The organism is Salmonella sp. K21076 (assembly GCF_039650795.1).
Taxonomy (GTDB): Bacteria; Pseudomonadota; Gammaproteobacteria; order Enterobacterales; family Enterobacteriaceae; genus Salmonella; species Salmonella enterica.
On record NZ_JBCLYA010000006.1, the window covers coordinates 1 to 115,343 of the forward strand.

Here is a 115,343-nt window from a genome sequence, read left to right on the forward strand (position 1 = left end):
CCGTAAGTAACGAAGTTTGATGCAAATGTCAGATCGTATGCGCCTGTTAGGGCGCGGCTGGTAAGAGAGCCTTACAGGCGCATCAGAAAAACCTCCGGCTATGCCGGAGGATATTTATTTCTTTTCAGGCGTGAAGACGATGATGTAGCCGCGTCCCGACCAGGATGGCCAGCACCAGCATTAGCGCGATAAAACCACCTACGCCGTTCCAGCCGTAACTATGCCAGAATACACCGCCTAGCGTCCCGGCAATACTGGACCCCAGATAATAGCTGAAAAGATAAAGTGACGAGGCCTGTCCCTTCGCCCGGCGCGCACGCGGGCCAATCCAGCTACTGGCCACGGAGTGCGCGGCGAAAAAGCCGGCGGAAAAAAGCAGCATCCCGGCAAAAATCAGCCAAAGCGAGGTAAAAAGCGTCAGTAAAAGCCCGCCCAGCATTACTGCGGTAGAGAACAGCATCACCGGCCCCCGGCCATAGCGTGAGGTCATTGCGCCAGCTTTCGGCGAGCTCCATGTGCCGGTGAGATAGGCTACGGATAACAGTCCGACCACGGCCTGGCTTAATTCCCAGGGGGAGAGCATCAGGCGATAACCAATGTAGTTAAACAGGGTGACGAACGCGCCCATCAGTAAAAAACCTTCCGCAAACAGCAGTGGTAACCCTCGATCGCGCCAGTGGAGACGGAAATTAATAAATAGCGTTTTAGGCCGTAGCGACGTGGGACGGAAATGTTGCGAGGCAGGTAAAATCTTCCAGAACATCAGCGCGGACGCCAGCGCAAAGCATCCGATGGCCGCCAGCGCGATGCGCCAGTTAAAAAAGTCGGTCATGACGCCGCTTAATAAACGCCCGCTCATCCCGCCGATGGAATTACCGCTAATATAGAGCCCCATAGAGAAAGCGACAAAGCTGGGATGGATTTCTTCGCTCAGGTAGGTCATTCCCACCGCGGCGACGCCGCTTAACGACAGACCGATCAGCGCGCGCATAATCAGAATACCATGCCAGCTGGTCATCATGGTTGATAACAATGTGCAGCAGGAGGCTAATAACAAGGCGGTGACCATCACCGGTTTACGGCCTATCGCATCAGAAAGCGGGCCGGTAAAAAGTAAGCCGATAGCCAGCATGGCGGTAGAAATAGAAAGTGAAACGCTGCTGCTGGCGGGGGAGACGCCAAACTCCTGGGAAAGTACCGGTAGTATAGGCTGAACGCAATAAAGGAGTGCGAAAGTCGCCAGGCCCGCGGAAAAAAGAGCCAGCGTGACGCGCATGAAAGGCGCTGTACCGCGTTTAATAAATTGAACCGGCTGAGAATGGCGTTGTTCATCGATATCGCTCGCCGTGGCGTCATCGAGAATAGTTGTACGACTCACGTTAAATCCTTGCTTTACATCTCCGTCAACAGGAGACGGGTATAACCGACATGTAAAGCATAGAAAAAGCAAAATATTCTGTCTAATATATTAATTGTCTCAAATAAGACGTTAAAAATATGAATATCGAATTACGTCATTTACGTTACTTTGTGGCGGTAGCAGAAGAGCTGCATTTTGGTCGCGCCGCCGCGCGCCTCAATATCTCGCAGCCGCCGCTCAGTCAGCAGATACAAATTCTGGAGCAGCAGGTCGGTGCGCGATTACTGGCGCGGACCAACCGCAGCGTAGCGTTAACCGCCGCCGGGCGACAGTTTCTGGCGGATAGCCGACACATCCTGAGTCTGGTAAACGACGCCGCCGCTCGCGCCGAGCGGTTGCATCAGGGCGAAGCGGGCGAAATCCGTATTGGTTTTACGTCTTCAGCGCCTTTTATTCGGGCGGTATCGCATACCTTTTCGTTGTTCCGCCAGTCCTATCCGGGGGTGCATATGCAAACGCGTGAAATGAATACGCGTGAGCAAATCGCGCCGCTCAACGAAGGCGTACTGGATATTGGCTTGCTGCGGAATACGCCGCTGCCAGACACACTTAATCGCGAGGTGATTTTGCATGAGCCGCTTATGGCCATGATCCCGCGCGAACATCGGCTGGCGCAAAAGCCAGTCGTCAGTCTGACAGAACTGGCGGAAGAACCTTTCGTCTTTTTCGATCCGCATGTCGGGACGGGTCTCTACGACGATATTCTCGGCCTGATGCGGCGCTATAACCTGTCGCCGACCATCACGCAGGAGGTTGGCGAGGCAATGACTATTATCGGTCTGGTGGCGGCGGGACTGGGCGTCTCGATTCTGCCGGCATCCTTTAAGCGTGTACAGATGAGCGAGATGCGCTGGGTTCCCCTGGCAGAAGAGGACGCCGTATCTGAAATGTGGCTGGTATGGCCAAAGCATCATGAACAGAGTCATGCCGTACAGCGGTTTTGCCAACTGCTATTACTGGCTGCCCGACAGGATTAATTACGCTTAAAAAGGGTGAAAATGTGCAGTTAATCACACGGCTAAGCAAAAAGTTGACGGCGAGTATTGAAGTGTTTCACCATAGCACACAGATTATTTCGGAGCGCGAAAATAAAGGGAGTGAGCGGTGGTTGCTGATAGTCAGCCTGGGCATATCGATCAAATTAAGCAGACCAATGCTGGCGCAGTGTATCGCCTGATTGATCAGCTCGGACCGGTATCGCGAATTGACCTGTCTCGTCTGGCGCAGTTGGCGCCTGCCAGTATTACGAAAATTGTTCGCGAAATGCTGGAAGCGCATTTGGTTCAGGAACTTGAAATTAAAGAGGCGGGCAGTCGTGGACGTCCCGCCGTCGGGCTGATGGTGGAAACGGAAGCCTGGCACTATTTATCTATTCGTATTAGCCGTGGCGAAATTTTCCTTGCACTGCGCGATCTTAGCAGCAAACTGGTGGTAGAAGAGTGTCTGGCGCTGCCGTTAAACGAAGCTACGCCGTTGCTTGAGCGAATTATTACGCACGTTGATCGGTTTTTTACCCGCCATCAGCAGAAACTGGAGCGTTTGACCTCCATTGCCATTACGTTACCGGGCATTATCGATACCGAAAACGGTGTTGTGCACCGGATGCCGTATTACGAAGATGTCAAAGAGATGCCTTTGGGAGATGCGCTGGAGCGGCACACCGGCGTACCGGTTTACATTCAGCATGATATTAGCGCCTGGACGATGGCAGAGGCGCTTTTTGGCGCCTCACGCGGCGCGCGCGACGTTATCCAGGTGGTGATTGATCATAATGTGGGGGCGGGCGTTATCACCGACGGTCATTTGCTTCATGCGGGCAGTAGCAGTCTGGTAGAGATTGGGCATACCCAGGTCAATCCTTATGGTAAGCGCTGTTATTGCGGTAATCATGGCTGTCTGGAGACCATCGCCAGCGTCGATAGTGTGCTGGAACTTACGCAGCTTCGGCTTAATCAGTCGATAAGTTCAATGTTGCATGGCCAGCCGTTAACGGTAGATTCGCTGTGTCAGGCGGCGATGCAGGGAGATCTATTAGCAAAAGATATTATTAGCGGCGTTGGCGCGCATGTCGGACGCATTCTGGCTATCATGGTGAATTTATTTAATCCGCAAAAAATTCTTATTGGTTCGCCGCTAAGTAAAGCGGCTGATATTCTTTTTCCGGCCATTGCTGACAGTATCCGTCAGCAGGCGCTGCCCGCCTACAGTAGGAATACGGTAGTGGAAAGCACGCAGTTTACCAACCAGAGCACGATGGCCGGGGCGGCGTTGGTAAAAGACGCGATGTATAACGGCTCTTTGTTGATTCGTCTATTACAGGGTTAACATTTTTTAACTGTTGTACAAAAATTTGCGCTAACTCAAGCTGATTGCCCTTGCCATATCTTAGACTTTCTCCACTGTATTATTTTCCTGGCTTATATTTTCGAAGCATAACGGTGGAGTTAGTGATGCTGAAGCGTTTCTTTATTACAGGTACAGACACTTCTGTTGGGAAGACGGTGGTTTCCCGCGCATTACTACAAGCGTTATCGTCGGGTGGTAAGAGCGTTGCAGGGTATAAACCTGTCGCTAAAGGGAGCAAAGAGACTCCAGAAGGGATGCGCAACAAAGACGCTCTGGTATTGCAAAGCGTCTCTTCGCTGGAGTTGCCGTATGAGGCGATTAATCCGATCGCGTTAAGCGAAGAAGAAAGCAGCGTCGCGCATAGCTGTCCTATAAATTACACCTTGCTGTCCAACGGTCTGGCGAGTCTGAGCGATAAAGTGGACCACGTGGTTGTGGAGGGCACTGGTGGCTGGCGTAGTTTGATGAATGATTTACGTCCATTGTCCGAATGGGTGGTACAGGAACAGTTACCGGTATTGATGGTGGTGGGGATTCAGGAGGGGTGCATTAATCATGCGCTACTGACTGCGCAAGCTGTCGCTAATGATGGACTGCCCTTAATTGGCTGGGTGGCGAATCGTATCAATCCTGGCCTGGCGCATTATGCTGAAATTATTGATGTGCTTGGGAAAAAACTGCCAGCGCCGCTGATTGGCGAGTTACCGTACCTGCCGCGCGCCGAGCAGCGTGAGCTGGGGCAGTATATTCGTTTGTCAATGCTCGGCAGCGTGCTGGCGGTAGATAGAATCATGGCGTAACGTTCGCGAGAGCACTGACGCGACTACACAGGCAATCAGCAGACCGGGGAGTAACTGATACTCGCCGGTCATTTCACAAATCATCAGGGTGGACATTATCGGCGCATGAGTTGTCGCCGCCAGTAGCGTCGCCATACCCGCCAGCCCCAATAAAATCGCTATTTCATCCGAGCCTGGCAGCCAGAATCCCCATATCCGACCCAGAAACATTCCAATGGATAATCCGACAAATAATGTTGGCGTAAAGACGCCGCCCGGCGCGCCAGACCCGCTGCTGGCGAGCACCGCCAGGATTTTGCACGCAAAAATTCCGCCAATCAGCGAGAATAGCGGCGGGGAGAGCAAAAATGATTGTACGACGCTATAGCCGTTTCCCCATACCGTGGGCGTGAGTAACGACAGTAATCCGACAATAAGCCCGCCCAACGCCAGTTGCCAGGGCGGGGACAGTTTTAAGCGTAAGAAACTATTATGGCTGGCCGTCATCAGCCACATCAGCAACGGACCCCACAGACCGGCGACCAGACCGGTACTGACTATCATGACGTACTCCCGCGCGTAGAGATCAACGGTCAGATGTACGGTATAGAGTAGTGAATCGCTACCGTTTAATACATGGGTGGTTAGCAGGGCGACGACGGCGGAAACGACAACCGGGCCGAGGGAAGCCAGCATTAAGGTACCGAACAGGATCTCCGCGATAAACAGGCTGCCCGCCAGCGGCGCATGGTAAGCGCCCGCCATGCCCGCAGCGGCGCCGCTGGCGATCCATAATTTCCATTCCTCACGCGGCGTGAAGCGTCGGGCAAAGCTGGACGCCGCCAGCGCGGCGAGGAGGATCATTGCGCCTTCGCGACCAATTGCGCTGCCGCTGACCACGACCAGCAGCGAGGCCAGCGATTTCACCAGACTGGCGCCAACGTCAAATTGCCCGTCGGTTTGCAATGCTTCCATATAGTCAGTGGGCGCATGGGGGCGCTGTTGGTTCATTTTTTGCCACCCCCACAGCAACAGACCAGCGGCCAGGCCGCCAAGCGCCGGCGTAATCAGCCGTCGCCAGGGCGAAAGCCCCTCAGCCGCATTCACCAGACTGCCGGTGTCATTACTCAGGAAAATCCACTCCAGCAATTGCATCGCATGACGGAAGGCGGCGACAGCCAGCGCCGCGAGAATACCGATGAGCGTAGCGATCAGCAGGCGACGAAACATCGCGCGCAGATCCGGGTAAGCGTGTAAACGATGCATGAGCGGGTAAACAGGGAGTTTCAGGATAGCCTATTCTGCGGGGAAATGGCGTCAGACGCAAAAGCACTATGTGCGATATAATATTGCGTACAATAATGATACTGCCGGATAGCGAGAGGCGATCCGGCGGCAACGTTAGCTGCTTTCGTGAATATTTAGCGCCCGACGAGTGCGGCCTGAGCTGAGATAATCGGCGATGTAATCCTGAGAGATTTCACCGTTATAGCGTCCGTCTTCATCAACGATCGGCATCCAGCTGGTATTACTTTCGTACAATCTGGACAGCACAATACGCAGATTATCTTCCGCTTTGCCCGTAATACGGAAAGGATGGGTGATATCGGCGCAGATTCCGCTGGCGTTCCGCGCCTCCCGGCGCTTCACAAATCCCAGTGGCTTACCGTCGTTGTCAATGACGGTAATGGCGCGAATATCGTGATCATCCATAATGCCGAACGCCTCGCTTAACGGCATGGAAGGCCGCGCGGTAATGGTTGGCTGTTGGTCGGTCACATCGCCTGCGGAGACCAGTAGCAAACGCTTTAACGTTCTGTCCTGACCGACAAACGACCCGACAAACTCGTTAGCCGGCTTGGCCAGCAGTTCATCAGGACTGGCGCACTGTACAATTCGCCCCTGACGGAACACGGCGATACGGTCGCCGAGTTTTAGCGCTTCGTCGATATCATGGCTGACCAGCATCACGGTCTTTTTTAGCTTACGCTGCATATCCAGAAACTGGTTCTGGATCACTTCGCGGTTAATGGGGTCCACCGCGCCGAAGGGCTCATCCATCAGCAGTACCGGCGGATCGGCGGCCAGAGCGCGGATCACGCCAATACGCTGTTGCTGTCCCCCGGACATCTCCTTTGGATAGCGATGCAGAAATTTTCTGGCATCCAGCGCCACCATGTCCATCAACTCTTCGGCGCGTTGCTTGCAGCGCGCTTTGTCCCAACCCAACATGCGCGGCACAACGGTAATATTTTCTTCAATCGTCATATTAGGAAACAGGCCGATCTGTTGGATAACATACCCAATATTGCGGCGTAGCGTTACCGTATCCATATCGTTGGTATTCTCGCCGTTGATAAGAATATTACCGCTGCTGGGCGCGATCAGCCGGTTGATCATCTTTAACGTGGTGGTTTTGCCGCAGCCGGAGGGACCGAGTAAGACGCACATTTCGCCTTCCGGCACGTTCAGGTTGACGTTGTCGACGGCTTTTAGCGGCTGACCCTTTTTCTGTACAAATTGTTTGGTGAGATTTTCCAGTTTTATCATTATCGTATCCCCTTAGGTGCCAGTACGACTTGCAGACGATGCAACAGCCAGTCAAGTACAATTGCCAGTAGACAGATCATCAGCGCGCCGGCAATTAACATGCGAATATCGCTGCCGCTAATGCCGTTTAACAGTAGCAGCCCCAGACCGCCGGCGCCGATCACCGCGGCAATCGCCATCACGCCGATATTCATCACTACCGCGGTGCGGATACCCCCGAAAATAACCGGTAGGGCCATTGGGATTTCGACCCAGCGCAGCCGTTGCCAGAAAGTCATACCGATGCCGCGTCCCGCTTCACGCAGACCGGGCGGCAAACTATCAAGCGCAGTATGGGTATTCCGGACAATCGGCAGTAAAGAGTAGAGAAAAACGGCCGTCACAGCGGGCAGAACGCCAATACCATGCCCGATCAGCGAAAAGAGCGGGATCATTAATCCAAACAGCGCGATAGACGGAATGGTAAGAAGTAGCGTGGCGGCGCCCAATACCGGCGTTGCCAGCCATTTGTGGCGTACAATCAAAACGCCTAACGGTACGCCGATGATAATCGCCAGACCGACGGCCAGCGCGACTAGCCAGAGATGCTGAAAGGTAAGGCTGGCGAGATAGCCTGCGTTATCCAGCATATAATGTATCGTATCCATAGGCGCTCCTTACAGCAGACCTTTGTCCTGCAAAAATTGATGGGCTACCTGTTGCGGCGTGCGATGCTCGATATCGACCTGGGCGTTTAGGGTCGATATCACATCGTTATTGAGCAGGCCGGAAAGGGTGTTTAAGGCGTCATCAAGACCAGGATTGGCTTCCAGCACCTCTTTACGCACCACGGGCGTGACAGCGTAACTTGGAAAGAAGCCTTTATCATCTTCCAACACTTTCAGATCAAACCCTTTCACCCGTCCGTCGGTGGTATAGACCAGCCCGGCGTCAACCAGTCCATCCCGAACGGCGTTATAGACCAGCCCTGGGTCCATCTGTCGTATTTGCGGGCGATCGAGCTGCATCTGGTAGGCTTGCTGAAGGGGCTTCATCCCGTCGCTGCGCCCGGCAAATTCCAGATCGAGGCCGAGCATCCAGTTGTGGTCAGGATCGTTCTGCCGGACTTGTTCGATTTTTGCCACCATTTGCGAGATGGTGGTGATATTTTCCGACTCGGCGCGTTTACGCTGCATCGCGAACGCGTAAGTATTGTTCATGTCAGCCGGTTTGAGCCATACCAGGCCCAGCTTCGCATCCAGGCGTTTTACCGTGTCGTAGGTTTCCTGTGGACTCATGCGCTTATCGATACGGTTGAAAATAATCAGCGATGTACCGGTATATTCCCAGGTAATATCAATTTGTTTATTCACCATCGCATTACGTGAAATCACCGCGGCGATATTGGTTTGCGGCTGAACCTGAAAGCCTTTCTTCTGCAAATACTGAACGGTCATAGCGGAAAGAATATGCTGCTCGGTAAAGCTTTTGGTGGCGAGAACCAGCGGCGCGGCCTGCGTCTGGCTACTGAACAACAGCGTTGTGGCAAGCCATCCCAACAGGTGTTTTTTGAATCTCATTTAACGCTCCTTATTGTTATTTATGCGTTCAGACGGTATGAGGGCTAAGGCGTCGCCCAAACCAGGCAAGCAGAGTGTCAAGAATCAGCGCGAATAACGCCGTGGCCGTTGCGCCGAGAATCAACGTCGGAAAATCGTTGAGATAAATCCCCGGAAAAATCAGCTCGCCGTAGCTGCTGGCGCCGATCAGAAAGGCCAGCGGCGCGGTGCCGACATTGATGGCGGTCGCGATGCGAATACCGGACAGCATCACTGGCCACGCATTAGGTAGCTCTACCTGGCGAAGCCGCTGCCATTTTGTCATCCCAATCCCGTTCGCCGCTTCAATCAGTGAGGCGGGAACGGAACAGAGGCCTGCATAGGTATTGCGGACGATAGGCAGAAGAGAAGCCAGAAATAGCGCGACAATGGCGGGCGTATCGCCGATCCCGATAATCACCATCGCTAAGGCCAGGACGGCCAGTGGCGGCAAGGTATTACCAACATTAAAGATTTGCATGACATATTCAGCAAATCCTTTTGCCGCAGGTCGGCTGAGTAAAATCCCGCTCGGGATACCGACCAGTAAAGCAAAAAACATGGACGTAAAGACCAGCATCAAATGCCGTTGTCCGAGATACAGCAGATCGACCTGACGCGCTTTCAGCGTCTCCAGACCGATTCCCCAGATAAACAGCGCCAGTAACAGCAGAATGACGATAGTGAACCCAAGTACGCGTTTTAGGGTGAGGATGTGCATTGCGGTGTGTCTCCCTGTTTGCATGTGTTATGGCGACGTTAAGAGTCGCGTGTTGTTATGCCATGTTCCGGCAGGGTGCTTTGAGCTATAGCAACAGGTTGGGAAGGATTCCAGCGGAGCGTGATGTTTAACACTGTTAAACATCTATTAACAATTATGTTTTGCCCTTATGCGGCTTAGCGTGAACATTCACGATAAAGAATTATCTTAAAAATAGAAGCGAGGTGTGACGTTGTCACTTTTTGTAGGTAAAAATAGGCCACAATGGGAGAAAAGGCAGGTAAAATCCTGCCTTTTGTGGGGATTAACGGAATAACGGTTTTACAGCGACGGGAATAATGAGTTGAGCTTGCCATTGCGCCAGAGTCAGACGCGCCAGTTGCCCCAACGCCTGATAAAACGGATGCCCGGCATGATCGATAAATACGTCCAGAAAGCGGGGCGACCACGGAAACAGATGCCAGGCCAGGAGTTGTTCGCATTCATGATGACGGCCATTCTCGGCAAGCCAGGCCGCCAGCAACAACAGCGCCCCAAAATGATCTTCTGGCTCGTTTTGCTGCATTTCAAACTGAATCCCGTTTTCGCGCATCCACTGACGTAGCGCCAACGTAGAATCGCCAAATAATACGCTCTCACGATCCAGCCAGACGGAACCCCACGGCGGAGACGGCAGAGCGTAAGGGCCGATAAACAGGCGCTGCCAGGCTTGTGGCAACGACTCTTCGCTGTGGGTCTTAAACATAGCCGCCACAGGTGCAAGCGCCTCGGCATCAAGCGGCCACTGCGCCTGCCAGTCGTCGTTTAATAGCGCCTGGACCAGAGGAGCGGTTTCGTGGCTTTCCGGCGAATAATAAAACAACGCGCCAAGAACACGCGCCGTTACTGCAAAATCATCACGTTGTAAAAAAGTGGTCATTCAAACAATCCCGAAAGGTGCGGGTCGCCCCGCACGCATAAATTAACCTGCGACGGCCATACCTACGGTCATATGCAGGCCATAAAAAAGTCCGCGGCCAATAATTTCGCCCGCCAGCACCAGTACGACACCGAGCAGCAAACCAACGGTATGCGGTTCGCGGCGACGGATTAGTGGACATAGCCAGCAACCTAATCCGGCAGCAAGCAAGACAATGCGCCAGACCTGTAGCATACCGTAATCCGGTGCGAGATGGCTGGCCTGTTGCACGGAACTGTGAATGGCTGAGAGGGACAGTCCCTGTAGTACGATGACCGCCACGCACACCACCAACGCCAGGCCGCTAATACTGGCAAACGTCACGCTGCAAAATGGGACGCGCGCGATGCGTAGCAGTAGCGCCGCAAACACCGGACCGCACAGGAATGCCGTGAGGAAAAAGGCCAGCGTGGTGTAGCCATTATACCAGGTTGGCACGGTATCTATCTGATAAACGAGCGTCATTGCCCAGATGAATGCAACGCCGAGCGCCATACTGACCAGCAGCCACACTTTACCCAGCGCCGGGGGCATTTTACCGAGTACCGCCACCAGCCACCAGATGCCGCCTACGGCAAAGAACACCGATCCTGCGGCGATTTCATTACTCAGTGCGGAAGCGCCTACGCGGTTAAGCGAGTTAAACGCGCGCATCGGCAAGCCGAGATGCATAATCGACGCGAGGAATCCCAGTCCCATCACCAGCCACAGAAAAAACATGCTGCGCACGATGCGTTGTTTTGCCACATCGTCTTTGGTGGTTAACCAGCCATATCCACTCACGATCAGCGCCCCGGCCACACATTGACCCAGCACCGTAAACAGGACCAGCGGCCATTCATGCCATCCACTTCCCATCTTATACCTCCTTCGGATTGGCCAGATAACCGGTGGTGTCCCCGGTCGGGCGGCTGTTGGCGTTGGGTTTAATCACAATATTCGGCTTCGTGAAATGCGTGCGCGGCAACGGCGCGACGGCAGCCAGCTCACCGTGTTTTTTGCGCAGTTCGTCTATCGGGCCGAAATCCAGCGCCCGCAGCGGGCAGGATTCCACGCAAATCGGTTTCTTGCCTTCCGCCACCCGGTCATAACAGCCGTCGCACTTGGTCATATGACCTTTGGCCGCGTTGTACTGCGGCGCGCCGTACGGGCAGGCCATGTGGCAGTAGCGGCAGCCGATACAGACCTCTTCATTCACCACCACAAAACCGTCATCGCGCTTGTGCATCGCGCCGCTCGGGCAGACTTTGGTACAGGCCGGGTCTTCGCAGTGGTTACAGGAGATGGAGAGATAGTAGGCAAAGACGTTCTGGTGCCAGACGCCGTTATCTTCCTGCCAGTCACCGCCCGCATACTCATAAATGCGGCGGAAGCTGACGTCGGGAGTGAGATCTTTGTAGTCCTTGCAGGCCAGTTCGCAGGTTTTGCAACCGGTGCAACGGCTGGAATCAATAAAAAATCCATACTGGGTTGTCATCGGTTACTCCTTACGCCTTTTCAACCTGAACAAGATTACTGTGTGACGGATTACCTTTCGCCAGTGGGGAAGGCCGGTGCGACGTCAGAATGTTAATGGAGCCGCCGCGATCGACTTTGTCGCCAAACATGTCGGCATTTAACCAGGCGCCCTGGCCGATAGCGGTGACGCCAGGCAATATGCGCGGCGTGACTTTTGCCGGAATGAGCATCTCTCCATTCTGGTTAAAGACCCGCACGGTGTCGCCGTGCTGAATGCCGCGCGCTTGCGCATCAATCGGGTTGATCCAGATCTCCTGCGGACACGCCTGTTGCAGGACGTCGATATTGCCGTAGCTGGAGTGGGTACGCGCTTTATAGTGGAAGCCGGTTAGCTGTAGCGGGTAGCGCTGACGAAGCGGATCGTCCCAACCGTCAAAGCCTGGCGTATAGGCGGGTAAAGGATGGATAATCTCATCTTTCTTCAGCTCCCACGTGTTGGCGAGGGTTGCCAGACGCTCGGAATAGATTTCGATTTTACCGGACGGCGTTTTCAGTGGGTTGGCGGCAGGGTCTTCGCGGAATGAGCGGAAAGCGACGTAGTGCTCCTCCGGGCATTTTTTCTTGAAAATCCCTGTCTGTTTCATCTCTTCGTAATCCGGCATTTCCGGGTTACGCGCTTTGGTTTTTGCGTGCAGGTATTTGACCCACTCATGCTGCGTGCGGCCTTCTGTGAAGGTCTGGTATACGTCCGGACCAAGCCGTTTAGCCACTTCACTGAGCGTCCAGTAAATGGGCTTTCTTTCAAATTTCGGCGAGGTGGCGGGCTGACCAAGAATGACATAGCCCATATTGCCTGCGGATTCGTGGGAAATCAGATCTTCCTGCTCGGTCGGCATTAAATCAGGCAGCAGAATGTCGCAATATTTTGCCGACGCGGTCATAAAGTGCTCGATGCCGACGATCATTTCACATTTACTGTCGTCCTGAAGCACCTCGTGGGTGTGGGCGATATCGCCATGCTGATTGATCAGCGTATTACTGGCGTAGCACCACAAAAATTTGATCGGCACGTCGAGCTTGTCTTTTCCCCGCACGCCGTCGCGTGTGGCGGTCATTTCCGCGCCATGATCGATAGCGTCGGTCCAGGTAAAGACCGAAATCTGGGTTTTTACCGGGTTCTCCAGCATAGGAAACCATTCGACGCCCAGATCCCAGGTGCCTTCGCGCACGCCGGAATTACCGCCATTTATGCCGACGTTACCGGTGAGTACAGACAACATGGCGATTGCGCGTGCGGTCTGCTCCCCGTTAGAGTGGCGTTGCGGTCCCCAGCCCTGGCAAATGTAAGCCGGTTTCGCCGAGCCGATTTCCCGCGCCAGTTGAATGATTTTTTCCGCCGGAATACTGGTAATCTGCGCGGCCCATTGCGGCGTTTTAGCAATACCGTCTTCGCCCTGACCCAAAATATAGGCTTTATAGTGCGCGTTACGCGGGGCCGAGGCGGGCAGAGTGGTTTCGTCGTAGCCGATGCAGTATTTATCCAGAAACGGTTTATCAATAAGATCTTCGGTAATCAGCACCCAGCCGATTGCCGCCGCCAGCGCGCCATCGGTACCTGGGCGAATCGGCAGCCACTCGTCTTCGCGGCCGGCAGCAGTGTCGTTATAACGCGGGTCAATGACGATCATCCGGGCGTTGGAGCGTTCGCGCGCCTGTTCGACATAGTATGTCACGCCGCCGCCGCTCATACGTGTTTCCGCGGGGTTATTGCCAAACATCACCACCAGTTTTGTATTGGCGATATCATCCGGACTGTTGCCGTCGTTGCCGCCGAACATATAGCTCATGGCCGCGCTGATTTGGGCGGTGCTGTAGCTACCGTAACGGCTGAGATAGCCGCCGCAGGCGTTCATCAGGCGATACGGTACGTTAGAATTGGTAATATTGCCGCCGTCCACGCCGGTACCGTAAAGGACATGTACCGCTTCGTTGCCGTAGTCCTTGAGGATGCGTTTAAGGTTATCGCCGATGGTATCCAACGCTTCATCCCAACTGATACGTTCGAATTTGCCTTCTCCTCGTTTACCAACGCGTTTCATCGGATATTTCAGGCGATCGGGATGATTCATCCGGCGACGAATAGAACGACCGCGCAGGCAGGCGCGTACCTGATGGTTGCCATATTCATCGTTGCCCGTGGTATCTGATTCAACCCAATATACGGTGTCATCTTTTACGTGCAGGCGCAGCAGGCAGCGGCTGCCGCAGTTAACGGTACATGAACTCCAGACCGCTTTTTCTGCCATATTGCCAGATGCGAGGTCTGCTGCGGCGTGGGCGATGCGGGAGAACGGAAGGGTGAAAGCGCTACTGGCAAGCGCAAGGCTACCGATAGCGGAGGTTTTCACCAGGCTTCGTCGGCTGATACTGGCCGCCATTAATGCCTCAGGGTTGGTGATTTTCATAACAGCTCCTCACTATGCTCATCCAAAAAAGAGTTTTAAATGTCGTTGTGTTCGCAAAACGGGGAGCTCCGGGCGCGTAAAAACGCCCCGGAGCAGGCGGCTTAGATTTTTTCGATTTCCACCAGATTTGTATGTTGAGGATTCCCTTTTGCCAGGGGGGAAGGACGCAGCGTCGTGAGCGTATTGATGCAGGCGCCGTGGTCAATTTTATCGCCAGCCATATCCGCATTATGCCATGCGCCCTGACCCATCGCGCTGACGCCCGGCAGAATACGCGGCGTGACCTTGGCGGGTAGACGCACTTCTCCACGATCGTTAAAGACGCGAACCTTATCGCCATTCGCGATACCACGTTTTTGCGCATCAAGCGGATTTATCCACACCTCCTGGCGACAGGCGGCCTGCAGAACATCAATATTGCCGTAGCTTGAATGGGTACGGGATTTATAGTGAAAGCCAAACAGCTGTAGCGGGAAGGTGCTCCGCTTCGGATCGTCCCATCCTTCAAAAGTAGGGGTATAAATCGGCAGTGGGCTTATCACGTCGCCTTCCGCCAGCTCCCAGGTACTGGCGATGTGAGCGAGTTTGCTTGAGTAGATTTCGATTTTACCGGACGGCGTTTTTAACGGATTGGCCTGCGGATCTTCACGAAATTTTTTATAGGCGACAAAGTGGCCGTTGGGATCTTTGCGTTTATAGATGCCCATTTTTTTTAGCTCGTCATACGCGGGCAATGCCGGATCTCTTGCCTGCATTTTGGCGTACAGATATTGCAGCCATTGCGCCTGGGTACGGCCTTCGGTAAACCGCTGATACACATCGTCACCGAGGCGTCTGGCGATTTCGCTGAGTACCCAGTAGATGGGCTTGCGTTCAAACTTAGGCGTCGTCGCCGGTTGGATAAAAATCAGATATCCCATATTGCCGGCGTAATCATTGGGGATGATATCTTCCTGTTCGACGGTCATGAGATCCGGCAGTAAAATATCGGCGTACTTCGCGGAAGAGGTCATAAAATTGTCGATGACCACAATCATTTCGCATTTTGCTTCATCCTGAAGAATTTCATGGGTTTTATTAATATCCGAATGCTGATTAATCAGGGTGTTGCCAGCGTAGTTCCATAGAAATTTGATCGGGACATCCAGCTTATCTTTGCCGCGTACGCCGTCGCGCAGGGCGGTCATTTCCGGGCCGCGCGCAATGGCGTCCGTCCAGCTAAAGCAGGAGATGGCGGTTTTAACGGGATTCTCCAGGACCGGCAGACGTTCAATGGTAATGGTGTAAGTGGATTCGCGTGCGCCGCCATTACCGCCATGAATGCCGACGTTGCCGGTCAGAATCGGAAACATGGCGATGGCGCGAGCGGTTTGTTCGCCGTTCGCCTGACGCTGCGGGCCCCAACCCTGACAGATGTAGGCCGGCTTGACGCTACCTATCTCGCGCGCCAGTTTGATAATCCGATCGGCGGGGATGCCGGTAATGTGTGACGCCCACTGCGGCGTTTTGGCGATACCGTCCTCGCCCTGGCCCAAAATATAAGCCTTATAATGGCCATTGGGGGGGGCGTCAGCCGGAAGGGTCTTTTCATCGTAGCCGATGCAATAGTTGTCGAGAAAAGGCTGGTCAACGAGATTTTCGTTAATCAATACCCAGGCAATTCCCGCCACCAGCGCGGCGTCGGTGCCGGGGCGAATAGGTATCCACTCGTCTTCACGTCCGGCAGCGGTATCGGTATAGCGCGGATCTATCACGATCATGCGCGCATTTGAGCGTTCACGCGCTTGCTCCAGAAACCAGGTAATGCCGCCGCCGCTCATGCGTGTTTCAGCCGGATTATTGCCGAACATGACCACCAGTTTACTGTTTTCGATATCAGATGTGCTGTTGCCGTCGTTGGATCCATAGGTGTAGGGCATGGCGCAAGAAATTTGCGCGGTACTGTATGAGCCGTATTGATTCAACGAACCGCCGTAGCAGTTCATCAAACGCTTCACCGGCGAGGCGGAAGGCGACGAGCGGGTTATGTTGCCGCCTACGATGCCGGATGAATAGTGGATATAAACGGCTTCATTGCCGTAGATCTCTACGGTCTTTTTCAGGCTGGCGCTAATGGTGTCCAGCGCTTCCTGCCAGCTAATGCGTTCAAATTTGCCTTCGCCGCGGCGGCCAACGCGTTTCATGGGATAGTTAAGGCGATCCGGATGGTTAATGCGCCGACGGATTGAACGGCCCCGCAGACAGGCGCGAACCTGATGATTGCCGTAGACATCGTCGCCAGTGTTATCAGTTTCAACCCACCAGACTTCATTATCTTTTACATGCAGACGCAGGGCGCAGCGACTGCCGCAGTTGACCGAACAGGCGCCCCAGACGATTTTATCTTCTTCGTTGCGCATAGCCTGCTGCACCGCCGCGGCCGCGGTACGCATCCCAAACGGTAAAGATACGCCTCCGGCAGCCAGCGCCAGTGAGCCAAGCGCCGCTGATTTCACTAACGTCCTGCGGCTAACGCCTGTTTGCTGCTTTTCTCCGGGCATCACTCACTCCATTGTCGTTATCGTTTCGCTATATATTAATGACTATAGCGAAATTATTAACATGCTAATGATGTAATGAGTTTACCCCTTTGGGAGTAAGGATTATTAATCCATGTCAAAGAGCGTTACCCTCCGGACCCGGAGGGCAGGAGGAGGTTATTGTGGTTCGGCGGATGAACCGTCCTGAGCGGGAGAGGTATTGGCTGGCGCATTGCCGCTGCTGGTGCGGGTATAAAGAATTTTATGCGTGTCGTTCGCGCAATGGCCCACCACCTGTGAGTCCGGCTGATCGGCCTGGTCGTATAGGAACGATAGTGAGCGTAAAATTATCCGCCGGCACGCCGTTATTGATGATACGTTGTTCGATATCGCTTTTTACTCTCTCGCACGATCCCGGTGCCGCCATCACCAGCGAGGGGGCGCTGACTAACGCCAGAGCGGCTATTGCAGTTGCGATTTTCATCATGAACTCCTGTGATTAATGACGATGTTCTAAGCTTAGCATTTTTCGTGTAAATAACTGTATTTGCTAATATGATGATAAATATCTTTTCATCCTGGTGACACGCGTGAAGAAACCCCTTTTACTGACGTTATTGTGCATGATACTGGCAGGTTGTGATAACCCGAAATCCCCCGAGTCTTTTACGCCGGAAATGGCCAGTTTTTCGAACGAATTTGATTTTGATCCATTACGTGGTCCGGTAAAGGATTTCAGCCAGACGTTGATGAGTGAGAATGGCGAAGTGGCGAAGCAGGTCACCGGTACGCTTTCACAGGAAGGCTGTTTTGATACGCTTGAGTTACACGATCTGGAGAATAATACGGGGCTGGCGCTCGTGCTGGATGCTAATTATTACCGGGATGCTCAGACGCTGGAAAAAAAGGTGCAGTTACAGGGGAAGTGCCAGCTGGCGGCGTTGCCTTCGGCGGGCGTGACTTGGGAAACGGACGACAACGGTTTTGTGGTATCGGCGACGGGCAAAGAGATGAAGGTCGAGTACCGCTATGATAGCGAAGGTTATCCGTTAGGTAAGACAACCATAAACTCGCAGAATACGCTCTCTGTGACGGCAAAACTCTCCACGGACTCCCGTAAAAAGCTGGATTATACGGCAGTCAGCCGGGTGGATGATCGACAGGTCGGCAACGTCACACAGAGCTGCGAATATGATGCGTACGCGAACCCTGTTGACTGCCGGCTTGTTATCGTCGATGAGAGCGTTAAGCCGGCAGTGTCCCACCATTACACCATTAAAAATCGTATCGATTACTACTAAACCGGGCGCGGTGCGACTCTCCGTGACTACCGCGCCGCGCTTACTGCGCGGTGGGTTTCAGGAGCGTAGAACTGGACGTTTTATGTTCATCCAGATACTGCTGCTGGAAGATACACATGCGGATGGTGTTACGGTATTCGCCGTTAATGAAGAACTCATGAATCAGCTCGCCTTCTACTCTAAACCCGAGTTTACGGTAGATGTGAATCGCTTTTTCATTCTCTTTATCGACGATCAAATACAATTTATAGAGATTGAGTACGGTAAATCCGTAATCCATCGCCAGTTTGGCCGCGCGTGACGCCAGGCCTTTTCCCTGGTACTCCGGCGAAATAATAATCTGAAATTCCGCCCGCCGATGCACATGGTTAATTTCCACCAGTTCTACCAGTCCGGCGTTTTCACCGTCGCATTCGACGACAAAGCGCCGTTCGCTTTGGTCGTGGATGTGTTTGTCGTAGAGATCCGACAGTTCGACAAAAGCCTCATACGGCTCTTCAAACCAGTAACGCATAACGCTGGCATTATTATCAAGCTGGTGGACAAATCGTAAATCTTCACGCTCAAGCGGGCGCAGTCTGACCTTGTAGTCACTTGTCATACTGTATCCTTACACTTCCTTTTAGTTATCCTGCATCAGGGCGTAATAACGCGACCTGTACGACGATCCAGACACCGCAGAGTATTGGGTTCCCAATAGGCGTTGATGTTGGCGCTTTGCTCGCATTTATCGCGGTTATCAAAGGCGGCATCGGCTTTGTCCCACTCTTTTTCTGCGCGGGTATTCACTTTCTGACGCAGACTGCGAGTGTCGTTCCATTGTTCCTTTTCCATCGCCGCTTCCTGACGACTTTGTGCGCTATCTCCCGATTCAATCACCAGTTTACTGGTTTCAGCGAATGCGGAAGTAGTATATACAACGGCCGCCAACGTAAGCATTGCCGTCAGGCAAAGGCGTTTGCTCAGCGTATTGTTCATCACAACATCCTTTCATTAGAGGGGAAAAAGCGGTAAACCACCTGTAAATTCTACACCAATCCTTATGCCTGGCATATACACAAGAATGGCCGGATAACCGTAACGATATTCTGTTGTATTATCACTTATCATTTCGTAACCAAATGAATCTCATGCTAAAGACGACTCTGCTTTTCTTTGTCACCGCCCTCTGTGAAATCATTGGATGTTTTCTTCCCTGGCTATGGATTAAGCGCGGCGCCAGCGTGTGGTGGCTTCTGCCCGCTGCCGCGTCACTCGCGTTATTCGTCTGGCTTTTGACCTTGCATCCGGCGGCGAGTGGGCGGGTTTATGCGGCTTACGGTGGGGTATATGTCTGTACTGCGCTCCTGTGGTTACGTGTTGTCGATGGCGTCCGGCTCACGGTTTATGACTGGAGCGGCGCGCTGATCGCGCTGTGTGGAATGCTGATTATCGTCGTTGGATGGGGGCGTACGTAACATTGCCGCGCTGCCAGAACATTTTGTGATCTGGCAGCGCTTTTTAGATAAATATACTTGTATGGTAGTAGCTCAGTTGGGTAAATTTCCTGCATCCCATAATGCGATGTAAGGAATAAAAATGAAGATTGTAGGGGCTGAAGTTTTTGTTACGTGTCCAGGGCGTAACTTCGTCACCTTAAAAATAACCACGGAAGACGGGATCACCGGTCTGGGGGATGCCACCCTGAACGGACGCGAGCTCTCGGTGGCCTCGTACCTTACCGATCATCTGTGTCCACAACTCATCGGGCGGGATGCTCACCGCATCGAAGATATCTGGCAGTTCTTCTACAAAGGTGCGTACTGGCGCCGTGGTCCTGTCACCATGTCCGCCATTTCCGCAGTTGATATGGCGCTATGGGATATTAAAGCCAAAGCCGCCAATATGCCGTTGTATCAGTTACTCGGCGGCGCTTCTCGTGAAGGCGTCATGGTGTATTGCCATACTACAGGCCACACCATCGACGATGTGCTGGAAGACTACGCGCGTCATAAAGAGCAAGGGTTCAAAGCAATCCGCGTGCAGTGCGGCGTTCCGGGGATGAAAACCACCTACGGCATGGCGAAAGGTAAGGGACTGGCCTATGAGCCCGCGACAAAAGGCCAGTGGCCGGAAGAACAATTGTGGTCAACGGAAAAGTATCTCGATTTTACGCCAAAGCTGTTTGACGCCGTGCGTAATACGTTCGGGTTTAATGAACATCTTCTGCACGATATGCATCACCGACTGACGCCTATTGAGGCTGCCCGCTTTGGCAAATGTATTGAAGACTATCGTTTGTTCTGGATGGAAGACCCGACGCCGGCTGAAAATCAGGAGTGCTTCCGCCTGATCCGCCAGCATACGGTTACGCCGATTGCCGTAGGCGAAGTCTTTAACAGTATCTGGGATTGCAAACAGCTCATTGAAGAGCAATTGATTGACTATATCCGCACCACGATTACCCATGCCGGTGGTATTACCGGGATGCGCCGCATTGCCGATTTTGCCTCGCTCTACCAGGTGCGTACCGGTTCGCATGGGCCGTCCGATCTGTCGCCGGTTTGTATGGCCGCGGCATTACATTTTGACCTGTGGGTGCCTAACTTTGGCGTGCAGGAGTTTATGGGCTACTCCGAACAGATGCTGGAGGTTTTCCCGCATAACTGGACGTTCGAGGGCGGCTATATGCATCCGGGCGACAAGCCAGGACTGGGCATTGAGTTTAATGAAAAACTGGCGGCGAAATATCCGTACGATCCAGCCTATTTGCCGGTGGCCCGTCTTGAAGACGGCACACTGTGGAACTGGTAAGGAGCGAAAAATGAAAAGCATCGTAATCGAAAAACCGAATACATTAACCATCGAAACGCGCGCGCTTCTGCAGCCAGCATCTGGCGAAGTTCGTATTAAAGTGAAACTGGCGGGTATCTGCGGTTCCGACAGCCATATTTATCGGGGACATAATCCCTTTGCAAAATATCCCCGTGTCATAGGCCATGAATTTTTCGGTGTCATCGACGCGGTAGGCGACAACGTCAATCGCGACCGGATAGGAGAACGGGTATCCGTCGATCCGGTGATCAGTTGCGGGCATTGTTACCCTTGTTCAGTCGGTAAACCCAATGTGTGTACCTCGCTGGTGGTGCTGGGCGTGCATCGTGACGGCGGTTTCAGCGAGTATGCGGTGGCGCCGGCCCGTAATGCTCATCGCATACCGGACAACATCGCAGACCATCATGCCGTCATGGTTGAGCCGTTTACCATTGCGGCAAATGTGACGGGGCAGGTGAATCCGACCGAGCAGGACGTGGCGCTTATCTATGGCGCAGGCCCGATGGGACTGACGACCGTACAGGCGTTGAAGGGGGTTTATCAGGTTAAAACGGTCATAGTCGTTGATCGCATTGAAGAATCGCCTGCGGCACGCATTGTCCTGATGGGATTTTCCAGCGACCCGTGTGAGATTGTACAGCAGGGTATTACCGGAAAAGAGCTGGCTATTTATTCATCGCGTCTTAATGCCAATAAATTCCCGGTCGTGATTGACTGGCTGAATAAAGGGCTTATTGATCCGGATAAGCTGATAACGCATACATTTGATTATCAACATGTCACCGACGCGATTGAGCTTTTCGAGAAAGACCAGCGTCAATGCTGCAAAGTCTTACTCACGTTTGCGAAATAATATAAATACTTGCGAGTAAGTGGTACGCATCTTACCTCTTAGAGATTGCCTATATGACACAAATAAAGCATGAACGATCGACTCAGGATTTAGTGCGCGCTGCCGTATCTGGCTGGTTAGGCACCGCGCTTGAATTTATGGATTTTCAGTTATATTCACTAGGCGCGGCTCTGGTCTTCCATGAGATATTTTTCCCGGAACAGTCTGCCGCGATGGCGCTTATTCTGGCAATGGGCACCTATGGTGCAGGTTATATAGCCAGAATTATCGGCGCCTTTGTTTTTGGTAAAATGGGCGACCGCATCGGACGAAAAAAAGTATTGTTTATTACTATCACCATGATGGGGATCTGCACCACGCTGATTGGCGTACTGCCGACGTATGCGCAAATCGGCATTTTTGCGCCAGTATTACTGGTAACATTGCGAATTATACAGGGGCTGGGCGCCGGGGCGGAAATTTCCGGCGCGGGTACCATGCTGGCCGAGTATGCGCCGAAAGGAAAGCGTGGCATCATTTCCTCGCTGGTCGCGATGGGCACCAATTGCGGTACGTTGAGCGCGACGGCGATCTGGGCGGTGATGTTCTTTGCGCTTGAACGCGAACAACTGATCGCCTGGGGATGGCGTATTCCTTTCCTGGCGAGCGTCGTTGTTATGATATTCGCGATCTGGCTGCGAATGAATCTGAAAGAAAGTCCGGTATTCGAAAAAGTAAGCGAAGGCGAAAAATCGCCAGCGTTAACGCCTGCGTCAGAAAATACATTGGGCGCGATGTTTACCAGCAAATCTTTCTGGCTGGCCACCGGTTTACGTTTTGGGCAGGCGGGGAATTCCGGGCTTATTCAAACTTTCCTTGCCGGATATTTAGTTCAGACGTTATTATTTAACAAATCTATCCCAACCGATGCGTTAATGATAAGTTCCGTAATTGGTTTTATCACTATCCCACTCTTGGGGTGGTTGTCCGATAAATACGGTCGTCGGCTACCGTATATAATATTGAATATCTCCGCGATTATTCTCGCCTGGCCGATGTTGTCTATTGTGGTAGATAAAACGTATAGCCCTGGCGTAATTATGGCGGCGCTCATTGTTATTCATAACTTTGCCGTGCTGGGATTATTTGCGCTGGAAAACATCACCATGGCGGAAATTTTCGGATCGCGTAATCGCTTCACCCGGATGGCGATTTCAAAAGAGGCAGGAGGCCTGGTGGCGGTTGGCTTTGGCCCCGTCCTCGCAGGGATCTTTTGTAACATGACCGATTCCTGGCTGCCCATCTTAATTATGCTGGTGCTCTACTCGTGTATTGGTCTGATTTCTGCGCTGTTGATGCCGGAGGTCAGAGATCGCGACCTGAGTTTGCCTGAGGATGCGGCGGAAGCGACAGCGGCAGAGAAGTTACGCCACTCCGCAACCCAGACGAGTTAAATCGTGTCGACGGTATGGCCGGAACGTTAATGCGGTTTCGGCCATGCTGTCCGGTCACTTTTGTTTAATTAGCGTAAATCCAAATGCACCAGGGCAGGCGTTACTCTGCGACTGTTCCGCTTTCAGAATATAGAGGTTATAAAATGCAAAACAGGCTTTTATCGGCAAAGGCGACGCTTCCTGATTACGATCGCGCGGCGCTGGCGGCGCGGATGGTCCATCTCGGTTTTGGCGCGTTTCATCGCGCGCATCAGGGGGTTTATACAGATATTCTGGCTGCGGAGCAGCATAGCGACTGGGGCTATTATGAGGTTAATCTTATTGGCGGCGAACAGCAGATTGCCGATCTAAAGCAGCAGGATAACCTCTATACCGTGGCGGAGATGTCGGCGGATGCCTGGACGGCGCGTGTGGTGGGCGTCGTCAAAGCGGCGTTGCATGTTCAGGTTGATGGTCTGGAACGTGTGCTGGCGGCGATGTGCGAACCGCAAATAGCGATTGTGTCTCTGACCATTACCGAGAAAGGGTATTGTCATTCGCCAGCCACGGGTCAACTTCTGCTGGAACATCCCATGATTGCCGCCGACCTGCAAAATCCGCATCAACCGCTAACGGCACCGGGTATTATTGTCGAAGCGTTAGCGCGTCGTAAAGCCGCAGGCTTACCGGCATTTACCGTGATGTCCTGAGACAACATGCCGGAAAATGGGCATGTGACGCGTCAGGTTGTGACGGCTTACGCCCGGGAGGTGGATGCGGAACTGGCGATATGGATCGAGCAAAACGTGACATTTCCGTCAACCATGGTTGATCGGATTGTCCCTGCGGTCACGCCGGAGACGCTGGATAAAATCGAACAACTGACCGGCGTGCGCGATCCGGCGGGCGTTGCCTGTGAACCGTTTCGTCAGTGGGTGATAGAAGATACGTTTGTGGCGGGGCGTCCGCAGTGGGAAAACGCGGGCGCGACGTTGGTCGCCGACGTGGTTCCGTTTGAAGAGATGAAACTGCGAATGCTTAACGGCAGTCATTCATTCCTGGCTTATCTGGGGTATCTTGCCGGCTATCAGCATATTAATGACTGTATGGATGACGACAACTATCGTCTGACCGCGCAGGCGTTAATGTTACGCGAGCAGGCGCCAACGCTGAAAGTCCAGGGGGTAGATTTACAGCGTTATGCCGATCAGTTGATTGCGCGTTACCGTAATCCGGCGCTGCGTCATCATACCTGGCAGATTGCGATGGATGGCAGCCAGAAACTTCCGCAGCGTATGCTGGACTCCGTTCGCTGGCATCTTGCTAATCATAGCGATTTTGATTTGCTGGCGCTGGGCGTGGCGGGGTGGATGCGTTACGTTGGCGGCGTGGATGAGCAGGGTAAGGCGATCGACGTCAGCGATCCGCTATTGCCGGTTATTCAGCGCGCCGTGGCAAACAGTGAAGAAGGCGCCAGTCGTGTTAAGGCGCTGCTGGGAATGGCTGAAATTTTCGGCAACGATTTGCCGCAGGCGGCGCGGTTTACGCAAAAAGTGCAAGAAGCCTATGACAGTTTACTGACATATGGCGCGAAAGCGAGCGTGGCGAAATATGCCGAGCGCTTGAAATAGCGTAACAGAGACCCGGTAGCATTATGCTACCGGGAAGGCCGGAGCGGTTCTTAGCGGCCAGTGGTATCAGTTCATGCCAAGACGAATCAGTTCGACTGGCGCGAATTTACCTTCACAACCTTCGACAATCACCGTTTTGCCGCGGCGAATTTGACCTGCATCCAGACCTTCGCTCTCAATGGCTTTGATAATCCCGGTATGGCCCGTGCCGCTTATCATGACCCGGCTACCGGTGGTGATTGCGTTACGGTTACGATCGTATGTCATCATGGTGTTTTCTCCTTTCAAACTTACTGCCAAAGCCCGCAGGTTTCCCCGCATGACGGGCGACATATAAATACGCTTATCGTTGCGGATTTTTTTTGTTTTTGATCAAGCTCACGGCTTTTTAGGCGGGAATGTGCAGGGCGAGAAAGCGGAGAAGGCGTCTCACCCCGACGTTAAAGGGGGTTACTCTTCGCTAAACCAGCCGCTGTTTTCCTGACGGATAAGCTGAACGGATTCGCTAATTTCCTGCAAATGCTGGGTCATTGCGCTCTCAACCGCATTGCCGTCACGATTTTCCAGCGCGGAGAAAATATCATGGTGCTGGCGCAGCAACATCTCCGGCGGAGAAACATGATCCAGACTCATATAGCGAACCCGGTCAATTGTCGCTTTGATATTTTCAATGGTATCCCACGCTAACTGGCAATCGGCGATCTGCGCCAGTTTTTGGTGGAAATCGTCATCAAGCTGGAAAAAATCATCAATCTGTTTGCGCTCGATGGCAATATGTTGCAGGTGCAGGTTTTGCGCCAGTTGATAGCACTGGTTGTCGGTGATCATCGCCGCCGCACGGCGGACCACCGCGCATTCGATCGCCTGCCGAACAAAGCAGCCATTCTGTACCTGAGAAAGCGAAATCTTATTCACATAACTACCGCGCTGAGGGCGGATCTGAATCAACCCATTTTCCGCCAGCTTTATAAAAGCCTCGCGCACCGGCTGACGCGAAACGTTAAAACGGGTTGAGACCTCTTTTTCTGATAGCGGCGTGCCAGGCGGGATAAGACAATGCACGATATCACGCCGAAGAATACGGTAAATTTGCTGGTTGACAGGCTGTGTAGGGTTAAGCTGCGTTTCGACGGTCATTCATTCTTACTTTTTAGGCGGTTGACCCGGATACTCTACCACTTTTCCGTGGCGGTCTATACCGATCATGTTTCTGGTTGCAGATACGTTTGCCAGGGATTACCCGGCCCGCAGACCGGGTATACCCCCTTAGCTACGGTGGACGCTGAGCCCTGCGAAGGATTGGGTAACAGGCATCATTTCAACGGTATTAATATTCACATGCGCGGGGAGTGTGGCCACCCACCATACCGCTTCGGTAATGTCTTCTGGCGTGAGCGCGGTGGTATTTTCGTAGGTTTTACCCGCTTTCTCATCGTCGCCTTTGAAACGGACGCTGGAAAACTCGGTGCCGCCAACCAGACCCGGTTCAATGTCGGTCACGCGAACCGCCGTGCCGTGTAAATCCGTGCGCAAATTCAGGCTAAACTGGCGCACAAAGGCTTTCGTCGCGCCATAGACGTTGCCACCAGCATAAGGCCAACTGCCGGCGGTTGAACCGATGTTAATGATATGACCGCGATTACGTTCGACCATTCCTGGCAGCACGGCGCGGGTCATATAAATTAAGCCTTTATTATTAGTATCGATCATAGTTTCCCAGTCTTCTACGCTGGCTTTATGCGCCGGTTCAAGACCCAGCGCCAGACCGGCGTTATTGACCAGCACATCAATATCGCGCCACTGCGCAGGCAGAGAGGCCATCATCTCTTCGATGGCCGCGCGGTTGCGCACGTCCAGTTGGGCGGTCAATACGTTCTCGCCAAGCTCATCTTTTAACGCTTGCAGGCGTTCATGACGACGTCCCGTGGCAATGACTTTATGTCCATTCTCAACAAAACGGCGTGCAATGCACTCGCCAAACCCTGCGGTTGCTCCAGTTACTAAAACGATCATCACACAGTTCCTCAACGCTTTTTGTGTTGTATTACCATAGCACGCGGCGTTTATGAAAGGGTAATCCTGGTTAACACGGTTGCGGTCAGCATAGGGGGAAGCTTACTCTTATGATCAACCTATTTTCAGGAGTGAAAAATGTCGACGAATCCTTTGTTAGACCAGAGTATGTTGCCTTATCAGGCACCGCGTTTTGATCGGATCAAAGATTGCCATTATCGTCCTGCTTTTGATGAGGGCGTGCGGCAAAAACGCGTGGAAATCGAGGCCATCGTCAATCATCCGGCGGCCCCTGATTTTACGAATACGCTTCTGGCGCTGGAGCAAAGCGGGGCGCTTCTGTCACGCGTCACCAGCGTTTTTTTCGCGATGACGGCTGCGCACACTAACGATGAACTCCAGCGGTTGGATGAGGCCTTTTCTGCCGAGCTGGCGGCGCTCTCCAACGATATTTATCTGAATAGCGCGTTATTCGCTCGCGTGGATGCCGTCTGGCAACAGCGTCACTCACTGGGGCTGGATGATGAGTCGCTACGGTTGGTCGATGTTATCCATCAGCGTTTTGTGTTGGCAGGCGCGCAGCTTGCCGAAGAGGATAAAGCGCGACTGAAAGTATTGAATACTGAATCCGCGACCTTAATGAGTCAGTTTAATCAGCGTCTGCTGGCGGCAAGTAAAGCGGGCGGGCTGGCGGTAGATGACGCGCATTGTCTGGAAGGATTAAGCCCGGAAGAAATGACCGTCGCTGCTGAAGCGGCGCGTGAAAAAGGCCTGGAGGAGCGCTGGTTCATTCCGCTCCTTAATACGACGCAACAGCCTGCGCTTGCTACGCTGCGCGATCGCCAGACTCGCGAAAATTTATTCGCAGCGTCATGGACTCGGGCGGAAAAAGGAGATGCCCACGATACCCGCGCTATCGTTCAGCGTCTGGTAGAGATTCGCCGCTGTCAGGCAAAACTGCTGGGTTTCCCCAATTATGCCGCATGGAAAATGGCCGATCAGATGGCGAAAACGCCGCAAGCCGCACTGAGCTTTATGCGTGGCATTGTGCCGCCAGCGCGTCAGCGGGTACTCAATGAACAGGCGGAAATTCAGAACGTCATTGATGGTGAGCAGGGCGGCTACACCGTTCAGGCCTGGGACTGGATGTTCTATGCCGAACAGGTACGGCGGGAAAAATATGCGTTAGATGAAGCGCAACTGAAGCCCTATTTTGCCTTAAATACGGTGTTGCAAGAGGGGGTTTTCTGGACCGCCAACCAGCTATTCGGCATCACCTTCGTCGAGCGTTTTGACATTCCGGTGTACCACCCTGATGTTCGGGTGTGGGAGATTTTCGACTCCGATGGTGTCGGCATGGCGTTATTTTATGGCGACTTCTTCGCGCGGGACTCGAAAAGCGGCGGCGCGTGGATGGGGAATTTTGTCGAGCAATCCACACTCAATGAAACCCGGCCCGTTATATACAATGTATGTAACTATCAGAAACCGGTTGATGGGCAGCCTGCATTGCTGCTTTGGGACGACGTTATTACGCTCTTCCATGAGTTTGGTCATACGTTACATGGTTTGTTTGCCGTTCAGCGCTATGCCACGCTTTCAGGTACCAATACGCCCCGCGACTTTGTCGAGTTTCCCTCCCAGATTAATGAGCATTGGGCGAGCCATCCACGTGTGTTCGAACGCTACGCGCGTCATGTCGACAGCGGTGAAAAAATGCCTGCTGATTTACAGGAAAGAATGCGCAAGGCGAGTTTATTTAATAAAGGTTACGATATGACTGAATTGTTCGGCGCCGCATTGCTGGATATGCGCTGGCATATGCTGGAGGAGAGCGTAGCAGAGCAGTCTGTCGCTGAGTTCGAGCAGCAGGCGCTGGCCGCCGAGCATCTTGATTTACCGGCAGTGCCGCCCCGCTATCGCAGCAGTTATTTTGCCCATATCTTCGGCGGCGGCTACGCAGCGGGATACTACGCCTACCTGTGGACGCAAATGTTAGCGGATGACGGTTATCAATGGTTTGTAGAGCAGGGCGGCCTGACGCGTGAAAACGGGCAGCGTTTTCGTGATGCTATCCTTTCCCGGGGGAATAGTACTGATTTAGAAACGCTTTATTCAGCCTGGCGTGGACATGAACCGCATATTGACACCATATTGCAATATCGTGGGCTCGATCACTAAGCTGATACGGTTGTTCGGCACTGTCGAACAACCGCCTGAAAATGAATCCTGCACTTCTGATGACAGCCAGTTAAATTTATGGGGTTAAGTTGTCTGAATATAACGAGGGCGTGCATTCGGATTTTTCTACTTATTTTCCCGTGGTGGCTTGATTGCCAAAGATTTATTACCGCTTCGCTGTTGATGTTTTCAAAAAATATATTTTCCGCCATGTGGTGGTATTATGTAAATAATGCAGAAATGAATTTAACACTGCGCACAGGGCGACTAGATTTAGAACTGTATCACATGATATGAGAAGACATATCATATTTAAAACGCAACATCATCATGAGGATTATATTATGGCAGAACATCGCGGCGGTTCCGGTAATTTTGCAGAAGATAAAGAGAAAGCCTCAGAAGCAGGTCGTAAAGGCGGCCAGCATAGCGGTGGGAACTTTAAAAACGACCCACAACGTGCATCTGAAGCGGGTAAAAAAGGTGGCCAGAATAGCCACAGTGGCGGACGGAAATCCGGCAATTAATTTTACTGCTGATATTTCATAAATATATTCTGAAATATTGCACATACGATGCGGGCCATAGGCTCGCATTTTTTTATTCTGACCGGGAGTTATTCTGACCGGTCAGATGAAATTATTGTTTATGCTTTCTTCGTTAACAGAAAAAGCAATTCAGCGAGGGCGAAGCGTACGCATTTTTCCAATACTTCCTGACAATCTCCGTTGAAATGTTGTCGGCTTGTAAAAGTTGTATTGTTAATATTCCAGGCAAACCAAACTGTGCCCGCCGGCGTGCCATCTTCGCCGCCTTCCGGACCGCCATAGCCGCTGATCGCTATGCTGATATTGACCTCAGCCTGATCCTTAGCGCCCTGTGCCATTTCAGTAACAACCGCTTCGCTGACGGCGGTATGTTCGGCAAGACTGTGGCGTTGTACGCGTAAGATTTTTGCTTTGGCTTCATCAGTAAAGGTGACATACCCCACACCGTAAAATGAGGGCGTATCTTCTGCTGCGCACAATGCTGACGCCAGTTTCCCGCCAGGGCAGGATTCTGCACTGGTCAGACGGAGTTTCTGGTTAACCAGTAAATCACCAAGTTTTTTTGTCAGGCTATCGACGGATTCGGCTTCATCAAGGGTGACAATATCGTGCTGTTCTAATCTCATCGTTTATTTTTCCGTTACAGAGACAAATGAAATCTGTTCGTTCTTCTCAAGTATGGCATATTTATTTTATGACATTGTCAGTGAATGATTATTTTATCCAGTTACCAACAAACCCGCTGTTGCATAACTTGCTTACTTTCTTACGGCGATGACTGTCATTGATTATGTGGAAGGCCATTATCCTCAAAAAATAAAGCCGATTATTCTGAATTGCTATCCAGACGTTGATGCATATGACTTCAGCTATGTGGCAAGTTAACTATTACGCCGTTACGCTTTCGCGCTCACTGGCGCTGATATCGGTTGCATATTAATCCGGATGGGTTGATTTTATTGCTTAATATTCTGCGGGTAAATTCATGTTTGTAAAAACTAAAAATAGCGGCCAGACTTAATACGTCAAATAGACGTTATTAAGGAGAGAGCATGAAACTACAGGTGGCTGCATTTTTAAGTTTTCTGATAATGCCTTACGCGCTAGCGGAAGATCAGGGGGGATTAAAAAAAGACGTGGCACCGCCGCCGCCTCATGCTATTGAGGATGGTTATCGCGGTACGGATGATGCAGAAAAAATGACCATCGAACAGGCAAAAACCCTGCATGATGGCGCGACCGTTTCGCTGCGCGGCAACCTTATTGATCATAAAGGCGACGATCGCTATGTATTTCGTGATAAGTCCGGCGAGATTAACGTGATAATTCCTTCCGCCGTATTTGATGGGCGGGAAGTTCAGCCGGATCAAATCTGGACAAGAAAGCGAAGGAACCGCTTGTCCGCGTGAACCGATTGCAAAAATAACGCGCGCTAACCGGCAATATCCAGGTCAGCCATACGGGGCATGCGGCTGGCCTGATACTATGGGTCTTGTAAAAGCGCCCTGGGGACAAAAGGTCCCATAATGTCTTATTCAGGTCTGGTTGCGTATCGTTTAAGCTTCATTGATATTGACGGTGCTACAGTCGTTAGCGATCCGTTATCCTCGCAAGAATTTGCCCGGTAGCGTATAAGCAAAACACAAATCTATCCATGCAAGCATTTACCGCTGGTGAACCGGCGGTTTTTTTTTGCCTGCCATCCAGACAAAAGCGGCCCCTTGCGCAACGATGCAGCAAGGGGCCGGCTCTGCGAGGGATTATCTCCGTTCATTAATCATCCCATTTGTGACTGAACCAGGCGGCCAGAAATCCGGAAAATAAAATAATTCCTAATACAACGATAAAAAGGTTAATACTACCTAACATCTCGTTTCTCCTTATTTTAGCGTGCATCCTCTTTTTTAAAAAACCTCGTACAAACTATAGTACTAATTTATACTTAAGCAAAGTCTGAATTGCGTATTTATTTTACTGGAAGGGTAAAGCATTAGAATATTTTCGTCAGCGCCCAGGAATATTCCTGAATTACCGCAGTTACAGCAGATAATTAGCCTGCAATATATAGGGTTAACCCAGTGCGCCAGAAACAGCGCACATGACTGGCTGCAGATAATTAACAGGTGATAGCCTGTTGCGTAGGGGTAATCCGCATTCCTTTTAACATCAGTGCCCAGGCGAACACAATGGCGATTATCAGGACAACGAAAAGCGACCAGGCGGGAAGCGTCGTCAGGATGACGCCGCTGGCCAGCGGGTTTACCGCCGCACCCAGCCAGCCCAGCGATTGCGCTGAAAAATAGCTGGCTTTCATCCCGGCAGGCGCAATGTTGTCAATTAACATATATTCGCCGGGGGCATAAATAATTTCGCCAATCGTGAATACTGCCGCTGAAAGCCCCCAAAAAAACAGATTGTCGCCTGAAAAAATAAATCCGATGAGCCCGGCGATAAAAAAGACGGTGCCGGTCGTCATCATTGGTCGAATATTGACGGCGGTAAGTCGACGGCCCACGGCGTATTGCAAACTGACCACAATAACCGCATTAACCGGCAGGACGACGGCTACCACTTTTTCCGCGAAGCCGCTATCGGCAACGACCATAACGTACTGTGAAATACAGGACGCAAAGGCAACCCCCACAAAGGAGGCCAGAAATGCCGAAAGCGTAAACCACAATAATGCTTTGTCGCGCAGCAGAACGGAGGGAGACCAGATAGCGGCATTTTTCCCCTCGCTGGCGGCAACCGAACGTGTCACCCATACCTGAATAAAGACCAGCGGAAATGCGGAACAGATAGCGGCAAGCCAGAAGGGTAAATTGATGCTTTGCATCACCAGCAGCGTGCCGAGCGGCGGGCCAACCGTCCAGCCGATATTGAGTACGGTATAGTTGAGCGAAAAAATCCGTGTTTTTGTTGTCGCGGTGAGGTTATCGGCGAACCAGGCCTTCAGGACGGTAGAAAAAACCGAATAGGCGCAGTTAATAAGCGCAAAAAGCAGGACAACCAGTACGACATTATGCACCATTGGGATGGCGATAAATCCGCAGGCGAAGGCGATAATCGCGAGTAACATGTAGCGCTTTTTATCAAACTTGTCCGCCAGAATCCCAAAGCCAAGACTAAAGATGACGCCGATCGTTAACGCGCTGGTCAGCGCGTAGCCAATCAGATCCACGCCTAAACCGTACTGACGGTTAAGATAGATGGTCATAAAGGGGAGCGTGGCGCCGCGTCCAATTGTCAATAACAGCGATGAGGCGAGTAGAGCCAACGTCGAACGTCTCAATCCTGGATTCATTTTTCCTGCCTGAAATGGAGGTTACGTATCGGGACGTTTTAATCTACCGTGCCCGCAAAAGCATGATGTCTGTACGCTATAGCGTAGTCTTAACATACCATAACGCAGGATTTTGCCCATCGTGTGTTGTTCAATGCCATGCTCACGGTAAAAAGAAAAGTCCTGTTATGGCGCACTGATTTCCGATAACTTACCTTTTTACAAAATTTTAATAATGACAGGGGCCGATGATGTCGCGTAAAGACGGTTTTTTGGCGTTACTGGTGGTTGTCGTATGGGGGCTCAATTTTGTTGTCATCAAAGTAGGCCTGCACCATATGCCGCCATTATTGCTGGCAGGATTAAGGTTTTTACTGGTGGCGTTTCCGGCAATTTTCTTTGTCGCCCGGCCTAAAGTCCCGCTTACGCTGTTGCTGGGCTATGGGCTGACGATAAGCTTTGGGCAGTTCGCCTTTCTCTTTTGCGCGATAAAGTTTGGTATGCCCGCAGGACTGGCGTCGTTGGTATTACAGGCGCAGGCCTTTTTTACCATGGCATTGGGGGCGTTTGTTTTTAGTGAGCGGTTACAACGTAAGCAGTTAGCGGGGATCGCCCTGGCGATTATAGGTGTACTGGTATTGATTGAAGCCAGTCTCAACGGACAGCATATAGCGATGTCGGGATTTATGCTGACACTGGCGGCGGCATTTAGCTGGGCCTGCGGCAATATCTTTAATAAAAAAATTATGCAACATAGTCCGCGCCCGGCGGTGATGTCGCTGGTGGTCTGGAGCGCGCTGATCCCGATCCTGCCGTTCCTGCTGTCATCGCTGCTACTGGAGGGGGCGGATCACATTACGCAAAGCCTTATTACCATCGATATGACGACGATATTGTCGCTGCTTTATCTGGCTTTTGTCGCCACTATACTTGGCTACGGCATCTGGGGCACGTTACTGGGGCGCTATGAGACCTGGCGCGTGGCGCCGTTATCATTGCTGGTGCCGGTAGTCGGGCTGGCGAGCGCCGCGGTGTTACTCGGGGAAACGTTGACCGGGATGCAGCTTGCGGGCGCAGTACTGATTATGGCTGGACTCTATATCAATGTGTTTGGATTTCGTGTGCGCCGTACTGCGCGCGTCAGGGGATGAGGCATTATGTTACTAAGAAGACAAACGCTAATTTCAGACCATGCCGCGGGGTAATAGCGGCGGACTTGTCATAGCCAGACGGTACTAAAAAAATGCCCCGCAAAACGGGGCAAAGAGGTTAAAGGTGTTGGTCGTTATAATAGGGCACGCCTAATTCATCTGACTTATCGCTGTTCACGCTCACGGGGTGAAGGTCATTTGGCGGATCGCCCACACAGGGCAGAAGCATCACATCGCGGCTATTTTGCGCCACAGGTAACAAAGTTTGTTCTGCAATGCCATATCCGGAGGCGATAAGTAACAGACCCGGCAGGGCGGGAAACAGCATTTTCATGGTGCTCTTCGCGTGGCGCATAAACAAACTAGTAGTTGCCATGGTTCAGCGGCAGCATATACCGTGATTCGCCATGCATATTGGTGATCCGGTATTTGTGTGGCGGCACATCAAAATAGTTTTTGAACGTCCGGGTCAATGTTTGCTGTGACTCAAAGCCATAGCGTTCCGCCAGATAGAGAATGGGCTCGTTGCTCTCTTTTAATTTTTGCGCGATTTCCGTCATCTTACGGCTGCGGATGTATTGACCTAATGAATGACCGGTCTCTTTTTTAAACATCCGTTGCAGGTGCCATTTGGAATATCCTGAACGCTCAGACACTTTTTCCAGTGAGAGCGGCGACTCCAGGTTATCCTCGATCCAGTCCAAAATGCTATGAATAGTAATAGCGTCAGTGTTGCGTCTGGACATCGTCATACCTCTTTTTTGTCTACGGCAGAATTTTCTTGAGCAAATACTCAAGCGTTGCCACTTCGTCCGCCGTTAAGTTTTTTGTTAATTCCTGATGCAGGTCTTGCCCTGGTCGTTGATGACATTGCTCACAAATTGCCGCGCCGTCCGGCGTTAGCTTCACCAGTACGCCGCGTTTGTCATTAGGATTCGGCAGTCTTTCGATCCAGCCTTTGCACAGCAGGCGGTCGAGCATCCGCGTCAATGCGCCGAGATCGACAGACAGCACTTTTTTAAGTTCAACCGGGGTAATACATCCCGCGCAGCGTATCGAGCACAGCACTTTAAACTGTGTTGCGGTGATATCCAGCGGGGATAAATAGTTATTTAACAGGCGATCTTTTTTTTGATTTACCATGTAGATCAAGCGACCCAGCGGAATGATTTCATTGAACAGATCACTGGTGCTTTTCAAAATGGTTGCCCCGGCAAGTAATTAATTTTGTCAGATACTATTGCCCAGGCAAGTATAAGTCAACTAAATGAATTGGCCGATGCCACGATTTGCTAAAAGGCGTCCGGGGTATTGTGCTGTGATAACTTGTAACTAATTGATAATTACAGGTTATAGGTTGTAAAAAATATTGACTTGCACACTGGCGAAATGGCGCGCCTGGGCAATTTCACTTTATACTTCCGGTTCATGAAACGCTGATGGGTAAGAGATAGTATTATGATGGATTTGTTTAAAGCGATTGGATTGGGGCTGGTCGTACTGCTCCCGTTAGCCAATCCGCTAACCACCGTGGCGCTGTTTCTTGGCCTTGCGGGCAATATGAATAGTGCGGAACGCAACCGGCAGTCCTATATGGCTTCGGTTTATGTCTTCGCTATTATGATGGTGGCGTACTATGCCGGGCAGTTAGTTATGAACACCTTCGGTATTTCGATTCCAGGGCTACGGATCGCCGGGGGGTTAATCGTGGCGTTTATCGGCTTCAGAATGCTTTTCCCGCAGCAGAAGGCGCATGAGTCGCCGGAAGCGAAAAGCAAATCGGAGGAGCTGGCAGACGAACCGACGGCCAATATTGCGTTTGTTCCACTGGCTATGCCAAGCACCGCAGGACCGGGGACCATCGCAATGATCATCAGTTCCGCTTCCACGGTGCGTCATGGCGGCGAGTTTCCCGACTGGGTCATTATGGTCGCGCCGCCGATTATTTTTCTTGCCGTGGCGGTGATCCTGTGGGGATGCTTACGCAGTTCTGGCGCTATTATGCGGCTGGTGGGTAAAGGGGGGATTGAAGCGATCTCCCGCTTAATGGGATTCCTGCTGGTGTGTATGGGCGTGCAATTTATTATCAACGGCGTGTTGGAAATTATTAAAACGTACCACTAAGGCGCATTGTCGTCTGCCGGAAACCTGTTCCCGGCAGACGAATGTCTTAATGCGGTTGTTCTTCCAGCGTCACTGGCCATTTGCGGAATATGAGCACAGCCCATACCAGCGCGGCACAGGCGGGTATGGCGCCAATATAGCCGATGGCCGACATTGACCAGTGCAAACTCACCTGATTGCCTACCAGCGCGCCAGCGCCAATACCAATATTAAAGATGCCTGAAAATAGCGCCATTGCGACATCGGTCGCGTCCGGGGCCAGCGCCAGTACTTTCACCTGCATACCAAGCCCTATCACCATAATCGCGATGCCCCAGAAAATGCTCAGTATGGCCAGATGCGCTTCGCTATCCGCCGCAGGCAGCAGCAGAAGCAGACAGACAACCAGCAGGGCAATAGCGATACTGACGAGCGACGAGGCATGACGATTACCCAGTTTACCAAACACAAGGCTGCCGATGATCCCGGCGCCGCCGAGGATCAGTAACAGGACGGTAGCAAAATTCGCACTGAGCCCGGCGACATTCTGAACGAACGGTTCAATATAGCTATAAGCTGTGTAATGCGCAGTCACCACAACGACGGTTAGTACATAGAGGCTCATTAGCGCCGGGCGCCGGAATAGCAAAGGTAAACTTTTTAGTGAGCCGGAATGCTCGCTCGGCAATTTCGGTAGAAGCTTAATCAGACATAGCAGCGTAATTAATGCGCCCATGCCGATGGCAAAAAAGGTGGTGCGCCAGCCAAAATACTGACCAACAACGCGACCTATCGGCAGCCCAAGCACCATGGCCAACGCGGTGCCGGTCGCTATCAGACTTAATGCCTGCGCGCGTTTCCCGGCAGGGGCCAGGCGGATCGCCAGCGAGGCGGTTATCGACCAGAAAATAGCGTGGGCGAAAGCGATACCAATACGGCTAATGACCAGCACGGTAAAGTTCCATGCCAGAAAGGAGAGCACATGGCTGGCAATAAACAAAACAAACAGACAAATGAGTAGCTTACGGCGCTCCATTTGACTGGTAAGAAGCATAAAAGGCAGCGACATAACGGCAACTACCCAGGCGTAAATGGTTAGCATGATGCCGACCTGCGCGGTTTGCATATGAAAGCTTTCAGCAATGTCTGATAGCAAACCAACCGGCACAAATTCTGTGGTATTGAAAATAAAAGCGGCAATAGCAAGCGTAACTACCCGTAGCCACGCGACCTTGCGGGAAACTGGATTGATTGTCATAAAAATATTTCGGGTTAGTTGCGAGAAGGTGAGACCGCGATCTTAAAACGTTTACTGGCGAAAAGACAATCATTTTGTGACCTGCTTCTCATTTACTTCGCAGGCCGTTTCGTCTTCAGTCGGCGCTCGCCAGTTGGGCGTTAAGTAACTCGATAAAGGCCTCAAGTTGACGCGTCATCGCCCCGCGTCGCCACATTAGCCAGGTGCTAAGCCAGCGCCACTTCTCCGCCAACGGCCAGGCTTCCACCTGATGATGTCCTGGCATACTGTTGAGCATACTTGCTGGCATCAGCGCAATACCTGCGCCGGCAATTACGCACGCCAACATTCCATGATATGACTCCATTTCGTGAATCGTACCGGGGGTCGCGCCATCGGCATGAAACCAGCTTTCGAAATGCCGTCGGTAAGAACAGTTGGCGCGAAAAGCATAGATGTTATAACCATTCACCTCGCTGGCCCGCGAAACGACGGAATGGCCGTGTGGCGCGACGATCATCATCTCTTCCTGGTAAGCCGGTATACCTTCCAGCCCCGGATGCATTAGCGGGCCATCAATAAAGGCGGCGTTCAGCTTTCCTTCGAGCACGCCATCCAGCATGGCGCCGGAAGGACCGGTCGTTAACGCGAACTGAATTTTAGGGTAACGCTGGTTATAACCCGCCAGCAGCGCGGGGATACGTACGGCGGCAGTACTTTCTAACGCGCCGAGTGAAAACAGTCCTTGCGGTTCCTCTCCGGCAACCACCATACGGGCTTCATCAACCAGCGCCAGGATCTGCTGGCTGTAACGTAAAAAGTTATGCCCGGCTGGTGACAGCCTGAGTCGCTGGTTTTCGCGAATAAACAGAGAGACGCCCAGGTCGGCTTCAAGCTGGCGGATACGCGTGGTCAGATTGGACGGAACGCGGTGCACTTTTGCCGCCGCCTGCGTAATGCTGCCCGTCAGAGCGACAGCGTTAAACATTTCCAGTTGCGTCAGGTCCATGGTTTTCTCAATTCGTGAATAGTCTGGTTAATATTATTCATTTTTCAGAAAGGGTAAAGGGCGTCATGATGGTACAACTCCCCTGATAACGAGAGAAAGAACATGACCATGATGACTGCAACACAGGCGTTATCCGTTAATCCTGCGACCGGCCAGACGCTGGCGGCAATGCCCTGGGCTAACGCGCAAGAGATTGAACATGCGCTGAGTCTGGCGGCGAGCGGTTTCAAAAAGTGGAAAATGACATCGGTAGCGCAACGGGCGCAAACATTACGCGATATTGGTCAGGCGCTTCGCGCTCATGCAGAAGAGATGGCGCAATGTATTACGCGTGAAATGGGTAAGCCTATAAAGCAGGCGCGTGCGGAAGTGACGAAATCCGCTGCGTTATGCGACTGGTATGCGGAACATGGTCCGGCAATGCTGAATCCTGAGCCTACGCTGGTAGAAAATCAGCAGGCGGTGATTGAATACCGTCCGCTGGGCGTCATTCTGGCGATAATGCCGTGGAATTTTCCTTTATGGCAGGTGTTACGCGGGGCAGTGCCGATACTGTTGGCGGGGAATAGCTACTTGTTAAAACATGCGCCCAATGTCACGGGTTGCGCGCAGATGATAGCCCGAATCTTGACGGAAGCCGGTACTCCCGCTGGCGTCTATGGATGGGTGAATGCCAATAATGAGGGCGTGAGTCAGATGATTAACGATCCGCGAATCGCGGCGGTGACGGTGACCGGTAGCGTGCGCGCCGGCGCGGCGATTGGCGCTCAGGCTGGGGCGGCGCTGAAAAAGTGCGTACTGGAACTGGGTGGCTCGGATCCGTTTATTGTACTCAATGATGCCGATCTCGAGCTGGCGGTAAAAGCCGCGGTTGCCGGACGCTATCAAAACACCGGACAAGTCTGCGCCGCCGCCAAACGTTTTATTGTCGAAGAGGGCATTGCGCAGGCGTTTAACGATCGTTTTGTGGCGGCTGCCGCAGCATTAAAGATGGGGGATCCTCTGGTTGAAGAGAATGATCTGGGGCCGATGGCGCGCTTTGATTTGCGTGATGAACTCCATCAACAGGTGCAGGCTTCCGTCGCCGAAGGCGCACGGCTACTGTTGGGCGGCGAGAAAATCGCCGGGGAGGGCAACTATTATGCCGCGACCGTTCTGGCGGATGTCACTCCTGACATGACGGCATTTCGTCAGGAGCTTTTTGGGCCTGTTGCCGCCATTACCGTTGCAAAAGATGCGGAGCACGCCCTCGCGCTGGCGAATGACAGTGAGTTTGGCCTGTCGGCGACGATCTTTACCGCCGACGATACGCTGGCCGCGGAGATGGCGGCGCGTCTTGAGTGCGGTGGGGTATTCATTAATGGGTACAGCGCCAGCGATGCGCGTGTGGCATTCGGCGGGGTGAAGAAAAGCGGCTTCGGTCGCGAGCTTTCGCACTTTGGTTTACACGAATTTTGTAATGTGCAGACCGTCTGGAAGAACCGCGTCTAATCGCCCTGACGTCGCGTGGCGCCCTCTGCTATACTCGCAGGCCTTTTCAGACCTGCGAGCAAGGAGCATGTTGTGGCCAGGGCCATGGATAATGCAATTTTAGAAACGATTTTACAGCGCGTTCGCCCCCTCATTGGCCAGGGCAAAGTAGCTGACTATATTCCGGCATTAGCGTCCGTCGAGGGTTCAAAGCTGGGAATAGCGATTTGTACCGTGGACGGGCAGCATTATCAGGCGGGCGATGCGCACGAACGCTTCTCTATTCAGTCTATTTCGAAAGTGCTCAGTCTGGTGATGGCGATGCGTCATTATCCGGAAGAGGAGATCTGGCAGCGTGTCGGAAAAGATCCTTCCGGCTCGCCGTTCAATTCGTTGGTTCAGTTAGAGATGGAACAAGGCATCCCGCGTAATCCATTTATTAATGCGGGCGCGCTGGTGGTATGCGACATGTTGCAAGGGCGGCTTAGCGCGCCGCGTCAGCGGATGCTGGAAGTTGCGCGCGCGCTTTGCGGCGTATCGGATATTACATATGACGCTACGGTCGCGCGCTCTGAATTTGAGCATTCCGCCCGTAACGCCGCTATTGCCTGGCTGATGAAATCATTCGGTAATTTTCATCATGATGTGCCTACCGTGTTGCAAAATTACTTCCACTACTGTGCGTTGAAAATGAGCTGCATGGAACTGGCGAGGACGTTTGTCTTTCTGGCGAATCAGGGCGAGGCGTTTCATCTCGACGAGCCGGTAGTTACCCCCATGCAGGCCCGGCAGATTAATGCGCTAATGGCGACCAGCGGTATGTATCAGAATGCCGGCGAGTTTGCCTGGCGGGTGGGATTGCCCGCTAAATCCGGCGTGGGCGGCGGTATTGTCGCCATTGTGCCGCATGAAATGGCGATTGCCGTCTGGAGTCCGGAGCTGGATCCTGCGGGAAACTCTCTGGCAGGTATCGCCGCGCTTGAACAATTAACACAAACGTTAGGACGTTTGGTATACTGATGAATGCGCTTGAACCGCTCTTTGCCCGCCTGGCGCGATCGACATTTCGTTCGCGCTTTCGTCTCGGGATAAAAGAAAGACAATATTGCTGGGATAAAGGCGCGGAGGTGATTGATAAACACGCCGCCGATTTTATCGCCCAGCGACTGGTGCCAGCTCACCCGGCGAATGATGGTAAGCAAACGCCGATGCGGGGCCATCCGGTATTTATCGCGCAACATGCGACGGCAACCTGCTGTCGCGGGTGCCTGGCGAAGTGGCACCAGATTCCTCAGGGAGAACCGCTGAGTAAAGCGCAGCAACAGTATATTGTCAGCGTTATTCATTACTGGCTGGTCATACAAATGAATCAGCGGTAGGGTAGCGCGTCGTTGCTGACGCTTTCCCCGATAAATCACCCTATACCACTGATAGCAGCCGTTGACCGTCATATATCTCATGTGCTGAAATGTCTTTTTAGTTACAACATACATTTGGTTGTTTTTTTCCAACGCCTGTCAGCACCATGCAAAAAAATGTTCTACAGAGCAGGGAATCCGTGTATCACCAGAAGCTTGCAACCTTGATCTGGATCACGTTTAATGACAGTGCTTTTTCACCTGCTGAAGATAATCATGATCGTTAGACCACAACAGCACTGGATTCGCCTGATATTTGTCTGGCATGGTTCCGTGTTATCTAAAATCTTTTCACGACTGCTCCTTAACTTTCTTCTTTCTATCGCCGTTATTATCATGCTGCCCTGGTACACAATGCTGGGTATTAAGTTTACCCTTGCGCCGTTTAGCATACTGGGCGTCGCTATCGCCATTTTTCTTGGGTTTCGCAATAATGCCTGTTATGCGCGTTACGTCGAAGCCCGACATTTGTGGGGGCAGTTGATGATCGCTTCACGCTCAATACTGCGAGAGGTGAAAACAACCTTGCCTGATGAACGCGGTATCGAGGATTTTGTTCGGTTACAAATCGCTTTTGCCCACTGTTTGCGTATGACATTGCGTCGACAGCCTCAAACGCAAGTTCTGGGAAACTATCTTGACCAGGAGGCGTTACAGAAAGTTGTCGCTTCCCATTCCCCCGCTAACCGTATCTTATTGCTGATGGGAGAGTGGCTGGCGATTCGCCGCCGCAGCGGAAAGCTTTCCGATATTTTATTTCATAGCCTCAACAACCGCTTAAATGATATGTCGTCAGTGTTGGCCGGCTGTGAGCGCATCGCCAACACGCCGGTGCCTTTTGCCTATACGTTAATTTTGCATCGTACGGTTTATCTTTTCTGCATTATGTTGCCATTTGCACTGGTGGTTGATCTGCACTATATGACGCCGTTTATTTCGGTGCTGATTTCTTATACGTTTATCGCGCTGGATGCGTTAGCGGAAGAGTTGGAAGATCCGTTCGGTACTGAAAATAATGATTTACCGCTGGATGCGATATGCAATGCGATAGAAATCGATTTACTGCAAATGAATGATGAAAGGGATATTCCGGCAAAACGGATACCGGATAAGCGCTATCAACTGACCTGAGTTCGTCTTAACTGGCGCAGAATGTTCATCTGCGCCATAACCTGAAAAGCAAAGCTTAATAGCCTTCTCCAACGCCGGTTTTGGCTGGACCGGAGTAGTGGACATGAACGATTCGCCATCCTGTGTTTGGTATCTTCGCCCATACCTGGCTTTCGCGGCCTGTCGTGTGTTGAGTCTGCCCATTATCACGGCGTACCGCGGTAAAATGCCAGTCGAACTCTGCAACGGCGGCATTGCCATACACATGAATAGCCGGGGGAGCGTCCAGTTTTAACGTGCGTTTGCTGAACGTTTTACCCATAGTGGTGCCATAAAAATTTTCAGCGATCTGCGACCATCCGCGTTCGTGACCGCGTGGATGAATAAAACTGGTTTCCGGTGAAACATAAAAAAGCTGCTTGCCTAACGTTGGGTCTGCCTTATCTATTGAATAAAGGTAACGGTTAATGCTTTCTGTAATTTCTTGTTTAACGGTCGACGTAGCTTCATTTTGTGCGGCGGTTGGCGTTGCCGCTGATGCCGATGACGCCATCAGAGTTAACGTTATCGCGGCGGCTGAAAAAAATAGTGACGTTTTTTGCATAATAGTTATACCCATATGGTCTGTTTTTGAGACGCTTTATCTTTCCTGTTACGTTCACCTTTATACTAAAGGAGCATGGCTCTCGAACAATAAAAAACATCCTTCTATAAAACTACCCCGAAAAGGGAGTAGTGCAATTAAGAATATCGTATTTGTTTGTAACGGCATGACTCAAAATATCAACATTTAGAGTTTCAGTATTGTTGTTGTCCCTTGACTTACTTTTATGTTTATTACCACTGGTAAATAGTTAATCTTATGAATAGTGATACACAAATGACCGTTTGCGCTATGTGATAATTAACCATAGTAAAAATACGCGAAGCGAAGAAGTGCTATTTCAGTAGTACTGATATTTTCATAACGCTAATTTAAAAATAAATGTAAACGTAACAAATTATACACAAAAATAAGAAGGGCTGTGGCCTCAACTGACTTGATTATGATTCCGTCTTAATGAAGTGTCAGCAGAGTGTTCAGTGCCATTCTCACCTCGGCATCCCCGACCGTAAGCCAGTTCTCTACTGGTCACCCCCTTGTTATTACAGCAGAAAACAGGGCACACCATTGATGTAGCCATGCTTAACTTGCATTTTAACATCACTAATACATAGCAAGCTAATATTACACTTTGAAACTTAACGCACGGTAATTGTTAGTGATATTGTCCCGGACAGTTCCGCGAGCAGGTTTTGCGGAAAGTCCAAAAATAAGACAAATAAGGCATATAAAATGAAAAAAGTAGTGGTGTTATCTGCGGTAGCCGCAGCCGTGATGATGGCTGGAGCCGCCAACGCAGCAGAAATCTATAACAAGGATGGCAATAAACTGGATTTGTATGGCAAGGTCGACGGCCTGCATTATTTTTCCAGTAATCATAGTACGGATGGCGATCAATCTTATATCCGTATGGGTATTAAAGGCGAGACTCAAATTACCGATCAACTAACCGGTTTTGGACAGTGGGAGTATCAGGTCAACGCCAATCGTCCGGAAGATGGTGACTCCAGCGGTTCCCCGCAAAGCTGGACGCGTCTCGGTTTTGCTGGTTTGGCATTTGCCGATATGGGGTCTGTTGATTATGGTCGTAACTATGGCGTGTTATACGACATTGGTTCATGGACTGACGTACTGCCTGAATTTGGTAATATTACCTGACGTCGTCAGTCTGGCCTGATGAACTAACCATCCTCGCGCGGTTTCCACTACTGCTATTTTCCACTCGCCATCATCAAAACGATTCCAGCGTAGGGTAGGAAGGGCGCTCAAACTTCGGGCGAGCGTAATGCAGCGGGCCAGCAGACGTAGCGCAGTCGTTTTTCCGCTAAGACAACAGGCTGACAGCAGCGGATATTCGATAGCCAGAGGCGAGACATCCAGGGGACCATGGGTTATTAACGTATGGTCCGGGGACGACGCCATCGGTAGTGTAGGTGTAATGATATTCTGTACTGCCGCCAGCCAGCGGGCGGTTTCAGAACGCTCTTGCAAAAACCAGGCTTCCCAGCCCTTTACGCCAGCGGCAAGCCAGGTCTGAGGATCATCGTCAAAAAAGATTGTGCTTGCCAGCGGGGATAACTCTCCGCGACGTAACAACGCCCATTCTTCAGCGGTTGCCTGTCGGTGGCTAAACAGGGGGAGCCAGTCGGTCAACGCGCGACGGAGCGTTTCTCGCGCCAACTCTTGTTGTGCGGCCTGCATATCTGGCTTCTCTTCAGGAAACAACAGTAAAGCCGCCGCTGCGTTGTGCGCCTGAGCGCACAACGTAAACAAACGTGAAATAAGCGTTTTTGCGTATACCGGCGTTGCGCCCTGTAACAAACGACCGATCGGCGCCTCCTGCCAGGTAATCCATAGCGGGTGAGAATAGACGGTCAATCTTTGCACGAATTATTACCTTCATCGATCACCATAAACCCGGACTTACTGGTTTCGCAAACCGGACAGCACCAGTAATCAGGTAACTGGTTGAAGGGCACGCCGGGTGGAATTTGCCATACATCATCGCCCAGCGCAGGGTCGTAAACCCACCAACATACTTTGCACTCCATGCGCACCACTGGCTCATTTTCTGTGACCGGGTATTCTTTCAACCATTCCAACGTATTTTTTAGCCCCGTGTAGGCATCTTCGATATCGTCGATGCCTGCAACGGCGATATCAGGAATGTCCGCTATCTCAATCATATCTTGCAGTAATGTGTTCATATCATTGAAATAATTGACCCGCCATACGCCGGGAAAATGCGTGCTTACAATCCGGCATTTACCATATCCGCGTGAAAAAATAGCGCTACAGCCTTCGCCTAAAAAATGATCCAGATACTCGCGATCGGCATCGTTTACTGGCAATAGCGTTAAATTAATGATATGCGGCTCTTTTACCGGCTGTTTTACGCGCTCGGCTATTTCATGCGCGATAAAGGCGCCATTCATCAATCCCGCCAGTTGTGGCGGCAATTCTGGTGTAATCGGCGGCTGCGGATGCGTCTGCCAGATGCTCTCCGGGATCGGGCCAATGATAATTTCATCGGCAACCCGTTGCTGGTCAGCGTTATATTCACGTACACGCCAGACGCCCGTAAAAACCGTCTCCTGAATACGCTGTTCTTTTCCATCGGATAATAGTACCCGGGCGGAGATTTCACCTTCGCCGAGCAGTTGATCCAATAAACCGCTATTCTGTTGCTCAGTGGCATTCAGCTTATAGCTCAGGGGAAAGGGGAGCGTTGCCACCGGGTTATCCATATCGCGAATAAGCGTAGTCAGGATGTGTCTGGCAACACGGAGCTCAGCGGGCAGCGCCTGTTCCGGTAAAACCGGCGTCAGCGGGAGATTAATGCCGGCGGGGATGGGAAGAAAGTTAAAGTCTTCCTCTTCTGGCTGCGATCCTGGTCCGGCAATATTAACGACTGGAATAGTTCTGGAATGATTCACGTGTGTTACCTTTCATTCTATTGCGTAATAACGGGAATATCCTGACGATAGCCCGGTGTAGTCAGCAATGCGGCCACCCGCTGAGAGTATTCTTGCCAGCTATATAATCCCGCCAGACTGCCGACAAAACGGTGCTGGCGAAAGAAAAGCAGCGCCGGATATTTCAGAATGCGATACTCCCGGGCGATCAGTTCACTCTGTTCGCTATCCGCAAATGCCGCGGTATAAGATGTCGCCGGAAATTGCTTGAGGATCTCCGGGATAATGACCCAACTGTCGGCGACTTCCGGATGTTTGTTGGGGTCACTTTGCAGCAAAACCAGCAGAGTCGGATGCGCATTAATCAACGACGGGAGCGTTTGCGCATCGGTAACCAGAAAGCCTTTATCCGCCAGTGGACAAACAGGATTTTGGGGTGAGATAGTCATTTTTTTAAATGCTCCGGTAATTCAGGCGTGCGAGACAATAAATCGGCAAAACCGGTCAGCGGATCGCTTTGCGTGAGCATGGCCTGTTCCAGCGAGTCCAGCGCCACCAGTACCTCAACGGCTTCCGCTTCGTCCATTTCTCGTCGCGCTGCGCCGCCAAATGTCAGCAGCCATGCGCCTGCTAAGGGGGGAGCCACAAGCCGAATATCAACGTCGATAAGCTCGCCGTGTCGGTCGCGGCATTTGGCGAACCACTGACCGGGTGAAATAACCTGCACAGGAACGCCAATACACATTATGATTTCTCTCTCTGTAGCACCCGAATATCGCCGACCCGGCAAGCGCTTTGCGCATCTGGCCGTTCATCTTCGTAGCGTTCCATACACAGGCTGTAATGATTGAGTCTTTCAGTGGGCAAGGCCGCTGAAGAGGCGGTGATACCCCATTGCGCCAGCACTTCCTGCGCGAGATAGACCGCAGGCATCAGTTGCGCCCTTACCTGCGGCGTAAGACTCCCGCCATAGTCATCCAGACATTCCGGCTGCACGCCAATCAGCACAATCTCCGATAACTGGCCGCCGGTTAATTGCAGCAATGCCAGCACTTCAGAAAAACTGGTCTGATGTAAACTAAGTTTTTTCGCCGTCAGATAGGCGGGAACCTGTTCATCACGAAACATCGCCAGCGAACCTGGCGCCATACCAAAATCGATAGCATCCATGATTAACAGTTTTTCTGTCTGTTGCAGCCAGGGCAGCAGCGCCAGCCCCTGCGTACCGCCATCAACAACGTCAACTTTCTCGTTATCGGCATACTGTTCAAACAGCTTTTCCGCAGCTCTGACGCCGAACCCTTCATCTGCCCAAAGCAGGTTGCCAAGCCCTAAGATTGTTACTTCTGCCATTGTTATCACCTGAACCAGCGCCAGCCGCTTATCATGACGGAAATCACGCTTTGTCGGCTCATAATGTCTTCGCGGATAGCGGTATAAACATGCGCAATGACGAAGGCGATAATGAACCACATGCCCAGCCGGTGCCAGAAATGCAGCGCGAGGCTATCGTTGCCAGTCAGGCGAATCATCCAGCCAAACCATTGATACGCCCAACTGTCTGTTCCAAGTCCTTCGCCATAGAGCGCAAAGCCGCTACACACCATCAGTACGGACATCCAGAAATAGAACATTACCGCCAGTCCCGCTACCGGATTATGTCCATAGTAACGATGGGCCTCTTTTTCGAGGAAAAAATACCAGCGGATTTCGCTGATAACGCCTTTGCGCCAGGCGCGGCGCCAGAATGGAACCAGAAACATCTCCCTGGCGTACTCATTGCCGACACATGCCCAGTAAATACGAAACAGCAGCGCGACAGTAAAAATATACGCCGTGGTAAAATGGATCAGTCGTATCCAGCCCATCCAAAACATAAAGGTCGCTTCACCTTGAATCGATGGCAGGGGGCGGCCAATGAAATATCCTGTAACAGCCAGGACGACAATGGATAACGCCGTGATCCAGTGCCATAAACGGACCGGCGCTTCATAGATATAGTACCCCTGGCTGGTTATTTCTTTGAGATGCATTGAGACCTCCGAATCGTCGTCATCGTACCTGAACCCTGACCAGCTCCCCTCCATGATTATCAATAACATGGGTGGAGCAGGCCAGGCAGGGATCGAAGCTGTGCAGAGTACGTAAAATCTTCAATGGTTGATCGGGAACGGCGAGTTTAGTCCCCATTAACGCTGCTTCGTACGCGCCAATTTGACCTTTATCGTCACGTGGCCCGGCATTCCAGGTTGTCGGTACCACACACTGATAGCTGTCGATTTTCTGATTTTCAATTTTTATCCAGTGCCCCAGCGCGCCGCGCGGCGCCTCGCTGAAACCAACGCCTTTTGCCGATGTGGGCCAGGTATCGGGTTCCCAGAGCGTAACGTTTGCCGTCGCCGTATCGCCGGACTTGAGGTTACGCATTAGACGATCGAAGAAATATTGCAGCGTATTGCCTGCCCATACGGATTCCAGCGCACGCGCGGCAGTACGCCCTAATGTAGAAAAGAGCGCTTCTTTAGGCAGCTTTAATACACTAAGCAGTTGATCCACTGGTTCTTTAAATTCCGGTTTATTTTGATGATATCCAATCAAATAACGCGCCAGCGGACCTACCTCCATCGCATGTCCCTTCCAGCGCGGCGATTTAATCCATGAATATTTGGCGGACTCATCCACCTGTTCGATAAAGGTTTTTGTGCCTTTATAGTGTTCGCCCATGACCAGTTGCGGTTCGGTCAGACCATCCCACGGATGCAGGCCCTTATCGTTATTGCCGTTACCATAGGTATACCAGGAGTGAGTGACAAACTCCTGAATCTCATCGGGGGCGGTTAAATCGACAGGATGAATTTCGTCGAAACGACCGTTAATGATAGCCCCACGCGGAAGCAGAAGATTACTGGCGGAATAATCGTTAGGGTTATCCGGAAACTCGCCATAAGCCAGCAGGTTCATGCTCGATAACCCGCCGCCGATTTTTGCCCAGTCTTTGTAATAACTGGCAATCAGCAAGACGTCCGGAAGATAAACTTGTTCGCAGAACTGGCGAGCTTTTTGGATGATGGAACTGACAAGGTTCAGGCGCTCCATATTCACTGCGCCGACCGCGCCCGTTTCGTCAAGGTTGATGGCGCAAGGAACGCCGCCCACCAGCCAGTTAGGATGCGGGTTTTTACCACCGAAAACGGTGTGAATTTTTACGATCTCTTTTTGAAAATCGAGCGCTTCAAGATAGTGGGCGACCGCCAGCAAATTGGCTTCCGGTGGAAGTTTCATCGCCGGATGTCCCCAGTAGCCGTTACGGAAAGGGCCAAGTTAACCGGACTCGATAAACCGCTTCAGTCGATTTTGCAAATCGCGGAAATATCCCGGCGAGGATAGCGGCCATGCGGAAAGGCTTTGCGCGATGGCGGAGGTCTGATGCGGGTCGGCTTTCAGGGCGGCAACTACATCGACCCAGTCCAGCGCATGCAGATGATAAAAATGCACCAGGTGATCGTGAACGTGTAGCGTAGCCTGCATCATATTACGGATACAGTTTGCGTTGTCCGGAATCGCGATTCCCAGCGCATTTTCTACGGCACGGATTGAGGTCAGCGCGTGTGTACCGGTGCAGACGCCGCAAATGCGCTCAACAAATGCCCAGGCGTCTCGCGGATCGCGACCTTTCAGGATAACCTCCAGGCCGCGCCACATGGTGCCGGTCGACACGGCGTTAGTAATGACATTATTACTGTCAATATTCACTTCGCAGCGCATATGCTCTTCGATGCGAGTAACCGGATCGACCACAATTCGCCGTCCGCTATTGTCCAGCGTAAAACCCTGAGTCTGATAAGGATATGCCATAATTATTTTTTCTTTTCCGTAGCGTTTTCTGATGACGTGTTGTTTTTATTGCGGGCGTGTTTTATGGCGCTAACCGTGGCGTGAGCGATGGCAGCAGCGCCCGCGACGCCGGCAACGCCCAGTCCGATTTTATCGGCGGTAGCCTCAATGCCGGTTTGCGGAATGCCCGTTGCCCGGCTGTAAAAAGAACCGTAATCCCAGAATCCATCTTCCGAACATCCGAGGCATCCATGACCCGACTGGATAGGAAAAGACACGCCATCATTCCAGCGAACGGTTGAACAGGCGTTATAGGTAGTCGGGCCTTTACAGCCCATCTTGTACAGGCAATACCCTTTTCTGGCGCCTTCGTCATCCCACGCTTCCACAAACTGACCGGCATCGAAATGCGCGCGTCGGTAACATTTGTCATGAATTCGCTGGCCATAAAACATTTTGGGTCGTCCAAGACGATCAAGGGGAGGGATGCGATCAAATGCCAGCATATAGGTGATAACGGCGGACATCACTTCAGGTATAGGCGGACAGCCTGGCACTTTAATAATGGTTTTATCGGTAATTAATTTGTGAACCGGCGTGGCTTTAGTTGGGTTGGGACGGGCTGCCTGCACGCAGCCCCATGATGCGCAGGACCCCCAGGCGATAATCGCTTTAGCATCCGCGCTGACGCGTTTTAACTTTTCCAGGAACGGCTCGCCAGCCAGTATGCAAAACATTCCATCTTCATTCAGCGGCGCGTTACCTTCCACGGCAACGATATAATTTCCTTTGTACTCACGCATCACATCCGCCAACGCCTGCTCGGCTTGTTGCCCTGCGGCGGCCATAATGGTGTCGTCATAATCCAGGGAAATGAGCGACAAAATGGCATCTTTTGCCAACGGGTGCGCAGAGCGAATGAAAGATTCGGTACAGCAGGTACATTCAAGACCATGCAGCCATATCACTGGCGTACGCGGTTTATTCTCCAGGGCATAAGCTATCTGAGGAATCATCGAACTGCTCAGGCCTAAAGACGTTGCGGTAAGGCTGCAAAACTTGAGGAAGCTACGCCTTGTCACGCCGTGTCTACGCATAACTTGATAAAATGTATCTTGTGTTTGCATAACGTTTATCCCAAACCACTATAGTTAGTGTGGGCATCATATGTTGCATTTCTTGTCTTTCTCAACGTGTTTTAGTAGCAATTATGTTTCTAATTCGTAACAACTGATTACATGTGTGCTACTCACATTACTCAAAAACATAAATTAATTTAATGTTATTGGTGATGTGGAGTAAATATAGCGTTGTGAAGATATCTCTTAATGTTGATAAGAAACCGTGTTTTTTATTTATAACATGATGGGATTTTTTTAAATGGTCACACGGATAACGCGTTTCATGTTAGTTCGCTGTGTTTAACTCTCCTTTAAACCCGTCAGTTAAATTTATTAGCTTGTAAAATAAGATCACAATTAATTACGTGCTGCATAACCATTGATAGGTTTAATTTAATATATTCATCCAATCCATTTTACAAACAAGGAGAGCATGATGAAAAAAAGTAAAGCAATGTTATTTATCGCTCCGGCGCTGTTTTCATACGCCATGGCTGCACAGGCCTGCACAACCCTTGCTATTCAGGATAAACAAGGCGATATTTTTCATGGGCGTACGCTGGAATATATGCAGGATTTACCCTCATGGTTAACGTATTATCCGGCGGGAACGCAGTTTGATAAAAAAACGCCGGATGGCAGCCAGGGGATAAGCTATCAGGCGAAGTATCCGATACTGGCCATTACTTCCACCATTACTGATGGCGATAGCAGAGACATACTTGAAGGCATGAATAGCGCGGGATTGTCATTTAGTGAAAACATGATCATGAATGCGCAGTTGCCGCCATTGCCCGCGAGTGAATATAAACAGGCAATTCCTGTCACCTCGTTGGGAGAATGGGCGCTGGCCCGTTTTGCTACTGTCGGCGAGGTAAAACAGGCAATAAAAGAGGGCAAATTCTGGTCACCGGAACTGCATCGGTTTGGCGATCTGAAATCGCCATTTCATTACGCGTTTTACGACAAGAAAGGAGGAAGCATTGTCGTTGAAGTGGAAAATGGCAAATTCCATGTCTATGACAATCCCACTCGCGTGATGACAAATGGTCCCGCATTCCCCTGGCATCTGACAAATCTGAATAATTATACGCAATTAACCAATGTGGACCGCTCTTCAGGCACATTGGGCGGGATAAAAGTGATGCAGCCTGATAGCGGGATTGCTATTGCAGACTTGCCATCGTCCGATACGTCGGTTTCCCGTTTTATACGCGGCGTTTATTACACCACATATGCGCCGCAAGCGACATCCGCCCACGACGCAATGAATACGCTTGCACATATTATGAGCCGTTTTGATCGTCCGAAAAATATTACGGTTGATTATATGGGGAGTGAAGGGGAAGGCAACGCCACCCGCAAACCGGTCTCAGAATATACGGTCTGGACAACGCTGTCTGACTTGACGCACGGTGAGATGATGGTGCGCGGCTACAATGATATCAACTATAAAACCTGGTCCCTTTCTCAGTTTAAGAACGCGACTGCGCCCGTGTTCGAGAAAATCAACGTCAAAGGATAAACCGCTCGTCTCTGTTTAGTTTCCCCGGTAGTCTCGGCGAAGGTAATGGAGACTACCGGCGGTTGCTTCTCTTTATCATGCACGGTAATTAATTATCACGATCACCAGCGCCAGGATGGTATGCTAAATCCATTCAAAATCCCCTGGATATGGATTGGAGGGCGCATGGTTATACCTGAGGTCAGGCAGGAGAGGCTCTATCAGAAGATAGCCAACCTCATCATTAAGCTGATCAATGATAATATTTTTCCACCGGGAACTTTTTTACCGCCAGAACGCGAACTGGCAAAACAGCTTGGCGTGAGCCGCGCCTCCTTGCGAGAAGCCCTTATTGTACTGGAGATCTCCGGATGGATCGTGATTCAGTCCGGTAATGGGGTTATCGTTTCAGATAAAAAACACCTTGCCAGTGACTATACCATCGAAGAAATTCTCTCTACTCGCGAGCTGGTCGATAGCCATTGTGCGCGCTTAGCCGCACAAAACGATAACGTTGACGTCATCAACCAAATAGAGGCGATTTATCATCGTATGGATCAAGCCATTAACGATAATAACGTCCACGGCTTTTACTCGCTGGATAAAGAGTTTCACCTTGCGATCTCTGAGGCCAGCCGTAACCGGGTGTTGTTTGATATGTCCCGTATGTTATGGGAACAACGGATTAATATCCCTTACGCCGGGCTTGATGAACAGTCTGGAGACAGAAATGTTTTACTTAATCTCAACAAACAACATAAAGCGATAGTGGATGCGATGCGCCAGTCTGATGCTGACAGCGCTTATGAGGGATCGCTGGAACATTTACGCTATGTGAGAAAGATTGTCGGCGGCTAAGTTTGTCGGTAAATAACACCGCATGGCGGATATGCCATGCGGTAGAACTCGCCGTAAATCAATGGAAAACAGCATTAATCTTTAAGTAACGCTCCGGATAGCGATCAAGTTCTTTAACTGCATCAGGGATCTCATCAAGATTGACGACCTTACTGACAACATCTTGCGGATTAATCTCCAGCGTTGACAGCATGCGTAATGCCTCATCAAATTCACCGGCACTGGTGCGGGAGCCGCGTAAATCCAGTTCTTTGTAGGTGATCAGGTTCGTCGGCAGCGACGTTTCCTGTTTTGGCCATCCGGTAAACGAAATACGACCAGCAAACGATGCTAAATCAAGCGTATTTCGAATAGCGCTATTTGCGCCGGAGGCTTCTATCACGACCTGCGCCATGGTGCCGTGGGTGATATTTTTAATAGCGTCGATAACCTGATCGTCAGCGGCGTTCAGTACATAAGGAACGCCAAGCTTTTGCGCATAGCGTAGCCTTTCTTCCACAATATCGATCAGAATAGGCGTTGCCTTGTAATGACGCGCGCTTAATGCCGCCATAAGACCAATGGCCCCCGCGCCGATGATGGCAACATATTCCCCGGCCTTAACGTTTGCCCGATGCAGCGCGTGTAGAGCGATGGTCAGCGGTTCTGCCAGCGGCGCCATTTCAGAAGGCACATTATCTGGTATTTTATGAATTAAATGTGCGGGATGAGTAACCACCTCCTGCATTGCGCCATCGATATGCACGCCAATGACATTTAAATTTTCACAACAATTAGTTCTGCCGACAGAGCAAGGGTAGCAGTGACCACAATAAATATAGGGGTCAACAATCACGCGGTCGCCTTTTTTAATATTGTCCGGCATTCCGGTGCCTTCCTGAAGAACAATTCCGGTCACTTCATGCCCAATAATTCTTGGGTAAGTAACAAGTGGGTTCGTTCCACGAAAAGCCCCGATATCCGATCCGCAAATGCCTGCGGCATCAACCTTAATTAATACTTCATTTTCTTTCTTATGGGGATAATCCACCCAGCGGGTTTCAACTTCACCAGGCTTATTAATGAACACAGCTTTGACTTTCATTGGCTTTGAATCCTTTACTTTTTACAAACACGAAGACCAACAGGCTTGAAACGATAGCGATAGCACCAGCCAGATAGAACGCATAGTCATATTTACCGCTAAATTGAACGATAAAACCGGTGACAAGCGGACCGATAATACCGGATATATTAGCCAGGCCATGCATGGCTCCGCCGACGCTCCCTACCTTATCTTTATGAACAACATCCTGAATAACCGCCCAATAAATTGGGCCTGTTAAATAGAGCAGGAAGAGTGAAACTGACATGAGCGTAATTGCGCTACCAATAGTGCTAACGGTACCGGAAACGGCAACACATACCGCCGCGCCTGCCAGACATACGCCCAGAATAAGTCGACGTGAGAGCAGGGCATTACCGGTAATCCGATAAATTACATCAGAACAGACGCCGCCGAGCACCATACCAATGGCGCCGATGACCCAGGGAATTACCGTGGCGATACTAATTTCTTTAATATCGAGATGTAACGAATGGTTCAGATAACTTGGGAACCAGGTCAGGAAGAAAAAAAGAATATAGTTGTAGCTGAAAAAAGCCAGAGTTGTCGCCCATACCATTGGTTGTTTCATGTAATAGCCGAGTGAAGGCGTAGCCCGGCCATCATCAGATAAAATAACGTCCTCATGATTTTCAAAATCAATGCGTTCTTCCGGCGCCAGGCGTTTACTCATTGTTGGCTTATCGCTAACGATAAAGTACCACAGTAGTACCCAGACCAAGCCAAATAAGAAAATAATGCCAAATGCGGGGCGCCAGCCTAAGGATAACGCCAACAGGCCCACAATCGGCCCGGACACCGCGCCGCCGAGCGGGGAACCGGCGCTAAAAATTCCGATCGCCGTGGCAGACTCCTTTCGGGAAATCCAGTTATTGATGATTTTATTTCCGGCAGCGCTGACCGGTCCTTCAGCCATACCGAAAAGAACGCGCACGATAAGCATTGTCCACAATCCGGTGACTAAACCAGTTAAGCCACAAAATACAGACCATAGTAACGCTGCGATGAGAAAAACCGTTTTTGGCCCAACTTTATCGCTGGCCCAGCCATCAATAAAATTAAACAGGGCGTATCCGATAAAAAATGCGCTGAAGATCATTCCCATCTCCGCGGCGTTAAATCCTAACTCCTTTTCGATCAAGGGGGCAGTTATCGACAATGCTGAACGATCCATATAGTTGAGCATGTAAACTATAAATAGAAGAAAAACGATAAGCCATCCCATTGTTTTTCTTTTCATGATTAATCCTCTTATTGTGGTCTAGCGGCCTGACCACAATATTTTAAGGTTATTTTCAAATCACCTATCTTGTGGTTAGAACGTGATCAATATAACAAAAATTTATCGCAGAGGATTTTTATCCATCGCAAGCGTGATGGATAAAATTATTTAAAATCAGACAATTACTTGAAAATTCAATCGGGGCTATCGTTTTCCCCTAATCCACGCCCCGGTAACGTTTGACATGCGGCGTTAACGGAAGGTGGTGCTGTCTGTGGGTATTTTTCATCGGGCGTAATATAAACCTGACTCGTGGCGACATAGCCATCATTAAAAGTGGCTTCGATATAGGTAGCTTCCCAACCTGTCTTCGGTTCATTTAACGTAATACTGATCTTATTGTTGGCGGGAATATCTATTGTAAGCGGCTGATAGCGGATGCCACAGGCATAACGGAAATCACGCGCATTTGGATTGTTGGCTGTCCAGCGAACGACTTTTACCGGCGCTTCTGAGAAATAGACCGTAAGAAGATGGTGGTGAATAAGGCCGATCAACTGCGGTAATGTTTTTTTACTTTGAAACCGGTTAATAAATGGAACGAGGCTTCCTTCAGCGAACTGGTTAATTGAGTAGTGGTTCATATTAGGCACTATACGTAATGATTTTACGCCAGGAAGTTTGCTATAATAAAAGCGAGTATTGTCTGGTACGAAGAAATCATCGCCACTTGCATTAATAATATATTTCGGTATTGCAAGGCGGGGTTGGTAAATAGTATTGAGATATCTTAACGGATCTATTATTTGCCTTAGCTGGGTAAATGTGGGGGATTTTATTTTCTCATCTATGCCTTGCTGGTAGTAGGGGTAGAATGTAATGGGCCAATTTCCACCGTATGATTGATAAATATGCTCAAGTGAAGCATCAATATCAAGTAGATCAATGGCGAAGGGAACAATTGCTTCAACATCAGGATCGGCAATAGCTGACAACCAGGTGGTCCACCCACGCTTTGAAATACCTGTAATGATAAAGGAATTTATATTCCATTGCGTTAACTCCTTTTTTGCTAATCTCATCGCTTGCGATATGGCAGTGACCATAGGAATATTTAAAGGCATTAACTCACGTTGCTCCGGCGCTTCCATAAATAATGCCCAGCTTCGGGAAACGCTCTCGTCCTCTTTCAGTGGTTTTTTATCATCCTGAAAGGTTAAATATTGGTTAGGTATATCACTCACTGATATTACGATGGTATTCGTATCACGGGCGATGCTTGCCAGTGTTTGCTGAGTAAAATCAACGGGTTTACTGGGGATTTGTATGCCTTTTTCATAATTAATTCCGTTGTTTACAACCACCAAAGCATGGTGCTCTTTTGCCGTTTCAGGGATATAAATATCAACGTTATGTCGCCATTGCGCAGGGGTTACCATGTCATCTGGCGACCAGTGTTGCGATAATAATTCATAGTGTCTGACTACCACCTGTGCTAATGGAGCTGTACTAATTAAGGTATATTTTAGCGGTGTGCCTGAAATCTGCTCCCGGTAGTCGGGGAGAACATGAGACAAATCACACTCCGGGCTGTTTCGACAAAAGAAGATGTTGTTATGAAGTAGTGTATAAACTTTTGTAGAAATAAAAAACAGTACGATAACAACGAGATATATTTTTTTCATGCTTTCCCCGCGCTTTACAAGGGCAAATGCCAACCAGCATAATTTCCATAAATACCTCTTAAACATTCAATATAAGTACAATACTTTTGATAAATAAGGGAAGAAGGGAGTAATAATGCTTGTGACGTTGTCACATTATTCTGTTTCTGGTTTCGCTATTAGCGGTGAACTTTTTGAAAGGTAAATCATTGCCGTCACCAGACCAATAATGGCGACAGAGATAGCTATACCGATCCAGACGCCATACAGGGCATAACCCAGGACAAATCCGCCCAATACGGGGGATATAAAATCAGCGATTGCGATTAATGCCTGCGCCGTTCCGATGACGATACCTTGTCGGGCAGGCGATACATGGACGGACAAGGCGGCAAGATAAGTGGGTTTGGCTAGCGCATCAGCGATGCTAATACAAACGATAGCAAAAATAAGCACTGGTATGGTCGTGGCGATACCCGCAGTGAGAAATCCAGTACAAAGAAGGGCGAAGATGAGGATAATTAGCTTTCGCTCCGAAAAATATTGGCTCACCCAACCTAACAGAAATAGCTGAACGAAAATATTAATAACCCCGTCCGCCATTAACAGATAGCTTAACGCTTTTGGCCCAAAGGGAAGCCCATTCCAGATGAAGGTGTCAGAAAGAAAAACAGGTAATTGTGAAGAGTACATGCCATAGGCGAAGAAATGACAAAGCATTACGATGATTAAGACGCGAAGGACTGGCATCTTTAAAATAGCGCGGGCAGAGAACGACGCTATTTTATCTGTGGTACGTGATGTTGTGGAAGGGTCTTTTAACCCCCAAATCGCGACCAGGGCAGCCCCAAGGACAAGTATAAAGGCGGCGTAGATCGGCGCACCCAGACTGATACGCGATAGCCACCCGGAAACGCCTGCCCCGACAATACCGCCTAAACCAATGCAGCCTGTGAGGATACCGATTGCCTGGCGCCGATTTCTGACGTGCGTACAATCGGCAATATAGGCTGCGGCGGCTGACAAATTCCCGGCGCTAATGCCAAAAAGCGTGCGGGCGAGCAGGATAAACAGGATACATTGCGCGTTGGCGAGTAATAGTAAACTTATCGCCGCAATAGCCAGCGTGACAATCAGTATTCGCTTGCGGCCAACGCGATCGGAAAGGTGGCCAATCAGGGGCGCTGCACAAAATTGGCTAAAAGCCTCAGTGGCGATGATGATTCCAATGATAAGCGGCGAACCGCCCATCTCGCGGATATAAAAAGGCAGTACCGACATCACAGCCGCTGTACTGGCGGCGTAAAGGCCGACAAGCAGGAAAACAGGCAAAATACGCCGCTTGTTGAGCGGGGTGATAGTTTCGCTGTCGGTGTTCTCATAGACATTAGTATTCATCTTTAATCCCTATGGCAAAACGAGAGAGATAATTTTCAATATCGTTGCTCTGTTTGCCGTGAAAGAATGCGCCGACATAGCCATCGGGTCGGATCAGCACGCATTGACCCGGGGCCAGATGATAGGACTCCCGGAAGTGCCCCAGGGTATCGATGAGCTCGTCCTGCTCGCCAATGTGATGAATACGCAGACCTCGCCGCGCATCGATGACCTTACCGTGGGTTTCGTAGGCCAACAGATTCCAGTCCGGACCCTGGAGTAACTGAAATAATCGTAATGATTGGCCGCCGGCGCCCAAAAGAGGAGCATCCGGAGCTCTTTCTCCCGCTTGTAACCCATGCTGACGTTCGGGCAACGTGTGGGCTAAGGGGGAGTTGGTATACTGGATGTCAAGTTGTTGAACGTCGCGTTCTCGTTTGATGCCACCCTGTTTTTGAGAGTCAAGTAATCGGGTAGAAAGGTGGAGCAGTGATTCGGCTACCGGGCGGCGTTCCTGTTCATAGCTATCGAGAAGCTCTTCTCCTGCGCCCCGTAGCGAGGCTGCCATTTTCCATCCCTGGTAAGTGAAGCGTCAGCCACAAGCGCATGGATTCCCAACGTACGGCCGGGGAAGCTGACGCCTAATTTCTTTCTGACAAAGCTTCCGCCGCCATCCGCGCCTATCAAATAATGCGCGATGATGACCTCTTCTCCAGTTGGCCCGGCAACATACGCGGTGACCGTGCGTGGGGTTTGCGCAAAATGTCGTAACTCGCAGCCGAACTCCACCCGATGTCCCCATGCTTTTAATTGCTCCCGCATAATCGTTTCTGTCACGTTCTGTGGAACCATCAATGGCAGATGGTAGGGTTCGGCGTGGGTCGGTTTTGTATTATGCGCAATATCTGAATCTACGTAGCTTCCGTCATGACGGTAGGTTCGTAATCGGGGATAGAGCCCGCCGGCGGCGACCACTTTATTGAGTATCCCAATATCCTCGAAGATTTCTTGCGTTCGCGGCTGAATACCTTTATCGCGGGAACCGGTAAAAGGCGTCGCTCTTTTCTCAATCAGGCGAAATGAGACCCCGTGACGCGCCAGTTCGATGGCTAAAGTAAGCCCGGTAACGCCAGCGCCGCAGATCAGTACATCTGTAGTGGTGTATGTTGTCATCGTCTCTCCAATATGTGTATTATGCACATAAGAGGAGACATGCTATGTCAGAAAATAAAAATGTGCAAGATACACATATTTCCGAGCAAATGAAGGCACTTCACGGTGCGTTGATTCGCGTGGTGAGCGCGCTCAACCGGCCTCGTAATGATGAGAAATTAATTGCAGAGGCGGGGATTCAACTCGATCGCGCGCTATTTTCGATCCTTATTAGTATCGAACGTTTAGGGCCGATTGGCGTTGTTGAGTTAGCCGAACGTGCCGGTCGTGATTATACGACGGTAAGCCGACAGGTCGCCAAACTGGAGAAGTTGGGATTGATAATACGGCAACATAATGTCATCGATCGTCGTATACGCGAGGCCGTTATCTCCCGGACAGGAAAGGCGATGACGGAGCGTATAGACGCTGCGCGAGAGCAAATGGGCAACGTTGTTTTTAAAGACTGGCCTCAGGATAAAATTGATATCTTTGTTCGGTTAATGCAAAAGTTTGCCGATGCAATGGATAGCGATGCTTCAATGCCGGAATAAGCAAAAGAAAAGGGCGGTCAAATCTGATCGTCCATGCTACTGCATTAATTAAATAGCCAGCAAAGTAAATATAATAACAACATTTATCGAGTTAATTTTCACCCTTTGAAAGGCCAACGTATACTGCAGAATACGGCTATATAACAATCGCCGTATCAATGGTTTTTCAAAGGGTAAATATATGCTTACCGAAAAATATGATTTTCGCATTACCGATCAGATGACTATCCCACTCAGACCTCATTGGATAGCCAATGATTCATACAGGGAAAAGTGCAAAATGCTTGTCCTCAACCGAAGTAAAGGGGAAATTCATAAGGTAGACTTTAGTAAAGTAACAGATTATATCAAAGAAGGTGATGTAATCTGTTTTAACGACAGTACTATAATAAACCATATGTTTATCTGTAAAACAAGACGAAATAGATTAATTAAAATTGTTTTAGAGGGATTTTTACTAAATAATAGAGTAATTATTTCCGGACTTTTAAAAGAAAGGCTTAACGCGAATGATGTTTTCTATTTGGTTGATAACCCTGAAATTTCCATTAAGATAGAGCAAAGGTTTGGCGAGGAGAGCCAGTACCGGGCCGTTGTAGAAAATCATGAGGCTTTAATTTGCTATTTAGCCAGTCATGGTGAGCGTCTTGATGAGTATGTGGACTCCAGCTTGTTTTATAAATATCCAGATGCTTACCGTTCCGTTTTTTCTAAAAAGTATGGCTCTTTGGAAATACCTTCTGCCGGCATTCATTTTACCTGGGATCTTATCCAAAAAATCAAAGATAAAGGTGGGTTAATATCTTTTATTACTTTACATGTTGCATCAACAGAAATGTTGTCCAACAGAAAAATACAAACAAAATGTGTAGAGGAAGTGACTATCAACGAAGAATACTACGAGGTTCCACAAGCTACAGCGGATATCATTAATACTGCGAAGCAAAATGGCGGACGTATTTTTGCCGTAGGAACTACCGTTACACGATGCCTGGAGTCCGCGTATTCGAGGGAACACAATTGCCTCAAAGCAAGTTCTGGCTGGACTGCGCTTTATATACATCCAGGCTATCAACTGAAAGTGGTTGACTGCCTGCTAACGAACTTACATCAGCCAAAAACGACGCATATGGTGTTAACTGGTCAGTTTGCTGGGGTTGATCTACTCATGAAGGCCTATGCCTCAGAAGATATCCAGTCATGTCAGTTCGATATGTTTGGTGATTGCATGTTAATCATACAGGATGAAGGGCAGGGATGAATAAAATAAAACCGGTACACATAATGCTACCGGTTTTACCGAGAATAAGCATCAGGGGATTCGGGCAATAACCTTTATTTCGAAATCAAAGCCGGCCAGCCAGGTAACGCCAACAGCGGTCCAGTTAGGATAAGGGGGATAGGCAAATATCTCCTGTTTCACCGCCATCACGTCGTTAAGTTGTAGACGGCATCATTTTCACGCTTTCCAACACCAATGACAGTTACCGTGATAATTTCATCTTCGACGCTGTAGACCAGTCTGTATCCTGCACCACACGGCTTAATTTTGTACTTAACTGCTTGTATCGATTACCAGGAACGTTAACAGCGTGCGCACCAGCTTGCCATTGTCTAATTCAAGCACACGACGAACAAATGTGTTATAACAATCCTATAAAGTGGTTGCATTGCCAATGCATAAAGTTAATTTAATCAGGAAATTAGAGTATGGATACAGTTGAAGAGCTTAATAGCACTTATTTTTATGCCGGACGTTCAAATCTGACTGCTAGTCAGTTGCTGTTTATGATTTTCTGCGAAAACACTGCCAATCAGTTGGGTGTTCAGGATTTTGGGGCGATAGTGTCTATTGTGGCTGGATTGAATGTTTTGCCTACGCGGACAAAACCGCGTGGTGCTAAGCATTTGCTTAATCCGTTTCGCAAAAACGATATTCCTCAGGCGCCGGAGTTCACGATAGGTATGCTCATTGCGTCTGCCAGGGCTGGTCGCTGGTTGTATGACTGATTCACGCTTGGGGGCTGCTTTCCGTTCTCCATCATCATGGAGCGCATAATGTATATTATGTTAAATGCACCAGAACAATTAAAAGACATGTTAAGGCGGCTGGATTCGTGCATGTCAAAAAACTTCTGGCCCATAAGTTTGATCCCTTCCCTGCCGTGACGCTGCGCGAATTCTGTTGATTTGCACCCGCTTATCCTGCACACGTTTTCCTTGCAAGTCATGCCTTGAGATTCTTAGTTCATGCCTTAAGGATTCCAGTTGACCTCTTTCTCTAATCTTTTTTAATTCCAGATCGGAAAGCGCAGTAAGGAATTTTACTTCCGCGGCTGATAGTCCCATTGTAATCGCTTGCTCTTCAGAAGAAAGAGGATTTAATTTACCATAATCCTTGACCAACTGCTCCGTAGTCCATTCATGTAAAAACATATGGTTACTATAAATAACCGGATCAATACCTAATAGTGTTGCCGATAATTGAGTTGATCGCTGTGCATAAATTGCACCTTCAACCTTACCCAGTAAGGTTCCTATAGCTGACGGCAGATCGTAATCCAGAAGATCTACCTCTCTTGTTGTAAAACTCTTTAAATCTGTATCGTAAACCCAGACCTCTTTTTCGATGTTATTGAAATTATCAAGCAATGTTTTTAATAATTCTTTATTTATTAGGATCTTCTGGAATGTTTCTTCATTTCTCCCAAAGTGCTCAAGAAACGCTAAATAAGTAGCGTAATCCATTTTTCTATCTTTAAAAAAGAGCTGACTTAGAAAAGCGGCAGATTGTTCATGATTGCGTTCTTTATCAAAATCCAGTAATTCAGGAACGATTAGAAAAATTGGATAATCATCATCAATAGTCATAAATGGGATGGCGCGAAATAGATTGGAAACATGTTCAAGTAATACCAATCTGCGCATGCGGACATAACTATTATCTGGTGGCAATGACAAAAATGAATGCAGAGAGCTAAGAGAAGGAAAATGTAATGGATCAACCATTATGATGCTATCAAAATAAATCCCCAGAGATCTAAGATGATTAGATATGTTATAACCAAACCGTTGAATCGGAAGTAATAATCGATAACTTTGAGCGTCACTTTGGCGACGGCGCTGGAAAACTGCTGCCGATGTGGGTTTCTGATTTCGATTTTGCCTGCCCGCCAGAGGTTCAGGCGGCATTGCATCAGCGAATCGAGCACGGCGTATTTGGCTATAGCGAACGTGATGAGGCCTATTTTAACGCCCTGCTTCACTGGTTTTCGTCACGCCACCAGCTCACGTTAAAACAGGAATGGGTATGCAGCGTGGAAGGCGTCGTACCAGGGTTGGCGCTCTTAGTGCAAATGTTGACGCATCCAGGCGACGGCGTAGTGGTTCAGGGGCCATACTATGGCTCCTTCGCCAAAATAATCACGCTTAATGGTAGAAAACTGCTGGAGAATCCCCTTAGCGAGTCGCCGGATGAAGGCTACCAGATGGATTTTTGCCAACTGGAAAGGCTGTTTCGCCATGAGCGCCCTCCGCTAATGATTTTGTGTAATCCACATAATCCAACCGGGCGTTGCTGGTCGGCCAACGAGCTGGAGCAACTGCTTTTATTATGTGAAGCTTATGATGTCACTCTCATCTCGGATGAAATATGGGCCGATCTATTGCTGCCCTGCGAAACCTTTACCTCGGTACTGCATTTAGGGGAGCGCTGGCATAAACGGGTCATCTCCGCCACTGCGGCCAGCAAAACGTTTGGCTTATCGTCGTTGCGAATTTCTAATTTTCTCATTCCCGATCCTACGCTTCGCCAGCGTTTCCTGTCTCGTCTGGACGCTCATGGGCTGGATGTCTTTAACGCCCTCTCCGTTCAGGCGGCAACTACCGCATGGAATGAAAGCAGACAGTGGCTGGATTCGCTACTGGATTATCTGGCGGAAAACCGCCGCTGGTTTGTTGAACAGGCGACAGAGCACCTTCCCTGGGCAAGAATTGTCCCGGCGCAGGGAACCTATTTATTATGGATGGATTGTAAAAAACTGGGACTGGATGACGAACAGCTAAAATGGGTAATGGCGGATGTCGCGGGTATTGCTCCTTCAATGGGCAGCGGCTTTGGCCCGGCGGGCAGCGGATTTATCCGTTTAAATCTGGGATGTCCACGTACCTACCTTGAAATGGCAATAGACGGCCTGAAGCGAATATCGGTGAAGACAATCAAAGGAATACCAACAGGCGGATGAATTTTTCGGGCGGTAAACTGACAACGGTGTTATTTCTGCGGCATGATATCGCCTGAGCGCCAGTAAAAAACCGGCCATTAAGGCCGGTTGGGTCCGGAGCGCAGTTTCACTATCAGGGGCGTCTGAATAACACGATGCTGCGCCCGGCCAGATCGAAATCCATTTCTTCGGTAATCCGCATTCCCTGCTGCGCGTCATCGGCAGTCGTCAGTTCAAGCACCCAGCCGCCTTCTCCCCACATCGGAATACGGAACGGTACGCTGCCTTCAAACGGATTGAAAAGCAGTAAGGCGTCATGCCAGATCCCCGCTTCCGGCTGAAGATCGGGTCGACTAATACATACGCCTATCGTCGATCCCTCATCCCATTGTTCGGATTACTGCGCCCCTCCGCCGGCGTTAAACCAGCGGATCTCCAGACCGTCACGCCAGCTCTCCCGGCGCAGCAACGGTTGCGTGGCGCGCAGTTGAATCAGATGACGGGTAAACTCCCGTAGCGCATTGGCGGTTTCCGGCAAATTATCCCAGTGGACCCACGATATTTCACTGTCCTGACAGTAGCCATTGTTATTGCCCATCTGACTGCGGCCAAACTCATCGCCCGCTAATAACATCGGCGTGCCGTGTGAGAAAAGTAAGGTGGTCAGGAAATTACGTTTCTGTCGCTCGCGTATCGCATTGATGCCCTCGTCGTCGGTTGGCCCTTCTGCGCCATAGTTACAGGAGCGGTTATCATTATGCCCGTCATTATTATCTTCGCCATTGGCTTCATTATGTTTGTCGTTATAAGACACCAGATCGTTCAGCGTGAAGCCGTCATGGGCAGTAATAAAGTTAACGCTTGACCAGGAGCGACGGCCGCGCAAATCGTAGAGATCGCCGGAACCCAGCAGGCGTGCGGCGAAATCATTTGTGACGTTGTCACCTTTCCAGTATTCGCGAACCGTATCGCGATATTTATCATTCCATTCGCCCCACCCTGGTGGAAAACCGCCAACCTGATAGCCGCCCGGTCCGATATCCCAGGGTTCGCCAATCAGTTTCAGTTTTGCCAGCACCGGGTCTTGCGTTACCGCATCAAAAAAGCCGCCTCTCTGATCAAAGCCTTCCGGCTCACGACCAAGAATGGTGCCCAAATCAAAACGAAAGCCGTCGACATGCATTGACTCCGCCCAATAGCGAAGCGAATCCATCACCATTTGCAGTACCCGTGGATGAGAGGTATTGACGGTATTACCTGTCCCTGTATCGTTAATATAATAGCGATGCTGATCGGGCATGGTGCGATAGTAAGAGAAGTTATCGATACCTTTAAATGACAGCGTGGGGCCAAGTTCATTCCCTTCTGCCGTATGGTTATAGACCACATCCAGTATCACTTCGACGCCGGCATCATGGAAAGCGCGCACCATATCGCGGAATCCCTGAATACCTTTTGGACCATAGTAGCGCGTCGCCGGCGCAAAAAAGCCCAGCGAGTTATATCCCCAGAAATTTTTCAGTCCTTTATCGAGCAGATGCTGATCGTCCGGGAACCAGTGAACGGGTAAAAGCTCGACGGAGGTAATCCCCAGACTTTTAATGTAATCCACGCTGGCTTTATGCCCCATGCCCTCAAACGTACCGCGTAGAGGCTCAGGGATCGCCGAATTAAGCTGGGTAAAGCCTTTTACATGCGTTTCATAAATAATGGCGTTCGACCACGGTATGGAAGGCCGTTGTCTATCCTCCCAGTTAGCCTCAGCCGGATCAATCACCCGACATTTAGGCGTAAATGGCGCGCTATCCTGGTCATCAAAGGTCAAATCTTTATCGTCATGAAGTAATTGATACGCGAAATGCGCATCGTTCCACTGAATATCGCCCACCAGCTCACGGGCATAAGGGTCAATAAGCAGCTTATTGGGGTTAAAACGATGACCATTTTCCGGGTCATAAGGACCGTAAACGCGGTACCCATACAGCGCGCCGGGCTGCAACTTCGTGACATAGCCGTGCCATATTTCGTCGGTATATTCCGGTAACTCCAGACGAGCGATTTCATGCTCCCCACTCGGATCGTAAAGACAAAGCTCGACGCGTTCCGCATGGGCGGAAAAAATAGCGAAATTCACGCCTTCGCCGTCATAATTCGCGCCAAGCGTATGGCTGTATCCTGATCTGATTTCAAAAGCCCTGTTTGTTGTCATTCTCTTTCTCCACCCACGGTAAACGTTGTCCTGTCACGGCACATCAACACATAAACTCAGTCGCTCATTAAAACCAGTACGCCGCCCTGATGTGAGGCCAACGACAGGCGTTCACCAGGCATTAACCTCTCCTGGGTAAGCACATTGCGATAACGACGCTGATTAAGCTGTCCGGGTATAATAATGTCGGTTCCTGACCAGAAACCGCTATGCGATTGTGATAATAAGCCGTCACATTCGGCGAACACCAGTCGGGGCGCAACAACAATCAGCGCATCATCATGATTGACTCTGGCGTAAGCGATGACCTTGTCGGCACGCTGACCAACAGCCCGCAGCGGTATATAGTCGCCAAAACGGAAGAGCTCATGATTCTGCTGACGCAAACGCAGTAAGGCGGCGGTGGCATACTGATTCACCTGCCCGTCCAGCCAACTCTCTTCGCGCGAGAAAACTCCCGGCGTCAGTTGGTCTAACTGCTGCGCCAGCGTGGCGAAATCTGGTTCGCGGCGGTTGTCGGGATCGACAAGGCTAAAATTCAACGCCTCGCTCCCCTGATAGATATCAGGTACTCCCGGCGCGGTTAATTTGATAACGGTCTGCGTCAGGCTGTTAACCAGTCCTGCGCGGATGAAGGGTTGCAAGGAACGATAAAAATCCTGCAAAAATGTCTGATTATCCGGCGCCAGTAAATAACGGGCGTAATCAAGCATTGCCGTTTCGTAAGCCTCATTACTGTCCACCCAATCGGTACGTAGCTTCGCTTCGCGTAGCGCTTTCTCCACAAAGGCTTCAAAGCGTATTTTCAGCGCGTTTAAACCTGTTTCGTCCTGTGGTTGTAGCATCGGGGGCCAGACGCCGGTCAGCGCCTGATATAGCATCCACGTATCCGCCGATTTTGGCGCAGTGCCATCATTCAAAAATTTGACATGGGTCTGGTTCATCTGCCGCCAGCGGGCAAGGCATTCGCTCCACTGTTCCGGCGCTTCGGTAAGCGTATACAGGCGTGCTCGCGCATCCTCGCCTCGCTTGGTATCGTGGGTCGACGTACCGGATAACGCATCAGGCTGTCGCGCCTGTCGGGTTTTCATCTCATGGTGAAAGCGTTCGATGGAGAAGTGATGCGTGACGGGCTCGGCGCCGACTTCATTTAACGCCAGTCCCATGTTTTGACGAAAGAAAAGCGTATCCTCTACCGATTTCGCCATCAGCGGACCGGTGAGTTGCTGGAACCGAACGCGAAACTGTGTCGCCTCCTCCTGGCTGGAGACGGGAACATCGCCGGTAAGAAGACGGCTCAGAAATGTAAGCGCTTCTGGCTGCGGAGGGTTTTCAAGCGTCTTTACCCGTTCCACAATACGGTGTAACAGGCAAATATCGGTCGGCGGTAGCCCTTCTGCCGTGCCGTAAGTGCGATATACGGGAAAGGCAATTAATAACTCGCGTAACGCCTGCCGAACGACGCTCTCTTCCTGTGCGATCTGTAGCTCGCTGGCAATCGACAGCGCAAGCGCGAGCAGCCGGGTAAATTCCCCCTCAAAATTGCGATCGACCATCAGCAATTTAGCCGCCCGTAATTCCGCCCGCATATCCACTGGCGCGCCTGTTACGGTCTCGTAAGCCTGGCGCAGATTGTCTATCTGCTTATCGTCAACCAGTACTTCCGCCAGCGAGGCGATGAATTCATAGCCTGTGGTGCCGGAAACCGGCCAGTCATCAGGAAGTTGCTCGCCTTTAGCGAGAATTTTTTCCACGGTGATATAGCACGCCGGTCCCACTTCCTGACGTAAACGCGCAAGATAGGCTTTCGGATCGGCAAGGCCGTCGATATGATCGATACGTAAACCGTCAACCGCCCCCGTTCTGACCAGCTCCAGAATCAGCCGATGTGTATCGTCGAAGACGATTTTATCTTCCACCCGCATTCCCACCAGCCCTGTGACCTCAAAGAAACGCCGATATGAAAGCGAGCGAGCGGCATCGCGCCAAGACATTAATTTCCACGGCTGGCGCTCATGCAAATCAGCAATAGCGGCTTTATCGGTAAGCGCCAGTATTTCAGCCTCGCGCCCCTGCCACGTCGCTGGCGCAAGCGGATAATAATTATCATAATAGGCGAACGTGGGTTTACCCGTAACGGGATCCGGCTTGATCGCAATTTCTCCGTTTCCCAGCACGGCGTCAAACGTGTCGCCTAAAAAAGGCAGCGTCAGTCGGCGCGACCAGTCAATATCGAAATGGCGCGCGTAACGGCTCTCCTTGCCATATTCAAGCACGTCGCGCCACCAGGCGTTTTCCAGCGAGCTGGCCATGTGATTAGGCACAATATCGATGATCAATCCCAGACCTTGTGCTTTAAGTTCAGCCACCAGTCTTTCAAATCCTTCGCGCCCGCCAATAGAAGGCTCAATCTCATTCGCATCGGTGACATCATAACCATGCGTTGACGCTTTGGTGGCGGTAAAGATGGGTGAGGCATAAAGATGGCTGATACCCAGATTTTTAAGGTAAGGCACCAGCGCCGCAGCGCGATCGAAGGTCATGCTATTGCGAAACTGAAGACGATACGTTGCAGTTGGGATCATGATGCAGACTCTCCCTGGGCTAAGCGGACAATAAGAGAATGTTGGGAAAGCGACCCGGTGGATTCATTCGGCCAGGCGAAGAGAGTCTTACCCGGTAAATCGGGCAGCAATACCGTCGTGGCGCTAATATTCAGCGCCAGTGACAGTGTTCCTCCCGGAAAACGCCAGCTAACGGCAATAAACCCGGGCGCGGTTTGCAATACCGTTCCTGAGCTCTCACGGGCAGCGGACAACAGCGGCACGATATGCTTCTGGCGCAAAAGCAGTAGTTCGCGGGTAAATGCCAGCCACGCTTTACCCTCTTCACTGTGCTGTTGCTTCCAGTTAAGTTTTGAGCGTTGAAAGGTCTCTGGCGCATTCGGGTCCGGAACATTTTCCCCTGCATGATCGGCAAACTCTTTTGCGCGACCTTCACGAACGGCGCGGGCTAAATCCCCATGGAAATCGGTAAAAAAAAGAAAAGGACGGCTTTCGCCATACTCTTCGCCCATAAAAAGCAGAGGAATATGCGGTGAAAGCAGCAACGTGGCGAGCAATACTTTTGTTCGTTCAGCACCCGCCAGGGTTATCAGTCTGTCGCCCTGGGCGCGGTTACCGACCTGATCGTGGTTCTGAATAAAATCCACAAAGGCGACCGGGGGTTGTCCGGTACTTTTTACGCCGCGAGGTTCGCCGGTTTGCGGTGAGATTTCCCCCTGATAAGCGAATCCTTCGGCCAGCGCTCTTGCGAGGTGTTTTTCCGGGGCATCAGCAAAATCGTTGTAGTAGGCCTGGGTCTCTCCGGTCGCAAAAACGTGGACGGCATTATGAAAATCGTCATTCCATTCGGCGGTAAACAGCGGCGCATTGCCATCCTGATCACGGGGATGCAGAGAAATAATATTGCGGCTATCTTCGGTAGTCAGATGAATGGGTCTGTCGGTAATGTCTTCCCGAATACGTTGTGCGATTTCAACCAGCACATGCCTGGCGCTACTGTCCTCAATCTGATCGATAGCGTCAAAGCGTAAGCCGTCGAGATGGTATTCTGTCAGCCAGTATAACGGCGCCTCGATGATATAGCGCCGCACGGCGTCGACATCATAGGCGATACCATTTCCCCACGGCGTCATGCGCTCTTTGTGGAAAAACGCCGGCGCCAATAGCGGTAAATAATTTCCCTCCGGGCCGAAATGGTTCAGCACAATATCCAGGATGACGGAAAGACCATACCCATGCGCGGTGTCAATAAACGCTTTGAAATCATCCGGCGTCCCATAGGCAGAATGCGGCGCGTAAAGCAGTACGCCGTCATAGCCCCAGCCGCGCTCGCCGCCAAATTGCGCAACGGGCATCACTTCAATAACGGTAACGCCGAGTTCAGCGAGATAAGGCAGCTTCGCTATTGCGGTGTGGAAGGTGCCTTCCGGAGTGAACGTGCCTGTATGCATCTCGTACACCACGGCCTGCTCCCAACGGCTGCCTTTCCACCCGGTGTTGCGCCACGCGTAGCTGCCTGGATCAATCACATATGACGGACCATTGACGTCAGTTTTTTGGGCGCGGGAAGCCGGATCGGGGAGCACCATGCCATCGCTGAGTACAAAGTTATACTCCGTACCTGGCGTCACCCCGGATACATCCAGCGTAAACCAGCCGTCACCGCTCGCCTGCATTTCCTGGTCTTTACCCGCAAGCCTGAGCATAACCTTTTGCTGACCGGTGGCCCAAAGACGAAAGCGGACGACATCAGCGGCGATATATTCAGCCCCCCAGCTTTTGCAAAAAATTTTTGAACTCATTTGTCGCTCCGTTTAACTCATAACCTCTACAGCATCCGAAAAACAAGCATAGACTATGGGGCTAATTTTTACGTGACACTGTCACTTAACAGGCATTCTTTTTCCTATCTGCGTGTAAAACCGTGGAATTATTGTCGGGATTGCTCAGATATACCGAAGTGCGCGGTATCGCCTCGCCCGTGTTCGCCAGAGCCCTGAACACGCTGTAGCTGGATAACTTCTCCCTGCTCCCAGGCGTTAGCCCCCTTGATAACGGGATGTTCAGGCAGATCCTGCCGCTCGCGTTTAATGGCCTGGGTATCAATCCCCAGACGGCGATCCCGATCGGCCAGCAGCGCGGGGTCAAGCTGCCCGTCGCCGGTAAAGCCCATCATCAGCGCAGGGATACCCATTGGCAGGGTTTTATCCCGGTCGGTATGCCAGGTGTGCCAGGTCTTGCCATAAGTATTAACAATCTTACTCATCAACGCCTTATCAGCGACCTGCGGTAAGCCTGGCGCCACCAGGCTACCGGATTTCACCTCGTACTGGTGGCTGTGCCACAGTTTTTTTTCCTCGGGAGGAAGCGTTTTAAATAAACGTTCGCTGATAATGTACTCCACCCCCATCAGGCGCGCGTTTTTCGTATTGCCGTCGTAAATCACCGCCTGCATGACATCTTCGTTCAGGACGGTAACGTAATGGTGCGCTTCCATCTGTCCGTTTTTATCACCGCTATAAAAATGGAACCCGTCAAGGTAGGTACTGATGGCATCGACAGGTGGTCTGGATTGAATAGCCGCCGCGCCTGTTTCCAGGGTACGTAATTTGGCAGATGTTTTTTCCCCGGGAATAGGCGTTTGCGGCGGCGTATTATTGGCGCCGCATCCGGCCAGAAAAGGAATGATAAAGAGTGCCAGCGGTAAAATTTTCATTAGGTCTCCATATAGTGAAAGGGCTCTAATGAAAATAGTGCAATACCACGTGATTGGTAGAAGAAATGGAAGATGCTATTTGTGACGGTGTCACAAATAGTAAAACCCGACACACAGGCCGGGTTTTGATATCAGTTTACTCTTATTTTGAGAGTTCTTTCTTGATTTCGTCTTTTATTTTGCTTAATTCACTCTGCGGGTTTTTCTTACAAAGCTCAACGGCTAGCGGCACTGCTGTCGTCTCAGTTTCCTGGAAATCAACGTAGTCCCCGCCTTTAAAATCTTCATCTTCATTCAGCACCCAGAAAGCGACTGGCGCCATCGTCTGCGGATTGAGGTCAACAAACTCCTGGCAGCTCATACCTTTAGGCGTAACGTTTGTTTTAGTAGTATCTGTTGCCGCATTCACGCTAACACTGGTTACCAGCGCTGCCACGATAATACCTGCTGTAGCAAGGGAGAATTTATTCATTGTTGTTGCTCCAATAATTATATAAATAACCTCTACATCTGCGCGTTAACCCGTTAATGTAGAACGCAGAAAATAATACCCCACCTCTCTCAGGAATAAAGATCACCCTCCGTGATATGGCTATTATTGATATTTACGTTGACTGATTTTGATGTTTGATGAATAAAGCAACATGGCGAGCAGATTTTAGGGCGAAAAAGTAGACCACGACAACAGCAAATGACGAGTATGCGCTACGTTGAGCTGATGAAAGAGAACTTCGCTCTGACATGCCGTCGCAATCGCGCGCCAGCCAGACACAAACGGTGGGCAGAACAAACATCGTAAACAGATTGCCTGTCAGCATCCCGGAGGCAACCACCAGCCCTGTCCAAAACGGCTTGCGGTGTCTACACCGCTGGCGAACCTTATCAGGGCTAAACCAACCACTATTGCCCCGGTAGTCATCAGCACCGGGCGCAATCGAATCTACAATACAATTTCATAGCATTTACAGATAGTCGGACAATTTCAGGTTTCCGTAATCATAAAAATACCTTTTGCACACAAACTGTATACTTCCAGTAGATTTATTGTTATTTAGCACTATAACTGCAAGCAGTTGAATCCAAAGGGTAATAATTCAGGTATTATTTGGAGGGAAATTTATATAATTAAGATAAATAAATGCTTATCGGTTAAGTGAGCGACGTTTAAGTTTTGTTGCAACCACGGCTTTATACTTTTTACGAGTGCTATTTTTTTTGGCTAATTAAAAAGGTAAAGTTAATGAAACTATCCGTAACATTGGCGTTTTTCGGTTACATGATGGTATCCAGTATGGCACAAGCTAGCGATATCAATATGTGGCGTGAACCCAAACCTGTTGTGAAAGAGGGTAAATATTACAGCTTAATCATGGATCGTGGCGAGTTGCAAAAAGCAGTAAAAAGCAGCAGCAATAACTATCTCTTTTCCGAAAAAGGTGCAGGAGTGAAGCCGCTGGTATTGATCGGCTCTCCGGTAGAGATTAGCGAATTTATGTTGCAAAATAAAACTCGCAGCATTGAAAACCACATTAAAGGTCTACCTGACATTTATATGGGAGTGACAAAATATAAACCCAAACAACGTTTTACCGGCTTATTTCCGCTACAGGATATATTGACTCAAACTGTTGATCAGGTATCGAAATTTGTGCCCGGTACCGATATCACCGATGCGGTGGGAATCCCCTCCGACCTAAAAGCATTACAGCAAGCCATTTTGGCTATGAAGCAAAAAGATAAAATCAGCAAAAATATACTGTACGTCAAATTTAGCTACTTGCCGGAAGATGGAATGGTGAAAGTAGGAAGCAAAACAGTTTCTTTTGGTCGTATTCTGGAGAAAATGCAGCAGAGTAATCGTACCCTGCGTAGATAAGCAGGAAGCAGGCAGTATTTCCAGCTTCTGGAATGTTAAAGCTACAAAAGTTGTCTGGAGGTAATAGGTAAGAATACTTTATAAAACAGGTACTTAATTGCAATTTATATATTTAAAGAGGCAAATGATTATGACCGGAATATTTGCAGAACAAACTGTAGAGGTAGTTAAAAGCGCGATCGAAACCGCAGATGGGGCATTAGATCTTTATAACAAATACCTCGACCAGGTCATCCCCTGGAAGACCTTTGATGAAACCATAAAAGAGTTAAGCCGTTTTAAACAGGAGTACTCGCAGGAAGCTTCTGTTTTAGTTGGTGATATTAAAGTTTTGCTTATGGACAGCCAGGACAAGTATTTTGAAGCGACACAAACTGTTTATGAATGGTGTGGTGTCGTGACGCAATTACTCTCAGCGTATATTTTACTATTTGATGAATATAATGAGAAAAAAGCATCAGCCCAGAAAGACATTCTCATTAGGATATTAGATGATGGTGTCAAGAAACTGAATGAAGCGCAAAAATCTCTCCTGACAAGTTCACAAAGTTTCAACAACGCTTCCGGAAAACTGCTGGCATTAGATAGCCAGTTAACTAATGATTTTTCGGAAAAAAGTAGTTATTTCCAGTCACAGGTGGATAGAATTCGTAAGGAAGCTTATGCCGGTGCTGCAGCCGGCATAGTCGCCGGTCCGTTTGGATTAATTATTTCCTATTCTATTGCTGCGGGCGTGATTGAAGGGAAATTGATTCCAGAATTGAATAACAGGCTAAAAACAGTGCAAAATTTCTTTACTAGCTTATCAGCTACAGTGAAACAAGCGAATAAAGATATCGATGCGGCAAAATTGAAATTAGCCACTGAAATAGCAGCAATTGGGGAGATAAAAACGGAAACCGAAACAACCAGATTCTACGTTGATTATGATGATTTAATGCTTTCTTTATTAAAAGGAGCTGCAAAGAAAATGATTAACACCTGTAATGAATACCAACAAAGACACGGTAAGAAGACGCTTTTCGAGGTTCCTGACGTCTGATACATTTTCATTCGATCTGTGTACTTTTAACGCCCGATAGCGTAAAGAAAATGAGAGACGGAGAAAAAGCGATATTCAACAGCCCGATAAACAAGAGTCGTTACCGGGCTGACGAGGTTATCAGGCGTTAAGCTGGTAGTCGAGGGTGATTTCCGCATTCAGAACCTGCGATACCGGACACCCGGCTTTTGCTTTCTGGATGATTTGATCGAAAGTTGAAGCATCAATATCTGCTACCGCCACTTTGCTTTGTAGCGCAATTTTGGTAATGGCGAAGCCCGCCTCCACCTTATCAAGCGATACGTCAGCGGTGGTGTCAATGGATGTCGGCGTAAATCCAGCCTCTCCCAGCATGAGTGATAGCGCCATGGAGAAACAGGCCGCATGTGCGGCGCCAATTAACTCTTCCGGGTTGGTTCCCTGCGCGCCTTCGAACCGGGTATTGAATCCATACGGTTGTTGATTAAGCACGCCGCTTTCTGTTGATACAGTACCTTTACCCCGTTTGATGTCGCCTTCCCAGTGTGCCTGACCTTTCTTATGGATTGTCATTTTTGCTCTCCTGTTGGCTCAAAAAATAAAGTATAGACTATGCTGATAATCTGCGTTGTTCATGCCGATGGATGTAGCATGTTGTCGATTACCCGCACTTCAGATATAGAAAATAGTTGTATGCTTTTTCAGTGATGGATATTAAACCAACAGGCCTCCCTTTCTTTAAAGAATATATCCCTCCTTTTATCCTTACTTTTTCTTCCGGAAGCGTATTCCATTATGTATATTTTCATTCATATTAAGATTTATCTTATCTCGTTGTAATAAATGATAAAAATCGCAATAAGTAGCATTTTAAATGTATATTAATTGACCACTATTTGTATGAGGATATGTAATTGGCAAACATAATATATTTTCTTCTGGGGTAAACAATTAGAGTTCCGCCTTGCGTTAAAATAACTCCAGGACTAATCTTAACCACAGCCGCAAAAATATTTGCCATGCTGAATACGAATTAATTTTCTGCGAGCCGTACTAAATAAATACATGTTCACGGAGGCATTATATGTTTACTTATCACTCAGCAAATACCTCAGCAGCACAACCGGCCCTGGTCAACGCGATTGAACAAGGATTACGCGCGGAGTTAGGCGTTGTCACTGAAGATGATATTTTAATGGAGCTGACCAAATGGGTTGAGGCTTCCGACAATGACATCCTCAGTGACATCTACCAGCAGACCATCAACTATGTGGTAAGCGGGCAGCACCCGACTCTGTAAAACCTGCTATGCTGTATCGGCAACCTTAGGGGTTACGTTTCTTTCGCGTAAGCGAATTTGTCCTTAAAACTAGCAACAGGATTGAGGAGTTAACATGAAATCGAACCGTCAGGCTCGTCATATACTTGGACTGGATTACAGAATTTCCAACCAGCGTAAGGTTGTTACTGAAGGCGACACCAGCAGCGTGGTGAATAACCCAACCGGCAGAAAGCGTCGCGCCGATAGCCAAAAGTAATCGTACAGTCCTGAAATGACGTTAAACACCATTGCATCTGCAATGGTGTTTTTGTTTATAGGAATGACCTTAACGTCTCACAATGCTTTATACTCAGGGTCGGTTCCCTGGTGGAAGGCAATATATGATGATAAACGACGGTGCCAGGGACAGTTATTCGAAAAAGAGTGAGCAACATGGAAACTACAACCAAGAAAGCACGTTCCCTTTATATCCCTTACGCTGGCCCTGTATTGCTGGAATTCCCCCTGTTAAACAAAGGCAGCGCTTTTAGCGTAGAAGAGCGCCGCAACTTCAATTTGTCAGGACTGCTGCCGGAGGTCGTCGAGTCGATTGAAGAACAGGCCGAACGCGCCTGGCTCCAGTATCAGGGGTTTAAAACAGAAATCGATAAGCATATTTACCTGCGTAACATCCAGGATACCAACGAAACGCTCTTTTATCGACTGGTGCAAAACCATCTTGAAGAGATGATGCCGGTTATCTATACCCCGACCGTGGGCGCGGCCTGTGAGCGCTTCTCTGAGATTTATCGCCGGGCGCGCGGCGTATTTATCTCTTATCCGAACCGTCACAATATGGACGACATTTTGCAGAATGTGCCTAACCACAACATTAAAGTTATTGTGGTGACGGATGGCGAGCGGATTCTGGGGCTTGGCGATCAGGGCATCGGCGGAATGGGGATACCTATCGGTAAGCTGTCATTATACACCGCCTGCGGCGGCATTAGTCCGGCCTATACCCTTCCCGTTGTGCTGGATGTCGGCACCAACAATCAACAGTTACTCAACGATCCGCTCTACATGGGCTGGCGTCATCCGCGCATTACCGACGATGAGTATTATGCGTTTGTCGATGAGTTTATTCAGGCCGTTAAGCAGCGCTGGCCAGATATCCTGCTACAGTTCGAAGATTTCGCGCAGAAAAACGCAATGCCGCTGTTGACGCGCTATCGTGATGAGATTTGCTCCTTTAACGATGATATTCAGGGCACCGCAGCCGTGACCGTCGGTACGTTGATCGCCGCCAGCCGCGCTGCCGGCAGTCAGCTTAGCGAGCAGAAAATCGTTTTCCTCGGCGCGGGTTCAGCCGGATGTGGGATTGCTGAACAGATCATCGCGCAGACTCAGCGTGAAGGTTTAAGCGAAGATGCCGCTCGACAGAACGTTTTTATGGTCGATCGCTTCGGCCTGTTGACGGACCGGATGCCTAATTTATTGCCGTTCCAGGCAAAACTGGTGCAGAAATGCGACAATCTCCAGCACTGGGATACCGAAAATGACGTGCTGTCGCTGCTGGATGTGGTGCGTAACGTGAAGCCGGATATCCTGATCGGGGTTTCCGGCCAGACCGGGCTCTTTACTGAAGAGATCATCCGCGAGATGCATAAGCATTGCCCTCGCCCGATCGTCATGCCGCTCTCTAATCCCACCTCTCGCGTGGAGGCCACGCCACAGGACATTATCGCCTGGACGGAAGGCAACGCGCTGGTGGCAACCGGCAGCCCATTCTCGCCGGTCATCTGGAAAGATAAGGTTTATCCGATCGCACAATGTAATAACGCCTATATTTTCCCCGGCATCGGACTTGGGGTTATCGCTTCCGGCGCATCGCGCATTACTGATGAAATGCTGATGTCAGCCAGTGAGACGCTGGCGAAACATTCTCCGCTGGTGAATAACGGCGAAGGATTAGTGTTACCAGCGCTTAAAGACATCCAGGTCGTGTCGCGCGCTATCGCTTTTGCCGTAGGCAAAATGGCGCAGCAACAAGGCGTAGCGGTGAAAACCTCTGCGGAAGCGCTGCAACAGGCGATTGACGATAACTTCTGGAAACCGGAATACCGCGACTACCGTCGGACTTCCATTTAATACGTACCCGGCGGTGAATGCCGCCGGATATCACTTTCTTCTTTAGTTTTGGTGAGTCTGTCGACACACCTGAATTCCTTTCCCTGCTTATTTGTCAAGCTACTAATATTAGCCACCTTTATGTATTGAACGAGGATTTATCAGGATAATCCTGGCTAAACTATTACATTGTATTTCTGCCGCCTTGCATAACTCATCAGAAATATTAATCCTAAAGAGGTAATAGCACCTTACCTGCTATTACCTGCTATGCAGTTCACTATTAAGAAAAGGAGAAGGTTATGAAAGCTGCTGTTGTCACACAAGATCATCAGGTTGATGTTACTGAGAAAACGCTGCGTCCCCTTCGCCACGGTGAAGCTTTGCTAAAAATGGAGTGCTGCGGTGTATGCCATACCGATCTACACGTGAAAAACGGAGATTTCGGTGACAAAACCGGCGTTATTCTGGGACACGAAGGCATTGGCGTCGTGGCGGAAGTCGGTCCTGGTGTCACCTCGCTGAAACCCGGCGATCGCGCGAGTGTCGCGTGGTTTTATGAAGGATGCGGACACTGTGAGTATTGCAATACGGGCAATGAAACCTTATGCCGCAACGTGAAAAATGCCGGTTACACGGTAGATGGCGGCATGGCCGAAGAGTGTATTGTCGTCGCGGATTATGCGGTGAAAGTACCGGAAGGCCTGGACTCTGCGGCGGCAAGTAGTATTACCTGCGCGGGCGTTACCACCTATAAAGCGGTGAAGATTTCTCATATTAAACCTGGCCAGTGGATTGCCATCTACGGTCTGGGCGGTCTGGGTAATCTGGCCTTGCAGTACGCGAAAAACGTTTTCAATGCGAAAGTGATCGCCATTGATGTCAATGATGGGCAACTGAAACTGGCCGAGGAAATGGGCGCAGATCTGACCATTAATTCACGTACGGAAGATGCGGCTAAAATTGTGCAGGAAAAAACCGGTGGCGCGCACGCAGCGGTGGTTACCGCGGTCGCTAAGGCGGCGTTTAATTCCGCAGTAGATGCCGTTCGCGCCGGAGGCCGCGTGGTGGCAGTCGGGCTGCCGCCAGAAGCCATGAACCTTGATATCCCTCGCCTGGTGCTGGATGGCATTCAGGTTGTCGGTTCGTTGGTGGGGACACGCCAGGATCTGACCGAAGCCTTCCAGTTCGCGGCGGAAGGAAAAGTCGTGCCAAAAGTCGCTTTACGTCCGCTTGAAGATATCAACGTTATTTTTAAAGAGATGGAACAGGGACAAATTCGTGGCCGTATGGTCATCGATTTCCGTCGTTAAACGATTTGCTGTGGTTCTGCCAGAACGTTGACGTTTCAGTCACCAGCGGATCGATAACGACCAGATACTTCAGTTTGCTTAAGCTTTGCACCACTTTGTTTTTGTCCGGGAAGGACGCCACCGGGTTAAAGCCCTGACAGAAATAGCCGGTAACTTTCCCGCTATCCATCATGTTGAAATATTTGATCACATCATAGGACTGATCCCACTTAGGCAGCCAGGCAAAGCCCCAGTCATTCTCTTTCTGCGCCGCATCGCCATAGAAAGATTTCATCAGGCTGACGAAGAACTTAGGATAATTCCCCCAGTAGTTGACCTGATCGGCCAGCGTCGCTTTGGGGGTATTCGCGGCCAGATAAGTTTGCAGATCGGCCTGTTTTTCTGACGGTAGCGTCAGGTAGCCCGGCAGGCTGGTGGAGAGCAGTCCTAAATCCGTTAAGCCCTGAATATTAGAGTGGCCGCGCAAGGCGTTCACACCGCCGCCAGCCATCCCCATATTGCCGAGCAGCAACTGGATCATCGCCATAGTACGGATGTTCTGCGCCCCGACGGTATGTTGCGTCCAGCCCAGCGCATACAGGAAGGTCGTAGTGCGATCCGGCGCGCTGGTAGAGGCCAACACCTCACACACCTTCAGGAAGTCCGCTTTCGGCGTACCGCAGATGTTTTCCACGACGTCCGGCGTATAGCGCGAAACGTGCTGCTTCAGCAGATTCCACACACAGCGTGGGTGCGTCAACGTTTCATCACGTTTGGCATAGCCGTTTTCATCGAACTGGTAGTTCCAGGAGGATTTATCGTACTGACGCTTTTGGGCGTCATAGCCGCTGAAAAGACCGTCTTCGAACGTAAAGTCTTCCCGCACCAGCAGGCTGGCGTTGGTGTAATGCTTAACGTATTCAGCGTTGATTTTGTTATTTTCGATCAGGTACAGCAAAACGCCGGACAGAAAGGTAATGTCTGTACCGGAACGTATTGGCGCATAGATATCCGCCACCGACGCCGTACGCGTAAAGCGTGGATCAACGACAATCAGCGTCGCATCGTTATTATTTTTCGCTTCCATCGCCCAGCGGAAACCCACCGGATGCGCTTCTGCGGCATTGCCGCCCATCACCATCAGTCCTTTCAGGGCTGGCTTTTTCTCTTGATGTAGACTCGGTCATAAGGAGTATGCCGTGCAGACGTTCACTGGTCGTTGTCTTTGCGGACAAAGCCATTTTACCGTTGACGTCGAAATGCTGGATGTCTATGCCTGCCATTGTACGCTGTGTCAAAAATGGTCGGGTGGAATAGCCATGTATCTGGAAGCCTGCGGGCAACCACAGCTAGCCCCCCTTTCCCCGGAACCGCCATACTTTTCATCCTCTTCGCGCGGCGAACGCTACTTCTGTTCTGGCTGCGGGTGTCCGCTGTGGTTTCGGCTTACCGATACCGATCGCTATTTTTCCCTGGACCTTACTGGAACTGAACGAAGTTGATCGCCGTCGGCTGATTCTGGCTGCGGAAATTTATACCGAAACCCAGCCTGCCTTCTGGCGACTGACGGGGCAATACGCACGCCTCAGCGGTAAAGAGGTTGAGGAAATAGACTCCCCCTGCCAGCTAGCGCATTAAGCGCTTATCTCATCAGGCGTTATGTTATCGGCGTTGGGCTTTTGCCAGGCTGAACCACATCCCTACCGCCAGCAAAAGAAGCATACTCCCGGCGCTGCTTAACGCCACGCTATGCGACCAGATAAAGGCGTGTCTGGCGGCGTCCAGTATTGCCTGCCCCTGCGTGGGCGGCAGGCTATTCGCCAACTGCACGGCTTCTCCCATTGAAGATGACGCTCTGGCAATCTCTTGCGCCTCAAGCCCGGCAGGCAGACGGATAGACGCGGAGAAGCTACGGCTTAACAACAGGCCGAAAATGGCGATGCCCAGTCCCGCGCCCAGTTCATAAGCCATCGTTTCTATCGCGCCGGCCGCCGCCGCTTTTTCTGCCGGCACAGCGGCCATAATTGCCGACGTGGAAGCCAGCAATGCGCTGGCGGTGCTAAATCCCAGCAGCGCCATCAGCCCCCAGGCCTGCCATTGTTGGGTGCTGAAATCCGTCATCGCCAGACCATAAAAACTCAGCGCGCTTAACGCCATGCCGCCCGTCGCGACCAGCCGTAACCCCAGACGCGAGACCAGCGCGCCCGCAATCGGCCCGCTGAATCCACTGGCGACCATCACCGGCAGCATAAATACCCCGGCCTCATAAGGCGATAGCCCGTGAACAAACTGTAGCTCTTGCGCCATCAGCAGCTCAAAACCCACCAGAGTGATCATCGCGGTCATCGCCATCACGACGCCGCTCAGGATAATGCGATGGGTAAATAGTCGCATATCAATCATCGGACGCGATGTCGCAAGCTGTGTGCGGATAAAGAGTCCCAGTAGCAACGCGCCGGTAAGCAGGGTAAGCGAGATGACCCACAGCGACAAATTCCCTTTCAGCGCGGTTTTAGCGCTATAGACCAACAGCAAAATGGCAATAATCAGCATCACCGCATGGCCAAGATTGAGCGGTTGATCGCGACGGCCCGCCTGACGAGGAACATAGCGGGCGGTTAAGCCCATGACGACCAGCACAATCGGCACGTTGATCAGGAAAACCGATCCCCAGTAAAAATGCTCTAATAATATGCCGCCGATGAGCGGCCCAAACGCCGCTCCGCCCGAACCTACCGCAGCCCAGACGCCCAGCGCCATGTTGCGATGCTTCTCTTCACAAAAGGTGGCGCGTATCCCGGCCAGCGTCGCCGATACAATCATCGCCGCGCCAATAGCCAGTAATACCCTGGTGGCGATAAGCCAACTGGCGGTATGCGAAAACGCCGCCGCCAGTGATGCCAGGCCAAAGAGCGTCCCGCCCAGCATCAGCAGGCGTTTAAAACCGATACGATCGCCAAGCGCGCCCATCGGCAACACCATGCCAGCCATGACCAAAGAATAAATATCAATGATCCACAGCAGCTCGTTGCCGCTGGCCCCCAGTGTCATACTCAGTGTCGGCGCGGCGACATGCAAGACCGTGGCATCAATGGCGACAGGAATATAGACCAGCACAATAATGACTAACGTTAACCACTGACGAAACATAACTCTCCCTTCAAAAACTTAAACCTGGACACCTGTCCAATTTCAGGATCCTACGGTAAGTTGAACGAATGTCCAGCTTTTTGTTACACTGCGCGCATTGGCTAATGTGGGGAAAATATGAGTTACCTTAACCGGGATGAACGCCGCGAAGTGATCCTGCAAGCGGCGATGCGCGTGGCGCTGGCAGAGGGGTTTGCCGCCATGACGGTGCGACGGATCGCATCAGAAGCCGATGTCGCCGCCGGCCAGGTGCATCACCACTTCAGCTCGGCGGGCGAGCTCAAAGCGCTGGCCTTTGTCCATTTGATCCGTACCCTGCTCGATGCCGGGCAAGTTCCGCCGCCCGCCACCTGGCGTGCACGGCTTCACGCTATGTTGGGTAGCGAAGACGGCGGCTTTGAGCCTTACATAAAATTGTGGCGAGAGGCGCAAATTCTGGCCGACCGGGACCCGCACATCAGAGATGCTTATCTCCTCACGATGCAGATGTGGCATGAGGAAACGGTCACAATTATCGAGCAGGGCAAACAGGCAGGAGAATTTACGTTTACTGCTAACGCCACGGATATCGCCTGGCGGCTTATCGCACTGGTGTGCGGGCTGGACGGTATGTATGTGCTGGGTATTCCGGAAATGGCCGATCCCGCGTTTAAATACCATCTGGATCGTATGATTACGCTTGAACTCTTTGCGTAAAGTTACAAATAATTTAATAAAAATCGCTTTTAATTTACAAATAGTAACAATTAAGAAACATCATATCTCCTCTTCGCGCCGCGCTGGCCTGGTTTTTTATCTATTCTTTCACTCAATATTCTAAAAAAACTTCAATAAGTTCTCAAAAGAGCGCGTGACGCTCTGTCTCTTTTTTGTGTTTTTTTTCAAATGATATGCGCATGTGAGGGGTAAAATGACACGACAAAACGAGAATTATAACCGTTATCTCTTGAGTGACTGGCGACCCGAAAATCCAGCCTTCTGGGAGAATAAAGGGAAAGGCATCGCCAGAAGAAACTTATGGATTTCAGTAAGTTGTTTGCTCCTTGCATTTTGCGTCTGGATGTTGTTTAGCGCTGTTGCCGTCAACCTCAATAAAATTGGATTTGATTTTACGACCGACCAACTCTTTTTATTAACCGCATTACCTTCTCTTTCCGGCGCAATATTACGCGTTCCCTACTCCTTTATGGTACCACTGTTTGGTGGTCGTAAATGGACCGTATTAAGTACCGTAATATTGATTATTCCTTGCGCCTGGCTGGGATTCGCCGTGCAAAATCCTGCCACCCCTTTCGGGGTATTTATACTCATCGCTCTGTTGTGCGGTTTTGCGGGGGCAAATTTCGCGTCCAGTATGGGCAACATCAGTTTTTTCTTTCCAAAAGCCAGACAAGGTAGCGCGTTGGGTATTAACGACGGACTGGGAAATCTTGGCGTCAGTGTGATGCAGTTGATTGCGCCGCTGGTTATTTTTTTGCCGATATTTACTTTTTTAGGCGTCCGGGGCGTGCCGCAACCTGATGGCTCCCTGCTCGCCCTCACTAACGCCGCCTGGATCTGGGTGCCGTTACTGGCTGTTGCGACGCTTGCCGCCTGGTTTGGTATGAACGATATCGGCAGTTCAAAAGCGTCTGTCGCCTCGCAATTGCCGGTGCTAAAACGTCTGCACCTGTGGCTGCTTAGCCTGCTGTACCTGGCGACATTCGGGTCATTCATCGGCTTTTCCGCAGGTTTCGCCATGCTCGCCAAAACGCAATTTCCCGACGTAAACATTCTGCAACTGGCGTTCTTTGGCCCCTTTATCGGCGCGCTGGCGCGATCGGCAGGCGGCGTGATCTCCGATAAATTCGGCGGCGTTCGCGTCACGCTCATTAATTTTATCTTTATGGCGCTGTTTACCGCCCTGCTATTCCTCACGCTGCCAGGCTCCGGCGCAGGCAGCTTTAGCGCGTTCTATCTTGTTTTTATGGGCCTGTTTTTGACAGCGGGTCTCGGCAGCGGTTCTACCTTCCAGATGATTGCGGTGATCTTCCGGCAGATCACGCTCTACAACGTCAAACTGCGCGGCGGGAGCGATGAGCAGGCGCAGCGCGAAGCGGTGACGGATACCGCCGCCGCGCTCGGTTTTATCTCCGCTATTGGCGCTGTGGGCGGCTTCTTTATTCCAAAAGCGTTTGGCACCTCTTTGGCCTTGACCGGCTCGCCGGTGGGCGCCATGAAAATCTTTTTGCTGTTTTACATCGCTTGCGTCCTGCTGACCTGGCTGGTCTACGGGCGTCTTAAGCCTAAACAACAATAACAACATACGCACTTGTAGGACGGCCATCCGGTAATGGTTTAACGCCAAATCGACAGGATGGCGGAAAATTTATCGAAGCAGGAGAAATGTCATGAGTAAACTGTTGGATCGCTTTCGTTACTTTAAACAAAAAGGCGATACCTTTGCTGACGGCCATGGTCAGATGATGCATACCAACCGCGACTGGGAAGACAGTTATCGCCAGCGCTGGCAGTTTGATAAGATCGTGCGCTCAACCCACGGCGTCAACTGCACGGGCTCCTGTAGTTGGAAAATTTATGTCAAAAATGGTCTGGTGACGTGGGAAACCCAGCAAACCGACTACCCGCGCACACGTCCCGATTTACCGAACCATGAACCGCGCGGCGCCAGCTACTCCTGGTATCTCTATAGCGCCAATCGTTTGAAATACCCTCTGGTGCGTAAGCGGCTGATAGAACTGTGGCGAGAGGCCCTTTCCCGCCACAGCGATCCGGTGCTGGCATGGGAATCTATAATGAACGACCCGCAAAAATGCCAAAGTTACAAACAGGTGCGCGGACATGGCGGCTTTATTCGTTCGAACTGGAAAGAGCTGAATCAGCTCATTGCCGCCGCTAACGTCTGGACAATCAAAACCTATGGCCCGGATCGTGTGGCGGGTTTTTCACCTATTCCGGCGATGTCGATGGTTTCTTACGCCGCCGGAACACGTTATCTGTCATTGCTTGGCGGTACTTGTCTGAGCTTCTATGACTGGTATTGCGATCTTCCGCCCGCGTCGCCAATGACCTGGGGCGAGCAGACTGACGTGCCGGAGTCCGCCGACTGGTATAACTCAGCCTACATTATTGCCTGGGGCTCTAACGTGCCGCAAACGCGTACCCCGGACGCCCACTTCTTTACCGAAGTGCGCTACAAAGGCACCAAGACAATTGCCATCACCCCGGACTATTCCGAAGTCGCTAAACTGTGCGATCAGTGGCTGGCGCCAAAGCAAGGTACCGACAGCGCGCTGGCGATGGCCATGGGTCACGTCATTTTGAAAGAGTTTCATCTCGATAATCCCAGCGACTATTTCCTTAACTATTGCCGCCGTTATACCGACATGCCGATGTTAGTCCTGTTGGATGAGCGCGCAGACGGCAGTTATGTACCGGGGCGTATGATGCGCGCGTCGGATCTGGTGGATGGACTGGGAGAAGCCAATAATCCGGAATGGAAAACCGTCGCGCTCAACAGTACGGGCGAACTGGTCGCGCCCAACGGTTCTATCGGTTTTCGCTGGGGCGAAAAGGGAAAATGGAACCTGGAACCGGTGGCGGCGGGCGTCGAAACTGAACTGTCGCTCTCTTTACTCGGTCAGCATGATGACGTGGCGGGTGTCGCCTTCCCCTATTTTGGCGACAACGAAAACCCACATTTTCGCAGCGTGCGGCAGGAACCGGTGCTGGTACGTCAGTTACCGGTGAAACGCCTGGCTCTGGCGGACGGTAGCGAGCGGATGGTCGTCAGCGTTTACGATCTGGTGCTGGCTAATTATGGGCTGGATCGTGGTCTGGATGACGGCCATAGCGCCAATAATTATAACGATGTCAAAGCCTACACGCCGGCCTGGGGCGAACAGATTACCGGCGTGCCGCGTCGACATATCGAAACTATTGCGCGTGAATTTGCCGAGACCGCCCATAAAACTCACGGTCGTTCGATGATCATCCTCGGCGCGGGAGTGAATCACTGGTATCACATGGATATGAATTACCGTGGGATGATTAACATGCTGGTGTTCTGCGGCTGTGTTGGACAAACCGGTGGCGGCTGGGCGCACTATGTCGGCCAGGAGAAGCTGCGGCCGCAAACCGGCTGGCTGCCGCTGGCCTTCGCGCTGGACTGGAATCGCCCGCCGCGTCAGATGAACAGTACCTCGTTTTTCTACAACCATGCCAGCCAGTGGCGCTATGAAAAACTGACTGCGCAAGAGTTGCTGTCGCCGTTGGCCGATCCGACTAAATTTACCGGACATCTGATCGATTTCAACGTGCGCGCGGAACGTATGGGCTGGCTACCCTCGGCGCCGCAGCTTAATCTTAACCCGCTCAGCGTGAAAGCGAGCGCCGATAAAGCCGGGCTGTCTGCGGCGGATTATACCATGCAGGTGTTGAAATCAGGCGCTATCCGTTTTGCCTGCGAACGGCCTGACAGTGGTCATAATCACCCGCGAAATTTATTTGTCTGGCGCTCTAACCTGCTCGGCTCCTCCGGGAAAGGTCATGAGTACATGCTCAAATATCTGCTGGGCACCGACAGCGGTATCCAGGGCGAAGCGCTGGGTTCCAGCGAAGGAATTAAGCCTGAAGAGGTGGAATGGCAGTCCGCCGCGATTGAGGGCAAGCTCGATCTGTTGGTCACGCTTGATTTCCGTATGTCCAGTACCTGTCTGTTTTCCGATATCGTCTTGCCGACCGCCACCTGGTATGAAAAAGACGATATGAATACCTCGGATATGCATCCGTTTATCCACCCCCTTTCCGCCGCGGTCGATCCTGCCTGGGAATCCAAAAGCGACTGGGAGATCTACAAAGGCATCGCCAGCGCCTTTTCTGAAGTGTGTGTCGGACACCTCGGACAGGAAACCGATGTGGTGTTACACCCGCTCCAGCATGATTCCCCGGCGGAACTGGCGCAGCCATTTGATATTCTCGACTGGCGTAAAGGCGAGTGCGAACTTATTCCGGGCAAAACCGCCCCCAATATCGTCGTGGTTGAACGCGATTATCCGGCCACCTATGAACGTTTTACCTCGCTGGGTCCCCTGCTGGATAAATTAGGCAACGGCGGTAAGGGTATTGCCTGGAATACGCAAGATGAAGTCGATTTCCTCGGTAAGCTCAATTACACCAAACACGATGGCCCGGCGAAAGGACGTCCGCGCATCGACACCGCGCTGGATGCCTCGGAAGTGATTCTTGCCTTAGCGCCGGAAACTAACGGCCAGGTGGCGGTGAAAGCCTGGCAGGCGTTGGGCGAGATGACCGGGCGCGAGCACACCCATCTGGCCATCAATAAAGAAGATGAGAAAATTCGCTTTCGTGATATCCAGGCGCAACCGCGCAAAATTATCTCCAGCCCGACCTGGTCAGGACTGGAAAGCGAGCATGTCTCTTATAACGCCGGGTATACCAACGTACATGAACTGATCCCGTGGCGCACGTTGTCGGGGCGGCAACAACTCTATCAGGATCATGCGTGGATGCGCGCTTTTGGCGAAAGCCTGGTGGCATATCGCCCGCCGATTGATACCCGCAGCGTCAGCGAAATGCGAGAAATTCCGCCCAACGGTTTCCCGGAAAAAGCGCTTAACTTCCTGACGCCGCACCAGAAATGGGGAATTCACTCCACCTACAGCGAAAACCTGCTGATGCTGACCTTGTCGCGCGGCGGGCCGATTGTCTGGATCAGCGAAGCCGATGCCCGTGAACTGGGTATTGAAGATAACGACTGGATTGAAGCCTTCAACGCTAATGGCGCCCTTACCGCTCGCGCGGTGGTCAGCCAGCGCGTCCCGCCGGGTATGACCATGATGTACCACGCCCAGGAGCGGATTATGAACATTCCGGGTTCGGAAGTCACCGGGATGCGCGGCGGGATCCATAACTCCGTGACCCGGGTCTGTCCAAAACCGACGCATATGATCGGCGGCTATGCGCAACTGGCTTACGGCTTCAACTATTACGGAACCGTGGGTTCGAATCGCGATGAATTCATCATGATCAGGAAGATGAAAAACATTAACTGGCTGGATGATGAGGGCCGGGATCAGGTACAGGAGGCGAAAAAATGAAAATACGCTCACAGGTTGGGATGGTACTGAATCTCGATAAATGTATTGGCTGTCACACCTGCTCCGTCACCTGTAAAAACGTCTGGACCGGACGTGAAGGGATGGAATACGCATGGTTCAATAACGTCGAAACTAAACCGGGTATTGGCTATCCCAAAAATTGGGAAGACCAGCAGGAGTGGCAAGGCGGTTGGGTTCGTGATGTTAATGGCAAGATAAGGCCCCGTCTGGGCGGCAAAATGGGGGTAATTAGCAAAATTTTCGCCAACCCGGTGATTCCGCAAATCGATGATTACTATGAACCCTTTACCTTCGATTATCAGCATTTACATACAGCGCCGGAGAGTAAGCATCAGCCCACTGCCCGTCCGCGTTCACTGATCGACGGAAAACGGATGGACAAGGTGATCTGGGGGCCAAACTGGGAAGAGCTGCTCGGCGGCGAGTTTGAAAAACGCGCCCGCGACCGCAACTTCGACAACATACAAAAGGAGATGTACGGTCAGTTCGAAAACACCTTCATGATGTACCTGCCGCGCCTGTGCGAACACTGCCTGAACCCCAGTTGTGTTGCCACCTGCCCAAGTGGCGCTATTTATAAGCGTGAAGAAGACGGCATCGTGCTAATCGACCAGGATAAATGCCGGGGCTGGCGTTTGTGTATCAGCGGCTGCCCATACAAAAAAATCTACTTTAACTGGAAGAGCGGCAAGTCTGAGAAATGCATATTTTGCTATCCGCGTATTGAATCCGGCCAGCCGACCGTTTGCTCGGAAACCTGCGTCGGGCGCATCCGTTATCTTGGCGTTCTGCTCTACGACGCCGACAGGATTGAAGAAGCGGCCAGTACCGAACACGAGACAGATTTGTATGAACGTCAGTGCGATGTGTTTCTCAATCCGCACGATCCGGCGGTCATCGAAGAGGCGCTTAAACAGGGCATCCCGCAAAACGTCATCGACGCCGCCCAACGGTCGCCGGTGTACAAAATGGCGATGGACTGGAAGCTGGCGCTTCCGCTGCACCCGGAATACCGTACCCTGCCGATGGTCTGGTACGTACCGCCGCTATCGCCCATCCAGTCATACGCCGACGCGGGCGGGTTGCCGCACAATGGCAATATTCTGCCGGCGGTGGAGACGCTGCGTATTCCGGTCCAGTACCTGGCCAATATGCTCAGCGCGGGCGATACCGGCCCGGTCATTCGGGCGCTAAAGCGGATGATGGCGATGCGCCACTACATGCGCTCGCAGACGGTTGAAGGCGTGACGGATACCCGCGCCATTGACGAAGTCGGTCTGAGCGTACAACAGGTTGAAGAGATGTATCGCTACCTGGCGATTGCCAATTATGAAGATCGTTTTGTCATTCCCACCAGCCACCGGGAAATGGCGCGCGATGCCTTTCCGGAGCGCAACGGCTGCGGCTTTACTTTTGGCGACGGTTGTCACGGCTCGGATACCAAATTCAACCTGTTCAACAGTAGCCGTATTGATGCCATCAATATCACCGAAGTACGTGATAAAGCGGAGGGGGAATAATGCAAATCCTCAAAGCGATTGGCCTGTTGATGGAGTATCCGGACGACGAGTTGTGGGAATGTCGGGATGAAGCGCTTGCCCTAATCCAACACGATGCGCCAATGCTGGCCAACTTCACTCGCGAGCTGCTTTATGCGCCGTTACTGGATAAACAAGCAGAATGGTGCGAAGTGTTTGACCGCGGGCGCGCCACTTCATTGCTGTTATTCGAGCATGTTCATGCGGAGTCCCGCGATCGCGGCCAGGCGATGGTCGATTTGTTAAGCCAGTATGAAACCGTGGGCCTGCACCTCAACTGCCGCGAACTGCCGGATCACCTGCCGCTCTATCTGGAGTACTTAAGCGTGTTGCCGGAAGCGGAAGCGCGCGAGGGATTACAGAATATTGCCCCTATTCTGGCGCTACTGGGCGGTCGTCTGAAACAGCGAGGAGCGCCGTGGTATCAACTATTTGACGCCCTGCTGACGCTGGCGGGCAGTACGCTTACAAGTGACAGTGTCACCAAGCAGATTGTTCAGGAATCGCGGGATTTTTCCTGCTCTTCCCGTTCACCCGTCTGGTTCATGTCTGGAGCGCGCCGTTCGAGTATTTCACCCGTCGCTACCAGATTGTTCGTACCCGCCGCTAATTCTCTTTGACCGGGGGTACGCTTACCGGGCAAAGAAAAACGCCTGGGCGTCGTCATTCGGCAACGCACAGGCTATGATGATTCTTCAGTCAAAGGAGAACATCAATGAAACCGCAGATTTACCATGTTGACGCCTTCACCAGCGAACCCTTTCGCGGCAACTCTGCTGGCGTTGTCTTACATGCGGATACGCTAAGCGACGCGCAGATGCAGCTGATTGCCCGTGAACTTCGTCACTCGGAAACCGCCTTTTTGCTAAAAAGCGAAGAGAGTGATGTGCGCATACGCTACTTTACACCGACAGTAGAAGTCCCCATCTGTGGTCATGCCACTGTGGCCGCGCATTATGTTCGGGCAACGGTACTGGGGTTGGGAAACACCACCGTCTGGCAAACCTCGTTAGCGGGCCGTCATCGCGTTGAAATTCATGCCGAACACAACGACTATCGCATCACGCTGGAACAAGGTCAGCCCTCTTTTGAACCACCGCTAGTCGGAGAGATTCGGGCTGCCATCATCACCGCACTGAACCTGACTGAAGATGATATCGTGCCGGGAGCGCCAATTCAGGTGGCTTCAACAGGACATGCAAAAGTGATGATCCTGCTCAAACCAGACGTTGATATTGATGCCCTTTCGCCGAATCTGGCAGCCCTGACGGCAATCAGCCAGCAAATTGGCTGTAACGGCTTTTTTCCTTTCCAGATTCGTCCGGGAAAAAACGAAACCGATGGGCGAATGTTTTCCCCGGCGATAGGAATTGTGGAAGATCCGGTAACGGGAAACGCCAATGGCCCGATGGGGGCATGGCTCGTCCATCATGGCCTGATGGCGCATGACGGTAAAACGCTACAGATTCAAGGCCATCAGGGGCGCGCTTTAGGCAAAGAGGGTACTGTTGATGTTACCGTCACCATTCGCGATAACCAGCCGGAAAACGTCACCATCTCCGGCCAGGCGGTCATTCTGTTTCATGCCGAATGGGCCATTACTTTTTAATCTTTGTCAGGCCCGCAAATCCTCGCGGCAAAAAATTATTTTCCCGCCTCCGGATGGGTATCAAATGCAGCCATTACCGCGGCCAGCTCCGCCTCGGTAAAACCGTGCTTTACATCATTTACGCCGAGACCAAACTGCTGCTGAAGTAACTGATACAACGACGGTACATCCGGTATATTGACCTGTTCAACGGCATGTCCCTGGTGGTAACGCGTGAAGTGGAAATTCGTTAATGTCAGCTTGCCGCCATCAGGCAAATGGCGGCACATCAACAAATGATGACGAAAATGGGATTGCGGCCAGTGAGCCGACCAGAAATTGCCCATTACATGATCGCTCTGCTGCTGCACCCCCAGATCAAAACAGTACATCGACTGCCAGTGCTCATGGTGGCGGAATTGTAAAATCCATGTGCTCCCCTCCTGTATCAGGCGGTATTCGCCATGCGGCGTTTGCTGGGCAATTTCAGCCTGCAGACGAAGCGGTGCGGTTAGCGTTTGGCCGCCAAACCCCACGTCCGCGATCCACTGCTCATCCTCAACATCAACCAGCAGCAAACGGTGCGTGCGCGGCGGTAAACTGGCGGGATGAGACAGAATGACCCGCCCCAATAAGCTTCGGACGTTAAAACCGATGTCGCGTAACGCGCGTTCAAACAGGCCATTCAGTTCAAAACAGTATCCACCGCGTCGGGCATAAAGCAGTTTCTCCTCTAGTGCCGTCTCATCAAGCTGTATTTCACGAGGCAGTAGCACATCCAGATTTTCAAAAGGAATCGCGCAGTTGTGCGCTAAGTGAAGCGTTCTGAGCGCTTCAACCGTAGGACCCCCCAACGGCTGACAATTTAATCGCGTAAAATAAGCATGTAAAAAAGAGGTCATCTGAGGCTTCCATTAACATTAATGCTTGCGTTCGGCACACAGGCTGAGGTGGATATCGCTGCGCAACAGGATACCCTATCCGTGGAATAGCGTTGGATACTTTTGAAAAAATAAGACAGGCCGGCTACAGCCGCCGGGGTACGTAGAATTTTGGCGTATAAACGGAAATCGGGTTCTGAGAATCTCTTTGCGACACGCCGCCAAAATAGCGGCGTGTTAAAATTTTTAACGCCAGCTCAGCGAGTCTGATTTCTAACAAAACTGGCTAAACATAAACGCTTTTTAATACTTGTCTAAATAGTTATGGTAACGATCTTTTATGTCGGCCGCCCGTTGCGCTTTCGCCTCCGGCATGTCGTTGGCCCGATCGGTATAATATTTTAAACTCGGAATGGCGCCTAATGCCTGAGGTAAGGCATTATATGCTGCTATTCGCTCTCTGACGGTTTTATATTTTTCATCAATATCATAACCATAGTATGCTGGCGCTTCAAAAAAGCCCTCTTCCAGTCTCATACAGATATCTTCAAAGGACCCCTTAACCTCAACGCTATGTTCGCCATCCGATATCCTGACGATTGGCTCACGTCCAGCCATCAGCGAGAGTTGTTCGAATGTTAACATCCGACCATCAGAAAGCTCGACATCTATAATAAATTGTTCATCACGTACAGCATCTGCAAGGTGATTATGGATATTCCCTGCATTGGCACAGAACTCATCAACTTTAGGCGTAACATTGCAATAATGTTCAATTACTCGCGTAAATCCGTAGGCCAGTCCTGCGGTAAGCACATACAAGATGCCTTTCATGATTTTTGTTGATAATTTATTTTCATAATCTCCTGCAGCAACATGAGGTAGCTTATTTCCTGATAAAGCTCTGGCATAGGTAGAAACTGATGTATATGGCATATCCTGCTCCTTCAAATTTTGCTCAATAGCTTTATATGTCCTACTCCTCTCTCATTATGACGATATGTCAATCAACAAAATTGCTCAAAGGCATACATTTTCAGGAGAAAATGAGAATAACAGGCGCAACGGCCTGATCTTATGCTGCTTCAATATCGTCAGGTGGTTTATCGTTCGAGGTCATATCTATGACCATAAATCCCTGCAGGGATTAACTCTGATTAATTATTGCGCAACGCAATCACTGCGGATTTGTGCTGAAAGCTTATCTGGCTGAATCGTGACCACACCGCACCACATCTGACCGCACAAATAAACACGACATCCTCATTTTGTTCTTTCCGTATGTTTTGCGTCATTTAACAATTGCAGGTAGGATGCTCCGCCGGCGGTTTTATCCCTGTCACAGAATCAGGGAAAAGCGGCATTCGCCATTGCAGGCAATCGATTGGTGAGCGCCCGTCGCGGCATAAGGAATTTTTCTGTCAGGACAGGCTATAACAGGTAACGTAATGAAAACACAGACTACGCACGCCGCAGAACAACATGCGGCGAAACGACGCTGGCTGAACGCCCATGAAGAGGGGTATCACAAAGCGATGGGGAATCGTCAGGTTCAGATGATTGCTATCGGCGGCGCGATTGGCACCGGTTTATTTTTAGGTGCAGGCGCCCGATTGCAAATGGCCGGACCGGCACTGGCGCTGGTCTATCTGATATGCGGCATTTTTTCTTTTTTCATTTTACGCGCGCTGGGCGAACTGGTATTGCATCGCCCTTCCAGCGGGAGCTTCGTCTCCTACGCCCGTGAATTTTTGGGTGAAAAAGCGGCCTACGTAGCAGGCTGGATGTACTTTATTAACTGGGCGATGACCGGGATCGTCGATATCACCGCAGTGGCGTTATACATGCACTACTGGGGCGCATTTGGCGACGTTCCGCAATGGGTGTTTGCGCTCGGCGCGTTAACCATTGTCGGTACCATGAACATGATCGGCGTAAAATGGTTTGCCGAAATGGAGTTCTGGTTCGCGCTGATAAAAGTACTCGCCATTGTTATCTTCCTGGTGGTAGGCACGATTTTTCTCGGTACCGGTCAACCGCTTGAGGGTAATGCCACCGGTTTTCACCTGATTACAGATAATGGCGGCTTTTTCCCGCACGGCCTGTTGCCCGCGCTGGTACTGATTCAGGGCGTGGTGTTCGCTTTTGCTTCGATTGAATTGGTCGGTACCGCCGCTGGGGAGTGCAAAGATCCACAGACGATGGTGCCAAAAGCCATCAATAGCGTGATCTGGCGTATTGGTCTTTTCTATGTAGGATCGGTCGTATTGCTGGTTTTGCTGCTGCCGTGGAACGCCTACCAGGCGGGGCAAAGTCCGTTTGTCACCTTCTTTTCTAAACTTGGCGTGCCTTATATCGGCAGTATTATGAATATCGTGGTGTTAACCGCCGCGCTTTCCAGCCTGAACTCCGGGCTTTACTGTACGGGGAGAATTTTACGTTCAATGTCGATGGGGGGGTCCGCGCCGAAATTCATGGCGAAAATGAGCCGTCAGCATGTGCCCTATGCGGGTATTCTGGCGACTCTGGTGGTTTACGTGGTCGGCGTGTTCCTTAATTATCTGGTCCCCTCCCGCGTGTTTGAGATCGTTCTTAATTTTGCCTCGCTCGGCATTATCGCGTCGTGGGCGTTTATCATGGTGTGCCAGATGCGTTTACGCCAGGCGATAAAAGAAGGCAAAGCCGCAGACGTCAGTTTTAAACTGCCCGGCGCGCCTTTCACCTCCTGGTTAACGCTGCTGTTTTTATTAAGCGTGCTGGTACTCATGGCGTTTGACTACCCGAATGGAACTTACACTATCGCCTCGTTGCCGCTGATCGCTATTCTGCTGGTCGCCGGCTGGTTTGGCGTGCGACGTCGCGTGGCGGAGATCCATCGCACTGCGCCAGTGACGGCGGATTCGACAGAGAGTGTCGTATTGAAAGAAGAAGCAGCGACATAACATTACCCTTCCCCGGCAGCCTCAGGCCTGCCGGGTTTAATGCGCGTTGCCGCCAACACCGCATCGCGCCCAATGCTTAGTCAGCCTTAATCAACTGCGCCACATCATTGCTGTTAATTTCCCGCTGGTTGCCTTCCTGATCGGTATAACTGGTCATTCCCGTCTCTTTATCTAACTGCGGCTTACCCTGAGTTACGATCGTTTGCCCATTCTTCGTCGTCATCACATAGTTGGTTGTACAACCCGCAAGCATAAAAAACATCATGCCCAAACCTGAGCATATAAATAACTTTTTCATATTTTCCTCGTGAATATAATGAGTTAACGACTGCAAAAAGGTAGTGTAATTCTCACAGAATCATCAGGCTATCGGCGGGGTTTAACGAGGCGTATCGGTGCGTTTAAAGAGATGACTGGAGGGGTTTCCCCCTCCATACCCTATTTACAGAGCAATGCGAATAACATCATCCGGCTGCGTCGCTTCTTGTTCACGTGTCGATTTCTGCTTCACGCTGACGTAGAGCGTTTTACCGTCTGCCGATAGCGCCAGGCTATTCGGGTACGTCGGCGTATCGAACGTTTTAACAACGTTATAGGTCTTCGCATCGATCACGCTGACCTGCCCTGCCTGACGGTGCGTCACATACGCCTCGTTACGTGTCGGATTATACAGGACGGCCAAAGAGGCAGGCGCCGCGATTTTGGCAAGAATATTGCCATTACGGGTATCGACAACCAGAACCTCAGTTGCCTTCGAGTCGGTGATAAACGCGCGATGACCTGCGGTATCGAGACTCAGATTAATAAAGAAGTGTTCTTTACCGTCATCCAGCAACTTCTTACGACTGAGAATTTTATTGCTGGCGGTATCGATGGTGATAAATTCGCCATCCGCATTGGTGGTGTACAGGCGTTGTGCTTTACTGTCGAGCGCCAGACCCGTACTCATTTTGCCGGTATTTTCGATCGTCGTTTTCAGTTTGATGGTTTCGCCATCCACTACCCAAATAGCACTCTCTTTACCAACACCGCTAATGTAGATCGTGTTGGTCGCCGCATCGGCAACCAGCTCACGGGGCTGTAACGGACGAACCTCTTCAGTACGTTTGCGCGCATCAAGTACCAGACGACCTTTTACATCACCCGTTTTGGCATCAATCGCGGTAACTGCGCTGTTAATGGTATTGCCAAACCACAGCGTTTGGGTCGCGGCATTGATGGTGGCGCCGAACGGCTTGAGATCGTTATGAATCGCTTGCGTGATTTCCAGCGTCACCGGGTCGAGACGATAAACTACGCCGCCTTTATCCAGTTTACGGCTTTGCGATGTAGCCAGCCAGAGCGCGTTTTCTTGCTGACTCCAGGCCATCTCATAAGCGCCTTTGCCTACCGCTTTACGCAGCATGTCTTCCGCCGCCAGCGTGCTAAATGAGGATGCGACGAGGAGCGAACCTAACAATAAAGAACCACGCAAGCGCGGCGAAAAAAGATGACGTAAGTGCATGACGACTCCTTTTGATAAAAACGTGTATAGCTGCTTCACACTACTTCGCTGCGCGGGATCTTCGTTCCGCACTTATTATAAGTTGAGAATAATAATCATTATTTATCAGAAAGTGGAGCTTTTCCTCGCCTGCGAATGTCATGGCTCTTAAATACCGCACATTTTCTTAACTTAATGTGCGATTAAAATTTCAAAACTTTACATATTGACTACCCTTAATGTCACGTTTTCCGTTGATACGCTTACATTTATCCGGCATTTTCATGAAAATTATTTCCGTTAGACAGCGACTTTATCCCGCCCTCTTATTGCCTCTGACCTTCTCCCCGGTCCTTCAGGCCGCCAGCGCGCCCAATGAACAAACCATGATAGTCACCGCAACGCCGCAAACCGTATCCGAGCTGGATACACCTGCCGCCGTTAGCGTCATTGAGGGAGAAGACATGCGTCTGGCGACGCCGCGCGTTAATTTATCTGAGTCTTTAACCAGCGTCCCGGGATTGCAGGTGCAGAACCGGCAGAACTACGCGCAGGATCTGCAAATCTCTATCCGTGGATTTGGCTCGCGTTCCGCCTTTGGCGTGCGCGGCATTCGTCTGTATGTTGATGGCATTCCCGCCACCATGCCGGATGGACAAGGCCAGATTTCAAATATTGATATTAACAGCATACAAAACGTTGAAGTGTTACGCGGCCCCTTCTCAGCGCTATACGGCAATGCTTCCGGCGGCGTGATAAATGTCACCACCGAAACCGGGAGACAGCCGCCCACCCTTGAGGCCAGCAGCTACTACGGCAGTTATGGAAGCTGGCGCTATGGGTTAAAAGCCACGGGCGCGATGGGGGACGGCACACAGCCTGGCGACGTGGATTACACGGTATCGACTACCCGTTTCACCACCCACGGCTACCGCGATCACAGCGGCGCGCGAAAAAATCTGGCTAATGCCAAACTGGGCGTGCGCCTTGACGATGTCAGTAAACTTTCGCTGATTTTTAATAGTGTGGACATTAAGGCGGACGATCCCGGCGGACTTACCGAATCTGAATGGAAAGCCGATCCGCAGCAGGCGCCGCGCGCTGAACAGTACAATACGCGTAAAACCATCAAACAAACTCAGGCAGGATTGCGTTATGAACGTCAGCTCAGCGCGCAGGATGATATCAGCGTGATGGCCTACGCCGGAGAGCGGGAAACCACGCAATACCAGTCTATTCCCCTGGTGGCACAGCTAAAACCAGCCCAGGCTGGCGGCGTAATTACACTGCAACGCCACTATCAGGGAATTGATTCCCGCTGGACTCACCGGGGAGAATTAGGTGTGCCGGTCACCTTCACTGGCGGGTTAAACTATGAAAACATGAGCGAAAACCGCAAGGGTTACAATAATTTCCGTCTCAACAACGGCACCCCTGAGTTCGGGCATAAAGGCGATTTACGGCGGGATGAGCGTAACCTGATGTGGAATGTCGATCCTTATCTGCAAACCCAGTGGCAGCTTACGCAAAAACTCTCGCTGGATGCTGGCGTGCGCTACAGTTCCGTGTGGTTCGATTCTAACGATCACTATATCGCGCCCGGCAATGGCGATGACAGCGGCGACGCCAGCTATCACCACTGGCTACCCGCCGGATCGCTAAAATATGCGTTAACTGACGCCTGGAATCTCTATCTTGCTGCCGGTCGCGGATTTGAAACTCCCACTATCAATGAACTTTCTTATCGCGCTGACGGCCAAAGCGGGTTCAACTTTGACCTCAAACCGTCGACCAATGATACGGTGGAAGTCGGCAGTAAAACGCGGATTGGCAATGGCTTGTTGACCGCCGCGTTATTTCAAACCGATACCGATGATGAAATTGTCGTCGCCAGTAGTATGGGAGGACGCACTACCTACAAAAACGCGGGCAAAACGCGCCGCCAGGGCGCAGAGCTCGCGTTGGACCAGCGCTTCGCCGGCGACTGGCGGGTGAAAGCATCATGGACCTGGCTGGATGCGACCTATCGCAGTAACGTTTGTCAGGGGCAAAACTGTGATGGAAACCGGATGCCCGGCATCGCCCGTAATATGGGATTCGCCTCATTAGGTTTTATCCCGGATGAGGGGTGGTACGCCGGAACAGACGTTCGGTATATGGGCGATATCATGGCCAATGATGAAAATACCGCCAAAGCGCCTTCGTATACCGTTGTTGGACTAAATACAGGGTATAAATTTAATTACAGTCAGCTTACCGTCGATATTTTTGGGCGGGTAGATAATCTATTTGATGAAGAATATATCGGTTCGGTGATCGTTAATGAATCTAATGGCCGATATTATGAGCCAGCGCCAGGGCGTAACTATGGCGTGGGGATTAATCTGGCATGGCAATTTGAATAAATATCCGGCAATAGCGGGGCATCCCCGCTATTGATTAGTCATAGTTTCATGAAAGTTACATGAAGTACTGATTTTTAATCGTCGCTACGTTTTGTTGCAAAACGTTCTGTAGGCAGTGGCGACTGGCTTCTTTATCACCAGTCACTAACGCATTAAGCAATTTTCTGTACAGATTAACGCCGTTTTGATAATCATCAAGTTTAAAATTATCATATAAAAAATGCAGACTTGGCCCCAGGCGTACCCATAATTGCTCGATCATGGCATACAGCGTTGGCATATCCGCGTAGTGGTAGATCTCAAAGCGGAATGCGCGGTTGGCCAAAAGAATTTTCTCCATAACGCCACTTTCCAGCGCCTGTTGAAATTCATCTAATAGCGCATTCAGCGTCTGCTCGCGATCCGGGGTAATCTTACCCGCAGCGGCGACCACCGCCATCTCCTCCAGGGCAGTACGAATCGTATTAATTTCCAGCAAACTTTCCAGCGAGATCTCCGGCACCATAAACGCCTGTGCTGGCGCCACCGCCAAAGCACTGGAAGAGACCAGCCTTAACAGGGCCTCACGCACCGGCGTAATACTGACGCCTAACTCTTGAGCGATATTTTTAGTGATAAGCCTTGCGCCTGGTTTTAATGCGCCAATAGACAATTGATGCTTTAACCGATTTTCAACCTGTGTGGTCAGGCTTATATGTTGTGTTTTTTCCGTACCCGGCATTTTCCTTCCTTCACCTCTTGGCAGAACAACATCGCAATCGAGTCCCGAAGAAGTTTCGGAACTTAATTGTAAAAAAGATAATCCAGACCTGAACGGCCAAATAAATAAAAGTGATAATTTACTTGCGTGATATTCTCATCTTTTACAACAATACAGGTTTCTTTATGGCAACCGTTTTATCTCCGTCATTCCTTCATGTATCGAGATTTTTGACCGGTTCAGGCCGCTGAGGGAGATAAGCTGCCCCACCGCGATCTGAATGATGAATATAAGTAAAGCCGCAATTTTAAAATTTGCACATTTTTATGGCGACATAATGCCGCCATTTTTTCTTTACGCATCGTCCGCTAAACGTATCACGACTTTGCCAAAGTTCTTCCCCGCCAGCAGCCCTATAAACGCTTCTGGCGCATTTTCCAGCCCATCAGTAATCTGCTCCCGGTAATGTATTTTCCCTTCTTTGATCCAACGCCCCATTTCTTGCTGAAACTCATGTATCCGGTGACCATAGTCCTGGTTGATGATAAAACCTTGCAGGCGAATACGCTTTTTAAGTAATGTCGCCATCAGCAGTGGCAGTCTGTCTGGACCGTCCGGCAACGTTGTCGCATTGTAGCCGCTGACCAGACCGCAGAGCGGAATCCGCGCCGACGTATTCAGTAGCGGTAAGACGGCGTCAAAGACTTTACCACCGACATTCTCATAATAGATATCGATACCCTGCGGGCAGGCCTGCGCAAGCTGTTGTGGGAAATTATCAGCGTGATGATCAAGGCACAGATCAAATCCCAAAACGTCTGTCGCATGACGGCATTTTTCCGCGCCGCCGGCAATACCCACGACCCGGCAGCCCTTCAGCTTGCCAATTTGCCCAACCGTTGCGCCTACGGGGCCGGTGGCGGCGGCGACAACCAGCGTTTCGCCCTCTTTCGGCTGGCCGATATCCAGTAACCCCATATAGGCGGTAAACCCCGGCATCCCTAAAACTCCCAACGACCAGGAAGGATGTTGCGGATTATCACCCAGCTTTACCAACCCTTCGCCATCTGAAATGTCATAATCCTGCCAACCATTGTAACTCAACACCCATTCGTCTGGTCGGTAATCAGGATGATTCGACGCGACAACGCGACTGACCGTACCGCCAACCATAACGCAGCCAGGTTCAACTGGCGGCGCATAAGAGGGTTCATCGCTCATGCGGCCACGCATATAAGGGTCGAGTGATAAAAAAACGGTACGCAATAGCACCTGCCCTTCACCGGGCGTCGCGACGTCATCTTCTTCGAGGCGGAAGTTATCCATCTGCGGCGCGCCGTGGGGACGCGAGGCCAAAACCCAACGACGATTTCGGTTGGTCTGTTGCTTCATTCTATTCTCCTCATGCCTGGCATAATCCATCAATAATAGTCGAACATTAGCTTTCTGAGGGAGTTAAACACTCTCAGATATCAGGCTGTGCGCTTTTATGAACGACTTTCTTTCCCCTCTCGCTAAATATGAATTCTTGCGCTAATTCGTTGATTTATGCCGCCTTCAATAGTATTTCTAACACTATCGTAAACATTCCCTGGGGTTCCCTATGACGATTCGCTTTGCCGATAAAGCAGACTGCGCCGCGATTACCGAAATCTATAACCGTGCGGTATTACATACTGCGGCCATCTGGAACGATCGGACGGTCGATACGGATAATCGCCTTGCCTGGTATGAGGCCCGTCAATTACTGGGCTATCCGGTGCTGGTAAGCGAAGAAAATGGCGTGGTGACTGGCTATGCATCATTTGGCGATTGGCGCAGTTTCGACGGTTTTCGCTATACCGTCGAGCACTCGGTTTATGTTCATCCGGCGCACCAGGGGAAAGGACTGGGGCGAAAACTGCTCAGCAGACTGATCGACGAAGCCCGACGCTGCGGCAAGCATGTGATGGTGGCCGGTATTGAGTCACAGAATGCCGCCTCGATACGCCTGCATCATTCGCTGGGATTTACCGTCACCGCGCAAATGCCGCAGGTCGGCGTAAAATTTGGCCGTTGGTTAGATCTTACGTTTATGCAGCTCCAGCTTGATGAACACGCCGCGCCGGACGCCTGCTGATGAACCAGTCGCTGACGCTTATCTTTTTGATCGCCGCCGGCGTCGGGCTGGTGGTACAAAACAGTATTATGGTGCGTATTACGCAGACATCATCGACGATTCTGATCGCTATGCTGTTGAACTCGCTGGTAGGGATCGTTTTATTTGTGACGATATTGTGGTTTAAGCAAGGCGCTACGGGCTTCGGCGAGCTGGTCGCCAGCGTGCGCTGGTGGACATTGATCCCCGGTTTGCTGGGGTCATTTTTTGTATTTGCCAGCATTAGCGGGTATCAGAACGTTGGCGCCGCGACGACTATCGCGGTACTGGTCGCCAGTCAGTTAATCGGCGGACTGGCGCTGGATATTGCGCGTAGCCACGGCGTCACGTTACGCGCAATGGTCGGGCCGGCGTTTGGCGCGCTGTTGCTGGTCATTGGCGCATGGCTGATTGCGAAGCGCCAGTTTTAATGGGTTACAGGATCGTGCCGCCTTTGGTGAGCTGTTCGCGGCGCGCGTCCCGATCTTCTTGATATTGCCTGCCGTGATGCGCGATAGCCGTGCGTAAACGCTGCTGCTGCACATAACGATCTTCGTGACGTAATTCAGCGTCATCGCTCAAGGCAATCAGCAATTCATTCATATGGGCAATTACGCTCTCCGCGATGGCGGCATCCACGCGGGCGCTCACTTCCTCCAGGTGCGACATAAGCTCTCCTACTCTTTATTCTGTAATAGCATGATTCGCCTATTATACGCGTTATTGTCGCCCGATGCGGTCATTCGCCGCCGCCACTCTGATTTAACTTACGTCAAGTGAAAACACGGGGCTTAATAGACCGAGAATTCGCGCCTTTTTGCCTTTCTTCCGCCGTTTGCTTGCGTATAGACCCCGTAAAGTAGACGCGTGAAGAAGTCTAAGGGATAACAACGTGGCAAAATCTCTCTTGCGCAGCGGCAATCTGGATGATTATCAGGCCGTGGGCGGCGGCGGTCAGGCCGTATTTGAATCAGCATTGCAAATTCGCGAAACGCTTCGTCTGCGTAAACAGCAGACGATGGTTGACTGTCTGGCGATTCCGCAACTTAACGATAATGGCGATCGGGTTGACTGGTATTCGCCGATTGAAGGTCAGGCGATAGCGTGGAAAGCGGCTGACGAAGAGACACGTTCTCGGGCTTTACGTTATTTAGCCAGCACTTTTGAAAGCGCGGCTGCACTCAGTCGCAAAAGTCTGCAATCCGGTAAAACAGCGCTCCAGCTATTTGGTTCGCTACTTGAGAAGGCGACGCAATTTCCCGGCGAAAATCATGTTTTCCTGGTTAACGGCAAACCGGTTATCACCTTCTGGGGATTCGTTAATCTCAACGAAAATACACGCGATGATGTGCTGGACTGCCTGCGGGTAACCGAGGCGATCTCCGACATCCCTCTGGTCGAGCCGGAGCCGCAGCCCGAAGAAAAGCCGCTGGTAGAGGCGGCGTTTAGTCAGGCGGATGAACCTTTGTTAACGTCTGTCATTGAGCCGCCGAAAATGCCGGAGGAACCTGCTGCGCCGCCCGTTATCGTTAGCGAGCCGAAGCCTGCCGCACCTATCCCGGTTGCTGAGGCGAAAAGAGCTCGCCGTCTACCGCTGTGGAGCTTACCTGTCGCTGCCGTGGTTATCGCCGCCGTCGCCACGCCTTTTTTCTGGCCATCTTCATCCGTTGACGGGGCCTCTCCTGTTCGCACCGCGCCTGTCGCTACCGCGAAAACTGATGTTACCCCAATGCCTGAACTCACCGCGCATTTGCCGCTGCATCGCGCTGAGGTGACGTCCGCCCCCAAAGCGGCGCCGCTGCCGGAAGCGCCTGTTATCATTGCCGCTATCCCCAAAGACGCGCTGGTGATGGACAATACGCAGATGAAGCTTGGAACCACGCGCTTTTTAAACGGTAGCTGGCGGGTCAGCGTGGATGTCAAAGATCCGATTACCGGCAAGCCGCCCTCTCTGCGTTATCAGATCCAAAATAACAAAGGCATCGCGCGCGTAGTACATGGCGATAACGTGGTTTGTCGGGCGGAAATTTTCTCTGGTCTGCATCAAACGGGCGAGCTGATGATTAAAAGTCGCGGCAATGCGCGCTGCACCGACGGTTCACGTTATCCGATGCCGGAAATTACCTGTAAAGCAGGCGTCAATGACGTCGCAACCTGTACCGCCCGTTATGGCGACCACGCGGCAATTCCGTTGACGTTTAAAAAGATAGGTGCCTGATTTTATGTTGGTCAATCTGTGTGATTACAAACAGAGCGTCACGCTCATTGCAAACAGTGGCGTCCAGTTTCTTGATTTTGGCTTAACGCCGCAAGAGTCGGCCCACTACGGACGTTTTGTGCGCAAAACGGCAAACGGCCCGCTACTGCGCCTCGATTTTGATCTGACCAGCGGGCGCTACACGTTGCCAGGACGTGCTGGCGGCCAACCCGAAGTCGTGAAACCGGAAAGCACTCAGACGCTGCACTATTCTCTGGATGTACTCGACGGGATCTGGCTTCCCCTGCCGTTCCTGCGTTTTAATCCGCCGCGTACCTTTATTGACGGGCCGGATAACTGGGCGCGCATTCAGGTACGTAAACTCAGCGAGCCAGATAGCGCCGGAAACACACACCGCATCACCCTCGCCTTCGACAGTCAGCTGGCAAAAAATATGCCTGCGGCGTTGGCGCCTTGCGAAAACGATCTGCTCAATGGCACACGTTTTGCGCTCGCCTGGCGCGATGAAGAAGTTGCCGATTTTCTTGACCAGACATGGATTGACGGCTGGCTGCGCGAGTCGTTTCTTCAGTATGCCTCACAGGTGGAAAACCGTCCGGAACAGGCCATTCAACAAGCGCTGCGTAGTTTTGAGTATCAGGCGCACTGGTTGAATTTACTGACGCTGTTAGGCGAACAGCTTACGGTGCCGGAAGTAAAGTTTGTGACACATACGTTAAGCACGCCCGCAATCCCGGTCGATCTGATTCTGGATGTCGGCAATACGCATACCTGCGGCGTCTTGATCGAGGATCATGGCGATGCGAATGACGGCTTACGCCAGACGGCAGAGCTTCAGGTGCGTTCTTTAAGCGAGCCGCAGTATCTGAACGATCCTTTATTTACCAGCCGGGTGGAATTCTCAGAAGCGCGCTTTGGCAAGCAACACTTTTCTGTCGAAAGCGGACGAGACGACGCCTTTGTCTGGCCTTCTATTGTGCGTGTGGGCGACGAGGCTCGCGCCCTTGCTATGCAGCGTGTGGGCACCGAAGGCAGCAGCGGTATCTCCAGCCCGCGCCGCTACCTGTGGGATGAAACCCCCGCCTTGCAGGACTGGCGCTTTAGCCAGATCCACGGTAAAACGCAGCGCGAACCGCTTGCCACCGCGTTTCCGCTGATGAATCTGATGAACGACGACGGACAGCCGTTATTCCGCCTGCCGCATGAAGAAAGGCTACCGGTTTTTTCGCCGCAATACAGCCGTAGCACCTTGATGACGCATATGTTGTGCGAAATTCTGGCTCAGGCGCTGGGGCAAATTAACAGCGTCGCCACCCGGCTGCGGCTCGGCTTTCCCGCCTCGCCGCGCCAGCTACGTACCCTGATTTTAACGCTGCCTTCCGCCATGCCGAAACAGGAGCGAGAAATTTTCCGCCAGCGAATGTTTGAAGCGCTGGCGCTGGTCTGGAAAGCCATGGGCTGGCATCCGCAGGATGAGGATTTCACCACGCCTAAGCAGCGTGAAAAAAGCGTGGTGCCAGTACCTGAAATACAGATGGAATGGGACGAAGCAAGTTGTGGCCAACTGGTATGGCTTTATAACGAAGCCATTTCGCATTACGCCGGGCGTACCGAATCCTTTTTTAATGCGCTGGCCAGACCGGATCGCCAGCCTGAACCCGGCGTCGTCCCCGGACGCGCGTTGCGCGTGGCATCGATTGATATCGGCGGCGGCACGACGGATATGGCGATCGTTCACTATCAGTTAGATGACGGCGTGGGGGCCAATGTAAAAATTACGCCTCATCTCCTGTTTCGCGAAGGTTTTAAAGTCGCCGGGGACGATCTGCTATTGGATATCATTCAGCGCTGCGTACTCCCTTCCCTGCAAACGGCGTTGCAACGGGCAGGCGTTACGGATGCCGCCGCCCTGCTGGCGACCTTATTTGGCGATTCGGGACGAATTGATACTCAGGCCATTTTGCGCCAGCAAACGGCGCTGCAATTATTTATGCCGCTGGGCCACGCGGTACTTTCCGCCTGGGAGCAAAGCGACATTAACGATCCGTTTGCCGGTTTACATGCGACATTTGGCGATCTGCTGATCCGCCGCCCAACGAGCAACGTGATGAACTATATCCAGCAGGCGATCGATCATGCCTTACCGTCTGGTTCGCCGACATTTGATATATTCAATGTGCCATTGCAAATCCAGTTTAGCCAGCTTCAGGAGGCTCTGCTGGCCGGTCAGTTTACGCTGACAACGCCGCTTCATGCGGTCTGCGAAGCGATCTCCCACTATCACTGCGATATCTTGCTGGTGACGGGGAGACCGACCTGTTTACCTGGCGTACAGGCGCTCATCCGGCACTTACAACCGGTGCCGGTTAATCGCATTGTGTGGATGGATAAGTATCAGGTACATGAATGGTATCCCTTCAGTCAACAAGGGCGTATCGGCAATCCAAAATCCACTGCCGCGGTGGGCGCGATGTTATGCAGCCTGGCGCTGGACTTACGCCTGCCGCGTTTCAATTTTAAAGCGGCTGATATCGGCGCGTATTCGACTGTGCGTTATCTCGGCGTACTGGATAATACCGTTAATACGCTTCGCGATGAAAACATCTGGTATCACGAGATCGATTTGGATAAACCCGGCGCAACGCTGGACGCACGCCTGCATTTTCCGCTACGCGGCAACGTGACGTTGGGCTTTCGTCAACTTGCGAACAGTCGCTGGCCTGCGACCCCACTCTATTGCCTGAGCATTAATTCCGCCGAACTGGCGAAAACCATCGCTGGCGACGGCGTACTGAATGTCCGACTGAAATTACGCGGCAGTAGCAAAGATAGCGCCCCGGAATCGTTCATATTAAGTGATGCCTGGCTCCAGGACGGGACGCCGGTCGCCGCCGATGCGCTGACATTAAAATTGAATACGCTGGCTGACCGCCGCCACAGCGGCAGCCACTACTGGATAGATAGCGGGAGTGTATACCTGAAATGACAAAACCGTTAAACGCCACTCAGGCTGTTATCGAGTGGGTTAACAACACGCGCCGTTACGCAACGCGACTGGATGACGAAGCCGACGCTCTGCTGGCGCAACTTACGCTTGCCGCGGCGGATGAGTCAGCGCTCAACGCCGCCTGCGCATCATCACATGGCTGCGTTGGTCTGTACGGGTATGCGCAATCCGCAAAAGCGCATCTGTTAACGACGCTATGCGGTAACGAGAATGGCAAGCTGGAAATTATCACGCCGGACCGTGACTATGATTATTTCAGCCACATCAATCCGGGTCATGCGCCAGCGAATATGGCTATTCGCTTTACGCGCGACATTTTTTCAAACGAGAGCGGCTGGCCGTTGCGCCTGCGCTTGATCAGTGAAGCCGAACTGGTGCAGATCTTTATTGCCTGGACCAGCTCGTCCCCCGTTTGTCGCCAGGTCGAAAAATCCATTATCACATCACGCCTGGAGAAATGGCAATCGCTTCGCCAACCGCAGCCCGTCCCCGGCGTTACCGCTGAAGAGGTAGCGACCATCGCGAGTTTCTGGCGCTCTTGCCTCCCGTCCGCCAGACAACATATTGATGATGCGACATGGCAACACTTTGCCTCGCTCTTGCCTGCGCTGGATCTCACGACACGGGCGCACGCCTGGGCATTACTGTGGGGAGAGCAACCAGAGATCACCCAGCAATGGCTGGCGCTGGCGCATATGTTGCAACAAACCGGCCATGCCGGGGAACTGGCGGCGCCGCTCAGCCTGCTGGTCGATCATTTTGGCTTACCGGCGGAAAACTTCCTGACGCAAATGGCGCTAACCGCCAGCGATACGCAAAGCGATGTGGTGGTGCATCCGGTTAAGGAAGGCCGACTGCTCAATGCGGTCAGCCTTTCGCTTGATTCTCTGGCGCTGCTTACCCGCGAACTGGTGCTAACCGTTGAAAATAGCGTACTGGATAACGTTGATTTACTGGATATTCCGGTCGCGCCAGACAGTCATCCTCATCCGTTATGGCGGGCGAAATTAGGCTGGATGCTGGCCCATTACCGTCAGCAGATACAGCCCGATGTTCTGGTGATTTGCAATGCTCTGGCATCTCGCTCGCAAACGTCCACTGCCGCCCGTCACTTACTGGAGTGGGTTAACGCCACGCAGCCGCAGCATGAATCAGCGTTACCCGGCGTCGTCTGGGCTATTACTCCACAGGATGCCCGTTTTGCCACCCAGCAAAATCTGGATGAAGCCGTCCAGCAGTTGATGGGTAAACCTGGCGTGCATTGGGGAACGTTGCAGGCGCTGGATAAACACAGTATGCAGCGTTTGGTGGAGTGGTTATCGCAGGCGACATCGGCACCACAGCGACAGGCGCGCTTACAGGCGTTACGCGAACAACTGCGAGGCCGCGTGCGCGATCTGTTACCGATGTGTGATGACGCGCGGCTACCGGTTGAAACCGTGATCCGGCGTCTTCAGGCCCAGGCCGCCAGACATGGCGACCTGCTGGCCGGGCTGTTACCGCCGGTACAGAATTTCGAAGCGTTGCTGCGCACCCGACAGTCGCGAGAAGAACAGGTCAGCGGTTTATTTAATGACGCGATCGATCTCTTTGCCGACGAACCAACGCACGCTTCAGCGTCAGAAGGTCATGAAACAGGCTACCAGGCGCACAAAATGTGGATCAATCATCTGCGCCAGTGGGCCCACTGCCGGGATAATGCGCAGCGTCTGGGACTGGAACCGCAGATGCTCAACGCCGTGGCGGAGATTTTAATTACCGCCAGCTATCGCCTCGGTTTACCTCAGCAGTTACAGAAAACCATGCAGCGCGAGGAGGTGAGCGGCGCGCAGCTTCATGCCATCATTGGTAACTTCATCGCCTGGCTCGGCTACGCCAATATCGAGGAGGCCCAACGCCCGGCCAGCCGCGTTCAGAAAGGCGCAGCCATTTTCGCCGCAACGCCGCGTTCGACAATGTTGCGTCTAACAAAGCTTGACGAACAGCCCGTTCACGCCGCCAGCCGCTATGTCTATGACTGGCTTGTTGCGCTGTATACCCTGGCCAATGAGAACGCAGGATATCGGCATCCGCAGGACGTTACCGACGTAGACAGAGCGCAATTAATTGCCCTGATAGCCTGACCTGGCGGAAAAACCATGCCCGGTAACCTGTATCGGGCTTGAGGTCAGAAAAGCGAAAACAGCAATGCGACGGGGAAACTTATCGGCCATGTCGCGCCAACCAGAGGAAAAAACGCGCGCAATATGCTCTTTTTATTTGACACACATCAAGGTTTATCAGCCTTAACAGCAAAACGTTCTCAATGCACGGCTCCGCTCACAGAATATCCTGTTTACGTATTATTGCGGATCTCGCCAACCCGTACTATACCCATAGGGGTTATGATGAAAGGTGGCGAAAATGAATGTTTCCAGTAAAACCGTCGTGCTGATTAATGTCTTTGCTGCTGCAGGACTTTTGGGTCTGATCTCGTTGAGATTCGGCTGGTTTGCTTGAGGTGTTCAACCTTTGAGTACTTGCTGCGCATGTTGGCGGGGAGGTCCCCCTCTCCGCCGACACCCGCCTATTTTTTCACGATTTTTCTGAACAGTAAATGATCCTTAATGCTTAACCATGATGTGGCGGACAAGGGTGTAGTCTTCCAGACCATACAATGACATATCTTTGCCGTATCCCGACTGTTTTTGCCCTCCATGCGGCATTTCGCTAACCAACATGAAATGGGTATTAATCCAGGTACAGCCATACTGCAATCTGGCGCTAAGCCGGTGCGCCCGCCCGACGTCCTGAGTCCAGACGGAGGATGCCAGACCATAGCGAGAATCGTTGGCCCACCTCAGAACCTGATCTTCATCATCAAAGACGGTTATACTGACCACCGGGCCGAAGACCTCGCGTTGCACGATGGCATCTTCCTGTTTTGCGTCTGCCAGCAACGTCGGAGCGAAATAGTAACCTTTACCTTCCGTTTGACTTCCACCAGTAATCACACGGATATGGCTGAGGGCCTTCGCCTCCTCTACAGCCGCTGTGACGCGCTTCAGGTGCGCCAGCGAACTTAACGGCCCCAGCTCTGTCGACTTATCCTCCGGCGCGCCCATTTTCAGGCTGCTCACCGCGTTCCCTAGCTTTTCGACCAGCGCATCATAGATACCGCGCTGCGCGTATATACGGCACGCCGCAGTACAATCCTGTCCGGCATTATAGAAACCGAAAGTCCGGACACCCTGCGCCACCGCATCCAGATCGGCGTCATCAAAAACAATCACCGGGGCTTTACCACCGAGTTCCATATGCGTACGTTTTATCGCTGGCGCAGTATGGCGCAGAATATGCTCCCCGGTCGCGATAGAACCGGTTAAAGAGACCATGCGTACTTTTTCATGGCCGGTCAATACATCACCAACAGTTTGCCCTCGTCCGAACAGGACATTGAGCACCCCCGGCGGAAAGATATCCTTCGCCAGCGCGGCAAGTTTAAGCGCCGTCAGCGGCGTGATTTCAGAAGGCTTAATCACCACGCAGTTACCTGCCGCCAGCGCTGGCGCCAGCTTCCAGGCCGCCATCATGAGCGGATAATTCCACGGCGCGATAGAGGCAACCACGCCAATCGGATCCCGGCGGATCATCGACGTATGTCCTTCCAGATATTCGCCCGCCGCCAGCCCACTCAAACAACGGGCCGCGCCGGCAAAAAAGCGAAAGACATCCACGATTGCCGGAATTTCATCATTAATTACGCAGTGCAAAGGCTTACCGCAGTTTTGCGATTCAAGCCGGGCGAACTCAAGGGCGTTTTGCTCGATGCTGTCCGCCAGTTTTAACAGACATTCCGCCCGTGCTTTGGGTGTGGTCTGCCCCCATTCGGCAAACGCGCTATCGGCGGCCAGCACTGCGGCGTCAACCTGCACGGGCGACGCTTCCGCAATCTCAAGTATGACCTCGCCTGTCGCCGGGTTATAAACGGACTGCCTTTCTCCCTCGCCGTCCACCAGCACGCCATTAATCAGTAATTGATATTGCATAGCATTTTCCCATATCGTCATTAATCGATTTCCGGCGAACGGGCCGCCGCTTTCCTAAAAATAGACGGCGCGCCAGATGCTCACCCGGCACACTCGGGAAATTTAGTCAGGTTGTGAGCTGACACGCATTCCACCTCACACAAGGCTTTTAGCGCTCAGCATCTCGCGAATCAGGCTTCCAAGCTGTTTTACGGCCTGTTCTTCCCGTTCTCCCCAATGCCATGCGGTGTTAAAACGAAAGAAACGCGTCCAGGCGCCGGACGTTGAAAACATTTTCCCTGGCGCGATACTGATAAGGTGTTCAAGCGCTTTGGCGCTAAGTTCGCCGGCATCAAGCTGCTCAGGTAGCTCCAGCCAAAGAAAATAACCGCTATCGTTATGGTGAATTTTTACTTCCGCCGGGAGATGGCGCAAAAGGGTTTGCCAGGCTTGCTGTTTACGTTCGGCAAGCTGCCTTCGCAATCGGCGCAGATGCGCGTCATATCGACGTGTCGAGAGATAATCTACTAACGCCAATTGCATGGGAGAACTGGTGGATAATGTGCTCATTAACTGCAAACGCTGAATTTGTCTGGCATGGCTTCCTCCCGCAACCCAGCCAATGCGAAAACCGGGAACCAGACATTTGGAAAAAGACGAACAATGCAACACGGTATCGTCGCGATCCCATGCTTTGGCAGGAAGAGGTTTCTCGCGGCCAAAGTAGAGTTCGCTATAAACATCGTCTTCAATTAGCGTCACGTTATGGTGCGTGAGTAACGCAACCAGCCGCGCTTTTTTCTCAGCACTCAGCGTGAACCCTAACGGATTCTGGCTGTTGGTCATTAACCAGCACGCTTTCACCGGATATTCCTGTAACGCCTGTTCCAGCGCCATAAGATCGATACCTTCTTTAACATCGGTAGGTATCGACAACGCTTTCAGGCGCAATCGCTCCAGGGCCTGTAGCGCACCGTAGAAACAGGGGTTCTCCACCACCACCCAGTCTCCCGGTGCCGTCACCGCCTGTAAACTAAGATTCAACGCTTCCAGCGCGCCGGCGGTAATGACAATCTCGTCAGGAGAAACGGTAATCCCCTGCTGCGCGTAACGGCGTGCTATCGCATAGCGCAATTCTGCATTACCTGGCGGCAAGTTTTCGATGACGCTCATTGCCGTCTCGGTTTTACTGACCTGCGCCAGAGAGCGGTTCAATTGCGGCAAGGGAAACAGACGCGGATCGGGAAACGCTGAGGCAAAGGGCACCACAGAGGTATCACGGCTCGCCTGCAGCATCTCAAAAATATAGGTATTGATATCTACGGCTTCATCCCGAATAACGTGCGCTGCCGTCGCGACTGACCGACAAACCGGATGCGGCGCGACATAATAACCAGATTGCGGACGGGCGATAATCCGTCCCTGACTTTCCAGCAACTGGTACGCATGACCGACAGTCATAAAACTCATGCCGCTACTGGCGACCTGCTCCCTCAGCGAGGGTAATCGATCGCCGGGTTGCCAAACGCCAGAGGCGATTTGTTCTCTAATTTGCTCCGCCAGACGTTGATATTTTTTCATTATTCGTTCTCATTGAGCGCTGCTTGCAGGTGGCAACCGCAGTGTATATCAGTTGTTAAAATTAACAATGATTTGCTAACTGTTATGGTGCTTTCCAACAGGCGTAATGATTAGATTTCGCAACAAAACGCCGTTTCAGGGTCTCTGCTTAACGGGAAAGTCAAACCAGGTGTTCGGGTATGGTTCATGAGTAAGGGAGAAGTGCCACCATTCAGTATCCAGTGGCGTAAAACCCGCATCACGCATCAATGTTTGTAATAACAACCTATTTGCGCGTTGCTGAGCGGTAAGCATGACATTATCGGGATGGGATAACGGACTAAAACAGTCAAAGCCTGTACCAAAATCCAGACTATTATCTGGCGAGCGTTGCGCCGCGGACGCAGTACAATTCACCAGTGGTCGTCCGGGATGGTATATCGGTATTTTACTGTCAAGTGGAACAATCGTTAGATCAAGCGTACTTCCCCGACTGTGGCCGGATCTGGCGGCAAGATAACCTTCCTCAAACAAACGATTTTTCTCTACCTGCGGATAAAATTCGTTTTTCATTTGGTTTTGAGAAGGATCTTTGGCCCACGCGATAAAGTCATTCACTGCGCTTTGCGGACGGTAGCAATCATATATTTTTAAGGTAAGTCCGAAGGGGCGTAAACGATCGGCGACCTGCTTTACTGCGTTCGCGGCTGGTCGTGTTAACAGGCAAACAGGCGCGTTATAGCCTTTAATGGGGCGACCAATAAAGTTATGGGAAGTGAAGTATCGCATGTCTACCTGTACGTCGGGGGCGACCGTAGTAATATCGACAAAGTCTTTTGGCTGGTGGAGATCAATATGGTTTTCAGCTGATATTGCCTGAACGGACAACAGGCTGAACAGGAGGAAAGAAGATACGCATTTTACCATATGTTACACCTCGCGAGAGTCACAGGGGTGATTATGTATTTGAGCAGGTAAAGATTAGCGGACAGCGCTTAAACAGATGGTTAAAATAAACATCATTCCCCCCCTGTAATCTGTGCCTTATTACAAACGGAGAGGTTATATTTTGCTTATTATGGCCATTACGCCGCCTGTTCTATACCCAAAATAATTCGAGTTGCTTAAAGGCGGCAAGGGAGTGAGTCCCCAGGAGCACAGATAACGATATGTTTTCACAAAGGCGAGTCTACCTGACCAGAAAGGATATTTGATAATCAATAGTACAGTTGTTGTCGCCTTCCATAACTAAATAACATTGTTTCGCCAAAGATAAGACCACTATATAGTCAGGAAGGCAATTAGTGAGGAACACGTCGATTGTCGGCGATAATGCACTGAAATTACGATTCACTGCAGTTGTGCAAACACATAGAATCCCCCTCGAACCGAGATAATTCGGTCTGCTGGTCATAGCCATTATTCAGTAAGACCGCAGGTTGCAGCGGCGGATCACGGGCGTGAAGAAAAATCCTGTGCCCCAAATTTTTTGGACAAGCGCTGAACCTGCCGTATACTTTTACTTAACGTACACTCCGCCATAAAAATAAACCCTGCGATGATACCGTAATGCCACAGGCATAACTTAAGGATATGCCATAAATCAAGCGAAGCATGATTTAACTTCTCAGTAATTGCGATAGTCTGTACAAATATTATGGGATGAAATAATAAGACGCCTAACAAAAATATCCCTGCCACGATCATGGCAAGTAACTGGAAAAAAGCCCATCCGATAACGAAACGGTAAAGTAACAGCAATAATAGCCGTCCACATTTTCTTAGCCATTCTGACTGCAAAATGCCCCAGGATGCTGTCTTTTCGTGAATTTCACCATCTGATTTCTTCATTTTGAGCCTCCTCGCAGGTTTTTATAATTTTATCACCTAACTGGAAATAAACCCGTCAGCTAATCGTTACAACAAATATAATTAAGACAAAAACTAAAGAGTAAAGGCATTTATATCATAAGTACTATCAGCATAGGCCTCCTGCCCTGCCGCTAAATATCTCATTGTTGTTAGCCTAATAATACTTTCAGTTTAACTTCTTATAAG

Annotated in this window: 96 protein-coding genes and 15 pseudogenes; 48 read left to right on the top strand and 63 right to left on the bottom strand. The window is 51.0% G+C overall.

Annotation, left to right across the window (positions count from 1 at the left end):
* Positions 1–124: 124 nt before the first annotated feature.
* Positions 125–1,378 carry an MFS transporter gene (locus tag AAYN39_RS01890; protein WP_000091796.1) on the bottom strand — a complete coding sequence of 418 codons (1,254 nt, stop codon included), beginning with the start codon at positions 1,376–1,378 and terminating at the stop codon, positions 125–127.
* Between the two features lie 119 nt (positions 1,379–1,497).
* Between AAYN39_RS01890 and AAYN39_RS01895 the strand changes: the two genes are divergently transcribed.
* From AAYN39_RS01895 to bioD, 3 genes are all read left to right on the top strand, one after another.
* Complete coding sequence (locus AAYN39_RS01895; protein WP_001019571.1) at positions 1,498–2,397, top strand: LysR family transcriptional regulator; 900 nt, start codon at positions 1,498–1,500, stop codon at positions 2,395–2,397.
* Positions 2,398–2,524: 127 nt separating this feature from the next.
* Positions 2,525–3,745, top strand: coding sequence for a sugar metabolism global transcriptional regulator Mlc (mlc, locus tag AAYN39_RS01900; protein ID WP_000225089.1), 1,221 nt, complete (start codon positions 2,525–2,527; stop codon positions 3,743–3,745).
* 125 nt (positions 3,746–3,870) lie between these two features.
* Complete coding sequence (gene bioD / locus AAYN39_RS01905; RefSeq protein ID WP_000919236.1) at positions 3,871–4,566, top strand: dethiobiotin synthase; 696 nt, start codon at positions 3,871–3,873, stop codon at positions 4,564–4,566.
* On the opposite strand, the gene clcB is transcribed toward bioD, so the two are convergent.
* From clcB to AAYN39_RS01960, 11 genes are all read right to left on the bottom strand, one after another.
* Positions 4,522–5,811: a voltage-gated ClC-type chloride channel ClcB gene (gene clcB / locus AAYN39_RS01910; RefSeq protein WP_000554915.1), complete on the bottom strand. Its 1,290-nt coding sequence runs from the start codon at positions 5,809–5,811 to the stop codon at positions 4,522–4,524. The genes bioD and clcB overlap by 45 nt on opposite strands.
* 135 nt (positions 5,812–5,946) lie before the next feature.
* Positions 5,947–7,095, bottom strand: a complete 1,149-nt coding sequence (osmV, locus tag AAYN39_RS01915; RefSeq protein ID WP_000593089.1) for an osmoprotectant ABC transporter ATP-binding protein OsmV — start codon at positions 7,093–7,095, stop codon at positions 5,947–5,949.
* On the bottom strand, positions 7,095–7,742 hold the full coding sequence (gene osmW / locus AAYN39_RS01920) for an osmoprotectant ABC transporter permease OsmW (RefSeq protein WP_000379676.1): 648 nt from the start codon (positions 7,740–7,742) through the stop codon (positions 7,095–7,097). The genes osmV and osmW overlap by 1 nt, the downstream gene beginning before the upstream one ends.
* 9 nt (positions 7,743–7,751) lie before the next feature.
* Positions 7,752–8,654: an osmoprotectant ABC transporter substrate-binding protein OsmX gene (gene osmX / locus AAYN39_RS01925; RefSeq protein ID WP_001211196.1), complete on the bottom strand. Its 903-nt coding sequence runs from the start codon at positions 8,652–8,654 to the stop codon at positions 7,752–7,754.
* 28 nt (positions 8,655–8,682) lie between these two features.
* Complete coding sequence (osmY, locus tag AAYN39_RS01930; RefSeq protein ID WP_000547814.1) at positions 8,683–9,393, bottom strand: osmoprotectant ABC transporter permease OsmY; 711 nt, start codon at positions 9,391–9,393, stop codon at positions 8,683–8,685.
* A gap of 304 nt (positions 9,394–9,697) precedes the next feature.
* Complete coding sequence (gene dmsD / locus AAYN39_RS01935; protein WP_000206559.1) at positions 9,698–10,312, bottom strand: Tat proofreading chaperone DmsD; 615 nt, start codon at positions 10,310–10,312, stop codon at positions 9,698–9,700.
* 42 nt (positions 10,313–10,354) lie between these two features.
* A complete protein-coding gene (locus AAYN39_RS01940; protein ID WP_000534718.1) occupies positions 10,355–11,209 on the bottom strand; it encodes a dimethyl sulfoxide reductase anchor subunit family protein in 855 nt (284 codons plus the stop codon).
* Between the two features lies 1 nt (position 11,210).
* Complete coding sequence (gene dmsB, locus AAYN39_RS01945; RefSeq protein WP_000213070.1) at positions 11,211–11,828, bottom strand: dimethylsulfoxide reductase iron-sulfur subunit DmsB; 618 nt, start codon at positions 11,826–11,828, stop codon at positions 11,211–11,213.
* 10 nt (positions 11,829–11,838) lie between these two features.
* Complete coding sequence (ynfF, locus tag AAYN39_RS01950; protein ID WP_000705268.1) at positions 11,839–14,274, bottom strand: selenate/tellurate reductase subunit YnfF; 2,436 nt, start codon at positions 14,272–14,274, stop codon at positions 11,839–11,841.
* A 101-nt stretch (positions 14,275–14,375) separates the two neighbouring features.
* Positions 14,376–16,814 (bottom strand): selenate/tellurate reductase subunit YnfE, encoded by a 2,439-nt coding sequence (gene ynfE / locus AAYN39_RS01955; protein WP_001117601.1) that lies wholly within the window; start codon positions 16,812–16,814, stop codon positions 14,376–14,378.
* A gap of 241 nt (positions 16,815–17,055) precedes the next feature.
* Entirely contained in the window at positions 17,056–17,280 is a 225-nt protein-coding gene (locus AAYN39_RS01960) for a DUF1161 domain-containing protein (RefSeq protein ID WP_250697971.1), read from the bottom strand.
* A gap of 103 nt (positions 17,281–17,383) precedes the next feature.
* Between AAYN39_RS01960 and AAYN39_RS01965 the strand changes: the two genes are divergently transcribed.
* Positions 17,384–18,094 (top strand): YnfC family lipoprotein, encoded by a 711-nt coding sequence (locus AAYN39_RS01965; RefSeq protein WP_000743128.1) that lies wholly within the window; start codon positions 17,384–17,386, stop codon positions 18,092–18,094.
* A gap of 40 nt (positions 18,095–18,134) precedes the next feature.
* Here the strand turns inward: AAYN39_RS01965 and speG are convergent, their stop codons facing one another.
* On the bottom strand, positions 18,135–18,695 hold the full coding sequence (gene speG, locus AAYN39_RS01970) for a spermidine N1-acetyltransferase (protein ID WP_000199998.1): 561 nt from the start codon (positions 18,693–18,695) through the stop codon (positions 18,135–18,137).
* Positions 18,696–18,730: 35 nt separating this feature from the next.
* Positions 18,731–19,072 carry a DUF1283 family protein gene (locus AAYN39_RS01975; protein WP_001066440.1) on the bottom strand — a complete coding sequence of 114 codons (342 nt, stop codon included), beginning with the start codon at positions 19,070–19,072 and terminating at the stop codon, positions 18,731–18,733.
* Positions 19,073–19,224: 152 nt separating this feature from the next.
* Between AAYN39_RS01975 and AAYN39_RS01980 the strand changes: the two genes are divergently transcribed.
* The 5 genes and pseudogenes from AAYN39_RS01980 to AAYN39_RS02000 all read left to right on the top strand — a co-directional run bounded on the left by AAYN39_RS01980 (position 19,225) and on the right by AAYN39_RS02000 (position 24,804).
* Positions 19,225–19,551 carry a YnfA family protein gene (locus AAYN39_RS01980; protein ID WP_000921383.1) on the top strand — a complete coding sequence of 109 codons (327 nt, stop codon included), beginning with the start codon at positions 19,225–19,227 and terminating at the stop codon, positions 19,549–19,551.
* A gap of 121 nt (positions 19,552–19,672) precedes the next feature.
* Entirely contained in the window at positions 19,673–20,887 is a 1,215-nt protein-coding gene (gene rspA / locus AAYN39_RS01985; RefSeq protein ID WP_000706283.1) for a starvation-sensing protein RspA, read from the top strand.
* Between the two features lie 10 nt (positions 20,888–20,897).
* Complete coding sequence (locus AAYN39_RS01990; RefSeq protein WP_000836485.1) at positions 20,898–21,761, top strand: Zn-dependent oxidoreductase; 864 nt, start codon at positions 20,898–20,900, stop codon at positions 21,759–21,761.
* 53 nt (positions 21,762–21,814) lie between these two features.
* On the top strand, positions 21,815–23,194 hold the full coding sequence (locus tag AAYN39_RS01995; protein ID WP_000192118.1) for an MFS transporter: 1,380 nt from the start codon (positions 21,815–21,817) through the stop codon (positions 23,192–23,194).
* Between the two features lie 143 nt (positions 23,195–23,337).
* Positions 23,338–24,804, top strand: a pseudogene (locus AAYN39_RS02000) (mannitol dehydrogenase family protein).
* 66 nt (positions 24,805–24,870) lie between these two features.
* On the opposite strand, the gene ydfZ reads toward AAYN39_RS02000, so the two are convergent.
* The 3 genes from ydfZ to ydfG all read right to left on the bottom strand — a co-directional run bounded on the left by ydfZ (position 24,871) and on the right by ydfG (position 26,817).
* Positions 24,871–25,074, bottom strand: coding sequence for a putative selenium delivery protein YdfZ (gene ydfZ, locus AAYN39_RS02005; RefSeq protein ID WP_000989267.1), 204 nt, complete (start codon positions 25,072–25,074; stop codon positions 24,871–24,873).
* 180 nt (positions 25,075–25,254) lie between these two features.
* Positions 25,255–25,941 (bottom strand): GntR family transcriptional regulator, encoded by a 687-nt coding sequence (locus tag AAYN39_RS02010; protein WP_000215563.1) that lies wholly within the window; start codon positions 25,939–25,941, stop codon positions 25,255–25,257.
* 129 nt (positions 25,942–26,070) lie between these two features.
* Positions 26,071–26,817 carry a bifunctional NADP-dependent 3-hydroxy acid dehydrogenase/3-hydroxypropionate dehydrogenase YdfG gene (gene ydfG / locus AAYN39_RS02015; protein WP_000636564.1) on the bottom strand — a complete coding sequence of 249 codons (747 nt, stop codon included), beginning with the start codon at positions 26,815–26,817 and terminating at the stop codon, positions 26,071–26,073.
* A 138-nt stretch (positions 26,818–26,955) separates the two neighbouring features.
* On the opposite strand from ydfG, the gene dcp reads away from it, so the two are divergent.
* Entirely contained in the window at positions 26,956–28,998 is a 2,043-nt protein-coding gene (gene dcp / locus AAYN39_RS02020) for a peptidyl-dipeptidase Dcp (protein WP_000106277.1), read from the top strand.
* Between the two features lie 344 nt (positions 28,999–29,342).
* A complete protein-coding gene (locus AAYN39_RS02025) occupies positions 29,343–29,525 on the top strand; it encodes a general stress protein (protein WP_000807642.1) in 183 nt (60 codons plus the stop codon).
* A 119-nt stretch (positions 29,526–29,644) separates the two neighbouring features.
* Here AAYN39_RS02025 and AAYN39_RS02030 read toward each other — a convergent pair whose 3' ends face one another.
* On the bottom strand, positions 29,645–30,172 hold the full coding sequence (locus AAYN39_RS02030) for a 2-oxo-tetronate isomerase (RefSeq protein WP_001235351.1): 528 nt from the start codon (positions 30,170–30,172) through the stop codon (positions 29,645–29,647).
* A gap of 426 nt (positions 30,173–30,598) precedes the next feature.
* Here AAYN39_RS02030 and AAYN39_RS02035 point away from each other — a divergent pair.
* Positions 30,599–30,972, top strand: a pseudogene (locus AAYN39_RS02035) (YdeI family stress tolerance OB fold protein).
* A 347-nt stretch (positions 30,973–31,319) separates the two neighbouring features.
* Here AAYN39_RS02035 and mgtS read toward each other — a convergent pair.
* Together mgtS and ydeE are read right to left on the bottom strand one after the other, a co-directional pair.
* A complete protein-coding gene (mgtS, locus tag AAYN39_RS02040) occupies positions 31,320–31,415 on the bottom strand; it encodes a protein MgtS (protein ID WP_000901531.1) in 96 nt (31 codons plus the stop codon).
* Between the two features lie 247 nt (positions 31,416–31,662).
* The gene (gene ydeE, locus AAYN39_RS02045) at positions 31,663–32,850 is read right to left on the bottom strand and encodes an efflux MFS transporter YdeE (protein WP_001068053.1); all 1,188 of its coding nucleotides are present in this window, start codon (positions 32,848–32,850) and stop codon (positions 31,663–31,665) included.
* 227 nt (positions 32,851–33,077) lie between these two features.
* Between ydeE and eamA the strand changes: the two genes are divergently transcribed.
* A complete protein-coding gene (gene eamA, locus AAYN39_RS02050; protein WP_000987753.1) occupies positions 33,078–33,980 on the top strand; it encodes an O-acetylserine/cysteine exporter in 903 nt (300 codons plus the stop codon).
* A 118-nt stretch (positions 33,981–34,098) separates the two neighbouring features.
* Here eamA and marB read toward each other — a convergent pair whose 3' ends face one another.
* From marB to marR, 3 genes are read right to left on the bottom strand one after another with little or no spacing between them, the layout of a single operon-like run.
* Entirely contained in the window at positions 34,099–34,314 is a 216-nt protein-coding gene (gene marB, locus AAYN39_RS02055) for a multiple antibiotic resistance protein MarB (protein WP_000783049.1), read from the bottom strand.
* A 28-nt stretch (positions 34,315–34,342) separates the two neighbouring features.
* On the bottom strand, positions 34,343–34,726 hold the full coding sequence (gene marA / locus AAYN39_RS02060; RefSeq protein ID WP_000091194.1) for an MDR efflux pump AcrAB transcriptional activator MarA: 384 nt from the start codon (positions 34,724–34,726) through the stop codon (positions 34,343–34,345).
* A gap of 19 nt (positions 34,727–34,745) precedes the next feature.
* Positions 34,746–35,180 (bottom strand): multiple antibiotic resistance transcriptional regulator MarR, encoded by a 435-nt coding sequence (marR, locus tag AAYN39_RS02065; RefSeq protein WP_000843434.1) that lies wholly within the window; start codon positions 35,178–35,180, stop codon positions 34,746–34,748.
* Between the two features lie 258 nt (positions 35,181–35,438).
* Between marR and AAYN39_RS02070 the strand changes: the two genes are divergently transcribed.
* Positions 35,439–36,104, top strand: coding sequence for a MarC family NAAT transporter (locus tag AAYN39_RS02070; protein ID WP_000968968.1), 666 nt, complete (start codon positions 35,439–35,441; stop codon positions 36,102–36,104).
* Positions 36,105–36,150: 46 nt separating this feature from the next.
* Here the strand turns inward: AAYN39_RS02070 and AAYN39_RS02075 are convergent, their stop codons facing one another.
* Positions 36,151–37,341 carry a sugar transporter gene (locus tag AAYN39_RS02075; protein WP_000154617.1) on the bottom strand — a complete coding sequence of 397 codons (1,191 nt, stop codon included), beginning with the start codon at positions 37,339–37,341 and terminating at the stop codon, positions 36,151–36,153.
* Positions 37,342–37,456: 115 nt separating this feature from the next.
* Complete coding sequence (locus tag AAYN39_RS02080) at positions 37,457–38,329, bottom strand: LysR family transcriptional regulator (protein WP_000366540.1); 873 nt, start codon at positions 38,327–38,329, stop codon at positions 37,457–37,459.
* Positions 38,330–38,431: 102 nt separating this feature from the next.
* On the opposite strand from AAYN39_RS02080, the gene sad reads away from it, so the two are divergent.
* The 4 genes from sad (at position 38,432) to AAYN39_RS02100 (ending at position 42,348) form a co-directional block, all read left to right on the top strand.
* The gene (gene sad, locus AAYN39_RS02085; RefSeq protein WP_000178404.1) at positions 38,432–39,820 is read left to right on the top strand and encodes a succinate-semialdehyde dehydrogenase; all 1,389 of its coding nucleotides are present in this window, start codon (positions 38,432–38,434) and stop codon (positions 39,818–39,820) included.
* Between the two features lie 72 nt (positions 39,821–39,892).
* Positions 39,893–40,819 (top strand): glutaminase B, encoded by a 927-nt coding sequence (gene glsB / locus AAYN39_RS02090; RefSeq protein WP_000090079.1) that lies wholly within the window; start codon positions 39,893–39,895, stop codon positions 40,817–40,819.
* The gene (locus tag AAYN39_RS02095) at positions 40,819–41,178 is read left to right on the top strand and encodes a DUF4186 domain-containing protein (RefSeq protein ID WP_000992456.1); all 360 of its coding nucleotides are present in this window, start codon (positions 40,819–40,821) and stop codon (positions 41,176–41,178) included. Before glsB ends, AAYN39_RS02095 begins: the two co-directional genes overlap by 1 nt.
* A gap of 255 nt (positions 41,179–41,433) precedes the next feature.
* On the top strand, positions 41,434–42,348 hold the full coding sequence (locus AAYN39_RS02100) for a bestrophin family protein (protein ID WP_001670736.1): 915 nt from the start codon (positions 41,434–41,436) through the stop codon (positions 42,346–42,348).
* A 55-nt stretch (positions 42,349–42,403) separates the two neighbouring features.
* Here AAYN39_RS02100 and AAYN39_RS02105 read toward each other — a convergent pair whose 3' ends face one another.
* Complete coding sequence (locus tag AAYN39_RS02105; protein WP_000513114.1) at positions 42,404–42,946, bottom strand: nuclear transport factor 2 family protein; 543 nt, start codon at positions 42,944–42,946, stop codon at positions 42,404–42,406.
* A gap of 717 nt (positions 42,947–43,663) precedes the next feature.
* Between AAYN39_RS02105 and AAYN39_RS02110 the strand changes: the two are divergent.
* Positions 43,664–44,080: pseudogene (locus tag AAYN39_RS02110) on the top strand (porin); the annotation flags it as partial.
* On the opposite strand, the gene AAYN39_RS02115 reads toward AAYN39_RS02110, so the two are convergent.
* The 8 genes and pseudogenes from AAYN39_RS02115 to AAYN39_RS02150 all read right to left on the bottom strand — a co-directional run bounded on the left by AAYN39_RS02115 (position 44,048) and on the right by AAYN39_RS02150 (position 50,807).
* Entirely contained in the window at positions 44,048–44,818 is a 771-nt protein-coding gene (locus tag AAYN39_RS02115) for an ATP/GTP-binding protein (RefSeq protein WP_001189412.1), read from the bottom strand. The pseudogene AAYN39_RS02110 and the gene AAYN39_RS02115 overlap by 33 nt on opposite strands.
* The gene (locus tag AAYN39_RS02120) at positions 44,806–45,867 is read right to left on the bottom strand and encodes a hydrogenase expression/formation C-terminal domain-containing protein (protein WP_001016742.1); all 1,062 of its coding nucleotides are present in this window, start codon (positions 45,865–45,867) and stop codon (positions 44,806–44,808) included. Before AAYN39_RS02120 ends, AAYN39_RS02115 begins: the two co-directional genes overlap by 13 nt.
* A 17-nt stretch (positions 45,868–45,884) precedes the next feature.
* Positions 45,885–46,295, bottom strand: coding sequence for a hydrogenase (locus AAYN39_RS02125; protein ID WP_000155978.1), 411 nt, complete (start codon positions 46,293–46,295; stop codon positions 45,885–45,887).
* Positions 46,292–46,591: a HypC/HybG/HupF family hydrogenase formation chaperone gene (gene hypC / locus AAYN39_RS02130; protein WP_000334908.1), complete on the bottom strand. Its 300-nt coding sequence runs from the start codon at positions 46,589–46,591 to the stop codon at positions 46,292–46,294. Before hypC ends, AAYN39_RS02125 begins: the two co-directional genes overlap by 4 nt.
* A complete protein-coding gene (gene hybD / locus AAYN39_RS02135; RefSeq protein ID WP_000852667.1) occupies positions 46,591–47,199 on the bottom strand; it encodes a HyaD/HybD family hydrogenase maturation endopeptidase in 609 nt (202 codons plus the stop codon). The genes hypC and hybD overlap by 1 nt, the downstream gene beginning before the upstream one ends.
* Before the next feature lie 5 nt (positions 47,200–47,204).
* On the bottom strand, positions 47,205–47,948 hold the full coding sequence (gene cybH, locus AAYN39_RS02140; RefSeq protein WP_000924456.1) for a Ni/Fe-hydrogenase, b-type cytochrome subunit: 744 nt from the start codon (positions 47,946–47,948) through the stop codon (positions 47,205–47,207).
* Positions 47,899–49,701 (bottom strand): annotated as a pseudogene (locus AAYN39_RS02145) (nickel-dependent hydrogenase large subunit). The gene cybH and the pseudogene AAYN39_RS02145 overlap by 50 nt, the downstream one beginning before the upstream one ends.
* Positions 49,702–49,703: 2 nt before the next feature.
* A complete protein-coding gene (locus AAYN39_RS02150; RefSeq protein WP_001194451.1) occupies positions 49,704–50,807 on the bottom strand; it encodes a hydrogenase small subunit in 1,104 nt (367 codons plus the stop codon).
* A 427-nt stretch (positions 50,808–51,234) separates the two neighbouring features.
* Here AAYN39_RS02150 and AAYN39_RS02155 point away from each other — a divergent pair, with 427 nt between their 5' ends.
* Both AAYN39_RS02155 and AAYN39_RS02160 read left to right on the top strand, forming a co-directional pair.
* Positions 51,235–52,326, top strand: coding sequence for a linear amide C-N hydrolase (locus tag AAYN39_RS02155; RefSeq protein WP_000976508.1), 1,092 nt, complete (start codon positions 51,235–51,237; stop codon positions 52,324–52,326).
* A 45-nt stretch (positions 52,327–52,371) separates the two neighbouring features.
* Positions 52,372–53,163: a FadR/GntR family transcriptional regulator gene (locus AAYN39_RS02160; RefSeq protein ID WP_001518759.1), complete on the top strand. Its 792-nt coding sequence runs from the start codon at positions 52,372–52,374 to the stop codon at positions 53,161–53,163.
* Between the two features lie 58 nt (positions 53,164–53,221).
* Here AAYN39_RS02160 and AAYN39_RS02165 read toward each other — a convergent pair whose 3' ends face one another.
* The 5 genes and pseudogenes from AAYN39_RS02165 to AAYN39_RS02185 form a co-directional block, all read right to left on the bottom strand.
* Complete coding sequence (locus tag AAYN39_RS02165) at positions 53,222–54,247, bottom strand: zinc-binding alcohol dehydrogenase family protein (RefSeq protein WP_000864933.1); 1,026 nt, start codon at positions 54,245–54,247, stop codon at positions 53,222–53,224.
* Entirely contained in the window at positions 54,222–55,508 is a 1,287-nt protein-coding gene (locus AAYN39_RS02170) for an MFS transporter (RefSeq protein WP_000824230.1), read from the bottom strand. The genes AAYN39_RS02165 and AAYN39_RS02170 overlap by 26 nt, the downstream gene beginning before the upstream one ends.
* A 176-nt stretch (positions 55,509–55,684) precedes the next feature.
* On the bottom strand, positions 55,685–57,241 hold the full coding sequence (locus tag AAYN39_RS02175; RefSeq protein WP_000476914.1) for a PhoPQ-activated pathogenicity-related family protein: 1,557 nt from the start codon (positions 57,239–57,241) through the stop codon (positions 55,685–55,687).
* A 69-nt stretch (positions 57,242–57,310) separates the two neighbouring features.
* Complete coding sequence (locus tag AAYN39_RS02180) at positions 57,311–58,552, bottom strand: MFS transporter (RefSeq protein WP_001095727.1); 1,242 nt, start codon at positions 58,550–58,552, stop codon at positions 57,311–57,313.
* Positions 58,542–59,704 (bottom strand): annotated as a pseudogene (locus tag AAYN39_RS02185) (FAD-dependent monooxygenase). The gene AAYN39_RS02180 and the pseudogene AAYN39_RS02185 overlap by 11 nt, the downstream one beginning before the upstream one ends.
* 44 nt (positions 59,705–59,748) lie before the next feature.
* Here AAYN39_RS02185 and AAYN39_RS02190 point away from each other — a divergent pair.
* Together AAYN39_RS02190 and AAYN39_RS02195 are read left to right on the top strand one after the other, a co-directional pair.
* Complete coding sequence (locus AAYN39_RS02190) at positions 59,749–60,237, top strand: MarR family winged helix-turn-helix transcriptional regulator (RefSeq protein ID WP_001293639.1); 489 nt, start codon at positions 59,749–59,751, stop codon at positions 60,235–60,237.
* A gap of 181 nt (positions 60,238–60,418) precedes the next feature.
* Positions 60,419–61,498, top strand: a complete 1,080-nt coding sequence (locus AAYN39_RS02195) for an S-adenosylmethionine:tRNA ribosyltransferase-isomerase (protein WP_000954693.1) — start codon at positions 60,419–60,421, stop codon at positions 61,496–61,498.
* 51 nt (positions 61,499–61,549) lie between these two features.
* Here AAYN39_RS02195 and AAYN39_RS02200 read toward each other — a convergent pair.
* A pseudogene (locus AAYN39_RS02200) lies at positions 61,550–61,672 on the bottom strand (RidA family protein); the annotation flags it as partial.
* A pseudogene (locus tag AAYN39_RS02205) lies at positions 61,666–61,794 on the bottom strand (type II toxin-antitoxin system mRNA interferase toxin, RelE/StbE family); the annotation flags it as partial. The pseudogenes AAYN39_RS02200 and AAYN39_RS02205, both read right to left, overlap by 7 nt.
* 153 nt (positions 61,795–61,947) lie before the next feature.
* On the opposite strand from AAYN39_RS02205, the pseudogene AAYN39_RS02210 reads away from it, so the two are divergent.
* Together AAYN39_RS02210 and AAYN39_RS02215 are read left to right on the top strand one after the other, a co-directional pair.
* Positions 61,948–62,139: pseudogene (locus tag AAYN39_RS02210) on the top strand (STM2901 family protein); the annotation flags it as partial.
* Positions 62,140–62,145: 6 nt separating this feature from the next.
* Positions 62,146–62,247: a DUF1493 family protein gene (locus tag AAYN39_RS02215; protein ID WP_024149110.1), complete on the top strand. Its 102-nt coding sequence runs from the start codon at positions 62,146–62,148 to the stop codon at positions 62,245–62,247.
* A 192-nt stretch (positions 62,248–62,439) separates the two neighbouring features.
* Here AAYN39_RS02215 and AAYN39_RS02220 read toward each other — a convergent pair.
* Positions 62,440–63,339: pseudogene (locus AAYN39_RS02220) on the bottom strand (hypothetical protein); the annotation flags it as partial.
* On the opposite strand from AAYN39_RS02220, the gene AAYN39_RS02225 reads away from it, so the two are divergent.
* A complete protein-coding gene (locus tag AAYN39_RS02225; protein WP_044790265.1) occupies positions 63,291–64,481 on the top strand; it encodes a MalY/PatB family protein in 1,191 nt (396 codons plus the stop codon). The pseudogene AAYN39_RS02220 and the gene AAYN39_RS02225 sit on opposite strands and share 49 nt — an antisense overlap.
* Positions 64,482–64,593: 112 nt before the next feature.
* Here the strand turns inward: AAYN39_RS02225 and glgX are convergent.
* From glgX to hdeB, 5 genes and pseudogenes are all read right to left on the bottom strand, one after another.
* A pseudogene (glgX, locus tag AAYN39_RS02230) lies at positions 64,594–66,669 on the bottom strand (glycogen debranching protein GlgX).
* A 56-nt stretch (positions 66,670–66,725) separates the two neighbouring features.
* The gene (gene treY / locus AAYN39_RS02235; protein WP_000613170.1) at positions 66,726–69,254 is read right to left on the bottom strand and encodes a malto-oligosyltrehalose synthase; all 2,529 of its coding nucleotides are present in this window, start codon (positions 69,252–69,254) and stop codon (positions 66,726–66,728) included.
* Positions 69,251–71,035, bottom strand: a complete 1,785-nt coding sequence (treZ, locus tag AAYN39_RS02240) for a malto-oligosyltrehalose trehalohydrolase (RefSeq protein WP_000095550.1) — start codon at positions 71,033–71,035, stop codon at positions 69,251–69,253. The genes treY and treZ overlap by 4 nt, the downstream gene beginning before the upstream one ends.
* 128 nt (positions 71,036–71,163) lie before the next feature.
* Positions 71,164–71,949, bottom strand: coding sequence for an OBAP family protein (locus AAYN39_RS02245; RefSeq protein WP_000698597.1), 786 nt, complete (start codon positions 71,947–71,949; stop codon positions 71,164–71,166).
* Positions 71,950–72,091: 142 nt separating this feature from the next.
* A complete protein-coding gene (gene hdeB / locus AAYN39_RS02250; RefSeq protein WP_001032161.1) occupies positions 72,092–72,421 on the bottom strand; it encodes an acid-activated periplasmic chaperone HdeB in 330 nt (109 codons plus the stop codon).
* Between the two features lie 768 nt (positions 72,422–73,189).
* Between hdeB and AAYN39_RS02255 the strand changes: the two genes are divergently transcribed.
* The gene (locus AAYN39_RS02255; protein ID WP_000778348.1) at positions 73,190–73,825 is read left to right on the top strand and encodes a hypothetical protein; all 636 of its coding nucleotides are present in this window, start codon (positions 73,190–73,192) and stop codon (positions 73,823–73,825) included.
* A 130-nt stretch (positions 73,826–73,955) separates the two neighbouring features.
* Complete coding sequence (gene hlyE / locus AAYN39_RS02260) at positions 73,956–74,867, top strand: hemolysin HlyE (protein WP_001681583.1); 912 nt, start codon at positions 73,956–73,958, stop codon at positions 74,865–74,867.
* A gap of 120 nt (positions 74,868–74,987) precedes the next feature.
* Here the strand turns inward: hlyE and AAYN39_RS02265 are convergent, their stop codons facing one another.
* Positions 74,988–75,419 (bottom strand): OsmC family protein, encoded by a 432-nt coding sequence (locus AAYN39_RS02265; protein WP_000152297.1) that lies wholly within the window; start codon positions 75,417–75,419, stop codon positions 74,988–74,990.
* 511 nt (positions 75,420–75,930) lie between these two features.
* On the opposite strand from AAYN39_RS02265, the gene bdm reads away from it, so the two are divergent.
* From bdm to adhP, 4 genes are all read left to right on the top strand, one after another.
* On the top strand, positions 75,931–76,146 hold the full coding sequence (gene bdm / locus AAYN39_RS02270; RefSeq protein ID WP_000495700.1) for a biofilm-dependent modulation protein: 216 nt from the start codon (positions 75,931–75,933) through the stop codon (positions 76,144–76,146).
* Between the two features lie 94 nt (positions 76,147–76,240).
* Positions 76,241–76,384 (top strand): stationary-phase-induced ribosome-associated protein, encoded by a 144-nt coding sequence (sra, locus tag AAYN39_RS02275; RefSeq protein WP_000841559.1) that lies wholly within the window; start codon positions 76,241–76,243, stop codon positions 76,382–76,384.
* A 176-nt stretch (positions 76,385–76,560) separates the two neighbouring features.
* A complete protein-coding gene (locus AAYN39_RS02280) occupies positions 76,561–78,258 on the top strand; it encodes an NAD-dependent malic enzyme (protein WP_000450511.1) in 1,698 nt (565 codons plus the stop codon).
* A 281-nt stretch (positions 78,259–78,539) separates the two neighbouring features.
* Positions 78,540–79,550 (top strand): alcohol dehydrogenase AdhP, encoded by a 1,011-nt coding sequence (gene adhP / locus AAYN39_RS02285; protein WP_000642447.1) that lies wholly within the window; start codon positions 78,540–78,542, stop codon positions 79,548–79,550.
* On the opposite strand, the pseudogene AAYN39_RS02290 reads toward adhP, so the two are convergent.
* A pseudogene (locus AAYN39_RS02290) lies at positions 79,543–80,673 on the bottom strand (molybdopterin-dependent oxidoreductase); the annotation flags it as partial. The gene adhP and the pseudogene AAYN39_RS02290 overlap by 8 nt on opposite strands.
* Positions 80,674–80,788: 115 nt before the next feature.
* On the opposite strand from AAYN39_RS02290, the pseudogene AAYN39_RS02295 reads away from it, so the two are divergent.
* Positions 80,789–81,167: pseudogene (locus tag AAYN39_RS02295) on the top strand (GFA family protein).
* A gap of 24 nt (positions 81,168–81,191) precedes the next feature.
* Here AAYN39_RS02295 and smvA read toward each other — a convergent pair.
* A complete protein-coding gene (smvA, locus tag AAYN39_RS02300) occupies positions 81,192–82,679 on the bottom strand; it encodes a methyl viologen efflux MFS transporter SmvA (protein WP_000489748.1) in 1,488 nt (495 codons plus the stop codon).
* 117 nt (positions 82,680–82,796) lie between these two features.
* Between smvA and AAYN39_RS02305 the strand changes: the two genes are divergently transcribed.
* The 7 genes and pseudogenes from AAYN39_RS02305 (at position 82,797) to AAYN39_RS02335 (ending at position 91,966) form a co-directional block, all read left to right on the top strand.
* The gene (locus AAYN39_RS02305) at positions 82,797–83,375 is read left to right on the top strand and encodes a TetR family transcriptional regulator (RefSeq protein WP_000121044.1); all 579 of its coding nucleotides are present in this window, start codon (positions 82,797–82,799) and stop codon (positions 83,373–83,375) included.
* A gap of 214 nt (positions 83,376–83,589) precedes the next feature.
* Entirely contained in the window at positions 83,590–84,978 is a 1,389-nt protein-coding gene (locus AAYN39_RS02310; RefSeq protein WP_000198245.1) for a NarK family nitrate/nitrite MFS transporter, read from the top strand.
* 91 nt (positions 84,979–85,069) lie between these two features.
* Positions 85,070–88,798 carry a nitrate reductase subunit alpha gene (locus tag AAYN39_RS02315; RefSeq protein WP_000040363.1) on the top strand — a complete coding sequence of 1,243 codons (3,729 nt, stop codon included), beginning with the start codon at positions 85,070–85,072 and terminating at the stop codon, positions 88,796–88,798.
* Entirely contained in the window at positions 88,795–90,339 is a 1,545-nt protein-coding gene (gene narH / locus AAYN39_RS02320; RefSeq protein WP_000702603.1) for a nitrate reductase subunit beta, read from the top strand. Before AAYN39_RS02315 ends, narH begins: the two co-directional genes overlap by 4 nt.
* A pseudogene (narJ, locus tag AAYN39_RS02325) lies at positions 90,339–90,851 on the top strand (nitrate reductase molybdenum cofactor assembly chaperone); the annotation flags it as partial. The gene narH and the pseudogene narJ, both read left to right, overlap by 1 nt.
* Positions 90,852–90,871: 20 nt before the next feature.
* Positions 90,872–90,967, top strand: a pseudogene (locus AAYN39_RS02330) (respiratory nitrate reductase subunit gamma); the annotation flags it as partial.
* A gap of 105 nt (positions 90,968–91,072) precedes the next feature.
* Positions 91,073–91,966, top strand: a complete 894-nt coding sequence (locus AAYN39_RS02335; RefSeq protein WP_000804298.1) for a PhzF family isomerase — start codon at positions 91,073–91,075, stop codon at positions 91,964–91,966.
* 35 nt (positions 91,967–92,001) lie between these two features.
* Here the strand turns inward: AAYN39_RS02335 and nhoA are convergent, their stop codons facing one another.
* A complete protein-coding gene (gene nhoA / locus AAYN39_RS02340; protein WP_000200336.1) occupies positions 92,002–92,847 on the bottom strand; it encodes an N-hydroxyarylamine O-acetyltransferase in 846 nt (281 codons plus the stop codon).
* Between the two features lie 282 nt (positions 92,848–93,129).
* On the bottom strand, positions 93,130–93,762 hold the full coding sequence (steA, locus tag AAYN39_RS02345; RefSeq protein ID WP_001147139.1) for a type III secretion system effector SteA: 633 nt from the start codon (positions 93,760–93,762) through the stop codon (positions 93,130–93,132).
* A 512-nt stretch (positions 93,763–94,274) separates the two neighbouring features.
* On the opposite strand from steA, the gene ansP reads away from it, so the two are divergent.
* On the top strand, positions 94,275–95,768 hold the full coding sequence (gene ansP / locus AAYN39_RS02350; RefSeq protein WP_000857112.1) for an L-asparagine permease: 1,494 nt from the start codon (positions 94,275–94,277) through the stop codon (positions 95,766–95,768).
* A 76-nt stretch (positions 95,769–95,844) separates the two neighbouring features.
* Here the strand turns inward: ansP and AAYN39_RS02355 are convergent, their stop codons facing one another.
* Both AAYN39_RS02355 and AAYN39_RS02360 read right to left on the bottom strand, forming a co-directional pair.
* A complete protein-coding gene (locus AAYN39_RS02355) occupies positions 95,845–96,066 on the bottom strand; it encodes a YgdI/YgdR family lipoprotein (RefSeq protein ID WP_000732362.1) in 222 nt (73 codons plus the stop codon).
* 144 nt (positions 96,067–96,210) lie between these two features.
* On the bottom strand, positions 96,211–97,272 hold the full coding sequence (locus AAYN39_RS02360; protein WP_000550638.1) for a YncE family protein: 1,062 nt from the start codon (positions 97,270–97,272) through the stop codon (positions 96,211–96,213).
* 263 nt (positions 97,273–97,535) lie between these two features.
* Here AAYN39_RS02360 and pqqU point away from each other — a divergent pair, with 263 nt between their 5' ends.
* Positions 97,536–99,656: a TonB-dependent receptor PqqU gene (gene pqqU, locus AAYN39_RS02365; RefSeq protein ID WP_000692046.1), complete on the top strand. Its 2,121-nt coding sequence runs from the start codon at positions 97,536–97,538 to the stop codon at positions 99,654–99,656.
* Between the two features lie 55 nt (positions 99,657–99,711).
* Here the strand turns inward: pqqU and mcbR are convergent, their stop codons facing one another.
* Together mcbR and AAYN39_RS02375 are read right to left on the bottom strand one after the other, a co-directional pair.
* Positions 99,712–100,377, bottom strand: coding sequence for a colanic acid/biofilm transcriptional regulator McbR (gene mcbR / locus AAYN39_RS02370; protein WP_001119592.1), 666 nt, complete (start codon positions 100,375–100,377; stop codon positions 99,712–99,714).
* Between the two features lie 333 nt (positions 100,378–100,710).
* A complete protein-coding gene (locus tag AAYN39_RS02375; protein WP_001682108.1) occupies positions 100,711–101,748 on the bottom strand; it encodes an NADP-dependent oxidoreductase in 1,038 nt (345 codons plus the stop codon).
* Between the two features lie 211 nt (positions 101,749–101,959).
* Here AAYN39_RS02375 and mddA point away from each other — a divergent pair, with 211 nt between their 5' ends.
* On the top strand, positions 101,960–102,475 hold the full coding sequence (gene mddA / locus AAYN39_RS02380; protein WP_000155377.1) for an L-methionine sulfoximine/L-methionine sulfone acetyltransferase: 516 nt from the start codon (positions 101,960–101,962) through the stop codon (positions 102,473–102,475).
* Positions 102,475–102,924, top strand: a complete 450-nt coding sequence (locus AAYN39_RS02385; RefSeq protein ID WP_001076571.1) for a DMT family transporter — start codon at positions 102,475–102,477, stop codon at positions 102,922–102,924. The genes mddA and AAYN39_RS02385 overlap by 1 nt, the downstream gene beginning before the upstream one ends.
* A 4-nt stretch (positions 102,925–102,928) precedes the next feature.
* On the opposite strand, the gene AAYN39_RS02390 is transcribed toward AAYN39_RS02385, so the two are convergent.
* Positions 102,929–103,162: a YdcY family protein gene (locus tag AAYN39_RS02390; RefSeq protein ID WP_000018716.1), complete on the bottom strand. Its 234-nt coding sequence runs from the start codon at positions 103,160–103,162 to the stop codon at positions 102,929–102,931.
* Positions 103,163–103,385: 223 nt separating this feature from the next.
* On the opposite strand from AAYN39_RS02390, the gene srfA reads away from it, so the two are divergent.
* Genes srfA through srfC form a run of 3 tightly spaced genes read left to right on the top strand, consistent with a single transcriptional unit; the run spans position 103,386 to position 109,841 of the window.
* Positions 103,386–104,711 (top strand): virulence-associated effector SrfA, encoded by a 1,326-nt coding sequence (gene srfA, locus AAYN39_RS02395; protein WP_001129971.1) that lies wholly within the window; start codon positions 103,386–103,388, stop codon positions 104,709–104,711.
* A 4-nt stretch (positions 104,712–104,715) separates the two neighbouring features.
* Positions 104,716–107,697 carry a virulence factor SrfB gene (locus AAYN39_RS02400; RefSeq protein WP_000960825.1) on the top strand — a complete coding sequence of 994 codons (2,982 nt, stop codon included), beginning with the start codon at positions 104,716–104,718 and terminating at the stop codon, positions 107,695–107,697.
* On the top strand, positions 107,694–109,841 hold the full coding sequence (srfC, locus tag AAYN39_RS02405; protein WP_000165637.1) for a virulence-associated effector SrfC: 2,148 nt from the start codon (positions 107,694–107,696) through the stop codon (positions 109,839–109,841). Before AAYN39_RS02400 ends, srfC begins: the two co-directional genes overlap by 4 nt.
* A gap of 44 nt (positions 109,842–109,885) precedes the next feature.
* On the opposite strand, the pseudogene AAYN39_RS02410 reads toward srfC, so the two are convergent.
* Positions 109,886–109,978 (bottom strand): annotated as a pseudogene (locus AAYN39_RS02410) (GhoT/OrtT family toxin); the annotation flags it as partial.
* 143 nt (positions 109,979–110,121) lie between these two features.
* Here AAYN39_RS02410 and yncL point away from each other — a divergent pair.
* Complete coding sequence (yncL, locus tag AAYN39_RS02415) at positions 110,122–110,217, top strand: stress response membrane protein YncL (RefSeq protein WP_001103198.1); 96 nt, start codon at positions 110,122–110,124, stop codon at positions 110,215–110,217.
* A gap of 104 nt (positions 110,218–110,321) precedes the next feature.
* Here the strand turns inward: yncL and patD are convergent, their stop codons facing one another.
* The 5 genes from patD to AAYN39_RS02440 all read right to left on the bottom strand — a co-directional run bounded on the left by patD (position 110,322) and on the right by AAYN39_RS02440 (position 115,136).
* The gene (patD, locus tag AAYN39_RS02420; protein ID WP_000158108.1) at positions 110,322–111,767 is read right to left on the bottom strand and encodes an aminobutyraldehyde dehydrogenase; all 1,446 of its coding nucleotides are present in this window, start codon (positions 111,765–111,767) and stop codon (positions 110,322–110,324) included.
* A gap of 114 nt (positions 111,768–111,881) precedes the next feature.
* Entirely contained in the window at positions 111,882–113,306 is a 1,425-nt protein-coding gene (gene ycdR, locus AAYN39_RS02425; RefSeq protein WP_000760699.1) for a GntR family transcriptional regulator YdcR, read from the bottom strand.
* A 135-nt stretch (positions 113,307–113,441) separates the two neighbouring features.
* The gene (locus AAYN39_RS02430) at positions 113,442–114,212 is read right to left on the bottom strand and encodes a M15 family metallopeptidase (RefSeq protein WP_000237711.1); all 771 of its coding nucleotides are present in this window, start codon (positions 114,210–114,212) and stop codon (positions 113,442–113,444) included.
* A gap of 262 nt (positions 114,213–114,474) precedes the next feature.
* Positions 114,475–114,705: a hypothetical protein gene (locus tag AAYN39_RS02435; protein WP_010989159.1), complete on the bottom strand. Its 231-nt coding sequence runs from the start codon at positions 114,703–114,705 to the stop codon at positions 114,475–114,477.
* A gap of 32 nt (positions 114,706–114,737) precedes the next feature.
* Positions 114,738–115,136 (bottom strand): hypothetical protein, encoded by a 399-nt coding sequence (locus tag AAYN39_RS02440; RefSeq protein ID WP_000747901.1) that lies wholly within the window; start codon positions 115,134–115,136, stop codon positions 114,738–114,740.
* Positions 115,137–115,343 lie beyond the last annotated feature (207 nt).

Bases quoted from the DNA above. Each gene is read 5' to 3' on its own strand.
- AAYN39_RS01895 (WP_001019571.1), top strand. From the start codon at position 1,498: ATGAATATCGAATTACGTCATTTACGTTACTTTGTGGCGGTAGCAGAA.
- bioD (WP_000919236.1), top strand. From the start codon at position 3,871: ATGCTGAAGCGTTTCTTTATTACAGGTACAGACACTTCTGTTGGGAAG.
- clcB (WP_000554915.1), bottom strand. From the start codon at position 5,811: ATGCATCGTTTACACGCTTACCCGGATCTGCGCGCGATGTTTCGTCGC.
- osmV (WP_000593089.1), bottom strand. From the start codon at position 7,095: ATGATAAAACTGGAAAATCTCACCAAACAATTTGTACAGAAAAAGGGT.
- osmW (WP_000379676.1), bottom strand. From the start codon at position 7,742: ATGGATACGATACATTATATGCTGGATAACGCAGGCTATCTCGCCAGC.
- osmX (WP_001211196.1), bottom strand. From the start codon at position 8,654: ATGAGATTCAAAAAACACCTGTTGGGATGGCTTGCCACAACGCTGTTG.
- osmY (WP_000547814.1), bottom strand. From the start codon at position 9,393: ATGCACATCCTCACCCTAAAACGCGTACTTGGGTTCACTATCGTCATT.
- dmsD (WP_000206559.1), bottom strand. From the start codon at position 10,312: ATGACCACTTTTTTACAACGTGATGATTTTGCAGTAACGGCGCGTGTT.
- AAYN39_RS01940 (WP_000534718.1), bottom strand. From the start codon at position 11,209: ATGGGAAGTGGATGGCATGAATGGCCGCTGGTCCTGTTTACGGTGCTG.
- dmsB (WP_000213070.1), bottom strand. From the start codon at position 11,828: ATGACAACCCAGTATGGATTTTTTATTGATTCCAGCCGTTGCACCGGT.
- ynfF (WP_000705268.1), bottom strand. From the start codon at position 14,274: ATGAAAATCACCAACCCTGAGGCATTAATGGCGGCCAGTATCAGCCGA.
- ynfE (WP_001117601.1), bottom strand. From the start codon at position 16,814: ATGCCCGGAGAAAAGCAGCAAACAGGCGTTAGCCGCAGGACGTTAGTG.
- AAYN39_RS01960 (WP_250697971.1), bottom strand. From the start codon at position 17,280: ATGATGAAAATCGCAACTGCAATAGCCGCTCTGGCGTTAGTCAGCGCC.
- speG (WP_000199998.1), bottom strand. From the start codon at position 18,695: ATGACAAGTGACTACAAGGTCAGACTGCGCCCGCTTGAGCGTGAAGAT.
- AAYN39_RS01975 (WP_001066440.1), bottom strand. From the start codon at position 19,072: ATGAACAATACGCTGAGCAAACGCCTTTGCCTGACGGCAATGCTTACG.
- AAYN39_RS01980 (WP_000921383.1), top strand. From the start codon at position 19,225: ATGCTAAAGACGACTCTGCTTTTCTTTGTCACCGCCCTCTGTGAAATC.
- rspA (WP_000706283.1), top strand. From the start codon at position 19,673: ATGAAGATTGTAGGGGCTGAAGTTTTTGTTACGTGTCCAGGGCGTAAC.
- AAYN39_RS01990 (WP_000836485.1), top strand. From the start codon at position 20,898: ATGAAAAGCATCGTAATCGAAAAACCGAATACATTAACCATCGAAACG.
- AAYN39_RS01995 (WP_000192118.1), top strand. From the start codon at position 21,815: ATGACACAAATAAAGCATGAACGATCGACTCAGGATTTAGTGCGCGCT.
- ydfZ (WP_000989267.1), bottom strand. From the start codon at position 25,074: ATGATGACATACGATCGTAACCGTAACGCAATCACCACCGGTAGCCGG.
- AAYN39_RS02010 (WP_000215563.1), bottom strand. From the start codon at position 25,941: ATGACCGTCGAAACGCAGCTTAACCCTACACAGCCTGTCAACCAGCAA.
- ydfG (WP_000636564.1), bottom strand. From the start codon at position 26,817: ATGATCGTTTTAGTAACTGGAGCAACCGCAGGGTTTGGCGAGTGCATT.
- dcp (WP_000106277.1), top strand. From the start codon at position 26,956: ATGTCGACGAATCCTTTGTTAGACCAGAGTATGTTGCCTTATCAGGCA.
- AAYN39_RS02025 (WP_000807642.1), top strand. From the start codon at position 29,343: ATGGCAGAACATCGCGGCGGTTCCGGTAATTTTGCAGAAGATAAAGAG.
- AAYN39_RS02030 (WP_001235351.1), bottom strand. From the start codon at position 30,172: ATGAGATTAGAACAGCACGATATTGTCACCCTTGATGAAGCCGAATCC.
- mgtS (WP_000901531.1), bottom strand. From the start codon at position 31,415: ATGTTAGGTAGTATTAACCTTTTTATCGTTGTATTAGGAATTATTTTA.
- ydeE (WP_001068053.1), bottom strand. From the start codon at position 32,850: ATGAATCCAGGATTGAGACGTTCGACGTTGGCTCTACTCGCCTCATCG.
- eamA (WP_000987753.1), top strand. From the start codon at position 33,078: ATGATGTCGCGTAAAGACGGTTTTTTGGCGTTACTGGTGGTTGTCGTA.
- marB (WP_000783049.1), bottom strand. From the start codon at position 34,314: ATGAAAATGCTGTTTCCCGCCCTGCCGGGTCTGTTACTTATCGCCTCC.
- marA (WP_000091194.1), bottom strand. From the start codon at position 34,726: ATGTCCAGACGCAACACTGACGCTATTACTATTCATAGCATTTTGGAC.
- AAYN39_RS02070 (WP_000968968.1), top strand. From the start codon at position 35,439: ATGATGGATTTGTTTAAAGCGATTGGATTGGGGCTGGTCGTACTGCTC.
- AAYN39_RS02075 (WP_000154617.1), bottom strand. From the start codon at position 37,341: ATGACAATCAATCCAGTTTCCCGCAAGGTCGCGTGGCTACGGGTAGTT.
- AAYN39_RS02080 (WP_000366540.1), bottom strand. From the start codon at position 38,329: ATGGACCTGACGCAACTGGAAATGTTTAACGCTGTCGCTCTGACGGGC.
- sad (WP_000178404.1), top strand. From the start codon at position 38,432: ATGACCATGATGACTGCAACACAGGCGTTATCCGTTAATCCTGCGACC.
- AAYN39_RS02095 (WP_000992456.1), top strand. From the start codon at position 40,819: ATGAATGCGCTTGAACCGCTCTTTGCCCGCCTGGCGCGATCGACATTT.
- AAYN39_RS02100 (WP_001670736.1), top strand. From the start codon at position 41,434: ATGATCGTTAGACCACAACAGCACTGGATTCGCCTGATATTTGTCTGG.
- AAYN39_RS02105 (WP_000513114.1), bottom strand. From the start codon at position 42,946: ATGGGTATAACTATTATGCAAAAAACGTCACTATTTTTTTCAGCCGCC.
- AAYN39_RS02125 (WP_000155978.1), bottom strand. From the start codon at position 46,295: ATGACTATCTCACCCCAAAATCCTGTTTGTCCACTGGCGGATAAAGGC.
- hypC (WP_000334908.1), bottom strand. From the start codon at position 46,591: ATGTGTATTGGCGTTCCTGTGCAGGTTATTTCACCCGGTCAGTGGTTC.
- hybD (WP_000852667.1), bottom strand. From the start codon at position 47,199: ATGGCAGAAGTAACAATCTTAGGGCTTGGCAACCTGCTTTGGGCAGAT.
- cybH (WP_000924456.1), bottom strand. From the start codon at position 47,948: ATGTTATTGATAATCATGGAGGGGAGCTGGTCAGGGTTCAGGTACGAT.
- AAYN39_RS02150 (WP_001194451.1), bottom strand. From the start codon at position 50,807: ATGCAAACACAAGATACATTTTATCAAGTTATGCGTAGACACGGCGTG.
- AAYN39_RS02155 (WP_000976508.1), top strand. From the start codon at position 51,235: ATGATGAAAAAAAGTAAAGCAATGTTATTTATCGCTCCGGCGCTGTTT.
- AAYN39_RS02160 (WP_001518759.1), top strand. From the start codon at position 52,372: ATGGAGACTACCGGCGGTTGCTTCTCTTTATCATGCACGGTAATTAAT.
- AAYN39_RS02165 (WP_000864933.1), bottom strand. From the start codon at position 54,247: ATGAAAGTCAAAGCTGTGTTCATTAATAAGCCTGGTGAAGTTGAAACC.
- AAYN39_RS02170 (WP_000824230.1), bottom strand. From the start codon at position 55,508: ATGAAAAGAAAAACAATGGGATGGCTTATCGTTTTTCTTCTATTTATA.
- AAYN39_RS02175 (WP_000476914.1), bottom strand. From the start codon at position 57,241: ATGTTTAAGAGGTATTTATGGAAATTATGCTGGTTGGCATTTGCCCTT.
- AAYN39_RS02180 (WP_001095727.1), bottom strand. From the start codon at position 58,552: ATGAATACTAATGTCTATGAGAACACCGACAGCGAAACTATCACCCCG.
- AAYN39_RS02190 (WP_001293639.1), top strand. From the start codon at position 59,749: ATGTCAGAAAATAAAAATGTGCAAGATACACATATTTCCGAGCAAATG.
- AAYN39_RS02195 (WP_000954693.1), top strand. From the start codon at position 60,419: ATGCTTACCGAAAAATATGATTTTCGCATTACCGATCAGATGACTATC.
- treY (WP_000613170.1), bottom strand. From the start codon at position 69,254: ATGATCCCAACTGCAACGTATCGTCTTCAGTTTCGCAATAGCATGACC.
- treZ (WP_000095550.1), bottom strand. From the start codon at position 71,035: ATGAGTTCAAAAATTTTTTGCAAAAGCTGGGGGGCTGAATATATCGCC.
- AAYN39_RS02245 (WP_000698597.1), bottom strand. From the start codon at position 71,949: ATGAAAATTTTACCGCTGGCACTCTTTATCATTCCTTTTCTGGCCGGA.
- hdeB (WP_001032161.1), bottom strand. From the start codon at position 72,421: ATGAATAAATTCTCCCTTGCTACAGCAGGTATTATCGTGGCAGCGCTG.
- AAYN39_RS02255 (WP_000778348.1), top strand. From the start codon at position 73,190: ATGAAACTATCCGTAACATTGGCGTTTTTCGGTTACATGATGGTATCC.
- hlyE (WP_001681583.1), top strand. From the start codon at position 73,956: ATGACCGGAATATTTGCAGAACAAACTGTAGAGGTAGTTAAAAGCGCG.
- AAYN39_RS02265 (WP_000152297.1), bottom strand. From the start codon at position 75,419: ATGACAATCCATAAGAAAGGTCAGGCACACTGGGAAGGCGACATCAAA.
- bdm (WP_000495700.1), top strand. From the start codon at position 75,931: ATGTTTACTTATCACTCAGCAAATACCTCAGCAGCACAACCGGCCCTG.
- sra (WP_000841559.1), top strand. From the start codon at position 76,241: ATGAAATCGAACCGTCAGGCTCGTCATATACTTGGACTGGATTACAGA.
- AAYN39_RS02280 (WP_000450511.1), top strand. From the start codon at position 76,561: ATGGAAACTACAACCAAGAAAGCACGTTCCCTTTATATCCCTTACGCT.
- adhP (WP_000642447.1), top strand. From the start codon at position 78,540: ATGAAAGCTGCTGTTGTCACACAAGATCATCAGGTTGATGTTACTGAG.
- smvA (WP_000489748.1), bottom strand. From the start codon at position 82,679: ATGTTTCGTCAGTGGTTAACGTTAGTCATTATTGTGCTGGTCTATATT.
- AAYN39_RS02305 (WP_000121044.1), top strand. From the start codon at position 82,797: ATGAGTTACCTTAACCGGGATGAACGCCGCGAAGTGATCCTGCAAGCG.
- AAYN39_RS02310 (WP_000198245.1), top strand. From the start codon at position 83,590: ATGACACGACAAAACGAGAATTATAACCGTTATCTCTTGAGTGACTGG.
- AAYN39_RS02315 (WP_000040363.1), top strand. From the start codon at position 85,070: ATGAGTAAACTGTTGGATCGCTTTCGTTACTTTAAACAAAAAGGCGAT.
- narH (WP_000702603.1), top strand. From the start codon at position 88,795: ATGAAAATACGCTCACAGGTTGGGATGGTACTGAATCTCGATAAATGT.
- AAYN39_RS02335 (WP_000804298.1), top strand. From the start codon at position 91,073: ATGAAACCGCAGATTTACCATGTTGACGCCTTCACCAGCGAACCCTTT.
- nhoA (WP_000200336.1), bottom strand. From the start codon at position 92,847: ATGACCTCTTTTTTACATGCTTATTTTACGCGATTAAATTGTCAGCCG.
- steA (WP_001147139.1), bottom strand. From the start codon at position 93,762: ATGCCATATACATCAGTTTCTACCTATGCCAGAGCTTTATCAGGAAAT.
- ansP (WP_000857112.1), top strand. From the start codon at position 94,275: ATGAAAACACAGACTACGCACGCCGCAGAACAACATGCGGCGAAACGA.
- AAYN39_RS02355 (WP_000732362.1), bottom strand. From the start codon at position 96,066: ATGAAAAAGTTATTTATATGCTCAGGTTTGGGCATGATGTTTTTTATG.
- AAYN39_RS02360 (WP_000550638.1), bottom strand. From the start codon at position 97,272: ATGCACTTACGTCATCTTTTTTCGCCGCGCTTGCGTGGTTCTTTATTG.
- pqqU (WP_000692046.1), top strand. From the start codon at position 97,536: ATGAAAATTATTTCCGTTAGACAGCGACTTTATCCCGCCCTCTTATTG.
- mcbR (WP_001119592.1), bottom strand. From the start codon at position 100,377: ATGCCGGGTACGGAAAAAACACAACATATAAGCCTGACCACACAGGTT.
- AAYN39_RS02375 (WP_001682108.1), bottom strand. From the start codon at position 101,748: ATGAAGCAACAGACCAACCGAAATCGTCGTTGGGTTTTGGCCTCGCGT.
- mddA (WP_000155377.1), top strand. From the start codon at position 101,960: ATGACGATTCGCTTTGCCGATAAAGCAGACTGCGCCGCGATTACCGAA.
- AAYN39_RS02385 (WP_001076571.1), top strand. From the start codon at position 102,475: ATGAACCAGTCGCTGACGCTTATCTTTTTGATCGCCGCCGGCGTCGGG.
- AAYN39_RS02390 (WP_000018716.1), bottom strand. From the start codon at position 103,162: ATGTCGCACCTGGAGGAAGTGAGCGCCCGCGTGGATGCCGCCATCGCG.
- AAYN39_RS02400 (WP_000960825.1), top strand. From the start codon at position 104,716: ATGTTGGTCAATCTGTGTGATTACAAACAGAGCGTCACGCTCATTGCA.
- srfC (WP_000165637.1), top strand. From the start codon at position 107,694: ATGACAAAACCGTTAAACGCCACTCAGGCTGTTATCGAGTGGGTTAAC.
- yncL (WP_001103198.1), top strand. From the start codon at position 110,122: ATGAATGTTTCCAGTAAAACCGTCGTGCTGATTAATGTCTTTGCTGCT.
- patD (WP_000158108.1), bottom strand. From the start codon at position 111,767: ATGACGATATGGGAAAATGCTATGCAATATCAATTACTGATTAATGGC.
- ycdR (WP_000760699.1), bottom strand. From the start codon at position 113,306: ATGAAAAAATATCAACGTCTGGCGGAGCAAATTAGAGAACAAATCGCC.
- AAYN39_RS02430 (WP_000237711.1), bottom strand. From the start codon at position 114,212: ATGGTAAAATGCGTATCTTCTTTCCTCCTGTTCAGCCTGTTGTCCGTT.
- AAYN39_RS02435 (WP_010989159.1), bottom strand. From the start codon at position 114,705: ATGGCTATGACCAGCAGACCGAATTATCTCGGTTCGAGGGGGATTCTA.
- AAYN39_RS02440 (WP_000747901.1), bottom strand. From the start codon at position 115,136: ATGAAGAAATCAGATGGTGAAATTCACGAAAAGACAGCATCCTGGGGC.